The sequence below is a fragment of the Streptomyces sp. NPDC045899 genome, from assembly GCF_056431485.1.
In genome coordinates this window covers 239281-352681 of record NZ_JBWKKP010000005.1, presented here as the reverse complement: position 1 = coordinate 352681, position 113401 = coordinate 239281, and the positions used below count along the sequence as shown (strand labels likewise).

The 113401-nt window shown below is 71.9% G+C and carries 101 protein-coding genes, 2 pseudogenes and 1 riboswitch (1 of these 104 cut by a window edge); of the genes and pseudogenes, 61 read left to right on the top strand and 42 right to left on the bottom strand.

The features are described from left to right. Nucleotides 1-612: the 5' portion of an ABC transporter substrate-binding protein gene (locus tag AC07FT_RS10490; RefSeq protein WP_479175618.1), read on the bottom strand. Its footprint begins 300 nt before the window's first position; only the first 612 of its 912 coding nucleotides appear in the window; it begins with the start codon at nucleotides 610-612; the stop codon falls past the left edge of the window. A 129-nt stretch (nucleotides 613-741) separates the two neighbouring features. Between AC07FT_RS10490 and AC07FT_RS10485 the strand changes: the two genes are divergently transcribed. From AC07FT_RS10485 to AC07FT_RS10470, 4 genes are all read left to right on the top strand, one after another. Beyond that, entirely contained in the window at nucleotides 742-1695 is a 954-nt protein-coding gene (locus tag AC07FT_RS10485) for a LysR family transcriptional regulator (RefSeq protein WP_479175616.1), read from the top strand. Between the two features lie 220 nt (nucleotides 1696-1915). Continuing rightward, on the top strand, nucleotides 1916-3259 hold the full coding sequence (locus AC07FT_RS10480) for an MFS transporter (RefSeq protein ID WP_471196724.1): 1344 nt from the start codon (nucleotides 1916-1918) through the stop codon (nucleotides 3257-3259). Nucleotides 3260-3289: 30 nt separating this feature from the next. Next, nucleotides 3290-3970: a response regulator transcription factor gene (locus AC07FT_RS10475; RefSeq protein WP_479175614.1), complete on the top strand. Its 681-nt coding sequence runs from the start codon at nucleotides 3290-3292 to the stop codon at nucleotides 3968-3970. Beyond that, the gene (locus AC07FT_RS10470) at nucleotides 3952-5328 is read left to right on the top strand and encodes a sensor histidine kinase (RefSeq protein WP_479175612.1); all 1377 of its coding nucleotides are present in this window, start codon (nucleotides 3952-3954) and stop codon (nucleotides 5326-5328) included. The genes AC07FT_RS10475 and AC07FT_RS10470 overlap by 19 nt, the downstream gene beginning before the upstream one ends. On the opposite strand, the gene AC07FT_RS10465 is transcribed toward AC07FT_RS10470, so the two are convergent. Beyond that, a complete protein-coding gene (locus tag AC07FT_RS10465) occupies nucleotides 5319-6254 on the bottom strand; it encodes a TAXI family TRAP transporter solute-binding subunit (RefSeq protein ID WP_479175611.1) in 936 nt (311 codons plus the stop codon). The two genes, AC07FT_RS10470 and AC07FT_RS10465, sit on opposite strands and share 10 nt — an antisense overlap. Before the next feature lie 673 nt (nucleotides 6255-6927). Beyond that, on the bottom strand, nucleotides 6928-7350 hold the full coding sequence (locus tag AC07FT_RS10460) for an ATP-binding protein (protein ID WP_431774091.1): 423 nt from the start codon (nucleotides 7348-7350) through the stop codon (nucleotides 6928-6930). A 251-nt stretch (nucleotides 7351-7601) separates the two neighbouring features. On the opposite strand from AC07FT_RS10460, the gene AC07FT_RS10455 reads away from it, so the two are divergent. The 3 genes from AC07FT_RS10455 to AC07FT_RS10445 all read left to right on the top strand — a co-directional run bounded on the left by AC07FT_RS10455 (nucleotide 7602) and on the right by AC07FT_RS10445 (nucleotide 9653). Further along, the gene (locus AC07FT_RS10455; RefSeq protein WP_479175608.1) at nucleotides 7602-8459 is read left to right on the top strand and encodes a helix-turn-helix domain-containing protein; all 858 of its coding nucleotides are present in this window, start codon (nucleotides 7602-7604) and stop codon (nucleotides 8457-8459) included. A 32-nt stretch (nucleotides 8460-8491) separates the two neighbouring features. Then, a complete protein-coding gene (locus AC07FT_RS10450; RefSeq protein WP_479175691.1) occupies nucleotides 8492-8764 on the top strand; it encodes a DUF397 domain-containing protein in 273 nt (90 codons plus the stop codon). Nucleotides 8765-8864: 100 nt separating this feature from the next. Next, on the top strand, nucleotides 8865-9653 hold the full coding sequence (locus AC07FT_RS10445; RefSeq protein WP_471196705.1) for an SAM-dependent methyltransferase: 789 nt from the start codon (nucleotides 8865-8867) through the stop codon (nucleotides 9651-9653). A gap of 25 nt (nucleotides 9654-9678) precedes the next feature. On the opposite strand, the gene AC07FT_RS10440 is transcribed toward AC07FT_RS10445, so the two are convergent. Then, the gene (locus AC07FT_RS10440) at nucleotides 9679-11094 is read right to left on the bottom strand and encodes a sensor histidine kinase (RefSeq protein WP_479175606.1); all 1416 of its coding nucleotides are present in this window, start codon (nucleotides 11092-11094) and stop codon (nucleotides 9679-9681) included. A gap of 4 nt (nucleotides 11095-11098) precedes the next feature. Then, the gene (locus AC07FT_RS10435) at nucleotides 11099-11806 is read right to left on the bottom strand and encodes a response regulator transcription factor (protein WP_479175604.1); all 708 of its coding nucleotides are present in this window, start codon (nucleotides 11804-11806) and stop codon (nucleotides 11099-11101) included. Nucleotides 11807-11977: 171 nt separating this feature from the next. On the opposite strand from AC07FT_RS10435, the gene AC07FT_RS10430 reads away from it, so the two are divergent. Continuing rightward, a complete protein-coding gene (locus AC07FT_RS10430) occupies nucleotides 11978-13231 on the top strand; it encodes a glycosyltransferase family 4 protein (RefSeq protein ID WP_479175603.1) in 1254 nt (417 codons plus the stop codon). 43 nt (nucleotides 13232-13274) lie between these two features. On the opposite strand, the gene AC07FT_RS10425 is transcribed toward AC07FT_RS10430, so the two are convergent. Then, nucleotides 13275-14816: an SDR family NAD(P)-dependent oxidoreductase gene (locus tag AC07FT_RS10425; RefSeq protein ID WP_479175601.1), complete on the bottom strand. Its 1542-nt coding sequence runs from the start codon at nucleotides 14814-14816 to the stop codon at nucleotides 13275-13277. Between the two features lie 300 nt (nucleotides 14817-15116). Between AC07FT_RS10425 and AC07FT_RS10420 the strand changes: the two genes are divergently transcribed. The 5 genes from AC07FT_RS10420 (at nucleotide 15117) to AC07FT_RS10400 (ending at nucleotide 21424) form a co-directional block, all read left to right on the top strand. After that, on the top strand, nucleotides 15117-16475 hold the full coding sequence (locus tag AC07FT_RS10420; RefSeq protein WP_479175599.1) for a type I glutamate--ammonia ligase: 1359 nt from the start codon (nucleotides 15117-15119) through the stop codon (nucleotides 16473-16475). Between the two features lie 3 nt (nucleotides 16476-16478). Then, a complete protein-coding gene (locus tag AC07FT_RS10415) occupies nucleotides 16479-17657 on the top strand; it encodes an amidohydrolase family protein (RefSeq protein ID WP_479175597.1) in 1179 nt (392 codons plus the stop codon). 88 nt (nucleotides 17658-17745) lie between these two features. Beyond that, nucleotides 17746-18537, top strand: coding sequence for an SDR family NAD(P)-dependent oxidoreductase (locus AC07FT_RS10410; RefSeq protein ID WP_431774099.1), 792 nt, complete (start codon nucleotides 17746-17748; stop codon nucleotides 18535-18537). Between the two features lie 149 nt (nucleotides 18538-18686). Beyond that, the gene (locus tag AC07FT_RS10405; protein WP_254740995.1) at nucleotides 18687-19748 is read left to right on the top strand and encodes a zinc-dependent alcohol dehydrogenase family protein; all 1062 of its coding nucleotides are present in this window, start codon (nucleotides 18687-18689) and stop codon (nucleotides 19746-19748) included. 173 nt (nucleotides 19749-19921) lie between these two features. Next, nucleotides 19922-21424, top strand: a complete 1503-nt coding sequence (locus AC07FT_RS10400; protein ID WP_479175594.1) for an MFS transporter — start codon at nucleotides 19922-19924, stop codon at nucleotides 21422-21424. A gap of 78 nt (nucleotides 21425-21502) precedes the next feature. Here the strand turns inward: AC07FT_RS10400 and AC07FT_RS10395 are convergent, their stop codons facing one another. The 3 genes from AC07FT_RS10395 to AC07FT_RS10385 are packed head-to-tail and all read right to left on the bottom strand — an operon-like array spanning nucleotide 21503 to nucleotide 23588. Continuing rightward, nucleotides 21503-21991: a glutathione peroxidase gene (locus AC07FT_RS10395; protein WP_254740999.1), complete on the bottom strand. Its 489-nt coding sequence runs from the start codon at nucleotides 21989-21991 to the stop codon at nucleotides 21503-21505. Between the two features lie 39 nt (nucleotides 21992-22030). Further along, a complete protein-coding gene (locus AC07FT_RS10390) occupies nucleotides 22031-22807 on the bottom strand; it encodes a cache domain-containing protein (RefSeq protein ID WP_479175592.1) in 777 nt (258 codons plus the stop codon). 10 nt (nucleotides 22808-22817) lie between these two features. After that, nucleotides 22818-23588 carry a FadR/GntR family transcriptional regulator gene (locus AC07FT_RS10385; protein WP_479175590.1) on the bottom strand — a complete coding sequence of 257 codons (771 nt, stop codon included), beginning with the start codon at nucleotides 23586-23588 and terminating at the stop codon, nucleotides 22818-22820. A gap of 107 nt (nucleotides 23589-23695) precedes the next feature. Here AC07FT_RS10385 and AC07FT_RS10380 point away from each other — a divergent pair, with 107 nt between their 5' ends. The 9 genes from AC07FT_RS10380 to fxsT all read left to right on the top strand — a co-directional run bounded on the left by AC07FT_RS10380 (nucleotide 23696) and on the right by fxsT (nucleotide 36811). Next, nucleotides 23696-24733 carry an ABC transporter ATP-binding protein gene (locus AC07FT_RS10380; protein WP_471196682.1) on the top strand — a complete coding sequence of 346 codons (1038 nt, stop codon included), beginning with the start codon at nucleotides 23696-23698 and terminating at the stop codon, nucleotides 24731-24733. 89 nt (nucleotides 24734-24822) lie between these two features. Next, nucleotides 24823-26010, top strand: a complete 1188-nt coding sequence (locus AC07FT_RS10375) for an ABC transporter substrate-binding protein (RefSeq protein WP_479175588.1) — start codon at nucleotides 24823-24825, stop codon at nucleotides 26008-26010. Nucleotides 26011-26017: 7 nt separating this feature from the next. Further along, a complete protein-coding gene (locus AC07FT_RS10370) occupies nucleotides 26018-26902 on the top strand; it encodes an ABC transporter permease (RefSeq protein WP_431774104.1) in 885 nt (294 codons plus the stop codon). A gap of 25 nt (nucleotides 26903-26927) precedes the next feature. Then, entirely contained in the window at nucleotides 26928-27743 is an 816-nt protein-coding gene (locus AC07FT_RS10365) for an ABC transporter permease (RefSeq protein ID WP_254741012.1), read from the top strand. A 49-nt stretch (nucleotides 27744-27792) separates the two neighbouring features. After that, the gene (locus tag AC07FT_RS10360; protein WP_479175586.1) at nucleotides 27793-28350 is read left to right on the top strand and encodes a hypothetical protein; all 558 of its coding nucleotides are present in this window, start codon (nucleotides 27793-27795) and stop codon (nucleotides 28348-28350) included. A gap of 80 nt (nucleotides 28351-28430) precedes the next feature. Next, complete coding sequence (locus AC07FT_RS10355) at nucleotides 28431-29570, top strand: phosphorylase family protein (RefSeq protein WP_479175584.1); 1140 nt, start codon at nucleotides 28431-28433, stop codon at nucleotides 29568-29570. A gap of 178 nt (nucleotides 29571-29748) precedes the next feature. After that, a complete protein-coding gene (locus AC07FT_RS10350) occupies nucleotides 29749-31239 on the top strand; it encodes a VMAP-C domain-containing protein (protein ID WP_479175582.1) in 1491 nt (496 codons plus the stop codon). Beyond that, entirely contained in the window at nucleotides 31236-32411 is a 1176-nt protein-coding gene (locus AC07FT_RS10345) for an AAA family ATPase (protein WP_254741024.1), read from the top strand. The genes AC07FT_RS10350 and AC07FT_RS10345 overlap by 4 nt, the downstream gene beginning before the upstream one ends. Further along, nucleotides 32408-36811 carry an FxSxx-COOH system tetratricopeptide repeat protein gene (gene fxsT / locus AC07FT_RS10340; RefSeq protein WP_479175580.1) on the top strand — a complete coding sequence of 1468 codons (4404 nt, stop codon included), beginning with the start codon at nucleotides 32408-32410 and terminating at the stop codon, nucleotides 36809-36811. The genes AC07FT_RS10345 and fxsT overlap by 4 nt, the downstream gene beginning before the upstream one ends. A gap of 15 nt (nucleotides 36812-36826) precedes the next feature. Here fxsT and AC07FT_RS10335 read toward each other — a convergent pair whose 3' ends face one another. Next, a complete protein-coding gene (locus AC07FT_RS10335; RefSeq protein ID WP_479175579.1) occupies nucleotides 36827-38713 on the bottom strand; it encodes an HEXXH motif domain-containing protein in 1887 nt (628 codons plus the stop codon). Nucleotides 38714-39110: 397 nt separating this feature from the next. After that, nucleotides 39111-39845, bottom strand: a complete 735-nt coding sequence (locus AC07FT_RS10330; RefSeq protein WP_479175577.1) for a DUF4232 domain-containing protein — start codon at nucleotides 39843-39845, stop codon at nucleotides 39111-39113. Between the two features lie 493 nt (nucleotides 39846-40338). Further along, nucleotides 40339-40516: riboswitch (cyclic di-AMP (ydaO/yuaA leader) on the top strand. Nucleotides 40517-40521: 5 nt separating this feature from the next. On the opposite strand from AC07FT_RS10330, the gene AC07FT_RS10325 reads away from it, so the two are divergent. After that, a complete protein-coding gene (locus AC07FT_RS10325; protein ID WP_479175575.1) occupies nucleotides 40522-41727 on the top strand; it encodes a transglycosylase family protein in 1206 nt (401 codons plus the stop codon). Between the two features lie 220 nt (nucleotides 41728-41947). On the opposite strand, the gene AC07FT_RS10320 is transcribed toward AC07FT_RS10325, so the two are convergent. Together AC07FT_RS10320 and AC07FT_RS10315 are read right to left on the bottom strand one after the other, a co-directional pair. Then, entirely contained in the window at nucleotides 41948-42217 is a 270-nt protein-coding gene (locus tag AC07FT_RS10320; protein ID WP_201876176.1) for a DUF1876 domain-containing protein, read from the bottom strand. Between the two features lie 38 nt (nucleotides 42218-42255). Next, nucleotides 42256-42897, bottom strand: a pseudogene (locus AC07FT_RS10315) (phosphoribosyltransferase); the annotation flags it as partial. 156 nt (nucleotides 42898-43053) lie between these two features. Here AC07FT_RS10315 and AC07FT_RS10310 point away from each other — a divergent pair. Both AC07FT_RS10310 and AC07FT_RS10305 read left to right on the top strand, forming a co-directional pair. After that, on the top strand, nucleotides 43054-43293 hold the full coding sequence (locus AC07FT_RS10310; RefSeq protein WP_479175573.1) for a hypothetical protein: 240 nt from the start codon (nucleotides 43054-43056) through the stop codon (nucleotides 43291-43293). Next, nucleotides 43290-44060 carry a DUF72 domain-containing protein gene (locus AC07FT_RS10305; protein ID WP_479175572.1) on the top strand — a complete coding sequence of 257 codons (771 nt, stop codon included), beginning with the start codon at nucleotides 43290-43292 and terminating at the stop codon, nucleotides 44058-44060. Before AC07FT_RS10310 ends, AC07FT_RS10305 begins: the two co-directional genes overlap by 4 nt. A 24-nt stretch (nucleotides 44061-44084) precedes the next feature. Here the strand turns inward: AC07FT_RS10305 and AC07FT_RS10300 are convergent, their stop codons facing one another. From AC07FT_RS10300 to AC07FT_RS10285, 4 genes are read right to left on the bottom strand one after another with little or no spacing between them, the layout of a single operon-like run. Next, nucleotides 44085-44909 (bottom strand): carbohydrate ABC transporter permease, encoded by an 825-nt coding sequence (locus AC07FT_RS10300; RefSeq protein ID WP_479175570.1) that lies wholly within the window; start codon nucleotides 44907-44909, stop codon nucleotides 44085-44087. Continuing rightward, nucleotides 44906-45820, bottom strand: coding sequence for a carbohydrate ABC transporter permease (locus AC07FT_RS10295; RefSeq protein ID WP_479175568.1), 915 nt, complete (start codon nucleotides 45818-45820; stop codon nucleotides 44906-44908). Before AC07FT_RS10295 ends, AC07FT_RS10300 begins: the two co-directional genes overlap by 4 nt. Further along, on the bottom strand, nucleotides 45817-47247 hold the full coding sequence (locus AC07FT_RS10290) for an extracellular solute-binding protein (protein ID WP_479175566.1): 1431 nt from the start codon (nucleotides 47245-47247) through the stop codon (nucleotides 45817-45819). Before AC07FT_RS10290 ends, AC07FT_RS10295 begins: the two co-directional genes overlap by 4 nt. Before the next feature lie 41 nt (nucleotides 47248-47288). Further along, the gene (locus AC07FT_RS10285; protein WP_479175564.1) at nucleotides 47289-48410 is read right to left on the bottom strand and encodes a carbohydrate kinase family protein; all 1122 of its coding nucleotides are present in this window, start codon (nucleotides 48408-48410) and stop codon (nucleotides 47289-47291) included. A 127-nt stretch (nucleotides 48411-48537) separates the two neighbouring features. Here AC07FT_RS10285 and AC07FT_RS10280 point away from each other — a divergent pair, with 127 nt between their 5' ends. The 7 genes from AC07FT_RS10280 (at nucleotide 48538) to AC07FT_RS10250 (ending at nucleotide 55969) form a co-directional block, all read left to right on the top strand. Beyond that, nucleotides 48538-49299, top strand: coding sequence for a DeoR/GlpR family DNA-binding transcription regulator (locus AC07FT_RS10280; protein WP_471196632.1), 762 nt, complete (start codon nucleotides 48538-48540; stop codon nucleotides 49297-49299). Then, nucleotides 49296-50657 (top strand): 6-phospho-beta-glucosidase, encoded by a 1362-nt coding sequence (locus AC07FT_RS10275; RefSeq protein ID WP_479175562.1) that lies wholly within the window; start codon nucleotides 49296-49298, stop codon nucleotides 50655-50657. Before AC07FT_RS10280 ends, AC07FT_RS10275 begins: the two co-directional genes overlap by 4 nt. 296 nt (nucleotides 50658-50953) lie before the next feature. After that, nucleotides 50954-51715, top strand: a complete 762-nt coding sequence (locus AC07FT_RS10270; RefSeq protein WP_254741069.1) for a DeoR/GlpR family DNA-binding transcription regulator — start codon at nucleotides 50954-50956, stop codon at nucleotides 51713-51715. 79 nt (nucleotides 51716-51794) lie between these two features. Further along, nucleotides 51795-53150, top strand: coding sequence for an ABC transporter substrate-binding protein (locus AC07FT_RS10265; protein WP_479175560.1), 1356 nt, complete (start codon nucleotides 51795-51797; stop codon nucleotides 53148-53150). Beyond that, the gene (locus AC07FT_RS10260; protein WP_471196622.1) at nucleotides 53143-54108 is read left to right on the top strand and encodes a carbohydrate ABC transporter permease; all 966 of its coding nucleotides are present in this window, start codon (nucleotides 53143-53145) and stop codon (nucleotides 54106-54108) included. The genes AC07FT_RS10265 and AC07FT_RS10260 overlap by 8 nt, the downstream gene beginning before the upstream one ends. Beyond that, entirely contained in the window at nucleotides 54105-54983 is an 879-nt protein-coding gene (locus tag AC07FT_RS10255; RefSeq protein WP_471196620.1) for a carbohydrate ABC transporter permease, read from the top strand. Before AC07FT_RS10260 ends, AC07FT_RS10255 begins: the two co-directional genes overlap by 4 nt. Next, nucleotides 54980-55969 carry a zinc-dependent alcohol dehydrogenase family protein gene (locus AC07FT_RS10250; protein WP_479175558.1) on the top strand — a complete coding sequence of 330 codons (990 nt, stop codon included), beginning with the start codon at nucleotides 54980-54982 and terminating at the stop codon, nucleotides 55967-55969. Before AC07FT_RS10255 ends, AC07FT_RS10250 begins: the two co-directional genes overlap by 4 nt. 102 nt (nucleotides 55970-56071) lie before the next feature. On the opposite strand, the gene AC07FT_RS10245 is transcribed toward AC07FT_RS10250, so the two are convergent. The 3 genes from AC07FT_RS10245 to AC07FT_RS10235 form a co-directional block, all read right to left on the bottom strand. Beyond that, nucleotides 56072-57193, bottom strand: a complete 1122-nt coding sequence (locus AC07FT_RS10245; RefSeq protein WP_479175556.1) for an AI-2E family transporter — start codon at nucleotides 57191-57193, stop codon at nucleotides 56072-56074. Nucleotides 57194-57304: 111 nt separating this feature from the next. Next, nucleotides 57305-57748 carry a DUF6924 domain-containing protein gene (locus AC07FT_RS10240; RefSeq protein ID WP_479175554.1) on the bottom strand — a complete coding sequence of 148 codons (444 nt, stop codon included), beginning with the start codon at nucleotides 57746-57748 and terminating at the stop codon, nucleotides 57305-57307. 159 nt (nucleotides 57749-57907) lie between these two features. After that, the gene (locus AC07FT_RS10235; RefSeq protein WP_479175552.1) at nucleotides 57908-58471 is read right to left on the bottom strand and encodes a snapalysin family zinc-dependent metalloprotease; all 564 of its coding nucleotides are present in this window, start codon (nucleotides 58469-58471) and stop codon (nucleotides 57908-57910) included. A gap of 272 nt (nucleotides 58472-58743) precedes the next feature. On the opposite strand from AC07FT_RS10235, the gene AC07FT_RS10230 reads away from it, so the two are divergent. Then, entirely contained in the window at nucleotides 58744-59346 is a 603-nt protein-coding gene (locus AC07FT_RS10230; protein WP_479175550.1) for a YceI family protein, read from the top strand. 99 nt (nucleotides 59347-59445) lie between these two features. Beyond that, nucleotides 59446-61311, top strand: a complete 1866-nt coding sequence (gene recQ / locus AC07FT_RS10225; protein WP_479175548.1) for a DNA helicase RecQ — start codon at nucleotides 59446-59448, stop codon at nucleotides 61309-61311. Between the two features lie 23 nt (nucleotides 61312-61334). Here recQ and AC07FT_RS10220 read toward each other — a convergent pair whose 3' ends face one another. Further along, nucleotides 61335-63737 carry a glycoside hydrolase family 65 protein gene (locus AC07FT_RS10220; RefSeq protein ID WP_479175546.1) on the bottom strand — a complete coding sequence of 801 codons (2403 nt, stop codon included), beginning with the start codon at nucleotides 63735-63737 and terminating at the stop codon, nucleotides 61335-61337. Between the two features lie 100 nt (nucleotides 63738-63837). After that, nucleotides 63838-64293: a lamin tail domain-containing protein gene (locus AC07FT_RS10215; protein ID WP_471196599.1), complete on the bottom strand. Its 456-nt coding sequence runs from the start codon at nucleotides 64291-64293 to the stop codon at nucleotides 63838-63840. Nucleotides 64294-64848: 555 nt separating this feature from the next. Between AC07FT_RS10215 and AC07FT_RS10210 the strand changes: the two genes are divergently transcribed. Then, nucleotides 64849-66429, top strand: a complete 1581-nt coding sequence (locus AC07FT_RS10210; protein ID WP_479175544.1) for a fatty acyl-CoA synthetase — start codon at nucleotides 64849-64851, stop codon at nucleotides 66427-66429. A gap of 326 nt (nucleotides 66430-66755) precedes the next feature. Next, nucleotides 66756-67262 carry a GNAT family N-acetyltransferase gene (locus AC07FT_RS10205; protein WP_479175542.1) on the top strand — a complete coding sequence of 169 codons (507 nt, stop codon included), beginning with the start codon at nucleotides 66756-66758 and terminating at the stop codon, nucleotides 67260-67262. A gap of 27 nt (nucleotides 67263-67289) precedes the next feature. On the opposite strand, the gene AC07FT_RS10200 is transcribed toward AC07FT_RS10205, so the two are convergent. From AC07FT_RS10200 to AC07FT_RS10175, 6 genes are all read right to left on the bottom strand, one after another. After that, nucleotides 67290-68258: an SRPBCC family protein gene (locus tag AC07FT_RS10200; protein WP_479175540.1), complete on the bottom strand. Its 969-nt coding sequence runs from the start codon at nucleotides 68256-68258 to the stop codon at nucleotides 67290-67292. Between the two features lie 6 nt (nucleotides 68259-68264). Beyond that, on the bottom strand, nucleotides 68265-68846 hold the full coding sequence (locus tag AC07FT_RS10195; RefSeq protein ID WP_479175538.1) for a hypothetical protein: 582 nt from the start codon (nucleotides 68844-68846) through the stop codon (nucleotides 68265-68267). A 138-nt stretch (nucleotides 68847-68984) separates the two neighbouring features. After that, nucleotides 68985-70502, bottom strand: coding sequence for a glycerol kinase GlpK (gene glpK, locus AC07FT_RS10190; protein WP_479175536.1), 1518 nt, complete (start codon nucleotides 70500-70502; stop codon nucleotides 68985-68987). 36 nt (nucleotides 70503-70538) lie between these two features. Beyond that, nucleotides 70539-71387, bottom strand: a complete 849-nt coding sequence (locus AC07FT_RS10185; RefSeq protein WP_479175535.1) for an MIP/aquaporin family protein — start codon at nucleotides 71385-71387, stop codon at nucleotides 70539-70541. 104 nt (nucleotides 71388-71491) lie between these two features. After that, entirely contained in the window at nucleotides 71492-73879 is a 2388-nt protein-coding gene (locus AC07FT_RS10180; protein WP_479175534.1) for a phosphoketolase family protein, read from the bottom strand. Nucleotides 73880-73988: 109 nt separating this feature from the next. After that, the gene (locus AC07FT_RS10175; protein ID WP_479175532.1) at nucleotides 73989-74870 is read right to left on the bottom strand and encodes a universal stress protein; all 882 of its coding nucleotides are present in this window, start codon (nucleotides 74868-74870) and stop codon (nucleotides 73989-73991) included. A gap of 221 nt (nucleotides 74871-75091) precedes the next feature. On the opposite strand from AC07FT_RS10175, the gene AC07FT_RS10170 reads away from it, so the two are divergent. The 9 genes from AC07FT_RS10170 to AC07FT_RS10130 all read left to right on the top strand — a co-directional run bounded on the left by AC07FT_RS10170 (nucleotide 75092) and on the right by AC07FT_RS10130 (nucleotide 83738). Further along, a complete protein-coding gene (locus tag AC07FT_RS10170) occupies nucleotides 75092-75778 on the top strand; it encodes a CBS domain-containing protein (RefSeq protein ID WP_432034925.1) in 687 nt (228 codons plus the stop codon). Further along, complete coding sequence (locus AC07FT_RS10165; RefSeq protein WP_479175530.1) at nucleotides 75775-76677, top strand: universal stress protein; 903 nt, start codon at nucleotides 75775-75777, stop codon at nucleotides 76675-76677. Before AC07FT_RS10170 ends, AC07FT_RS10165 begins: the two co-directional genes overlap by 4 nt. Before the next feature lie 765 nt (nucleotides 76678-77442). After that, nucleotides 77443-78297, top strand: a complete 855-nt coding sequence (locus AC07FT_RS10160; protein ID WP_479175528.1) for a universal stress protein — start codon at nucleotides 77443-77445, stop codon at nucleotides 78295-78297. Nucleotides 78298-78316: 19 nt separating this feature from the next. Next, a complete protein-coding gene (locus tag AC07FT_RS10155) occupies nucleotides 78317-79384 on the top strand; it encodes an alcohol dehydrogenase catalytic domain-containing protein (RefSeq protein WP_479175526.1) in 1068 nt (355 codons plus the stop codon). 39 nt (nucleotides 79385-79423) lie between these two features. Further along, nucleotides 79424-80077 (top strand): helix-turn-helix domain-containing protein, encoded by a 654-nt coding sequence (locus tag AC07FT_RS10150; protein WP_479175525.1) that lies wholly within the window; start codon nucleotides 79424-79426, stop codon nucleotides 80075-80077. Nucleotides 80078-80197: 120 nt separating this feature from the next. Continuing rightward, on the top strand, nucleotides 80198-81019 hold the full coding sequence (locus AC07FT_RS10145; RefSeq protein WP_479175523.1) for a universal stress protein: 822 nt from the start codon (nucleotides 80198-80200) through the stop codon (nucleotides 81017-81019). Nucleotides 81020-81104: 85 nt separating this feature from the next. Further along, a complete protein-coding gene (locus tag AC07FT_RS10140) occupies nucleotides 81105-82532 on the top strand; it encodes a nicotinate phosphoribosyltransferase (RefSeq protein ID WP_471196558.1) in 1428 nt (475 codons plus the stop codon). 61 nt (nucleotides 82533-82593) lie between these two features. Then, nucleotides 82594-83052, top strand: a complete 459-nt coding sequence (locus tag AC07FT_RS10135; RefSeq protein WP_479175521.1) for a cyclic nucleotide-binding domain-containing protein — start codon at nucleotides 82594-82596, stop codon at nucleotides 83050-83052. 53 nt (nucleotides 83053-83105) lie between these two features. Next, nucleotides 83106-83738, top strand: coding sequence for a CBS domain-containing protein (locus AC07FT_RS10130; RefSeq protein ID WP_471196869.1), 633 nt, complete (start codon nucleotides 83106-83108; stop codon nucleotides 83736-83738). A gap of 80 nt (nucleotides 83739-83818) precedes the next feature. On the opposite strand, the gene AC07FT_RS10125 is transcribed toward AC07FT_RS10130, so the two are convergent. Beyond that, a complete protein-coding gene (locus AC07FT_RS10125; protein ID WP_471196552.1) occupies nucleotides 83819-84397 on the bottom strand; it encodes an Rv1733c family protein in 579 nt (192 codons plus the stop codon). 219 nt (nucleotides 84398-84616) lie between these two features. On the opposite strand from AC07FT_RS10125, the gene AC07FT_RS10120 reads away from it, so the two are divergent. Together AC07FT_RS10120 and AC07FT_RS10115 are read left to right on the top strand one after the other, a co-directional pair. After that, complete coding sequence (locus AC07FT_RS10120; protein WP_479175519.1) at nucleotides 84617-85354, top strand: response regulator; 738 nt, start codon at nucleotides 84617-84619, stop codon at nucleotides 85352-85354. A 120-nt stretch (nucleotides 85355-85474) separates the two neighbouring features. Continuing rightward, the gene (locus AC07FT_RS10115; protein ID WP_479175517.1) at nucleotides 85475-86491 is read left to right on the top strand and encodes an Acg family FMN-binding oxidoreductase; all 1017 of its coding nucleotides are present in this window, start codon (nucleotides 85475-85477) and stop codon (nucleotides 86489-86491) included. Nucleotides 86492-86505: 14 nt separating this feature from the next. Here the strand turns inward: AC07FT_RS10115 and AC07FT_RS10110 are convergent, their stop codons facing one another. Next, nucleotides 86506-88218 (bottom strand): sensor histidine kinase, encoded by a 1713-nt coding sequence (locus AC07FT_RS10110; RefSeq protein ID WP_479175516.1) that lies wholly within the window; start codon nucleotides 88216-88218, stop codon nucleotides 86506-86508. A gap of 60 nt (nucleotides 88219-88278) precedes the next feature. After that, nucleotides 88279-88794 carry an NUDIX hydrolase gene (locus AC07FT_RS10105; RefSeq protein ID WP_479175514.1) on the bottom strand — a complete coding sequence of 172 codons (516 nt, stop codon included), beginning with the start codon at nucleotides 88792-88794 and terminating at the stop codon, nucleotides 88279-88281. A 164-nt stretch (nucleotides 88795-88958) separates the two neighbouring features. On the opposite strand from AC07FT_RS10105, the gene AC07FT_RS10100 reads away from it, so the two are divergent. The 5 genes and pseudogenes from AC07FT_RS10100 to AC07FT_RS10080 all read left to right on the top strand — a co-directional run. Then, complete coding sequence (locus AC07FT_RS10100) at nucleotides 88959-89447, top strand: DUF2267 domain-containing protein (protein ID WP_479175513.1); 489 nt, start codon at nucleotides 88959-88961, stop codon at nucleotides 89445-89447. A 33-nt stretch (nucleotides 89448-89480) separates the two neighbouring features. Beyond that, the gene (locus tag AC07FT_RS10095; RefSeq protein ID WP_479175511.1) at nucleotides 89481-90005 is read left to right on the top strand and encodes a GNAT family N-acetyltransferase; all 525 of its coding nucleotides are present in this window, start codon (nucleotides 89481-89483) and stop codon (nucleotides 90003-90005) included. 263 nt (nucleotides 90006-90268) lie between these two features. Beyond that, nucleotides 90269-90916 (top strand): peptide deformylase, encoded by a 648-nt coding sequence (gene def, locus AC07FT_RS10090; protein ID WP_479175509.1) that lies wholly within the window; start codon nucleotides 90269-90271, stop codon nucleotides 90914-90916. A 290-nt stretch (nucleotides 90917-91206) separates the two neighbouring features. Continuing rightward, nucleotides 91207-91965 carry a GNAT family N-acetyltransferase gene (locus tag AC07FT_RS10085; protein WP_479175508.1) on the top strand — a complete coding sequence of 253 codons (759 nt, stop codon included), beginning with the start codon at nucleotides 91207-91209 and terminating at the stop codon, nucleotides 91963-91965. A gap of 14 nt (nucleotides 91966-91979) precedes the next feature. After that, nucleotides 91980-92513 (top strand): annotated as a pseudogene (locus tag AC07FT_RS10080) (lysophospholipid acyltransferase family protein); the annotation flags it as partial. A gap of 338 nt (nucleotides 92514-92851) precedes the next feature. Here the strand turns inward: AC07FT_RS10080 and AC07FT_RS10075 are convergent. The 5 genes from AC07FT_RS10075 to paaI form a co-directional block, all read right to left on the bottom strand. Beyond that, nucleotides 92852-93214, bottom strand: coding sequence for a tetratricopeptide repeat protein (locus tag AC07FT_RS10075; protein WP_479175507.1), 363 nt, complete (start codon nucleotides 93212-93214; stop codon nucleotides 92852-92854). Next, a complete protein-coding gene (locus AC07FT_RS10070) occupies nucleotides 93211-94200 on the bottom strand; it encodes a pirin family protein (protein ID WP_479175506.1) in 990 nt (329 codons plus the stop codon). The genes AC07FT_RS10075 and AC07FT_RS10070 overlap by 4 nt, the downstream gene beginning before the upstream one ends. A gap of 144 nt (nucleotides 94201-94344) precedes the next feature. Then, on the bottom strand, nucleotides 94345-94926 hold the full coding sequence (locus AC07FT_RS10065) for a TetR/AcrR family transcriptional regulator (protein ID WP_479175504.1): 582 nt from the start codon (nucleotides 94924-94926) through the stop codon (nucleotides 94345-94347). Nucleotides 94927-95044: 118 nt separating this feature from the next. After that, nucleotides 95045-96304 (bottom strand): phenylacetate--CoA ligase PaaK, encoded by a 1260-nt coding sequence (gene paaK, locus AC07FT_RS10060; RefSeq protein ID WP_479175688.1) that lies wholly within the window; start codon nucleotides 96302-96304, stop codon nucleotides 95045-95047. Between the two features lie 44 nt (nucleotides 96305-96348). Beyond that, a complete protein-coding gene (gene paaI / locus AC07FT_RS10055) occupies nucleotides 96349-96744 on the bottom strand; it encodes a hydroxyphenylacetyl-CoA thioesterase PaaI (RefSeq protein WP_432010947.1) in 396 nt (131 codons plus the stop codon). A gap of 243 nt (nucleotides 96745-96987) precedes the next feature. Here paaI and AC07FT_RS10050 point away from each other — a divergent pair, with 243 nt between their 5' ends. Next, nucleotides 96988-97506 (top strand): hypothetical protein, encoded by a 519-nt coding sequence (locus tag AC07FT_RS10050; RefSeq protein WP_479175502.1) that lies wholly within the window; start codon nucleotides 96988-96990, stop codon nucleotides 97504-97506. Nucleotides 97507-97548: 42 nt separating this feature from the next. Here AC07FT_RS10050 and AC07FT_RS10045 read toward each other — a convergent pair whose 3' ends face one another. Continuing rightward, nucleotides 97549-98988, bottom strand: a complete 1440-nt coding sequence (locus AC07FT_RS10045; RefSeq protein ID WP_479175500.1) for an AlkA N-terminal domain-containing protein — start codon at nucleotides 98986-98988, stop codon at nucleotides 97549-97551. Between the two features lie 80 nt (nucleotides 98989-99068). Continuing rightward, nucleotides 99069-99638: a hypothetical protein gene (locus tag AC07FT_RS10040; protein ID WP_479175498.1), complete on the bottom strand. Its 570-nt coding sequence runs from the start codon at nucleotides 99636-99638 to the stop codon at nucleotides 99069-99071. Between the two features lie 757 nt (nucleotides 99639-100395). Between AC07FT_RS10040 and AC07FT_RS10035 the strand changes: the two genes are divergently transcribed. From AC07FT_RS10035 to AC07FT_RS10025, 3 genes are read left to right on the top strand one after another with little or no spacing between them, the layout of a single operon-like run. Then, nucleotides 100396-100968 carry a DUF4142 domain-containing protein gene (locus AC07FT_RS10035; RefSeq protein WP_471196506.1) on the top strand — a complete coding sequence of 191 codons (573 nt, stop codon included), beginning with the start codon at nucleotides 100396-100398 and terminating at the stop codon, nucleotides 100966-100968. A 13-nt stretch (nucleotides 100969-100981) separates the two neighbouring features. Continuing rightward, nucleotides 100982-102496 carry a DUF1996 domain-containing protein gene (locus AC07FT_RS10030; protein WP_479175497.1) on the top strand — a complete coding sequence of 505 codons (1515 nt, stop codon included), beginning with the start codon at nucleotides 100982-100984 and terminating at the stop codon, nucleotides 102494-102496. Further along, nucleotides 102496-103410 (top strand): RNA polymerase sigma factor, encoded by a 915-nt coding sequence (locus AC07FT_RS10025; protein ID WP_479175495.1) that lies wholly within the window; start codon nucleotides 102496-102498, stop codon nucleotides 103408-103410. Before AC07FT_RS10030 ends, AC07FT_RS10025 begins: the two co-directional genes overlap by 1 nt. A gap of 144 nt (nucleotides 103411-103554) precedes the next feature. Here the strand turns inward: AC07FT_RS10025 and AC07FT_RS10020 are convergent, their stop codons facing one another. Then, the gene (locus AC07FT_RS10020) at nucleotides 103555-104736 is read right to left on the bottom strand and encodes a PucR family transcriptional regulator (protein ID WP_471196499.1); all 1182 of its coding nucleotides are present in this window, start codon (nucleotides 104734-104736) and stop codon (nucleotides 103555-103557) included. A 548-nt stretch (nucleotides 104737-105284) separates the two neighbouring features. Between AC07FT_RS10020 and AC07FT_RS10015 the strand changes: the two genes are divergently transcribed. The 4 genes from AC07FT_RS10015 to AC07FT_RS10000 all read left to right on the top strand — a co-directional run bounded on the left by AC07FT_RS10015 (nucleotide 105285) and on the right by AC07FT_RS10000 (nucleotide 109330). Next, nucleotides 105285-106010 carry a hypothetical protein gene (locus AC07FT_RS10015; RefSeq protein ID WP_479175493.1) on the top strand — a complete coding sequence of 242 codons (726 nt, stop codon included), beginning with the start codon at nucleotides 105285-105287 and terminating at the stop codon, nucleotides 106008-106010. Next, on the top strand, nucleotides 106007-107518 hold the full coding sequence (locus tag AC07FT_RS10010) for an NADH-ubiquinone oxidoreductase-F iron-sulfur binding region domain-containing protein (RefSeq protein WP_479175492.1): 1512 nt from the start codon (nucleotides 106007-106009) through the stop codon (nucleotides 107516-107518). The genes AC07FT_RS10015 and AC07FT_RS10010 overlap by 4 nt, the downstream gene beginning before the upstream one ends. 197 nt (nucleotides 107519-107715) lie before the next feature. Next, nucleotides 107716-108708 (top strand): SCO0930 family lipoprotein, encoded by a 993-nt coding sequence (locus tag AC07FT_RS10005; RefSeq protein WP_479175491.1) that lies wholly within the window; start codon nucleotides 107716-107718, stop codon nucleotides 108706-108708. A 79-nt stretch (nucleotides 108709-108787) separates the two neighbouring features. Continuing rightward, complete coding sequence (locus tag AC07FT_RS10000; protein ID WP_471196488.1) at nucleotides 108788-109330, top strand: hypothetical protein; 543 nt, start codon at nucleotides 108788-108790, stop codon at nucleotides 109328-109330. 38 nt (nucleotides 109331-109368) lie between these two features. Here AC07FT_RS10000 and AC07FT_RS09995 read toward each other — a convergent pair whose 3' ends face one another. Further along, nucleotides 109369-110046, bottom strand: coding sequence for an HAD family hydrolase (locus AC07FT_RS09995; protein ID WP_254741206.1), 678 nt, complete (start codon nucleotides 110044-110046; stop codon nucleotides 109369-109371). A 322-nt stretch (nucleotides 110047-110368) separates the two neighbouring features. Continuing rightward, nucleotides 110369-111301, bottom strand: a complete 933-nt coding sequence (locus tag AC07FT_RS09990) for a ScbA/BarX family gamma-butyrolactone biosynthesis protein (RefSeq protein ID WP_471196485.1) — start codon at nucleotides 111299-111301, stop codon at nucleotides 110369-110371. 90 nt (nucleotides 111302-111391) lie between these two features. Here AC07FT_RS09990 and AC07FT_RS09985 point away from each other — a divergent pair, with 90 nt between their 5' ends. Then, complete coding sequence (locus tag AC07FT_RS09985) at nucleotides 111392-112084, top strand: ScbR family autoregulator-binding transcription factor (protein WP_479175488.1); 693 nt, start codon at nucleotides 111392-111394, stop codon at nucleotides 112082-112084. A 10-nt stretch (nucleotides 112085-112094) separates the two neighbouring features. Here the strand turns inward: AC07FT_RS09985 and AC07FT_RS09980 are convergent, their stop codons facing one another. After that, complete coding sequence (locus AC07FT_RS09980) at nucleotides 112095-112871, bottom strand: endonuclease I family protein (protein WP_479175686.1); 777 nt, start codon at nucleotides 112869-112871, stop codon at nucleotides 112095-112097. Between the last annotated feature and the right edge of the window lie 530 nt (nucleotides 112872-113401).

The window sequence follows — 113401 nt, the reverse complement described above, 5'->3', positions numbered from 1 at the left end:
GGGGAAGACCAGCTTCTCCAGCTCCGGCTTGCCGGCGGCCGCGCACCTGTCGGCCTGCGCTGCCACATCGTCCACCTGTGAGGTGCCCTGCTCGACGGCGACCTGGCTGCCGCACAGGCTGGTGAGGGAGCGGATGTCCCCGGCAGCCTTCTCGGAGGCGAGGATCGAGCTGCTGGTCTTCATGTAGTCGACGAACGTGACCTGCGACTGGCGCTCCTTCTTGTCGAGCATGGCCTGGATGGCCACGTCGTAGCGGTGGGAGCGGACGCCGCCGATGATGCTGTCGAAGTTCGCCTGTACCAGGTCCACCCGGACGCCCAGGATCTGGCCGACCGCTTCGATGAGGTCGGGTTCGGCGCCGATGACGGTCTTGTTGTCGATGTCCAGGAGGGACAGCGGGGGGTAGTCGTTGCCGACCGCCGATGTGAGCGACCCCTTGTCGCGAATGTCCGGGGGGAGCAGGGCGCGGAGTGCGGGGTCGACGCGCTGCTGGGGCACCTTGGATCGGTGGACGGTCGTGGTGCCACCACAGGCGGTCACGGTCGGCACGAGCAGCGCGGCGATCGCGAGGGGGATTGCGGTGGCGCGGGCTCGCGCATGCCTTCCGGGCACGGTGCCTCCCTTCTGAGCTGCTGGGTGAGGGGAACCGGCGGGGGGTGGACACCCAATCTGCGCGATGGCGCCGGCCCGGACAAGAACAGGGAGAATGAACGTTTCCACCCAGGGTGTTAAGTTCATTTGATGCTGACTCCCTCGCAGCTGCGGGCGATACGCGAAGTGGTCGCCCAGGGCTCGTTCCGTACCGCCGCCCAGCGTCTGGGCTACACGCCCTCCGCCGTCTCCCAGCAGATCTCCACCGTCGAGCGGGCCCTGGGCGTCGCACTCTTCGAGCGCTCACCGCGCAGCGTGCGCCCCACGGCGGCCGGGCTCCAGCTCGCCCAGCGCGCGGGAAGGCTGCTGGCCGACCTGTCCGCGACGGAGAACGAGATGCGCGCCTATGCCGCCGCCGAGCGGGGGCGCCTGAGGCTCGGCAGCTTCTGGTCCGCCGGCTTCCGGCTGGTGCCGACGGTGCTGACCGGGTTCCTCCGCGACCGGCCCGAGGTCGATGTCCGCTACGAGGAAGGCGACCCGCAGGTCACCGTGCCCGCGGTGCTGGAGGGGCGGCTGGATCTCGCCGTCATCTTCGAGTACGGCGTGGTACCGCACAGCTGGCCCGAGGGCCTGGAACACACCCTGGTACGGGAAGAGCCGCTCTACCTCCTCCTCCCCTCAGGGCATCCCCTGGCCGGTCGGCCACACCTGCGCCTGGCCGACCTGCGGGAGGAGCGCTGGATCAGCTATCACCAGGACACCGACGCCGCCCGCTGTCTGCGCCACATCTGCGCGGCCGGCGGCTTCCAGCCCGAGGTGCTCTTCCGTACGAACGACTACAACCTGCCCCATGAACTGGTGCGCCAGGGCCTGGGAGTGGCCATCGCACCGGAACTCGCGATCATGGACACCACCACGTCACCCGACACTTCCGGCACCCATCTCGTCCGGCTCACCGACCCCGCCCACACCCGCCGGGTCTACGCAACGCGACGCACCACCGATCCCAACCCCTTCCTCCCCCAGGCCCTCGCACTCCTGCACACCGCCGCGGCCGCGCTGCCCGAGCGCGGCGAGGGAAAGGGCCCCACGGTCATCGGCTGAACACCGGCCCCTGCCGAGGACGCCCCCGGAATCCCGCCGATCCGCGCCCGCGTACCGCCCGCGAGGCGGTCGCGAGGCGGTCGAACCCGAGAGTCGGCTGTGTTAACCGGACGTTAGCTCTCGGTGCCGGAGCTGTACGCCGTGGTCTCCACCGCCGACGCTACGAGCGGCGGCGTTGCCCTCCCCGGGGCTCGCCGGACACCGTTCATGAGGAGGCCACGTGACCGACAGCGCTCCCCGGCAGCATGCCCGCACCCCCTGGCGGGCCGTACTCGGCGGTTCGATCGGGAATCTCGTCGAGTGGTTCGACTGGTTCGTCTACGCCAGCTTCGCCACCTACTTCGCCAGTGCCTTCTTCCCCAAAGGCAATGAGACCGCCCAACTGCTCAACACCGCCGGCATCTTCGCCGTCGGGTTCTTCATGCGCCCGGTGGGCGGCTGGCTGCTCGGCCGGTTCGCCGACCGGCGGGGCCGCAAGGCCGCGCTGACCCTCACCGTGACCCTGATGTCGGCCAGCGCGCTGCTCATCGCCATCGCGCCCACCTACGACCAGGTCGGGTACTTCGGCGCGGCGGTCCTGCTGGTGGCCCGGCTGCTCCAGGGGCTGTCGGTCGGTGGTGAGTACGCGGCCAGCGCCACCTATCTGACCGAGGCGTCCCAGCCCGGCCGCCGCGGCTTCGTCTCCAGCTTCCAGTACGTGTCGATGACGGCGGGACAGCTGATCGGCCTCGGCCTGCAGATCGTGCTCCAGCGCACCATGTCCGAGGACGCGCTGCACTCCTGGGGCTGGCGCATTCCGTTCATCGTCGGTGCCGTGGCCGCGGCCGTGGTCTTCTGGCTGCGGCGCAACCTGCTGGAGACCGAGGCGTACGCCGAGGAGGACGGCCACCACGGCGGCGAGCACCGCGGGACCATCGCCGAGCTGCTGCGCCACCGCAAGGAGGCGGTGCTGGTGATCGCGCTGACCATGGGCGGCACGGTCGCGTACTACACCTACACGACCTACCTCACCAAGTACCTGTCGAACACGGCCGGGCTCAGCAAGTCCGACGCCTCGATGGTGAGCTTCTGCGCCCTGTTCCTCTTCATGCTGCTCCAGCCGGTGGCCGGGGCGCTCTCGGACCGGATCGGCCGGCGCCCGCTGCTGATCAGCTTCGGGATCGGCTCGATGCTGGGCACCGTTCCGCTGATGACCGCGCTGTCGCACACCGACTCCTTCGCCGGTGCGCTGCTGCTGTCGCTCACTGCCCTGGTCATCATCACGGGCTACACCTCCATCAACGCCGTGGTGAAGGCCGAGCTGTTCCCGACCCACGTCCGGGCGCTCGGCGTGGCCCTGCCGTACGCGCTGGCGAACGCGCTGTTCGGAGGCACCGCGGAGTATGTGGCGCTGTGGTTCAAGAAGAGCGGAGTGGAGTCCGGTTTCTACTGGTATGTCTCGGCATGTGCCGCGGTCTCGCTCGTCGTCTACCTGACCATGCGGGAGACCCGGGACACCCTGCTCACCCGGGGCGGGGCCGCGGACCGGGCGGCCTCCGGGAAGCCGCAGACGACCTCTGTGTGACCGGTCGGCCCGCCGCTTACCCTTACGCCCATGCACGTTCTCCTGGTCGAAGACGACGACCGGCTGGCGGCCGCGCTGACCGCCGCGCTGGCCCGTCTGGGCCACCAGGTCGTCCGCGCCGGGCGCGCGGACGACGCGCTGCGGCTCAAGGACGGAGCCGACTTCGTCCTGCTCGACCTGGGACTGCCCGATATGGACGGTCTGGAGGCGCTGCGCAGGCTGCGCCGCGCCTCCGCCGTCCCGGTCATCGTGGTCACGGCCCGCTCCGAGGAGCGGGACGTGCTGCGGGGGCTGCGCGGCGGGGCCGACGACTACCTGGTCAAACCCTTCCGCACCGCCGAGCTGATCGCCCGTATGGAGGCCGTGCTGCGGCGCGGCACCCGGCCGCTCACCGCCCCGGGCCCGGTGGTGGCGGCGGGCGGCGTCCGGATCGACCTCGCCGCGCGGCGGCTGGAGGTGGACGGCAGGCCCGTCACCCTCACCCGCCGGGAGTTCGACGTACTGGCCCTGCTGGCCCGGGAGCCCGGGGTGGTCCGCAGCCGCGAGGAGATCCTCGACGAGGTGTGGGGCGATCTGCTGCTGTCCGCGTCCCGCTCCCTGGATGTGCACATCGCCGGGATCCGCGCCAAGACCGGCTGTCCGGGGCTGGTGGAGACGTTGCGCGGCACGGGATACCGGCTGGGGACCGGCGAATGCACCTCCGGATCCTGACCGTCTACACCGTCCTGATCGCCTGCCTGGTGACGGCGCTCGCGGTGCCGTTCTCCCTCGCGTACTCCTCGCACCGCACCGGGAAGCTGCTGCTGGAGCGGCGGGCGGACGCCACCCGCTTCGCCGAGCTCGCCGACCAGGCGATCCGCGAGGGCGACACCGCCGGACTGGCCCTGGAGGTGTCCCGCTACCACACGCTGTACGGCACGGCCGTGGAGATCCGCGACCGGGACGGCTCGCGGGTCGCGGGCGGCGGCGCCTGGGACCGCGACCAGGCCGACCGCGCCCTGTCCGGCCGCACCACCGGCAGTCTGCCGCTGATCACCCCGTTCGGCCCGGAGTCGGCGGTGGTGGCCGAACCGGTCGGCCGGGACGCCCAGGTCTTCGGGGTGGTGGTGATGCGGGCGTCCACGGCCGCGGCCAGGCGGGACGTGGCCCTGGTCTGGTCCGCGGTCGCGGCGGGCTCGGTGGTCGCGGTGCTCATCGCCCTGATCGCGGCACGGCGGCTGGCCCGCTGGATCCTGCGCCCGGTGACCGAACTGGACGTCACCACCCGTGCGATCGCCGAGGGCCGGATGGACGCCCGGGTCGCGGCGGGCGGCCGGGGCCCGGCCGAGCTGCGGCTGCTGGAGCGCCGGTTCAACGCCATGGCCGACGCGGTCTCGGCCGCCCTCGAGCGGCAGCGCGCGTTCGTCGCGGACGCCTCGCATGAGCTGCGCACCCCGCTGACCGTGCTGTCACTGCGGCTGGAGAACCTGGAACCGCATCTGCGGAAGACCGGCGACGGGGAGTTCGCCGAGGCCCTCGCCGAGGTCGACCGGCTGGCCCAGCTGCTGGAGGATCTGCTCGAACTGGCCCGGGTCGAGGCGGGCGCGGCGGCGCCCGAGCCGATCGCACCCGCCGCGCTCGCCGCCCGGCTGGCCATCTGGTGCGAGGTGTACGCGGCGCGTGAGCTGACGCTGGCGGTGACCCTGGGCGGGGGCGGTACGGCGGACGAGGAGACCGCGCTGCCCGCGGCGGCCGGGCGGATCGCCGACATCGCCCTGGACAACGCGGCGAAGTTCGTACCCCCCGGCGGCACCGTGACCGTCTCGCTGGACGACGGGGCGCTCCGGATCGCCGACGACGGCCCCGGGCTCGACCCCGAGCACCTGGCGGCCGCCCCCGGCCGCTTCTGGCGCTCCCCCGGCCACGGGAACATCCCCGGCAGCGGGCTGGGGCTCGCCATCGCCGCGGAGCTGGCCCGTGCGGCGGGCTGCACACTGGCGCTGCGCGCCGCGGAACCGCACGGGCTGGTGGTCGAAGTGCGACTGCCGGACGGGCCGGTCCCGCTCCCGGCCTCCCGCTCTCAGCCGTAGACCTCGCGGTAGTGGGCCGCCGCGCCCGGGTGCAGCGGCACGGTGCCGGTGCCGATGGCGTACCGCTCGTCGAGGCGGCTGCCGGGCGCGTCCGGCACCGGCAGCCGGTCCCGCCGGTCGAACAGCACGGCGGTCAGGGCGCGGGCGGTGGCGGTGGCCAGACCGGCCCGGCAGACCAGGTAGCTGGGCGTGCCCACGGTGGCGGTCGGCCCGTGCAGCCCGTAGATCCCGGCGGGGATGGACGCGTTCTCGTAGACGGACCCGTGGCGGCGGCGCAGCGCGGCGGCCAGGCCGTCGAGCGGTATCAGCCGTATGGGCCGGCGCCGGGCGAGCTGGGCGATGGTCCGGGTCGGCGCGCCGCCGGACCAGAAGAACGCGTCCACCTCCGCCGCCGCGAGCGCGTCGGCGGATTCCCCGAGCCCCAGCCGGACCGCCCGCTCATCGCGCACCCCGGCCACCTCGAGCACCCGCCCCGCGGTCACCGACGTGCCGGACTCGGCGGCGCCGAGCGAGACGGTCCGTCCGCTGAGGTCGGAGGGGCGCCGGATCGAGGAGTCGGCGGGCACCACCAGATGCAGATAGTTGAGGTACAGCCGGGCCAGCGCGGCGACCGGCACCGGCCGCCGGAAGGGGCCCCGTCCCTTGGCGGCGTCGGCCGCGCTGTCGGCCAGCGAGAGCGCCACATCGGCGCGGTCGTCGCCGAGCATCCGGAGGTTCTCCACGCTCGCCGCGGTGGTGAGCACCCGGACGTCGATCTGCGGATGGGTCCGGTGGACCTCGTCCGCCAGCCGACTGCCGAAGATCGCGTAGGGCCCGCCCCGCGGGCCGGTGGCCAGCCTGACCCGGCCGGGCGGCTCGGCCTCCTCGCACCCGGCCAGCCCGACCGCCGCAAGCGCCACGAACACGCGACGGGAAACGCGCAGCACCCGCCGATGCTAACCCGCACGGCGCGACGCGCCGCACGGGCCTCGGGGGGCCGGCCCCCCGAGCCCCGTATGCCTTCGGGCGGACCGCGCACCGCCCCCGGCGCGGAGCGCTGCGGCTGCCCCCGGGCCGGGCGCGCACCGGAAGCCGGCCACGTGGCCGCGGAGGGGCCGCGCGCGCCACCGGCGGACCAGCGGTCCGGACCGGCGCCTCCGCCGAGTCCACCACGGCTGCGCCCGTCCTCATCCGCTTGCGCGGGACGCAGCGGACACCCCGGCCCTGCCGGACCACGGTGGGCTACGGCGCATCGCGCCCGGGTGCGTGGGCGTCCGGCCGGAGCTGGTGCCGGGGATCGTCCGCGCGCGCCGTCCGCGGACACCGGCTCCGCGCAGCGACCCGGACCGGCACGGGGCACAACGGACACCCCGACCGCGCCGGACCACCGTGGCGGCGAAAGCACCTCCCGCCGGGCAGCCGCACAAGGTCCGACCCGTGTACAAGGCAGGGCAGCGGCCCGGAGCGGCGCCGCGACCGACACCGGGCGGCGGAACGGGGTGTGCACCGTGAGGGGCAGCGCGGGCGGAGCCGAAGGCGCGCCGCGTGAGCGGGTGGCTCGGTGGACGCGGCTCCGACCGCACCGGTCCGCCGCGCAGATGCGCGGACCGGCGGGGCGGGTCAGGTCGTGAGGGCGCTCAGCTGGGCCCAGACCACGCGGCCGCCGTTGGCGGCGGGGCGGTCGCCCCAGGCATCGGTGAGGGCGCGGACCAGGGCGAGGCCGCGGCCGCTCTCGTCCTCCACACCCGCGTCCCGCGGGGTGGGGCCGAGGGGGCCGCCACCCTGGTCGGTGACCTCGACGTAGAGCGAGCGGCGCTCATGGGCGCGCAGCACGCACAGGATCTGCTCGCTCCCGGTGTGCACCAGCGCGTTGGTGAACAGCTCGGACATCACCAGCTCCGCGGCGTCGCAGACGTCCTCACAGAAGCCCCAGACGGGCAGTTGGGAGCGGACCCGGCGGCGGGCGGCGGCGACCGAGGCACCGCGGGCGGGCAGTCGGAAGATCTCCTGGCGGAGGGCGGCGTCGTAGCACTCGGCGCTCACGAGGGGGGCCATCGTCGGGCGTTGACGCAATGCCACGGCCATTTGCCTTCCGTCTCGCTGTGGGGGCTCAGAAGAGCGCAAGTCCGCTTAGCAGCCAACCTGTTGGCCCGGACACTACGCCACTATCCAGTCTGTGAGCATCAGTTGGCAAGAGGCGTTCTGCAAAATGCAGAATAGCCAGAGCACTCTGTTCCCCCCATCCCGCACGTGGCACACTAACTCTCGACAATGACCGTCCGAGGAGGTACGACGTGGGTGAAGCGCGGTCTGCCCCGACCGTCGGGCAGATGGTCCTCGGTATGCGACTGCGGGACCTCCGCGAGAAGGCCGGCGTCAGCTACGAGGCAGCCGCCAGAGCCCTGCACGTCAACCAGACCACGGTCCGCAGGATGGAGAAGGCCGAGGTCGGCCTGAAACTCCCCTACGTCGAGAAGCTGCTGCAGACCTACGGGGCCGAGCAGGAGGAGATCGACGCCTTCCTCGCGCTCGCCGAGGACGCCAACAGACCCGGCTGGTGGCACCGGTTCCGCGATGTGCTGCCGGACTGGTTCAGCCTCTATGTGAGTCTGGAGGGCGCGGCCAGCCGTATCCGCGCGTACGAGCCGCACTTCGTGCCCGGTCTGCTCCAGACCGAGGCGTACGCCCGCGCGCTGCTGCGCATCGGCTTCCCGAACGGCAGTGAGCGCGAGGTCGACCGCCGCGTCGCGCTGCGGATGGAGCGCCAGGAGCTGCTCACCCGCCCGGACGGACCGCATCTGTGGGCCGTGATGGACGAGACGGTGCTCCGTCTCGGCATCGGCGGACCCGAGGTGATGCGGGGCCAGATCGACCGGCTGATCGAGGCCACCCGACTGCCGAACGTCACCCTTCAGGTGGTGCCGTTCTCCGCGGGACCGCATCCGGGCATGGGCGGACCGTTCCAGCTCTTCCGGTTCCAGATCGCGGAACTGCCGGACATCGTCTACGCCGAGGCCCTGACCGGCGCCGGCTATCTCGACCAACGCGCGGATGTGGCCGCCTACCTGGAAGCTCTTGACCGCATGGGCACCCAGGCCACACCGGCGCGGCGCACGGAGGCGTTCCTCCGTGAGATGCGCAAGGAGCTCTGACTGTGGACCACGTGGACAACGTGTACAACGGCATGCCGGCCAAGCAACTGGGGGCCGAGGGCTGGCGCAAGCCCTGGAGCGGCCCCAACGGGGGAGCCTGTGTCGAAGTGCTGAAGCTGACGGACGGACGGGTGGCGCTGCGCCAGTCGACCGATCCCGACGGGCCCGCCCTGATCTACACCCACCATGAGATCGAGACCTTCATCCGGGGAGCCAAGGCGGGTGCCGCGGACTTCCTTCTGGGGCGGCCGGATCCCCATCTGTCCTCGCCGAAGGGGACCGGCGCGGGGCGGCGCGCCGCATGACCGGGCGCCCGGAGCACATCCGTGGCGCGGACCATTCAGCGGGCCTTACGGCGGACTCTTCCGCGGACCTTTCCACGGGGGCAGGAGTGGCACACACATCATGAACATCGACACGACCAAGCCGCACGCGGCGCGGATGTACGACTACTACCTCGGGGGCAAGGACCACTACCAGGTCGACGAGGAGGCCGCGGCCCATGTGCTCACGGTCTATCCGGGGATCAGGACCTGCGCCCGCACCAACCGCGCCTTCATGCACCGCGCCACGCGCTGGCTCGCGGGCGAGGCCGGGGTCCGCCAGTTCCTCGACATCGGCACCGGCATCCCCACCGAGCCCAACCTCCACCAGGTGGCGCAGGGCGTGGCCCCGGACGCCCGGATCGTGTACGCGGACAACGACCCGATCGTGCTGGCCTACGCCCAGGCGCTGCTGCACGGGACGTCGCAGGGGCGCACCTCCTATCTCCAGGCCGATGTCCGTGAACCCGAGCGGATCCTGAAGGCTCCCGAGCTGCACGAGACGCTCGACATGAACCAGCCGGTGGCGCTGTCGTTCAACGCGCTGTTCCACTTCGTCCCGGACGAGTACGGTCCGTACGACCTGATCCGGCAGTTCGTGGACGCCCTGCCGTCGGGCAGCTTCCTGGTGCTCTCGCACTGCACCTCGGACTTCGACCCGGACACCTGGGGCAAGGTCGTCGAGATCTACCGCCAGGGCGGGATACCGTCGCAGGTGCGGTCCAAGGACGAGGTGGAGCGGTTCTTCGAGGGGCTGGAGCTCATCGAGCCGGGGGTCTCCGAACCGCATCACTGGAAGCCGGACGGTGAGGTGCCCGCGCTCAGCAGCACGGACGTCTCGCTCTGGGTGGGGGTCGCCCGCAAGCCGTGAACCCCTCGCGCGCTCTGGACGGGGGTCAGGGCCGCACGGGCGGTACGCGGCGGTCGCCCACCGTGAAGCCCAGCACCGCGCCGCCGCCCGGCCGCGGCCGGGCGAAGACGGTGCCGCCGTGCGCGAGGGCGATCTCGCGCACGATGGCGAGGCCGAGTCCGGAGCCGGGCAGACTGCGGGCGCCGGGCGCCCGGTAGAAGCGGTCGAAGACCCGCTCGCGGTCCTCCTCGGCGATCCCGGGGCCGCGGTCACGGACCTCCACCCGGCGGCCGGCTATCACCACTTCGACCGGTCCGGTGCCCTCCCGGTCGAACTTGGCGGCGTTCTCCACCAGGTTGGAGACCGCCCGCTGCAGGGCGGACGGGCCGCCCTCGACCCGGGTGTCGCCCGACGCCCGTACAGTGATCTCGCGGCCGGTGCGGCGCCGGGCGAGGGTCGCGGCGGTGGTGGCGACCGCCTCCAGCGACACCGGCGTACGCGGTTCGTCGTCCTTCTGCCCCGCCGCCAGCTCCACCAGCTCATTGACCAGATCGGTCAGTTCACGGGTCTCCCCCGCCAGATCGGCGAGCAGGTCCTCGCGCGCGGACGGCGGCAGTTCCTCGAAGCGGCGCAGCAGCGAGACATTGGTGCGCAGTGAGGTGAGCGGGGTACGCAGTTCGTGTCCGGCGTCCTGGACCAGCCGCCGCTGGTCGTCCTTGGAACGGGCGAGCTGTCCCAGCATGCCGTCGAACGCCCGGCCCAGCCGGCCCACTTCGTCCTGTCCGGCGACCGGTACGCCCACCTCCATCCGGCCCGTGGCGGCGACGCTCTCGGCGACCCGGGTCAGCCGCACCAGCCGCCGGGTGATCCGCCCGGCCAGCCACCAGCCGACGAGTCCGGCGGCCGCGATGACGGCGGCGATGAACAGCGCGGTGCGCTTCTGGAGTTCCCGCAGCAGATCCTCGGTGTCGCTGAGCTGCTGGGCCACCTGGATCGCCCCGGTACCGTCGCCCACGGCCACGGTGGCCATCCGGTACCGCTCGTCGCCGATGCCGATGTTGCGCCGCACCACGGCACCGGCCGTACCGGACGCGGCGGTGGCCCGGTCCTCGGCGCCCACCGGCAGCGGGGGTTTGCCCGCGTCGTGGACGGTGCCCCGGCCGTTGATCACCTGGACGTCCGTCCGGCTGATCCGGCGCAGATCGCCCCGCAGACCGTAGGGGACCGGCCCGTCGGAGGGGTAGTCGCTGAGCACCACCTTCTCGCCCCGCACCTCGGTCCGCAGATCGCGGACCACATCGTCGAAGGCCGACTGCTGGTCCACCCGGACCAGTCCGGCCGCGGCGTCGTAGCTGAGCCCGCCCACCAGCAGGGTGACCACACAGGCCACGGCCGCGAAGGACAGCGCGAAGGTGGTCCGCAGACTGGGCCGCGGGTTCGGGAGCCGCGGGGGACGGCGCATCCTCTCAGCCCTCCCGCAGGGTGTAGCCGACGCCGCGCACGGTGTGGATGAGCGGTACGGCGCCCTCCAGGTCGACCTTGCGGCGCAGATAGCCGATGTAGACGGCGAGGTTCTTCGAGCCGGGGTCGAACTCATAGCCCCAGATGCGGGCGTAGATGGTGGGGTGGTCCAGGACGATGCCCGCGTTGCGCGCGAGCAGTTCCAGCAGGTCGAACTCGGTGCGGGTCAGCTCCAGTTCGGTACCGGCACGCCAGACCCGCCGCGCCGGGGGGTCCAGCCGCAGGTCCGCGACCTCGACCACCCCGTCGGCGGCCGGTTCACCGGGGGCGTCGGCAGCGGGCCCGGGGCACGCGCGGCGCAGCAGGGCCCGCAGCCGTGCGAAGACCTCCTCGACCTCGAAGGGCTTGGCCACATAGTCGTCGGCGCCCGCGTCCAGACCCTCGATCCGGTCGGCGGTCCCGACCCTCGCGGTGAGCATGAGGATGGGTGTACGGTCCCCTTCGGCACGCAGCACCCGGCACACCTGCAGCCCGTCCACACCCGGCATCATCACGTCGAGCACCACCACGTCGGGATGCTCGCGGTGCGCGGCGGCCAGCGCCTCGATGCCGTCGGAGACCGCGGTGACCCGGTATCCCTCCAGGGTCAGGGCACGTTCCAGGGCATGGCGGATGGCGCGGTCGTCCTCGGCGAGCAGCACGGTGTTCATCACGTCCCGAGTCTGCCAAGCGCCCCGGACGCCGGACCGGCCCTCCCCCTGCCGCGCTTCTTACCCCGCTCTCACCTGTTTTTCGCGCCCGGCTTACCGAGCCCGGAGAAGGTATCGAACACGTTCCGGGGGAAACCCGCCCCAGCGATGCCATCTGCCGGAGAAAATCACCGTATGAAGATCGTATTCCTGCTGCACAACGCCTACGGGATCGGCGGAACGATCCGGACCACGCTGAATCTCGCCGCGGCGCTGGCCGACCACCACGAGGTGGAGATCGCTTCGATGCGGCGGCACCGCGAGGCGCCGCGGTTCACCGTGGACCCCCGGGTGCGGCTGGTCCCGCTGGTGGACACGCGCCCGGAGAGCGCCGACGCGCGGGACCCGCGGGCCGGGGAGCCGGCCCGGGACTTCCCGGTCCACGAGAAGCGCTACGAGCAGTACAGCAGGCTGACCGACGAGCGGGCGGCGGAGTATCTGCGCGGCTGCGGGGCCGATGTGATCGTGGGCACCCGGCCGGGCGTCAATGTCTATCTGGCCCGCTTCGGCCCGCGCGGCGCGCTGCGCATCGCCCAGGAGCACCTGCGGTACGAGGCGCACAGCAAGAGGCTGCGGGCGGAGCTGGCACCGCACTACCGCACGCTCGATGCCGTGGTCACGACGACCGAGGCCGATGCCGCCGTCTACCAGGAGCGGATGCCGCTGCCGGGGGCGCGGATCCTGGCGATACCCAACAGCGTCCCGGAACCGGACGTCCCGCCCTCCGAGGGCACCGAACCGGTGATCGCGGCGGCCGGCCGGCTGGTCCGCGGCAAACGCTTCGACCTGCTGATCGACGCCTTCGCCGAGGTCGTGGACAAGCATCCGGAATGGCGGCTGCGGATCTACGGCGGCGGTGCGGAGAAGGACCGGCTGAACGAGCGCATCACCGACCGCGGGCTGGTGGGCAGCGCCGAGCTGATGGGGCCGCGCTCCCCGATCGAGGCGGAGTTCGCCAAGGCGTCGCTGGTGGCGGTGGCCTCGGACGCCGAGTCGTTCGGCATGACGATCGTGGAGGCGATGCGCTGCGGCGTGCCGGTGGTGAGCACCGACTGCCCGCTCGGCCCCTCCGAGATCATCCAGGACGGGGCCACCGGGCGGCTGGTGCCCACCGGGGACAAGCACGCGCTCGCCGGTGCGCTGCTGGAGCTGATCGACGACGCCCCGGCCCGGCAGGCCATGGGGGTCGCGGCGCTGGAGTCCGCGCGGACCTATGACCCGGCGCCGATCGCCCGGCGCTACATGCGGCTCTTCGAGGAGCTGGCCGACAGCCGCGGCGCCCGTGCGCGGGCGCGCACCCGGGCCGCGCTGCGGTCCCGTGCCGGACGGCTGCTGCGCCGCTGCACGGCGGTGTTCCGCCGCCGCCCGAAGGCGGCGGCGGGCGGCTGAGGGACGCGCCGCCGCGCCCGGCGACCGGCTGCCCGGCGCCCGGCTACCAGGTCGTCGCCGCGTAGTCCTTCAGGAAGCAGCCGAAGAGGTCCTCACCCTGCTCACCGCGGACGATCGGGTCGTAGACCCGGGCCGCGCCGTCGACGAGGTCGAGCGGGGCGTGGAAGCCCTCGGCGGCCAGCCTCATCTTGTCCGGGTGCGGCCGCTCGTCGGTGATCCAGCCGGTGTCGACGCTGGTCATCAGGATGGCGTCGGACTCGAACATCTCCCGTGCGCTGGTGCGGGTGAGCATGTTGAGCGCGGCCTTGGCCATGTTGGTGTGCGGATGTCCGGCGCCCTTGTAGCCGCGGCCGAACTTGCCCTCCATCGCGGAGACGTTCACCACGTACTTGCGCCGGGCGGCGGAGGCGGCCATCGCCGGGCGCAACCGGCTGACCAGGATGAACGGCGCCGTCTCATTGCACAGCTGGACTTCGAGCATCTCGACGGGGTCGACCTCGTGGACCCGCTGGATCCAGGTGTTGGTCGGGTCCAGGTCCGGTATGAGCCCGCCGGCGTCGATCGCGGTACCGGCCTCGATCCGGGCGGGTGAGGCGGAGCCGCTGGTGAGGGCGAGGGCGGTGAGGTCCTGTGCGGTCAGCGCACCGTCCCGCGGCCGGCGCGGACCCGGCAGCGCCGTCTGGGACCCGCTGCCGAACGCGCCGAGGACGGTGGCCTCGGGCAGCTCCCCGGCGGGCAGCGGCGCCGACTCCCCGGCGATCAGCTCCGCGTACGCCTGGGGCGTGCGGCGGACCGTCTGCGCGGCGTTGTTGATCAGGATGTCCAGCGGACCCGCGGCGCTCACCGCATCGGCCAGCCCGATGACCTGGGCGGGGTCCCGCAGATCCATCCCGACGATCTTCAGCCGGTGCAGCCATTCACCGCTGTCCGGCATGGCCTTGAAACGGCGGATGGCGTCGTTGGGGAAGCGAGTGGTGACGGTGGTGTGCGCGCCGTCGCGCAGCAGCCGCAGCGCGATGTACATCCCGATCTTCGCGCGGCCGCCGGTGAGCAGTGCGCGCCGGCCGGTGAGATCGGTACGGGCGTCGCGCCGGGACCGGTTCTCCGCGGCGCACGCACGGCAGAGCTGGTGGTAGAAGGCGTCCACCTCGACATAGCGGGTCTTGCAGACGTAGCAGGAGCGGGGGCGCTCCAGAATGCCCGCGATCTCCGTGGACACCGAGCTGCTGAGGGCACGGCCGAGCGTCTCGTCGTCGATCCGGTCGGCGGCGCCGGTGGCGGTGGCCTCGGTCACGGCCTTGTCGTTGGCGGTCTTGGCGGCCCGCCGCTCCTGGCGGCGCCGCTGCTTCACCGTGCGGTAGATCCCGGAGGTGGCCCGCCGCACGGTGATGGCGTCGGGGTGGTCGACCGGCAGCCGGTCGAGCTCCGCGAGCACGCTCAGGCAGGTGGCCAGCCGTTCGGGGTCGATACCGGGCGCCCCGGCGGCGGCCCCGGCCGCCTGCCCCGTCTCCGCCGTCGCCGCTGCCTCCGCTGTCATGGGATCGACGCCCGTCGTCCCGGCCCGGCCGTCCTCAGTCACCGTCATCGCCGCTGCCGCTTTCTGGTATCGCCGTTTTCCCTGGGTAACGGCGGAACTGTACGAAAGCGGCGCCGGATGCGCCAATCCCGGGCCGTCCGGCGCGGGCTCCGGGGCCGTCCGGCGCGGGCTCCCGAGCCGGGCGCACGGTGCGGCGCGCCGCCCGGGGGCGGTGTCGTTACGCCGTCTCAAAGAGGTGACTGACCGTCACTCTCCCTCCCTGATCGGGACGTTCCGTCACCACACAGCCGGTTCAAGGCCATACCCTCGGGACGGAGGCGACGACAGCGGCGACGGAGGAGGACGTGCATGGCGACGGGCGACCGCGAGCGGGCGTACGCGCGGGCTCGGCAGGAGGCCGAGCGGCTGGCCTCGGACGGGGTCGGCGGGGTCGCGCTGACCTGGGTGGACAACGCGGGCCTGACCCGGGTCAAGACCGTGCCCACCGCGCGGCTCCCGCACGCCGTCCGCCGCGGTGTCGGCATGTCCCCGGTCTTCGACGTCTATCTGGTGGACGACTCCATGACCACCAGCCCCCACATCGGCGGCCCCGACGGCGATCTGCGGCTCTTCCCCGACCTCGACCGGCTCACCCCGCTGGCCGCGCAGCCCGGCTGGGCGTGGGCGCCGGCCGACCGGTACGAGCAGGGCGGGCCGGCGCACCCCGCCTGCCAGCGGCTCTTCGCGCGGCGGATGACCGAGCGGGCCCGGGAGCGGGGACTCACCCTGCGGATGGGGTTCGAGACGGAGTGGGTGGTCACCTCCGACGAGCCGTCGGAGGACGAGCCCCGCTATCCCAGCGCGGGGCCGGCGTACGGGATGGCGCGGGTGGTCGATCTCTCCGGCTACCTCGGCGACCTGCTCGGCGCCTGCCACGCCCAGGGGGTCGAGGTGCTCCAGCTGCACCCGGAGTACTCCCCGGGGCAGTTCGAGGTGTCCGTGGCCCCCTCGGACCCGGTCGGCGCGGCCGATCTGGCGGTGCTCGTGCGGGAGACGATCCGGGCGGTGTCGGGCCGGGCCGGGCTGTATCCGCTGTTCGGCCCGGTGGTACGGGCGGGCGGTGTGGGCAACGGCGGCCACCTCCACCTGAGCCTGTGGCAGGACGACCGCAATCTGTGCCGGGACGGCGACGGCCCGCTCGGTATGACGGCGACGAGCGAGGCGTTCCTCGCCGGGGTGCTGCGGGCGCTGCCCGCCCTGCTCGCGGTCGGCGCCCCCTCCCCGGCAAGCTATCTGCGGCTGGAGCCGTCCCGCTGGGCCGGGGCGTACCAGTGCTGGGGGCTGGAGAACCGGGAGGCGGCGCTGCGGTTCATCACCGGCGCGCCGGACGATCCGGGGGCGGCCAACGCCGAGGTCAAGTGCTTCGACCCGGCGGCCAATCCCTATCTGGTGACCGGTTCGGTCATCGCCGCCGGACTGGCCGGGCTGGACGCCGGGCTGACCCTGCCCGCCCCGGTCAGCGGTGATCCGGTGGGCCAGGGGCGGCAGCGGCGGCTGCCCACCTCGCTGCCGGAGGCGCTGGCGGAGTTCGAGGACTCCACCGTGCTCCGGGAGGCGATGGGCGATCCGCTCTTCGAGTCGATCGCGGCGGTGCGCCGGGCGGAGTCCGAGCTGTTCGCGAAGGCGAGCCCGCAGGAGATCGCGAACGCGACCCGCGGGCGGTACTGAACGGTGGCCGCCGAGAGGCCGGACCCGGCCGAGCTCCCGCTGCCGCCCCTGGTGGACCACCACTGCCACGGGGTGGTCCGCTCCGAGCTGGATCCGGCCGCGTTCGAGGCGTTCCTGACCGAGTCCGACGCACCCGCCGCGCTCGGCACCACGTTCTTCGACAGCCAGCTGGGCTTCGCGGTGCGCCGCTGGTGTCCGCCGCTGCTCGGACTGGAACCACACTGTCCGCCCGCCCACTACCTCGCCCGGCGGCGGGAGCTGGGGGTACGGGAGGTGACCCGGCGGCTGCTGGCGGCGTCCGGGATCGGTGAGTTCCTGGTGGACACCGGGCTGCCCGGAGACCTCACCTCGCCACGGGAGCTGGCCGCGGCCTCGGGCGGTACGGCCCATGAGATCGTCCGGCTGGAACACCTGGCGGAACGGACCGCGGACACCGCGCTGACCGCGGACGACTTCCTCACCGGGCTGGCGGACGGGGTGCGCGAGGCGGCCCGTACGGCGGCGGGGTTCAAATCGGTGGCCGCGTACCGCTACGGACTGGACTTCGCACCCGAACCCCCGGCGCCGACCGCCGTGCACACCGCGGCCGAGCGCTGGCTGGCCCGCCGGGCCGAGCAGGGCACCGGCGGCGGCGCGGCCGCGGCCCGGGTCACCGACCCCGTACTGCTGCGCCATCTGCTGTGGTCGGCGGCGTACACCGGGCTGCCGCTCCAGCTGCACACCGGGTTCGGCGATCCGGACCTGCGGCTGGACCGCTGCGATCCGCTCGCCCTCACCGACTTCGTCCGCGCGGTACGGCCCACCGGCTGCACGCTGATACTGCTGCACGGCTATCCGTACCACCGCGGGGCGGGCTATCTGGCCGCTGTCTTCCCCCATGTCTACGCCGATGTGGGGCTGGCCCTGTCGCACACCGGGGCGCGGGCCGGGGCGGTGCTCGCCGAGATGCTGGAACTCGCCCCCTTCGGCAAGGTGCTGTTCTCCACCGACGCCTACGGGCTGCCGGAGCTGTACGTGGTGGGGGCGCGGCTGTTCCGGGAGGCACTGACGGCGCTGGTGGACGGCTGGGTGGCGGAGGGGGCCTGGTCACGGCGGGACGCCCACCGGGTGGCGGCGCTGCTCGCCGCGGACAACGCCCGCCGGGTGTACGGGCTGGGCAGCGCGTCCGCCCGGCACCGCTGAGGGCCTCTGGCCTCCCCCGGGTGGCACGGACACCGGGTGCGCGCAGTACGGTGCCCCGACGAACCCGTCAGTAACCGGAGGAGATCGCATGCGGATCAGCGGTACGACCGTCCTGCTCACCGGGGCGACCGGAGGCATCGGCCAGACTCTGGCCCGCGCGCTCGCGGCCAAGGGCGCCAAGCTCCTGCTCACCGGGCGGCGCGAGGAGGTGCTGCGGCCGCTGGCCGACCGGCTCGGCGGGCGGGCGCTGGTGGCCGATCTGTCCGACCGCAAGGACCTCGAACGGCTGGCGGAAGAGGCTTCGGACGCCCGGATCCTCATCGCCAACGCGGCGCTGCCCTCCAGCGGTCCGGTCCTGGACTACGAGACCGATCAGCTCGACCGCGCCCTCGACGTCAATCTGCGCGCCCCGCTGCTGCTGTCGCGGCTGATGGCCCCGAAGATGGTGGCCGAGGGCTCCGGACACCTGGTGATGATCGGCTCGTTGTCGGGCCGGGCCGCCTCCCCCGGCGCCGCCCTCTACAACGCTTCCAAGTTCGGCCTGCGGGGCTTCACCCTGGGACTGCGCCAGGACCTGCACGGCACCGGGGTCGGGGTGTCGCTGGTCCAGCCCGGATTCGTCGGGGACGCGGGCATGTTCGCCGATTCCGGCGCCACTCCCCCCGCCGGGGTGCGGACCGTCTCCACCCGCCAGGTGGCCGTGGCGACCCTCCGCGCCATCGAGCGCAACCGCGCCGAGGTGAACGTGGCCCCGGTGGAACTGCGCTTCGGCAGCGCCCTCGGCGGACTCTTCCCGAGCCTGTCCGAGCGGGCGCAGCGGCGGGCGGGCGCCGACAAGACCGCCCGCCAACTCGCCGACGGGCAGCGCGACAAGCGCTGAGCCACTGGTGCGCGGAGGGCCGGTGGCCGCCTTCCGCGCACCCGGCGCGTACTCCGCCGTCGTCGGGCCCGGTACGAGCGGGCCGATACCGGCCGGTTGTGGTGTAGGTTCGAGCGCCCCCACCGGGAGTTCGAGCGAGGAGCGGGTCGATGCGTGCTGTGGTGTTCGACGACTTCGGGCACAGGCCCGAGGTCCGGGTCGTCGACGACCCCGCCCCCTCCCGGAGCGGTGTGGTGATCCGCGTCGAGGCGACCGGACTGTGCCGCAGCGACTGGCACGGCTGGATGGGACACGATCCGGAGATCCGGCTGCCGCACGTCCCCGGCCATGAACTGGCGGGCGTGGTCGAGGAGGTGGGCGCGGACGTCCTCAACTGGAGCCCCGGGCACCGGGTCACCGTGCCCTTCGTCTGCGCGTGCGGGCGCTGCGCGGCCTGTGCGGAGGGCGCCCAGCAGGTGTGCGAGCGGCAGACGCAGCCCGGCTTCACCCACTGGGGGTCGTTCGCTGAGTTCGTGGCGATCGAGAACGCCGATGTGAACCTGGTCGGCATCCGCAATGAGCTGTCGTTCACCACGGCCGCCGGTCTCGGCTGCCGGTTCGCCACCGCCTTCCGCGCCGTGGTGACCCAGGGCCGGGTCGCCCCGGGCGACTGGGTGGCGGTGCACGGCTGCGGCGGGGTGGGGCTGTCCGCGGTCATGATCGCCGCGGCGGCCGGGGCACGGGTGGTGGCGGTGGACATCTCCCCGCGGGCGCTCGCGCTGGCCGCGCGGTTCGGGGCGGAGGTGTGCGTGGACGCCGCGTCCACCCTGGGATCGGTGGCGGAGGCGGTCGCGGACGCGACGGGCGGCGGGGCGCATGTCTCCCTGGACGCGCTGGGCTCCCCGCGGACCTGCGCGGCGTCCATCAAGTCCCTGCGCCGCCACGGCCGCCATGTCCAGGTGGGGCTGCTGCCCCCGGCCGCCGGGACGCCGATGCTGCCCATGGACCGGGTGATCGCGCTCGAACTGCAGCTGCTGGGCAGCCACGGTATGGCCGCCCACGCCTACCGGCCGATGATGGAGATGGTCGAGGCCGGGTCGCTGCGGCCCGATCTGCTGGTCACCGATGTCATCGGACTGGACGAGGTGCCCGACGCGCTGTCCACGATGGCGGCGGGCGCCAAGGGCGGGGTCACCGTCATCGAACCGGGCCGTCCGCCCCGGAGGCGCTGAGGCGGCGCGGCGCGACCGGGGCCGGGGTGCGGCCGCGCTGGGCCGGATGACCCCACCCGACACGCGCAACCGGAACTTTTGCGGTGCGATGAGGTGCGAGCTAGGTTCATGGAGTACGAAACGGTTTCGTTCCCCTGCGGGACCGTTCAGCCTCCCGTCCGGAGGGCACCGCCATGCGCCAGACCACCACCGGCACCCCGACCGGTCCCACCACTCCGACCTCCCCGCCCACCGATCCGGTGCGGCACCGCTGGTGGATCCTCGTCGCCATCGGCATCGCCCAGCTGATGGTGGTCCTCGACGCCACCGTCGTGAACATCGCACTGCCCTCGGCCCAGCGGGACCTCGGCTTCTCCGACGGCAACCGCCAGTGGATCGTGACCGCCTACTCCCTCACCTTCGGCAGTCTGCTGCTCCTCGGCGGACGACTGGCCGACCTCTTCGGCCGCCGGGCGGTCTTCCTCATCGGTGTGACCGGGTTCGCCGCCGCCTCCGCACTCGCGGGAGCGGCGAGTGGGTTCGGACTGCTGGTCACCGGCCGCGCCCTGCAGGGGCTCTTCGCGGCGCTGCTCGCCCCGGCCGCGCTGTCCCTGCTCAACACCACCTTCACCGACCCCAGGGAGCGGGCGAAGGCGTTCGGCGCGTACGGTGCGATCGCCGTCTCCGGCGGCGGTATCGGGCTGCTGCTCGGGGGACTGCTCACCGAGCACCTGAGCTGGCGGTGGACCCTCTACGTCAATCTCGCCTTCGCCGCCCTGGCGCTGGCCGGCGGTGTGGCGTTCCTCCGCCGCGGGGCACCCGCCGACCGGCCCCGGCTGGACCTCCCCGGCACCGTACTGGTCTCGGCGGGCCTGTTCGGGCTGGTCTACGGCTTCTCCAACGCCGAGAGCCACTCCTGGTCCTCCGTGCACACCTGGGGGTACCTGGCCGCCGGGACCGTACTGCTGCTGCTCTTCGCGCGCTGGCAGACCCGCACCGCCCATCCGCTGCTGCCGCCCCGGGTGCTGCTGGACCGTGACCGCGGCGCCTCCTTCCTGGCCATCGGGCTCTCCGGCGCGGGCATGTTCGGCGTCTTCCTCTTCCTGACCTACTACCTCCAGGGCAGTCTGCGGTTCAGCCCCGTCCAGACGGGTCTGGCGTTCCTCCCGATGATCGGCGGACTGATGGTCAGCGCACAGCTCTCCACCATGGTCCTGGTCCCCCGTATGGGACCCAAGGCGGTGGTGCCGCTGGGCATGGGGCTGACCGCCGTCTCGATGGTGTGGCTGACCGGCCTCGGCCTGGACAGCGGCTACGCCGCGGCCGTGCTGCCGCCGCTGCTGCTGTCGGGGATCGGACTCGGTCTGGTGATGCCACCGGCGATGGCCATGGCCACCGACCGGATCGCCGCGGACGACGCCGGGGTCGCCTCCGCCGCCGTCAACACGATGCAGCAGATCGGCGGTTCCATCGGCACCGCGCTGCTCAACACCCTGGCCGCCGACGCCGCGGCCGACTACCTCGCGGAACACCGGCCGGGCCCGGTCACCGCGGCGCGGGCCCAGTTGCACAGCTACGCGGTCGCCTACTGGTGGTCGGCGGGCATCTTCGTCGCAGGCGTGCTGCTCACGGCGGTCCTGTACCGCAAGGGCCGGACCGCCAGGGACGCCGGGACACCGGTGGCCGTGCCCGTATGAGCCGGGGCGGGGCGGGTCCACGGACGGGGCGGGGACCGGCTGTCCGGCCCCCGCCCCGTCCCGGCGCCCGGGCGCGCGTCAGCCGGGCAGCTGGGTCTCGATCGCGGCCACCAGCTCCGGCGCCTCCGGCTCGGTGCGCGGCCGGAACCGGCCGACCACCTCACCGCTCGGCGAGATCAGGAACTTCTCGAAGTTCCACTGCACGTCCCCGGCCTCCCCGGCGGCGTCCGCCGCCTTGGTCAGCTCGGTGTAGAGCGGGTGCCGCCCCTCGCCGTTGACATCGGCCTTCTCCAGCAGCGGGAAGGTGACGCCGTAGCTCGTGGAGCAGAAGGTCTGGATCTCCTCGCTCGTGCCCGGCTCCTGGCCCGCGAACTGGTTGCAGGGCACGCCCAGTACGGTGAAGCCGCGCCCGGCGTACCGCTGCTGGAGCCGCTCCAGGCCCTCGTATTGCGGGGTCAGACCGCACTTGGACGCCACATTGACCAGCAGCACCGCGGTGTCCTGGTGCGCGCCGAGCGTGGTGGGCTCGCCGGCCAGCGTGCGCAGCGGAATGTCGTACAGGCTCATCGGGTCAACCGCCTTCGTCGTTCCTCCGGTACGCACAATCTATGTGACCAGGATGAGCGGGATGCCACCACAGGGCCGCAGCCGTCGTCCGCCGTGCGCGACACCGTCGGCGGGACCGTCGGGGACCGCCGCGAAGTCCGGGCCCTTGTAGAGGGCGCCGGTGAGGTAGTCGGCGCAGGTCGAGGCGGCGACCCGGCCACGTGCGTTGACCAGGAAGGCGGGGGCGGGCAGCCGCTGCATCACCGGCATCACCGCGGCCTCGAAGTGCGAGAGGTACACATCCGCCGCCGCCACGCCCATGAAGCGGTCGCCGACCGTGACGGGCACGGAGAGGGTGAGGCTGTACTCGTCGGAGCAGAGGTAGTCCACGTACGGTCCGGCCACGGCCCGGCGGCCGGTGTCACGGGCCAGTGCGAACCAGTCCCAGTGGGTGTAGTCGGAGTACGCCGAGTGTTCCGGGTCCAGGTCGAGCAGGAGGGGGCGCACCTCACCGCCGGATCCGATCTGCCACCACTCCAGCCAGGCGGGGACGTCGGCGAGCAGTTTCGGCGCGGCCACGAACCCGGCGCCGGAGACCAGTGCGAGGCGGGTGAGCCGGGTCTGGAGCCCGGGGCGGAGCTCGGCGAGATCGGTGGTCTCGGGCTGTCTCCCGGCCGCGGTGACGGAGGTCAGCAGCGCCGCCGCGTCGTCACGGATCTCACGGACGGCGTCGAAGACGCCCTCCAGGGTGTCGCGGACGCGGGCCGCCACATCGGCGGCCGTCACCTCACCGAAGAGGTCCGGCCCGGCACCCGCGGGACGGGGGCTGCTACCCATCGGTGGTCTCCTAGGGAGGGGATCCGTCGGCGGAGCCGGGGGTGGCGAGGCGGAGTTCGACCAAGCGCCCCACGCACAGCCGGACGCACGCCTCGGCCAGCGTCCTGGCCCGATCGTCCGCACCATCTTGCAGGGCGCAGATCACAGCGCGGTGACGATCGCACACGTCCTTCAGACACTCGTCGTCCGCGAGCACCAGCGAGAGCAGCGCGCCCACTTCGGTCTGGAGGGCGATGGCCTCGCGGGTCAGCCGCGCTGACTGGGCGGCGGCGGCCAGCTCCACATGGAAGCGGCCGTGTACCCGGCTGCGCGCCGGGGGCTCCACTGCGGCGGCCAACTGCTCGACGGTGCGGCCGAGTTGGACCAGGTCATCGGGTTCGGTGCGATGGGCGGCCAGCCGGGCGGCGGCACCGGAGACGGCGGCCCAGTGATCGCCGAGGTCCCGCAGCTCCTCGGTGCTCCAGCCGATGAGCAGACCGCGCAACCGCTCCTCGGCGGGGCCTTCGGGAACGGTGACGAAGCTGCCGCCACCCCGCCCCCTGCGGGTGGTGACCAACCCCTGCTGACGCAGGGCCATCAGGGCCTCACGCAGGGTCACGGTGGAGACTCCGAGCCGCGTCGCGAGGTCGGACTCACCGGGCAGCTGCTCCCCGTCCGCCAGCAGCCCGAGCTCTATGGCGTCCCCCAGCCGCCGCACGACGGCGTCCACTCTGGCCTGGCTGTCGACAGGCGCGAAGACGCCCTGCCGAGCACCGCCGAAGTCCCGCGTCACGGCACTCACCCCCTCGTCATTGACTCAGGCTTTACCTTAACGGGGTCTTGTAATTAGACCTATGACTTCATAGTTTTACGAACCAACGACCAGCGGCATCAGAAAGGTTCCCGCCCATGGAGGGGAAAGCCATCCGCCTGCAGAGCCTGCGCAAGTCCTTCGGGAAGACGGAGGCGGTCGCCGGAGTCGACCTGGAGATATCGGACGGCGAGTTCTTCTCCATGCTGGGACCGTCCGGATCCGGCAAGACCACGGTGCTCCGGATGATCGCGGGCTTCGAGCCGCCCACCGGCGGCACCATCGAACTGGCAGGACGCGACGTCACCCGGCTCGCCCCGTTCGAGCGCGACGTCCACACCGTCTTCCAGGACTACGCGCTCTTCCCGCATATGACGATCGAGCAGAACGTCGCCTACGGCCTGAAGATCCAGAAGGTCTCGAAGACCGAACGGCTGCGCCGCGCCCGCGAGGCCCTGGCCGACGTCCGGCTCGACGGACTGGGCGACCGCAGGCCCTCCCAGCTCTCCGGAGGCCAGCGACAGCGGGTCGCCCTGGCCCGGGCCCTGGTCAGCCGCCCGCGCGTACTGCTGCTCGACGAACCGCTGGGCGCCCTCGACCTCAAACTGCGCGAGCAGATGCAGATCGAACTCAAGGAGCTCCAGCGCGAGGTCGGCATCACCTTCGTCTTCGTCACCCACGACCAGGACGAGGCGCTGACCATGAGCGACCGCATCGCGGTCTTCAACCGGGGCCGGGTGGAACAGGTGGGCACCCCCGCCGAGATCTACGAACGGCCCGCCACCCCCTTCGTCGCCGGCTTCGTCGGCACCTCCAACCTGCTCACCGGCCCGGCCGCGGAGCAGGTGGTGGGTGAGACCGGCACCTTCAGCATCCGCCCGGAGAAGATCCGGGTGCTGAAGGAGGACCGGGACGGCGGTACGCCCGACGCCTCCGGTGCCGTCGGCACCGTCGCGGAGGTCGTCTACCTCGGAGACGCGACCCGTTTCCTCGTCGACCTCGACGCCGGGGGGCGGCTCACCGCCCTCCAGCAGAACCTGGAGACCTCCTCCGAGGACGTCGCGGCCTACCGCGGCTCCCGGGTCAGGCTCCAGTGGCAGCCGCGCCACACCGTCCGGGTGCCCGACGCGCCGTAAGGCCCCCACCGCGTCCGTCCGGTCACTCCTCGCCCGTCCCTCACCTCTGTGTGTCCCGCCCTCCTTCCTTGTGGAGATTCGTCGTGCGCATGTCCCATGCATGGAAGGCCGCCGCGGCGGCCGGAGTCCTGCTCCTCGCCACCGCCTGCGGCTCGTCCGGTACTTCCTCGTCAGCCGGCGGTTTCGACCCGCCGGACCTCAAGCCGCGCAAGCAACTCGGCAAGACCGAGGGCAAGGTGAACCTGATCGCCTGGGCCGGGTATGTCGAGGACGGCAGCAACGACCCGAAGGTCGACTGGGTCAGCGACTTCGAGAAGCGGACCGGCTGCCAGGTCAGCACCAAGACCGCGGCCAGCTCCGACGAGATGGTCAGCCTGATGAAGACCGGTCAGTACGACGCGGTCTCCGCCTCCGGTGACGCCTCGCTGCGGCTGATCGCCTCCGGGGATGCCGAACCCGTGAACACCAAGCTGGTCCCCCACTACAAGGATGTCTTCGAGGGCCTCAAGAAGAAGGAGTGGAACTCGGTCGACGGGGTGCCCTACGGCATCCCGCACGGCCGCGGCGCCAACCTCCTGATGTACAACACCCAGAAGGTCTCGCCCGTCCCCGACTCCTGGTCGGCCGTCTTCGACAAGGCGTCCGCCCACAAGGGCAAGGTCACCGCGTACGACTCGCCGATCTACATCGCCGACGCCGCGCTGTACCTGATGAAGAGCAAGCCCTCGCTGGGCATCAAGAACCCCTACGCGCTGGACCAGAAGCAGTTCGACGCCGCCGTGGACCTGCTCAAGGACCAGAACGGCAACATCGGCGAGTACTGGAGCGACTACCTCAAGGAAATCTCCGCCTTCAAGAGCGGCAACTCGGTGGTCGGCACCTCCTGGCAGGTGATCGTCAACGCCGCCCAGGCCGAGAAGGCCCCGGTCAAGGCGGTGCTGCCGAAGGAAGGCTCCACCGGGTGGTCCGACACCTGGATGGTCTCCCCCAAGGCCGAGCACCCCAACTGCGCCTACAAGTGGATGGACTGGATCATCTCCCCGAAGGTCAACGCCCAGGTGGCCGAGTACTTCGGCGAGGCCCCGGCCAACCAGAAGTCCTGTGCCCTGACGGCGGCGAAGAACCACTGCGGCACCTTCCACGCGGCCGACGAGCCGTACTGGAAGAAGGTCCACTTCTGGACCACCCCGGTCGCCCAGTGCCTCGACGGCCGGAAGGACACCAAGTGCGTGCCGTACGCCAAGTGGGTCCAGGCATGGACCGAGATCAAGGGCTGAGCCTGATATGACCAAGACCGCGCCGGCCGCCGGATTCGTCCGGCGGCTCGCCGGGACTCTGCACCGCCGCCCCCGGCTCCAGCTGTCCCTGCTGCTCACCGCACCGCTGACCTGGCTCGTCCTGGCCTATCTGGGCTCGCTCAGCGCGCTGTTCCTGTCCGCGTTCTGGACGACGGACAGCTTCACCTCGAGTGTGGTGAAGGTCTGGAACACGGACAACTTCACCACCCTGTTCGAAAGCGACGTCTACCGCCAGGTCGCCCTGCGCAGCGTCGGCGTCGCCCTCGCGGTCACCGCGCTGTGCGCCGTGATCGCCTTCCCCGTGGCCTTCTACACCGCCCGGATCGCCAAACCACGCTGGCGGCCCCTGCTGGTGGTGGCGATCCTCACCCCGCTGTGGGCGAGCTACCTGGTCAAGGCGTACGCCTGGCGGCTCATCCTCGCCGAGGGCGGACTGCTGGACTGGCTGCTCGGCCCGTTCGGGCTCGAGGGGCCCGGCTACGGGCTGACCGCCACCGTGCTGGTGCTGACGTACCTGTGGCTGCCGTACATGATCCTGCCCCTCCACGCAGGTCTCGAGCAGCTGCCGGACAACCTGCTGGACGCCTCCGCCGACCTCGGGGCCCGCACCGGCCGGACGTTCCGTTCGGTGGTGCTGCCGATGCTGCTGCCGTCCATCGCGGCCGGGTCGGTCTTCACCTTCTCGCTCAGTCTCGGCGACTACATCGCGGTGCAGATCGTCGGCGGCAAGACCCAGCTGATCGGCAATCTGATCTACTCCAACATCACCCTCGATCTGCCGCTCGCCGCGGCGCTGGGGACCGTTCCGGTGGTGATCATCGTGGGCTATCTGCTCGCGGTGCGCCGTACCGGAGCCCTCAGCAGCCTCTGACGGCCCGCACACCGAAGGCGCTTCGATGAATCTCTCCCGCCCCGCGCGCATCACGCTGCGCATCGCGGCCGGGCTCGGCTTCGCGGTCATCTATGTGCCGCTGCTGCTGGTCCTGGTCAACTCGCTCAATCCCGACCGCAGTTCCGGCTGGCCGCCGCCGGGACTCACCTTCCACTGGTGGGCCGACGCCTGGCACAGCACCGGCGCACGTGACGCGCTGTGGACCTCGGTCAAGGCGGGCCTCGGCGCGACCGCGATCGCCCTGGTCCTGGGCACCCTGATCGCCTTCGCCGTCCAGCGCTTCCGCTTCTTCGGCCGGGAGACCCTCTCCTTCCTGGTCGTCCTGCCGATCGCGCTGCCCGGCATCGTCACCGGTGTCGCACTCAACACCGCCTTCCGCACGGTGCTCGAACCGCTCGGGGTGGGTCTGGGCATGTTCACCGTCGTCGTCGGCCACGCCACCTTCTGCATCGTGGTCGTCTTCAACAACGTGGTCGCCCGGCTGCGCCGGATGGCCGGGTCCTATGAGCAGGCGGCCATGGACCTGGGCGCGACCTCCTTCCGCGCCTTCGTCGACGTCACCTTCCCGCTGGTGCGCTCGGCCCTGGTGGCGGGCGGACTGCTCGCCTTCGCGCTGTCCTTCGACGAGATCGTGGTGACGACCTTCACCGCGGGCCCGGGTGTCCAGACCCTGCCGATCTGGATCTTCTCCAATATGGCCCGCCCCCAGCAGGCCCCGGTGGTCAACGTGGTCGCCGCCGTCCTGGTGCTGCTGTCGGTCATCCCCATCTACCTCGCCCAGCGGCTGTCCTCGGACACCGCGACGGGCAGCCGGATCTGAGGCCCCGTCACGCGCTATCGTCTCTGACGGAGCGCGGAGGGGGGCGCCGGTGGCGCGGGACGGGAACGGCGAAGCCGAGACACTGGCCAACAGGCTGCTCATCGTGGAGTACGAGCAGGTGAAGGAGGAGCAGCGGGCGCGGATCGGATTCCGGGACAACCTGCTGTACGCCACGCTCGCCTCGATGGTGGCCATCATCACCTTCTCCTTCCAGAACGGCGGCCAGCCCGAGCTGCTTCTGCTGCTGCCGCCCGCGTCGGTGGTGCTGGGCTGGGCGTATCTGGTCAATGACGAGAAGATCTCGGCCATCGGCCGCTATGTGCGCGGGGACCTCGGGCCACGGCTGGCGGCGCTGGCCCCGGGGTCCACGCGGGTGTTCGGATGGGAGACGGCCCATCGCGACGACCATCGCCGGATCTCGCGCAAACGGCTGCAACTCGCCGCGGACCTGCTGCTGTTCTCGGCGTCGCCGCTGGCCGCGCTGATCGTCTGCTGGTCCGCCGAGCCGCTGCGGCCCTGGCTGCTGGCGCTGTCGGTGGCCGAGGTGGCACTGGTCGCCGTGGTCGGTGTGCAGATCGTGCTCTACGCGGATCTGCGCCGTCCGTGATGTGACCACGTACATCGACGCCGGGCCCGCGGTGGCGCAGCATGGTGGGTCCGGGTCGGAACGGTGCCGAGGGGGAAACGGTGACGGCTGGCGACAACGGGGGATCCGCGCGGGCGGATGTGGTGGTGCTCACCGCGCTGGAGGTGGAGTACCGGGCGGTGCGCGCCCATCTGGAGGAGGTGCGCCCGGCGGGGGCCGAGCGGGGCGCGCTGTTCGAGGTGGGCACCTTCGGTGAGGGGACCGTCGGGCGGCGGGTGGCGATCCATATGACCGGCCCCGGCAATCCGGGCGCGGCCGCCGCGGTCGAGCGGGCCGCGGCGCTGTTCGCACCGCGCGCGCTGCTGTTCGTCGGGGTGGCGGGCGGACGCAAGGATGTGGCGCTGGGCGATGTGGTGGCCGCCGACGCGGTCTACGACTACGAGACCGGCAAGGACACCGAACAGGGTTTCCTGCCCCGGCAGAAGACCCACCAATCGGCGTACGGGCTGGTGCAGTTGGCCCGGATCGTCACCGCCGGGGACAGCTGGCAGCGGCGGATCCGCCCGTCGGACGGCTCACCGCTCCCCCGCGCCCATGTCAAACCGGTCGCGGCGGGCGGACGCGTGGTGGCGCACCACGGCTCGGACACCGGCCGCAGACTGGCGGCGGTCGCGGGGGACGCCGTCGCGGTGGACATGGAGGGCTTCGGGTTCCTGGCGGGGGCGTATCTCAACCAGCATCTGGACGCCCTGGTGATCCGGGGGATCTCCGATCTGCTGGGAGACAAGGGCGAGGCGCATGACGAGCGCTGGCAGCCGGTGGCGTCCCGGCATGCGGCCGCCTTCGCGTTCGAGCTGATCGGACGGCTTCCCGGGGCCTCGCACCCGGCGCCCTCCGCGCCCCCGGTGCCCCCGGTGACCGCGCACACGGTCGTGCCGGCCCCGCGCCGCGGCCGGGCGAAACTGACGATCCATCAACTCGGCGCACTGGCCGATGTACTGCTGGACATCCCCGGGATGACCGCGCCCGCCCGCTGGCAGCAGCTGCTCGACGAACTGCCCACCGTCGGCACCGCCGTCAGCCGACAGTCGGCAGGCCGGGCCGAGGCGCTGGCCCTGCTGCGCACCTGTGAGGCGCACGGCGCGCTGACCGAGCTGGTGGAGGTGGTGTCCGTCCTCGCGCCGGACACCCCCGCGGCGGCCGAACTGGCGCGGCGGGTCGGGGAACTGGGCCGGGGGTGAGCGGGGCGCCCACCGGCGCCCCGGCGGCCGCCGGGGCGGGAGGGTGTGTCACCGGAGGCCTGCGGGGCATACCAGTTGTCCGGAGTCCGGGCGGGCGGCGCCCGTGGTGTGGCAGGGTCTCCGGCGGGGGATCACCGGCGGCGGGGACCGGTGATACGGGTTCGGGGGAGGGCATGGCATGGCGGCCATGGCGGAAGGCGGCCTGGCATCGGTCACCAACCTGGTCACGGCGCTCAAGGAGTTCCGCTGTCTGACGGACCCGGACTCCCGCGCGCTGTGTCTGGAACTGGTCGCCATGGAGCTGGAGTCGGCCGTACCGGTCCGCAGCCACCGGGTGACCGACTACTTCCTGGTCGAACTGGCCCGGGAGTGTCTGGACAACGTACGGGTGATGCGGGCGCTGCGCGCCTCCCTCGCGGTGATGGTCTCCGACACGGCCGCGATGATGCAGCTCGACGCGGTCATGGAGCAGATGACGGCCCGTCCGGCGCTGCCGGTGCCGGCCACCTCGGAGCTGCGCTCGCTGCTGGATGAGCTGGAGATCGGGCATCTGGGGCAGCTGTGCCGGGCGGCGGCGGGCCCGCTCCAGGACGTCCCACCGGTCACCGGCCCCTGGCACGCCTTCGAGGTGCTGAGCCGGATGAACGCCCAGCCGGGCAGTCTGCCGCCGGGCCTGGCCCTGGTGGAGTATCTGGCCGCCTCCGCACAGCCGTTGCGGACGGCGGACGCGCTGCGGGCATGGGCCGATGAGCGGGCCAGGGAGCTGTCCCTGACCTCGCAGCTGAGGTCGCTGCGCCAGCAGGTGGGCCATACCGCCCCGGCGGAGCCGGTGGACGCCTATCTGGTGATCCGGCTGCTGCCGCAAGCGGAGCCCGGCCGCTACGAACTCTCCTCCTGGCACCAGTACGACCCCACCGGCTGGCATCCGGTCCGCGGTCCGGTCACCCAGGTCACCGCGGCCACCGCGGAACGGGCTGTGCAGGACCTGGTGTACGCGGCGGTGGAGGAGTGGGACGACGCCCGGTGCATCCACGTGGAGTTCATGCTGGGCCCCGAGGACCTGAACCTCCCGGTGCACCTGTGGCGACAGGAGCTGGACAGCGATCTGGCCACACCGCTGTACATGGACTTCCCCGTGGTGATCCGCAGTCTGGAGCGCTGCCAGACCCGGCGCTGGCACCGTTCGTGGAAGCAGCGCTGGCAGATCTTCGCCGACCAGCCCCAGCGTTCCAAGCAGCTGGTCATCGACGGCCCCGACCCGGACAGTCCGCGCTCGGGCGATCCCGGCGGGCTGCTCGCCCGGCTCAAGGCCGATCCATACGTGGTCGCGCTCGTCCTGAACTCACCCCCGGGGACCACCCCCGAAGGTACGTACGAGGCACTCGCGGCATGGCGGGCCGGGATCCCGGTGGTGACCTGGGACCGCCGCCACGCCCGGGCCCCCGACCTGGTCCACCGGCTGGGACAAAAACCGGCCGAGGCCAGCGGGAACCTGGCACGGCTCCGCGAAGCCGTGACAGAGTTACGTCTGGACGCCCATACGATCGACGCCGCGGAGCGGGAGCATCACCCGGGACAGCACGTGATGCTCGTCTGGGACGACCCGACCCGTCCCGTGGAGCCGGTGGGGCGGTTGACGGGGCCGGACGAGGGGGTGGGGAGCCGATGAGCGAGGCGGAGTCCGCGCGACGGCACAACGGACGGGTCCACGGCGATCCGGGGTCCACCGCCGCCGCGCCGCCGTCCGGGATCCCACGTCCCTGGTGGATCTACCAGGGCACCGGCCGCCCCCTGCACGACGTCGACCTGGAGGAGATCCTTCCGCCGCCGCCTCCCTGGCGCACCTTCGGCGGGGTCTCGGCCTGCCCTCCGGACGCCGACGCTCCCGGGGCGTTATCGGACCGGGACGGTGTGCCGGCCGAGCCCCCGGCACCTCCGGAGGAAGAGCAGGACGCGGCCCGCCGGCTGGGCGCCACTCCCCTGGGTCTGCGAGCCGGGGCCGAGGAGGCCGACGTCGTCAACGCGGCGCTGATCCTGCGCCGTCCGCTCCTGGTCACCGGGCGCCCGGGCACCGGCAAGTCCACCCTGGCCTACCGCGTCAGCCGGGAGCTGGGGCTCGGCCGGGTGCTGCGCTGGCCGATCACCACCCGCACCACACTGCGGTCGGGGCTGTACGGCTATGACGCCGTGGGCCGGGTGCACGCCGCCGCGGCCGGACAGGCCGCGGAGGGCGACCCCCAGGAGCCGGGGCCGGAGGACATCGGGGACTTCCTCCAACTCGGGCCGCTGGGCACCGCGATGCTGCCCTACCGGCTCCCCCGGGTGCTGCTCATCGACGAGTTCGACAAGAGCGATATCGATCTGCCCAATGATCTGCTCGACATCTTCGAGGCCGGTGAGTACGCCATCCCCGAGCTGGTGCGCGTCCGCCGCCGCCGGCCGGCCGTATCGGTCCTCACCGACGACCCGGACCGCAGCACCGTCATCGCCTCGGGCCGGGTGCGCTGCAACGCCTTCCCGGTCGTGGTCATCACCAGCAACGGCGAACGGGAGTTCCCGCCCGCTTTCCTGCGCCGCTGTCTCCAGCTGCGGCTCCCGGATCCGGACGCCGACCGGCTGGCCGCGATCGTGGCCGCCCATCTGGGCCGGGCGGACGATCCGCGGGCCCAGGAGCTCATCCAGATGTTCCTGGAGCGCAGTGAGCTCGAAGGCGGGCTCGCCGCCGACCAGTTGCTCAACGCGGTGTACCTGGTGACGTCCCAGTCGCAGGTACCGGGCCCCGAATGGGAGGAGCTCCTGCGCGCCGTCTGGCACCGGCTGGACGCAGCAGGCCCGACATGACTCACGACCCAGGCCGCGGATCCCCCGGGCCCGGCCCACAGGGCCTGGACTGGCGGCAGGTCGCCGACGCCGTATGGCTGGCCGTCTGCAAGGCGGAGACGGACCGCGGACCGGACCGGGCCCCTCCGGGACCGCTTCCCCGGGCCCCGGAGGCGGACGCCCCGCCACCGGGTGACGATCCGTCCGCCGAACCCCCGCCGGAGCGCGGTCCGGAGGAGGAACGGGCGCCCGGGCAGGACACTTCCGTCCGCACACCCCAGCCCGTCGGACTCGTCCCGGCCGCGGAGTGTCCGGCCCCGGACGCGGAACCGGCCGTCGCCACCGACGTGCTCATCCCCGCGCCCCGGCTGTCCCTCACCGCTCCACCACTCGCCGAGCGCGCCCTGTCACGGGCGCTGCGTCCGCTCAAGCGCACCACACCCTCCCCGGTCGCGCTGGAGGTCGACGAGGAGGCCACCGCCGAGCGCGCGGCACGCGAGGGGCTGTGGGTGCCCGAATGCGTACCGGTGCGGGAGCGCTGGATGGACGCGGTCCTGGTGCTCGACTGCGGACGTTCGATGGTGGTGTGGCGGCGGACCGCGGCCCGGCTGGCCACCGTGCTGCAACGCACCGGCGCCTTCCGGGACGTGACGGTGCACCGGCTCGACAGCGACCGCGCGTTACCCGACGACGGGGGCGGCACGGCCGGCCCCGGGGAGCCCCCCGGCAGCGGTTCGCCGGTGTCCGGAATGGCGCCGCGCGACAAGCGGGCGGTGCTGGTGCTCACCGACGGCATCGGCGCGGCCTGGGCCGACGAGAGCGCCCAGCGCGCCCTGGCCCGCTGGGCGCGGTGCGCCTCGGTGGCCGTCCTGCACGTACTGCGCCAGGGCCGCTGGGCACACACCGGGGTGGCACCGGAGCGGGTGCGGGTGCGCGTTCCCGCACCCGGCGCCCCCAACGCCACCTGGCGCCCGGCCGACGGCGGCTCCTGGCCGGGAGGTGAGCCCCCCGTACCGGTGCTGGAGATGGACGCGCGCTGGATGGCCGGATGGGCCCAGCTGGTGGCCCGGCCCCCGGCCCGGGGCCAGGAGACACTGGCCCTGCTGCCCGGGGCACCGGCGGAGCGCTGGGAGCATGAACCGGAACCGAGCGCGCTGGACCGTGTCTTCCGGTTCCGCTCCACCGCCTCCCCCAGCGCCTTCCGGCTGGCGGCCCGGCTGGCCGCGGCCCCGTTGAACATCCCGGTGATGGAGTTCGTCCAGGGGATCCACCAGCCGGAGGGCAGCCCCGGCGATCTGGCGGAGATCCTGCTGGGCGGGCTGCTGCGCAAGGTGGGGACGGCCGATCCGCTGGACGAGACCGGGATCGGCTACGAATTCCACAGCGGTGTGCGGGAGCTGCTGCTGTCGGCGGGGATGCGCGACGAGTCGCTGTACATCCTGCGCAGCGTGCTGGACCGGCTGGGGAAGCGCTGGCAGCCGCTGCACCTGCTGCGGGACCTGCTCAACCATCCTTCGGAACCGGTGCGGGACCTGCCCACCACCGAGCGGCTGCTGCCGTACCTGAGACTCCAGGAGCAGGTCTACCAGGCGCTGTCGGGGCCGTATCTCGAAGGCGCGCGCTCCTTTCGCGCTCTTGTCCTCGCCCATCAGACGGTCGCCCCTATGGGCGAACGGCCCCCGGATCCCGTTGCTGACGGGGCAGACAGGGGAAAAAATGTGGTCCCCGAAGCGGCTGAGGCGGTTGCCGTGACTGACTCCATCACTCCCCGATCCACCGCGCGTTCCCATGCCGACGATCCACCCGACCCGCCGGCGCACCGCGCGCCGGGCCCGGCGGGAGAGCACCTGAGAGGAAGTTTCGTGTCCGTGACCGCTGCCCGGTCCCTGCCCGCCGTGGAGGAGCGCCGAGCCGGGGATCCCCCGTCCATCTGGGGCAACGTGCCGCCCCGGAACAACAACTTCACCGGACGGCAGACGCTGCTCGACATGCTCCACGAGCGGCTGCGCAGCGAGGGCACCGCGGCCGTGCTGCCGGAGGCGCTGCACGGGCTCGGCGGTGTGGGCAAGTCCCAGATCGCCCTGGAGTACGTCCATCAGCACGCCGCGGACTACGACGCGGTGTGGTGGATCCCCGCCGAACGCCCCGAGCAGATCCGCCATGCGCTGGTGCAGCTCGCCGAGCGGCTCGGGCTCCAGGCGGGCATGGAGGCCAACACGGCCGTCCCGACCGTCCTGGACGCGCTGCGCACCGGACGGCCCTGCCGCAACTGGCTGCTGGTCTTCGACAACGCCGAGGAGCTGGAGACGGTCCGCCCGTTCTTCCCGGCGGGCGGTCCCGGCCGCATCCTCGTCACCTCGCGGAACGCCCAGTGGTCACGGGCCGCCCGCACCGTGGAGGTCGATGTCTTCGAGCGCGAGGAGAGCATCGAGCTGCTGCTGCGCCGCGGACCCGAACTCCCGCGCGACCAGGCGGACCGGGTGGCCGACGCGCTCGGGGACCTTCCGCTGGCCATCGAGCAGGCGGCGGCCTGGCTGACCGAGACCGGGATGCCGGTCGACGAGTACCTCCAGGTGTTCGAGGACGAACGGGCCGATGTCTCCACCCGGCGCAGCGAACTGCTCGCGGCGGGCGTCCCGGTCGACTACCCCGAACCCGTCGCCGCGGCCTGGAACATGTCGCTGCGCAGACTGGCCGAAACCCATCCCGGGGCGCTCCAACTGCTCCAGATGTGCTCCTTCTTCGCGCCCGAGCCGATCTCCCGGCGGCTGTTCTCGGGGGTGCGGGGCGTCTCGCTGTCGCCCGAGCTGTCGGAGGTGCTCCAGGACCCGATCAAACTGGGCCATGCCATCCGGGAGATCAACCGCTACGCCCTGATCAAGATCAATCACCGCAGCAACACCATCGAGATGCACCGGCTGGTGCAGGCGGTGCTGATCGGCCAGATGTCCCCGCAGCAGCAGGCGGACATGAAGCACAGCGCCCATGTGCTGCTGGCCTACGGGGACCCCAATGACGTGGCCCCGCCCAACTGGGGCCGCTACGCCGATCTGCTCTCGCACGTCCGGGCCTCCCGGGCGATGGACTGCGACGACAAGTGGGTGCGGCAGATGGTGCGCAACCTCGTCCGCTTCCTCTACGTCTGGGGCGACCACGAGGGCGCGCTCGAACTGGGCCGCCAGGTGCGGGAGAAGTGGGTGGAGACCCTCGGCGAGGACAGCCCCGAGTCACTGGCGGTCTCCCGGACCCTGGGCCATGTCCTCACCGTGCTGGGCCACTTCGAGCAGGCGCGGGAGCTGAACAGCCGCACCCTGGAGCTCCAGCGCGCCACCGAGGGCGACGACCACGAGAACACACTGGTCACACTGGGAGCGGTGGCCAGCGACGCACGCTTCCAGGGCGAGTTCGCGCGCTCGCTGGAGCTGGAGCGGGACCGCTGGAGCCGGACCCGGCGGCTGTTCGGCGAGGAGGATCCGTACACCATCGCCGCGGCGAACGACTACGCCCTGGGGCTGCGGACGGCCGGTGACTACGCACGCGCCCGCGAGGTGGACGAGAGCGCCCACGCCCTCGCGGAGGTCATCCTCGGCGAGGACAATCTGCTGGCCATCCTGCTGGAGACCAACGTCACCATCGACGTGCGCGAATGCGGTGACTACATGACCGCCCGCGGCATGCTGGAGCAGACCTGCGCCCGGATCCGCAGGGTGCTGCCGCAGAACGCGCCCATCGGGGTCTACGCCCTGCGCAATCTCGCCGTGGCGCGCCGCAAGGCCGGGGACCACGAGGGTGCCCTGGAGATCAGCCAGGAGGTGCTGGAGCGCTACCGGCTGCGCTACACCGAGCCCAATCTCAACATCACCGCCACCTCACTGAACCTGTCGATGGACCTGCGGCAGACCGCCGATCTCGACGGCGCCCGCGAACTCGGCCGCAGCTGTCTGGAGGACCTGCGGGCCGCGCTGGGACCGCGCCATCCGGTGACCCTGAGCGCGGCGCTCGACCTCGCCATCACCCTGCGGCTGCTGGGCGAGACGGAGGAGGCGCTCCGGCTGAACACGGAGACGCTGCCGCTGCTCGTCGAGCGGCTGGAGGCCGACCATCCGGTCTCCCTGGCCTGCGCGATCAACCTGGCCAGCGATCACTTCACCCTGGCGGACTACGAGGAGGCCCGGCGGCTGGACACCGACACGCTCGCGGCCTGCCGGTCCCGGCTGGGCGAGGACCACCCCACCACGCTCGCCTGCGCGCTCAACCTGTCGGGTGATCTGCGGGCGCTGGGTGAGGGACGGTCGGCGGAGGAGCTCCACCAGGACGCGCTGACCCGGATGCGACGGGTGCTGTCCGCCGCCCATCCGGCCACGGTGGCGGCGGCCCGGGGCATCCGCGCGGACTGCGACGTGGAGGCCATGGCGTTCTGAGCCCGACGGAAGCGCTCATCCGGCGCGGGAGCCGATCCACTCGGCGAGGGCCAGGGGATCGGGGCTCGGGCCGGGGTGCGCCGTGGCCGCGTCCCGTAACGCCCGGTGGACGGCGAGCACCAGCTCGGGACGGGTCCGCAGCGCCCGCCGCGCGGTGCCGCCCGGCACGCTGAGCGCGAGCCCGGCCCATGCGGAGAGATCGTCCGGCGACTTCTCCAGCCGGGCCCGGTAGCCGTCGAGCGCGGCTGCGGACCGTCCGGCGGCCCAGTCGAGATCGGCTGCGTCGGGGGTGCCGCCGTCGGGGCCGTCGCCGCCGGGGAGCCGGACTCCCCCGTCCGCGTGGAGCCGGGCGTACGCCACCGGATCGCCGAGCAGCCGGCGTACGAGCGCGGGGCGTGTCGGGGACTCGGTGGGGGCCGCCCGGACGACGGTCCCGGGCAGGTCCCGCGGTGGGGCACTGCCCTGCTGCCGGGCCCGTGCCCACTGGGCCGTCCGCTCCGGGTCGCAGCGCAGATGGCGCAGCCGGTAGAGGAGTTCGGCGTCGAGGAGCACGGCGTCGGCCCACCGCCGCGGCAGCGCCGGTACGGTCTCGGCCGGCCAGTCGGCGAGCCGTTCCCCGGCAAGCCGAAGGAACCTTTCACCGCGGGGTGTGAGCCGGGCGTGTGTGCGCAGTGTGCGCAGCCCCCGGGCGGTCTGCGCCCGGCGCAGGGCGAACTCGAACGCGGCGGTGTCCCGGACCGGTCCGGCCCCGGCGCGGTGCCACCGGTCCCACCAGAACCCGGTGACGCCCAGGAAGGCGTACACCCCGTGCAGCAGCCCGCGCAGCGGTCTGGGGTCCGGCCGCCAGGGGGCGTGGTGGACCTCCTCCAGTCCCCCTTCGATCAGCGGCACCAGGTCCATCAGCGCGCTGAGCTTGATGTGCTGGGCCTCGTGCACCAGCGACGCGGCCAGGGCGAGCGGATCCGCGGGGCGGCCCAGCAGGACGCATCCGTGCGCCTCCGGGGACGAGGCGCTGAACAGCTCGGGGTGGGCGGTGTACGGCACGGGGACGAGGGATCCGATACACGCGGCGATACCACCCGGATCCACCTGTGTCTGTTCGGCGACCAACCGCCAGGCGCCGTCGAAACACGTCCGCCAGTGCCGCCACTCGTCCTCGTCGAGCCTTTCCGGCGGGGTGGTGCGGAGGAAATCGCGATAGGGGTCGACATCGTCGAGGAAGGGGGCGCTCAAATGCCCGTGGTGTTCACCGCGCAATCGCCGGAGGCCGTACCAGCCGGGCGCATTCCCGGCGCATTCGGCCGGCGCGTTTCCGGCGCGGTTCCCGGTGGCCTTCCCGGCGGGGTCGAATGGCAGTGGCACGGTATGCGGTCCGGCGGTGAGCGCGCTCTTCCCTTCCGGTCCGCGGACGACCTCGGCGGTTTCCGCCGTACGGTCCGGAAGGCGCGCGAAACCCAGGGCGGGCAGCATCACTCCGCCCTCGCGCACCGCCACCGTGATACGGAAGTCGATCCCCGCGAGAAGCGCGGCCGAGGCGGCCATCGCGTACAGATAGCCGGTTTCGGTCCACAGCGGTGCGGTCCCCGGTGACCGGCCGCGCAGCCTGCGCAGACAGCGGTTGAGCCAGGTGCCCGTCTGGGGGTGCAGCAGGACGCGGTCCACGGCCGCCGGGTCCGTGCGCTCCGCCCGGATGAGGAGGCGCCACGGCTCGCGGACACCGGGGAGCGGGCCCGGCAGCGCGGGGTGACCGGAGGCGATGCCGACCAGGGCGCGCAGCAGGAGCATGGTCCGGCTGCGCTGCCCGGACCGCAGCTCGGCCACCGACGACACACCGCCCGAACCCCGGCCCAACTCGGTGAAACACCGCTCCGAAAGGCGATGAAAGGAACGTTCAGCCGTCATGGCCACCTTGTTCCACAAAGCGAGGGATGCGGCACTATTCCGGCGTTCCCTCGCTGACGCAATTCTGTCCGGACGTGGCGGCGGTCACCAGGGTGGGTGGAAATTGGACGGCGTCGAGCAACCGCTGGGTCACCGAAGGGAATCCGTCGCCCCGGTCAAGGTCCTCGAGGGTCGCTCCCGAAAGGTCCAGCAGCTCCGTCTCGACCCCGGTCGCGAATCGCTCCATGACACCGTCCCCCTCCGGACGCTAACCACCGGCTCACGTGAGGCACCCCTCATGGTGACCTACCCCTTTTGATTGCGAAAGGGTGAACACAGCCAGTCGGCGCCTGGCTTGTCAAGATTTTCGGACACTTCTACCCGGGATGACAGCGGTCCGGTATGCCGCTGACAGATGTCAGGCGCCCGCCCCGGAACGCACCGCTTCGACATCGAAGACCCCGCCGCAGACGCGGAAGGAGTGCGCCGCGACCTTCATCGCGCGGAAGGAATCCGGCGGATAGACCCGGATACTCGTGGCGGACTTCCAGCAGGGGGTGTCGGCGACGCCGTCGTTGAGGGTGTGCAGCAGCGCGGAGGCGCTGCCGCCCGGGGGCAGCGGGATGGTGGAGTGCGAAGCGCCCCGCCGGGCGGCGGGCTCGCCTATCAGCGCGCCGTCGGCGTCGAGCAGGGACACCCCCGGGAAACCGGTGAGGGTGCAGGCCGAGGTCGAGGTGTTGGTGAGGACCAGCGGCAGATAGACATTGCCCGCACCCACGTCCTTGCGGCCCACACTCAGCTTCAGCCGTTCCGTGGAGCAGACGCGGCGCGCGGAGGGAGCGGCACCGGAGCCGCCTGCCGACGCGGACGCGGAGGCGGAGGCCGACGCGGGCCCCGCGGCGGACCGGTCGCCGGACGGAGTGGAGCGCCGGTCCCGTGGAGCCGGGGCCGCCGCCGATTCCACGGCGCGGGCCGATTCCGCCGCGTGAGTGGCACCGGAGCCGCCGGAACGCTCCCACGCCCCCTCCCCCTCATCGGTGCCGCAGCCGGTGGCCGTGGCCAGCGCGCCGATGAGCAGCGCGGATAAGACCAGCGGCCGGGAGCGGGCCATTGCCGTGTGCCGTGCTCCCGTCGTGCCGTGTCCTTGCACCATGAGCGACCTCCCCAGGTCAGCCGTCGGCCGGGGCAGCGGCCGCGAGCGCGCCTGCCCCGAATGCTTCCTGTCCATCCCCCTTGGCTCACCCTTCCCCGCTTTGGCGCCCTTATGTCACCCGGCGTATTAGCCGCATTTCCCTGGCAAATCCGTAAATCACGCACCACACCGTTATCGGCCAAAATCGGAAAGCAGTGACGCAGGTCACAAAGAAAGGCGCCAACTGATCGATTTCCAGGCGGAGATCAACAGACGGCAACGGATTCCACTGTGGCGTAACGTTTCTGACGGACATTCGGCAGTTTTCGCACTCGCTCTCCGGAGGAGACCCGGCGCACAGAGTGACACCGGACGAGAGGCCGGGGAGCCGGCGCCTTGATCGAGAACCCGAGACCTTGTCGTGACCAAAACGATGTGTTTACTGTGCGGCTCTCGTCGCATTCCATGCGGCGGCCTCCTTCGCCGGAGCGCCGAGTCCTGCCGTCGGCTGAGGGGTGAAACGACGACCTGTCACGGCAGGAGCGGGGGAACCAGGTAGGTGCCGTACCGCGTGGACCGCGCGGCACGGCTTGGGGTGAAGACGCACCACGAGGCCATGGCCCCGTGCGCCTGCGGCCGGGCAACTCCAGCCCGAACCCGACAGCTCACCTCGCAGGCGTAGGAGAGGAAGAGCTCAATGGCTGCACGCGGACGTCACCGCCGGCCTAAGCCTCGTCGCGTCTCCCGCGCCCAACTCGCGTTCACCGCGGGCGGTGCCGGAGTGGCCCTGCCGCTCATCGGCGTCGGCCAGGCGAACGCCGCCTCCGTGGACACCTGGGACAAGGTGGCGGAGTGCGAGTCCGGCAACAACTGGAGCATCAACACCGGCAACGGCTACTACGGTGGCCTCCAGTTCTCCCAGAGCACCTGGGAGGGGTACGGCGGCGGCTCCTACGCGCCCCGCGCCGACCTGGCCACCAAGGGCGAGCAGATCACCGTGGCCGAGAAGGTGCTCGCCGGCCAGGGCCCCACCGCCTGGCCCGTGTGCTCGGTGAAGGCCGGGCTGACCCGCGGCGGTCCCGCCCCGGACGTCTCGACCGGCTCCGGCGGCTCCACCGCGCAGACCCCGAAGGAGACGCCGAAGGCCACTCCCAAGGCCACGCCCAAGGCGGCCCCGAAGGCCGCGCCCAAGGCCACCACCAAGGCCGTCCCCCAGTCCGGCTCCTACACCGTCGCCGGGGGTGACACCCTCTCCCGGATCGCCGGTGCCGAGCACGTCGACGGCGGATGGGAGGCGCTCTACGACGCCAACCGCCGGACCATCGGCGACGACCCCAATCTGATCCTCCCCGGTCAGCGGCTCTCCCTCGACACCGAGGGCGGACAGAAGCAGGCCCCGCGGGCCACGCCCAAACCCAAGCCGAGCACCGACGCCGGGAAGGCGAGCGGCTCCGGCTCCGCCCAGGGGCGGCAGGACTCCACCGCCCGCTCTTCCTCCTCCTTCACCACCCCGGTCGCCAGCACCCAGGTGGGCACCGCCTACGGGGTGTCCGGCAGCAGCTGGTCCAGCGGTCACCACACCGGTGCCGACTTCCCCGTGCCCACGGGCACCCAGGTGCGGGCGGTGGGCCCGGCCGAGGTGGTCGCGGCGGGCTGGGGCGGGTCGTACGGCTACCAGGTCGTGCTGCGCCACTCCGACGGCATGTACAGCCAGTACGCGCACATGTCGGCGCTCTCCGTGCAGGTCGGCCAGTCGGTCAAGGGCGGCCAGCAGATCGGCAGCTCCGGTTCGACCGGCAACAGCACCGGCCCGCATCTGCACTTCGAGGTGCGCACCGGTCCCGACTACGGCTCGGACGTCAATCCGCTGAGCTATCTGCGCTCCAAGGGCGTCTCCGTCTGAACGAGGTCCGAGCGGGATCCGACCGGGATCCGACCGGGATCCGACCGGGATCCGAGCGCTCCCGGCGCCGGTGGGCCCCGGGAGAAGACGCCGGTGGGCTGCCCGGACGGCACTGCCGTCCGGGCAGCCCAGCACGTCCGGCGCAGCACCCTCATGCCGCGGCGGACGGCCCCGCTTCCCCGCGGTCCTCATCGGTCGCGACGCCTGCCGCCGCGACCGGCTACATCGTCAGATGCGCCTTGGTGTGTGTGACTTCCTCGATGTCGCCACCCGCCTTGCCGATCAGCCGGTGGGCGAGGTTGCTCAGCGCCCGCGCCGCCGCGATCTCCTCGCCGACCCGCGGCTGTGCCGGGTCGTCGGGGTTGCGGTTGGCGCGGCCCTGGGCCAGCATCTCGGTGCCGTCGTGCATTCTCAGCCTGACCACCGCTTCGGTCAGGGGGCCGACCTCACGGAATTCCATCTGTATGTCGCATCCCACGATCGTCTCCATCACGATCACCTCCTGCCTTACCTTCCAGGATGCGCCTCCCCGGTCTCTCCGGTCGACCCGGACAGCAGCTCCACCACCTCGGCGTCCCCGGTCTGGGAGAAGTCCTGGTACCACTCCCCGACCGCCGAGAACTCCGGAGGTGCGGACAGGCACACCACCTCGTCCGCGTCCTCGCGCAGCGCCGTGACGGCGTCCGGCGGCGCCACGGGTACGGCCAGGACGACCCGGGCCGCACCCTGGGCCCGCGCCACTCGGCAGGCGGCGCGCGCGGTGGCCCCGGTGGCGATCCCGTCGTCCACGATGATCACCGTCCGGCCCTCGACCGGGACGCGCGCCCGGCCGCGGCGGAACCGCCGCGCCTGCCGGACCAGCTCCGCCTGCTCGGCGCGCTCGACCTCCGCGAGGTCGTCCTCGGCGGCCCGGCTCATCCTGATGATCGCCTGGTGCACCACCCGCACCCCGCCTTCGCCGATGGCGCCGAAGCCCAGCTCACGGTGGTAGGGGACACCCAGCTTGCGAACGATGATCACGTCCAGCGGCGCCCCGAGGGACCGGGCGACCTCGAAGGCCACCGGCACCCCGCCCCGGGGCAGCCCCAGCACCACCGGGTCCTCGTCGCCCAGCGGCCGCAGCGCCCCGGCCAGGCGCCGCCCGGCGTCCACCCGGTCATTGAAGATCATCACTCACCCCGCTCACCCCCGGCACAAAGGCTCTCCTTCGAATCAAGCGGACAATGCCCCGCGCCGCAAACGGGCCGGACCGCGGACCGGACCGCCCCCGCGCCCGGTCGCGTCCCGGTCCGCGCGCCTCCGCCGTGATGGAGGCACCCTGGAGACATGAGGAACACGACCCAACCGGTCGAGTCCGGGTACCCCGTCTTCGTCGAGCCCTTCGACGTGGACAACCGCTACCGGCGGGTGCGGCTGCGGGGCCTCGGCTGTGAACCCCTCGAACGGGAGGAGTTCGAGCCGACGGTCCGCAAGGTCTTCCCGGACATCGACTTCGACGATCCACAGCAGGTCCACTGGGCCGACCGGCCGGGACAGTGGCCGGCCTGGCACCCGGGCGAGGCATGACCGTCCTGGTCGGCACGTCGGGCTGGCAGTACAAGGACTGGCGGGGCGATCTCTACCCGGCCGACCGCCCGCAGCGGCTGTGGCTGGAGGAGTACGCGCATGCCTTCGCCACGGTCGAGAGCAACAACGCCTTCTACCGGCTGCCCGACCGCGACCAGTTCGCCACCTGGCGGGAGCGCACCCCCGACGGTTTCGTGATGGCGCTCAAGGCCAGCCGCTATCTCACCCATATCAAGCGGCTGCGCGACCCCCAGGAGCCGGTGGCGCGGCTGATGGAGCACGCACAGGGCCTCGGCGACCGGCTCGGCCCCGTCCTGCTCCAGCTGCCGCCCACCCTGCGCGCCGACCCCGCGCTGCTGGACACCTGTCTGGGCCGGTTCCCCGCCGGGACCCGGGTGGCGGTCGAGCCGCGCCACACCTCCTGGTGGACCGATGAGGTGCGCGCGGTGCTGGAGCGGCACGGCGCCGCCCTGTGCTGGGCGGACAGCGGCTCACGCCCGGCCGCCCCACTGTGGCGCACGGCCGGATGGGGCTATCTGCGCTTCCACGGTGGCCGCGCCCACCCGGCCCCGCGCTACGGCGCCCAGGCGCTGACCACCTGGGCGCACCGGGTGGCCGAGACCTGGCCGGACGGCGCCGAGGTGTACGCCTACTTCAACAACGACACGGGCGGCGCGGCGGTGCACGACGCCGTCACCTTCGCCCGGTCGCTGTCCCGGCTGGGCCGGGAGGTCAGCCGTACGCCCTCCCGGCTGCCGACGGCCTGACCGGGCCCGCTGCCCCGCCGCGGCTCACTCCTTGACGGCGCCGCCCAGCATCCCCTCGATGAAACGGCGCTGGAGCGCCACATAGACGACGACCACCGGCAGCGCGATGAGCACCGAGGCCGCCGCGAGCAGGGCCGCGTCGGAACTGTGCTGTCCCTGGAAGAAGGCGAGCCCCAGCGGCACCGTGCGATGGGCCTCGTCGCTGACCATCACCAGTGCCATCAGGAACTCGTTCCAGGTCCACATGAAGGTGATGACGATCATGGTGGAGATCGCGGGCCGGCCCATCGGCACGAGCACCCGCCACAGGGTGGTCCAGGTGTTCGCGCCGTCGAGCCGCGCCGCCTCGATCACCGACCGGGCGCTGCCCCGGAAGTAGGTGCGCATCCAGAACACACCGAAGGCCAGGGACTGCGCGGTCTGCGGCAGGATCAGCGCCCAGTAGGTGTCGGTGAGCCCGGCCCAGCGCAGATCGAAGTAGAGCGGGACGACCAGGGCCTCCTGCGGCAGCGTGAGCCCGATGACGAACAGGTAGAACAGCACGGTGGAGCCGGGGAAGCGCATCACCCCGAAGGCGTACGCGGCCAGTACGGCCAGCACCGTGGTGGCCGCCACGACGACCGCGGTGACCAGGACCGAGTTGCCGAGGTAGGTGCCGAAGTGGCCGCGGCTCCAGGCATCGGTGAAGTTGCTCCAGTGCAGTCCGCCCTCGGGCAGCGAGAAGCCGGTGTCCAGGGAGTCCTGTGAGCCGAAGGCCGTGGAGAGGATGCCGACCACCGGGGTGAGCGCGATGACGGCGAACAGGGTCAGGATGCCGTAGGTGACGCCGCGTTCCAGACGTGTGGTCATGACCGCCGCCCTTCGACGAGCCGGGAGACCGTGACGGTCAGGACGAAGATCAGAACGGTGAGGGCCACACCGACGGCGGCGGCCGAGCCGACCTGGTTGGTCTCGAAGGCCCGGTGGTAGACCTCGTAGGCGGGGACGGAGGTGGCGTTTCCGGGGCCGCCGCTGGTGGTGATGTAGATCAGGTCGAAGTTGCGCAGCCCCGCGATGATGGTCAGGGTCAGTGCCACCGCGATCTGCGGCCGCAGGCCGGGCAGGGTGACGCTGAGGAACTCCCGCACCGGACCGGCACCGTCCATCCGCGCCGCCTCGTAGAGCTCCCGGGGGATCCGCTGGGCCCCGGCGAGGAAGAGGATCATGCACAGTCCGGTGCCGACCCAGGTGCCGACCACGCCGACGGCGGGCAGCGCCCAGGTGTAGTCGCCGAGCCAGGGGCGGGCCAGTGAGCCGAGGCCGACGGCCCGGAGGGTGTCGTTGAGCAGTCCGTCCGGAGCGAGGATGGAGCGCCAGGCCACGCCGACCACGATCAGGGCCAGCACCTGGGGCAGGAACAGCACGGTGCGGAAGAAGGTCATCCCGCGCACCCGGGCCCGGGACATCACCGCGGCCAGCAGCAGTCCGATGGCCACCGGCAGCGCGGAGTAGAACAGGAGCAGCAGCAGGGCGTGGGCGAACGGGGCGCGCAGCGAGGGGTCGCCGAACAGGTCCCGGTAGTTGTCGAACCCGGCCGGGGTGGCGATGCCGAGACCGTCCCAGTGCACGAAGGACAGCCACACCGACTGGCCGAAGGGGTAGAGCAGGAACACGGCGTACACCGCGAGGGCGGGCAGGACGTAGAGGTAGCCGACGGTGCGGGGCTCACCGGGTGCCTGCCGGCGGTGGCCGCTCCTCAGCGCGGCGAGTCGGCGCTTCATCCGGTGCTCGCCGGGCCCGGCTTCGCCGCGTGGCGTTCACGCTGTTCCGCCATGAAGGGGCCGTAGTCCTGTTGGAGGGTGGTGGCCAGTTTCGCCGGTGAGGTCTTGCCGCTGACGACGCCCTGGAGGGCGGCCGAGAGGGTGTCGTAGAAGGTGGGCGTGGAGTAGTCCAGGTACGGTACGAGGCCGTCGGCGGCGCTGAGCCGCTTCCAGCCGTCGATCATCTGGCCGTCCACGGTGTCCGGTGCCACCGCGGCGGCTGCCTTGCCGGGGACGGCGGGCAGCACCCCGTGGCGGGTCATGACGTCGGCCGCGTGGGTGTCGGTGATGAAGTCCAGGTAGGCGGCGGCCACTTCGGGGTGGCGGGAGCGGGAGGTGACCGACCAGGCCAGGCCCTGTCCGCCGGTGGTGACGGGGTCGCCACCGGCCTTCGCGGGCGGCGGTGGCATCAGCCCCAGCTTGTCGCCCATGGTCTTCTTCAGATCGGCCAGCTGCCAGGTGCCGGTCAGCAGATAGGCGCCCTCGCCGGAGGCGAACTTCTTGGCCGCGTCGTCGTAGCCCAGACCGTTGGCGCCCTTGGGCAGGTAGCCGCGTTCCGTCCAGTCGGTGAGGGTGGCCGCGGCGCCCTTGGTGGCGGCGTTGTCGAAGCCGTCGCCCCGGCCGAGGACGGTGTCCCGGGTACCGGCGGCGTCGAGCTGGTCCTGGAGCACCCCGAAGGTGTGGATGGCCGGGTACTTGTCCAGGTTGCCGAACTGCATCGGCAGTTCACCGCGGTCCTTCAGCTCCGCCAGGCCGTCGGTGAGGTCCCGCCAGGTCTCCGGCGGTTCGAGACCGGCCTTCTTCAGCAGGTCCTTGTTGTAGTAGAGCCCGATGTACTCACCGGTCTGGGATATCCCGTACAGCCGCCCGGTGCCGAAGTCGGTGCCGTCGGCGGAGACCCGGTTCAGATTGAGCAGGGTGTTCGGGTAGCGGGTGTTCCAGTCGTAGATCCCGGCGTAGTTGTCCAGCGGGGCCAGCAGTCCGGCGCGGACGAAGGAGACCATGTCGGGGTAGCCCTGGTTGGCCTGGATGACGTCCGGCGGGTTGTTGCCGGACACCGCCAGTTTCAGCGTGGTCTTCAGATCGGTGAAGCTGCGCGCCACCCGCTTGATCCGCACATTGGGGTACTTCCGCTCGAACTCCTCGTTGAGCTGCGTCAGTTCACCGTCGGTACCGCCGCGGATCTCCTGGTCCCACACGGTCAGCGTGACCTTCCCGGCCTTCGCCGGATCCGGTACGGCATTGCCCACCCCGGCGCCGGAACCGGCGGCCCCCGAGCCGTCGGTTCCGGGTACACAGCCCGCGGCGAGCAGGACGAGGGCTGCGGTGAGCACGGTGGGCGCGGCTCCGGTGTGCCGTCGGCGCGCCCCGGTACCGGGGATTCCCATGGAGATCTCCTTCAGGCGGTGAGCAGGACCGGCGGGCGGTGTCAGGCGCCCCGGAAACCGATGGTGGGCAGGGCCCTCAGCCGTGGCCAGTCGCGCACTCCGGCCGGGATCAGGGCGGAGAGGAATCCGTAGCGGCGCGCCAGTTCGCGGGCGTCCGCGGCGCCGCCGCGGGCCGAGCGTTCGGCGCGGTTCCACCACACGGCCACCTCCGGCCAGCCGGGCGCGGCGAGCGAACCGCCGAAGTGCTGGACGGACAGGGCGGCGGTGAGGTTGGCGAAGGCGAGCCGGTCGGTGAGCGGCCACCCGGCGAGCGTTCCGCTCATGAAGCCGGCCACGAACACATCACCGGCGCCGGTGGGGTCGAGCGCCTCCACGGCGAGCCCCGGCACCTCGGCGCTCTCCCCGGTGACCGAGTCGATGGCCACCGCGCCCTCGGGGCCCTTGGTGACGACGGCGATGGGCACCCGTTCGGCCAGGGCGCGCACCGCATGCTCGGGGCTGTCGGTGCCGGTGTAGCGCTGGGCCTCGGCCGCGTTGGGCAGGAAGGCGTGGGCATGGGGCAGGTCGGGGAGGGCAGCGAGGTCCCAGCGGCCGCTGTCGTCCCAGCCGACGTCGGCGAAGACCTTGCTGCCCTGGGCGTGCGCCAGGCCCACCCACTCCTGCGGCCGTCCCGGTTCGAAGGAGGCCACGCAGGCGCGGGTGCGGGGCGGGGTACCCGGCACGGCGGGCGGGGGTGCCGGGTGCTCATGGGTGACCATGGTCCGCTCGCCCTCGTACGCCATGGAGACGGTGACCGGGGAGTGCCAGCCGGGGACCCGGCGGGAGGGGGCGAGATCGACGCCCTCGCCGTTCTCCAGGCTCTCCCAGCAGTAGTCGCCGTAGACATCGGCGCCGAACGCCGCGGCCAGGGTGGTGTGCAGCCCGAGCCGGGCCAGTGCGGTGGCCATGTTGGCGATGCCACCGGGGCTGGAACCCATCCCGCGCGCCCAGCTCTCGGTGCCGCGCACGGGAGCGTGGTCGAGCCCGGTGAAGATGATGTCCAGGAACACCGTGCCGGTCAGATAGACGTCGTGCACCGGGTCATCGGGGGCGCGCAGCGCCGCGAGCGGATCGATCGGGTGGATCGAGTGGATCGGATCGGGTGTTCCGGCCGTGGAGCTCACCAACGCGCCTTTCTCTGAGTCGGGGAAGGGGTTCCGAATGTGAGCGACACCTTGCACCCGCCTGACGATTAATGCAAGAGGTCGGTCACACTCGCGCAGAGTCGCTCATGTGGAGTAGGTTTCCCCCATGCTGCGAGAGACCCGCCACGAGAAGCTGCTGAGCATCCTCGGCGAGGAGGGCGTGCTGCCCATCGGGGAGATCGCGTCGCGTCTGGGCATCAGCGAGGCCACCGCCCGCCGGGACATCACCGAGCTGGGCCGCGCCGGGCGGCTCACCCGGGTCTACGGCGGCGCGGTGGCCACCCCCAGCCCGGACGAGGAGCGCCCGTTCAGCGAGGTGGCGGTCGACGACCTGGCGGAGAAGCAGGCCGTCGCCCGCCGGGCAGCGGAGCTGGTGGCGGACGGCGATGTGGTGCTGCTGGACATCGGCACCACCACCCTCCAGCTCGCCAAGCAGCTGCGGGGACGGCCGGTCACCATCGTGACCAGCAATCTGGCCGTCTACGACGAACTGCGCGACGACCCGCGGGTGACACTGATCCTGCTCGGCGGGCAGGTCCGCGCCAACTACCGGTCGGTGGTGGGCTTCCTCACCGAGTCCAACATCCGGCAGCTGCACGTGGGCCGTCTCTTCCTCGGCGCGAGCGGGGTGCTGCCGGACGGCAGCGTGCTGGACAGCACCCATGTGGAAGTGCCGGTGAAACGAGCCATGCTCGAAGCCACCCGTGAGGTGGTGCTGCTGGTCACCACGGGCAAGTTCCCCGGCGAGACCGGTCTCGCCCGGATCTGCGGGCCCCGGCAGATCGACACCCTGATCACCAATACGAGATCCGATCCGGCGACGCTCGATGTGTTCCGCGAGGCCGATGTGGAGGTACTGACGGTATGAGGCTGACTGTGCTGGGTGGCGGCGGTTTCCGTATGCCCCTGGTGTACCGGGCCCTGCTGGACGACACCGGGGACGCGGCCGGGCGCTGCACCGAACTGGTGCTGTACGACACCGACCGCACCCGGCTCGACGCCATCGGCGCGGTCCTGGCCGAGCAGGCGGCCGGCCACGCCACCGCCCCCTCGGTACGGGCCACCACCGATCTCGACGAGGCGCTGCGCGGCGCCGACTTCGTCTTCTCCGCGATCCGCGTCGGCGGTCTGGAGGGGCGGGCGCACGACGAGCGGGTGCCCCTGGCCGAGGGGGTGCTCGGCCAGGAGACCGTCGGGGCGGGCGGGGTGCTCTACGGACTGCGCACCCTTCCGGTGGCGGTCCGGATCGCCGAGCGCATCGCGGCCGTGGCCCCGGACGCCTGGGTCATCAACTTCACCAACCCCGCGGGCATGGTCACCGAGGCCATGCAGCGGGTGCTGGGCGACCGGGTGATCGGCATCTGTGACTCACCGGTGGGGCTGTGCCGCCGGGCCGCGCGGGCGCTGGGCGCCGACCCGGACCGGGCCGCCTACGACTACGTCGGACTCAATCACCTCGGCTGGCTGCGCCGTGTGGTGGTGGACGGCCGGGACCGGATGCCCGAACTCCTCGCGGACTCCGCGCTGCTGGAGTCCTTCGAGGAGGGGAAGCTGTTCGGCGCCGAATGGCTGCGGGCCCTGGGCGCCCTGCCCAACGAGTACCTGCACTACTACTACTTCAACCGTGAGGCGGTGGCCTCGATCCGGCAGGCCCCGGCCACCCGAGGGGAGTTCCTCAGGGAGCAGCAGGCCCGCTTCTACGCGTCGGCGGCCACCGGGACCACCGGGGCGCTGGAGGTGTGGGAGCGGACCCGGCTGGAGCGCGAGGCCACGTACATGGCGGAGAGCCGTGAGGCCACCGGTGGCTGGCAGCGCGACAGCTGCGACCTGGACGGCGGCGGCTACGACCGGATCGCGCTGGCCATCATGCGGGCCATCGCCCGCGACGAGCGCACCACACTGATCCTCAACGTCCGCAACCGCACCGCGGTCCCCGGCCTGGACGCCGACGCCGTGGTGGAGGTGCCGTGTCTGGTGGACGCGGGCGGCGCGCGTCCGCTGGCGGCCGGGGCGGTGGCCCCGGACCAGCTCGGGCTGATGCTCTCGCTGAAGGCCGTGGAGCGGTCGACCATCGAGGCGGCGACCGGAGCGGGCGCCCGCGCGGGCAGCGCCCGCGGCGCGGCCCTGCGGGCCCTCGCCCTCCATCCGCTGGTGGACTCGGTGACCGTGGCGGCCCGGATCCTCGACGCCTCGGGGGCACTCACCCACGACGTGCCCCGCTCCTAGGCCCTGGACAGCCCTGGCCCTGTCCGAACGGGCAGCCGTCCGTCGCCGGTCACGCCCGGTCGGGCCCTCCAGCCGTGGCTCCTGCGACGAAACGGGCGGCAAACGGGCCCGCCACGGCGCCGACCAGGCAGTCCGGATCCGCACCATTTGCCACTTCACACCGGGTGACCTGCTGAGATAACGTTCGTGAAACGGGCACATACGGTCACGATCTCTTCGGCGCCAAGGCTGGCCACGTGATGACGGGCTTGTAAAACTTCCACGCAAGCCAGAAGAGCGACGCAGGGAGGTGCGGTGTGGACGCGGAAGAACGCCGTCGGGAGATCCTCGACACGGCCCGCCGCGCCGGTGTCGTGGACGTCGGCAAACTCGCCGCGGACCTCGGTGTCTCCAAGGAGACCGTGCGGCGCGACCTGAGGGTGCTGGAGGAACACGGTCTGGTGCGCCGCACCCACGGTGGCGCCTACCCCGTGGAGAGCGCGGGGTTCGAGACCACCCTGGCCTTCCGCACCACCATGCACGTCCCGGAGAAGCAGCGGATCGCGGAGGCGGCGGCCTCGCTGCTGGGCGACGCCGAGACGGTCTTCGTGGACGAGGGGTTCACCCCGCAGCTGATCGCGGAGGCCCTGCCCCGGGACCGTCCGCTCACCGTGATCACCGCGTCCCTCGCCACCGCCGGAGGGCTCGCCGGACGGGAGAACACCACGGTGCTGCTGCTCGGCGGCCGGGTCCGTGGCGGCACCATGGCCACGGTCGACCACTGGGCTACCCATATGCTCTCCGGCTTCGTGATCGACCTCGCCTTCATCGGCGCCAACGGCATCTCCCGGCAGTACGGTCTGACCACCCCCGATCCCGCGGTCAGCGAGGTCAAGGCGCAGGTGGTCCGGGTCTCCCGGCGGAAGGTGTTCTCCGGGGTGCACACCAAGTTCGGCGCCGTGAGCTTCTGCCGGTTCGCGGAGGTGTCCGACTTCGAGGCGATCGTCACCGACACCGGGCTGCCGCTCACCGAGGCACATCGCTACTCTCTGCTGGGTCCGCAGATCATCCGCGTCTGACGTGACGTCACGCGCCCCGCTGCGCACCGCCGTTCCTCGACCGCTCCCGTCCCCACACGTCCCTTCGATTGGACCCGTCATGCCCGTCCTGACTCTTCGTGCTGCCCGGATACCGCTGGTGGCCCTGACCGCGGGAGCGCTCCTCGCCGGGTGCGCCGGTATGGGGGGCGGTGGATCCGGCGGCAAGACCATCAATGTGCTGATGGTCAACAACCCCCAGATGATGGAGTTGCGGAAGCTCACCGAGAAGCACTTCACCAAGGAAACCGGCATCAAGGTGAACTTCACGGTGCTGCCGGAGAACGACGTCCGCGACAAGATCAGTCAGGACTTCGCCAACCAGGCCGGTCAGTACGACGTGGCGACCATCAGCAACTTCGAGGTCCCGTTCTACGCCAGGAACGACTGGCTGCTGCCGCTGGACAAACGGGTGGCGCATGACCGGGCCTTCGACCAGAAGGACATCCTGCCCTCGATGCGCCAGTCGCTGACGGCCGACGACGGACATCTCTACGCCCAGCCGTTCTACGGTGAGTCGTCCTTCCTGATGTACCGCAAGGACGTGTTCGCGGAGAAGAACCTGACCATGCCCAAGCGGCCCACCTGGCAGCAGGTGGCCGACCTTGCGGCCAAGGCCGACGGCGCCCGCGACGGGATGAAGGGCATCTGTCTGCGCGGACTGCCCGGCTGGGGCGAGCTGATGGCACCGCTGACCACGGTCGTCAACACCTTCGGCGGCACCTGGTTCACCAAGGACTGGAAGGCGCGGCTGACCTCCCCCGAGTTCACCAAGGCCACCAAGTTCTACGTCGACCTGGTGCGCGACCACGGTGAGGCGGGCGCCGCCCAGTCCGGCTTCGCCGAATGCCTCAACAACCTCACCCAGGGCAAGAGCGCGATGTGGTACGACGCCACCTCGGCCGCCGGATCGCTGGAAGCCTCCGACTCCCCGGTCAAGGGAAAGATCGGCTATGTGCAGGCGCCGGTGGAGAAGACCAGGAGCTCCGGCTGGCTCTACACCTGGGCCTGGGGCATCCAGAGTGCGTCCCGCACCCCCGACAACGCCTGGAAGTTCGTCCGCTGGGCCTCCAGCAAGCAGTACGAGTCCCTGGTGGGCAAGACCTTCGGCTGGGCCAACGTCCCGGCGGGCAAACGGGCCTCCACCTACGCCAACCCCGACTACCGCAAGGCCGCCGGAACCTTCTCGGAGGTCACCCGCGAGGCCATCACCAGTGCCCGGCCGCGCGACCCGGGTGTGCAGCCCAGGCCGACGATCGGCATCCAGTTCGTCGACATCCCCGAGTTCTCCGACCTCGGCACCAAGGTCGCACAGGAGATCAGCGCCGCGATCGCCGGAAAGCAGTCCGTCGACGAGGCACTGCGGAAGTCGCAGAAGCTGGCCGAGAAGGTCGGCGAGGAGTACCGAGATGAGTAATCCCACGACCACCGCGCCCGCCCGCGGCCCGCGCCCGCCCGCCGTGGCCGGCGCCCCGCGCCGCACCACCGGGGCACCCCGCAACCGCGCCCGCGAATGGGCCACCCGGGCTCCGCTGATGCCCGCGCTGATCTTCCTGATCGTGGTCACCCAGTTGCCCTTCGTGGCCACCCTGGTGATCTCGTTCTTCGACTGGAACGCCTTCCGGCCGGAGCGGCGCGAGTTCGTCGGGCTGGAGAACTTCCGCACGGTGGCCAGCGACGAGGGCCTGCGCGAGTCCATCGTGACCACCGTGCTGCTGACCGCCACCGTGGTGGTCGTCAGTGTGGTGCTGGGCCTGCTGCTCGCGCTGCTGCTGGACCGGAAGTTCCGGGGCCGGGGGCTGGTGCGCACCATGCTCATCGCACCGTTCCTGCTGGTCCCGGTGGCCTCCGCGCTGCTGTGGAAGCATGCGCTGTACAACCCTGAGTACGGACTGTTCAACGGGGTACTCCACTGGCTGGGCGGGCCCCAGCCGGATTGGATCTCGGACATGCCGCTGCTGGCCGTGGAGATGTCCCTGGTGTGGCAGTGGACACCGTTCATGATGCTGATCCTGCTGGCCGGACTGCAGAGCCGGCCGCTGGACATGATCGAGGCGGCCCGGCTGGACGGCGCGGGCAACTGGCAGATCTTCCGCTACCTCACCCTGCCGCATCTGCGCCGCTATCTGGAGCTGGGCACCCTCCTGGGGTCGGTCTACATCGTGCAGAACTTCGACGCGGTGTTCACCCTGACCCGTGGCGGTCTGGACACCGCCAACCTCCCGTACACCATCTACGAGACGTTCTACAACGCCCATGAGTACGGACTGGCATCCGCCGCCGGTGTGCTGGTGGTGATCGGCACGATCGTCATCGCCACCTTCGCGCTGCGCGTGGTGTCGTCCCTGTTCCGTGAGGAGGTGTCCCGCGCATGACCGCGTCGACCGCCCCGGCGGCCACCACCGCCGTTCCCCCGTACGCCCGCCGGGCCAGGCGCCGCGGCGCCGCGCTCGGACTGCTGGCCTGGTTCATCGGCATCGTGTTCGTCCTCCCCGTGCTGTGGATGGTGCTGACCTCCTTCCACGCGGAGTCGGACGCCGCCACCAATCCGCCCTCGGTGGCCGCGCCGCTGACCCTGGACGGCTACCGCGAGTTCTTCGGGGCGGACGGCGGCGCCAGCCCCTGGCCGCCGCTGCTCAACTCACTCGGCGCGAGCGTGTTCTCCACCCTCTTCGTGCTGGCCCTGGCCCTTCCGGCCGCGTACGCGCTGTCCATCCGGCGGGTGCGCAAGTGGACGGATGTGATGTTCTTCTTCCTGTCCACCAAGATGCTGCCGGTCGTCGCCGGTCTGCTCCCGGTGTTCCTGTTCGCCAAGGACACCCACTTCCTGGACAACATCTGGCTGCTGGTCATCCTCTACACCTCGATGAACCTGCCGATCGCGGTCTGGATGATGCAGTCCTTCCTCGCCGACATCCCGGTGTCCGTGATCGAGGCGGCGCAGATGGACGGGGCGCGGCTGCCCACCGTCCTGGTCCGGGTGATCGCCCCGATCGCCGGTCCGGGGATCGCGGCCACCTCCCTGATCTGCTTCATCTTCAGCTGGAACGAGATGCTCTTCGCGCAGGTGCTCACCGGTGTGGTCGCCCAGACCGCCCCGGCGTTCCTGACCGGTTTCGTCACCAGCCAGGGGCTGTTCCTCGCCCAGGTGTGCGCCGCCTCGGTCGTCATTTCCCTGCCGGTGCTCGCCGCCGGTTTCGCCGCCCAGGACAAGCTGGTCCAGGGCCTGTCTCTAGGAGCCGTCAAATGAGGGCCGCCGTCATCGAAGCCCCGGGGAAGGTCACCGTCGAGACCGTTCCGGACCCGACACCCGGCCGCCGCGAGGTGGTGGTCGAGGTGTCGGCGTGCGGGCTGTGCGGCACGGATCTGCACATCCTCCAGGGCGAGTTCGCCCCCACGCTGCCGATCGTCCCCGGCCATGAGTTCGCCGGACGGGTGGTGGGCGTCGGCAGCGATGTCACCGAGCTGTCGGTGGGCGACCGGGTCGCGGTGGATCCGTCGCTGCACTGTCACGAGTGCCGCTACTGCCGGATCGGCCGGGGCAACCTGTGCGACAACTGGAACGCCATCGGGGTCAGTGTCCCCGGCGGCGCCGCCGAGTTCGCCGTCGCGCCGGCGGCCAACTGCGTCAAGCTGCCGGAGCATGTGGAGACGGCCGACGCGGCCCTCATCGAACCGCTGTCCTGCGCGGTGCGCGGCTATGACGTGCTGCACGGCAATCTGGGCGCGGAGGTGCTGATCTACGGCTCGGGCACGATGGGCCTGATGATGCTGGAGCTGGCCAAGCGGACCGGCGCCACCAGTGTGGACATGGTGGACATCAACGCCGAGCGGCTGGCCACCGCGAGCACCCTGGGCTGCTCCCGGTCCGCCGCCTCGCCGGACAAGCTGGAGCAGCCGCGCGGCTGGGACGTGGTCATCGACGCGACCGGCAACCAGGCCGCCATTCAGGACGGTCTGACCCGCGTCGCCAAGGCCGGAACGTTTCTCCAGTTCGGTGTCTCCGACTACTCGACCCGGGCCACCATCGAGCCGTACAAGATCTACAACCAGGAGATCACCATCACCGGTTCGATGGCCGTGCTGCACAGCTACGAGCGGGCCGCCGGACTGTTCGCCTCGGGCGTCCTGGACCCGGAGGTCTTCATCAGCCACCGGCTGCCGCTGGAGGAGTACCCCGCCGCGCTGGAGCGGTTCGCGTCCGGCCAGGGCCGCAAGATCGTGGTGGTCCCGTAGCGTTCGGGCGACGTCCACGGCACACATGACACACATCGGTGGGGAGGGCATGATGCCCTCCCCACCGGTGTGGCTGCGGACGCCGGCCCGGGGCGCCCGCTCTCACGACGGAGTGGCCACGCCCGCGCCGGTCCGCCGCTCGTCGGTGTCCGGCTCCTGCGGTGGGTCGCTGAGCTGTTCGCGCAGATAGTTCCAGAACACCGCGATCAGCGCGGCGACCGGTACCGCGAGCAGACTGCCCACGACACCGGCCAGACTGCCGCCCAGCGTCACCGCCAGCAGGATCACCGCCGCGTGCAGGCCCAGCCCACGGCTCTGGATCATGGGCTGGAACACATTGCCCTCGAGCTGCTGCACCACGATGATGATCGCGAGCGCGATCAGCGCGTCCGTCACCCCGTTGGACACCAGCGCGATCAGCACCGCGACAAGACCCGCGAACAACGCGCCCACGATCGGCACGAACGCGGAGACGAAGGTCAGCACCGCCAGCGGAAGCACCAGCGGCACCCCCAGGATCCACAGTCCGAGGCCGATGAAGACGGCGTCGAGCAGACCCACCAGGGCCTGGGAACGCACGAACGCACCGAGCGTGTCCCAACTGCGCGCGGCCACCACGGGGACGTCGGTGGCGAGCCGCCCGGGCAGCTGACGGGCGAGCCACGGCAGGAAACGCGGGCCGTCCTTGAGGAAGAAGAACATCAGGAAGAGGGCCAGGACCGCGGTGACCACACCGTCGACCACGGTGTTCACTCCCGTGATGACCGTGGTGACCATGCTTCCGGCACTGCTCTGCAGACGGGCGGCAGCGCTGTCGGACGCCTTCGCGATCTGGTCCTCTCCGATGTTCAGCGGTGGCCCGGCAGCCCACTCGCGCACCTGGTGAATCCCCTTGGTCACCCCGTCGGCCAGCTCGCCGGACTGGGATGCCACGGGGATCGCGATCAGCGCCACGACGCCGGTGATCACCAGGAGGAACAACACGGTCACCACGGAGGCGGCCAGCGCGGGCGGCCACCCGCGCCGCCGCAGGAATCGGGTCAGGGGCCAGGTCAAGGTGGTGAGGAGCAAGCCGAGTACGAGCGGCCAGACGATCGACCACATCTGGCCGAGGAGCCACAGGACGACTGCGGTCATCCCGAGGACCAGGAGCAACTCGACGGAGATACGCGCCGACGCACGGAGCGCGGAGCGGGTTCTTGCGGAACTGAACGTGGCAGGCATGAAACCCCCCGTACCCCGTTCGCGCCCCGCTATCGCTGCCGGTGTCCTCCAGAGCCCTCCCCTTCGACGTCGCAGGCGTGACCTTCGACGGCGCGCGGGGCCCCCAGGGGGTCAGAATTCGGCGAAGTCGCAGAAGTCCATGTTGCCGAGGGCCAGATTGCAGTGCATCTCATGCGGAGTCTCCACGGCCGGTATGCGGCACGGCTCGGTCTCCTCCGGGTCGGTGCTCACCGCGAGCAGCGACGCTTCGGCTCCCTCCATGCCGGCACGGTCGGCGAGGAAGACCACGTCCCAGCCGCACTCCTCCGGTTCCTCGCCGTCCTCGGAAGCGGTGAGGGCGGCGAGGATGTCGGCGGGGGTGGCGTCCGCCCACTCCGGGGCGTCCACACAGAGGATCTTCTCCTTGACCCAGCCCTCCTCCTCATCGCGCGCGTCGAAGACCCAGGGCTGGTCGAGGGCGGTTCGCAGCCGCAGCCAGGCGGCATCGTCCCCGTAGTGGGTGCGGACGAGCAGCATGGGCGGGTACGACTCATCGGTCTTCGGCAGAACGCGCATGGGTGGGCACTCCTTCCAACGGGCCGCATGGCGACCCGTGTTGATGGTGTGCCTGAAGCGTAGAGGGAGGGTCCGACAACCGCGGCCCGGTGCCGGGGCGGGCCGGAGGTCCGGCCCGCCCCGTCGGGTCGCTCGTTCAGGTGGTTCCGGCGCGCGGGGTCAGTCCGCGTACACCGTGGTCGTCCGGGCCTTGCCCGAAGTGGCCTCCGCGCCGCCGAAGTTGTCCTCGACCTCGGCCTTCTCGGACGCGTCCGGGTTGGGGTTGGTGCAGGACGTCCCGGCCGAGGCGCCGGACATCAGGCTGGAGCACGGGCCCGGCTTCTTGTCCGGCAGCCCCAGGATGTGGCCGAGTTCGTGGGAGGCGATCCGCACCGTGTTGTAGCCCTCGTTCACCGCTTCGCGGCCGAAGTAGACCGTGCCGCTGCCCAGTCCGCTGACCTGGGCGCGGGGCCAGCCGTCGTCGGCGACGACGCGGACGTCCGCCCGCTGCCCCGAGGTGGCGGGCTTGAGCTGGACGCCGGTCACGTTCTCGTTCCACACGGCCGCGCCCTTGGTGACCGCGTCCTTGAACTCGGCCGCCCCGGACGCGTCGTAGGTCACCACCCGGGCGGCGGCGGACGCGGTGGCGGGGGCGGTGGGAGCGGCCACGGCCTGTCCGCCCGCCAGGGCGAGTACCGCCACCACGGCGGCTGGCAAGGCGCGCACAAGCCTGCTGGATGTCACGATCGGCCTCCTTGTGGGGGAAAGGAACCTTTTGGTGTATTCGGTGTGAACATGACGAGCCGCCATGTTCTCCGGCCACCATGCCCACCCCGGTGACGGTCCAACCGGACGCCCGGCCCCTCGCCCCGCGGCGGGTCGGCCACCCGTTCGGCCCCGGGGTACCGGGCGAGCTGCCCCGCCCGCGCCACGGGCTCACCGGACCCGCCGGTGCCGCCGGGCGGGGTAACGCCGCCGCGACAGGCCCGGACGCGCTGCTTAGCCTGCAGGGACATATGCCGTCTGCGAAGGACGTGAGCGCCATGGCGGACACCGCCGACACCAACCCCGTCTCCCCTGCCTCCGCCGTCTCCTCCGGCTCCCCCGCCGCGGGCCACTGGGAGCTGGACGCCGACCGGTCATCGGTCCGGATCCGGCACCGGACCATGTGGGGACTGGTCAACGTCAAGGGCACCTTCACCCGGGTGGAGGGAGAGGGCGAGGTACGGCCCGACGGCTCCGGCCACGGCACCCTGACCATCGACGCCGCCTCGCTGGACACCGGAAACCGCAAGCGCGACACCCATCTGCGCGGTCCGGACTTCTTCGACGTGGCCACGCATCCGCGGATGGTCTTCACCGTGGTGGACGCGGCGCCCGAGGGCACCGGCGAGGCACGGCGCGACGGTGAGGCACGGATCAACGGCGAGCTGACCGTCGTCGGCCGCAGTCAGCCGGTCACCTTCATCGCGCGGATCGACGAGATGTCCGCGGACGCCGTCACACTCACCGCGGACGTCGTGGTCGACCGCACGGACTTCGGGATGACGGCGAACCCCGGCGCCATGATGACCGGCGCGGCCACCGTCTCCGTCACCGCCCGGTTCACCCGTCGCTAGAGCAGTGTCAGCCGAGGTTCGCCCCGCCCGCCGGGCCCCGTCCGCGGGCGGGGCCGCTCGGGTGACACGGACCCCCGCCCGGACCCCTAGAATCGCCGGATGGCTCTCCCGGAAAACGGTCCCGAAACCGGCAACGGTCCTCACAGCAGCGAGGCGGAGCGGGTACTGCACCGCGTCTTCGGCTACGACGCGTTCCGGGGAGGCCAGCAGGAGATCATCGAACATGTGGTGGCCGGTGGCGACGCGCTGGTCCTGATGCCGACCGGCGGCGGAAAGTCACTCTGCTACCAGATCCCCGCGCTGGTCCGGAAGGGCGTGGGCGTGGTCGTCTCCCCGCTCATCGCGCTGATGCAGGACCAGGTGGACGCGCTGCGCAACCTCGGGGTGCGGGCCGGGTTCCTCAATTCCACCCAGGACCTCGACGAGCGGCGGCTGGTGGAGGCCGAGTTCCTCGCGGGTGAGCTGGACCTGCTGTACCTGGCGCCGGAGCGGCTGCGCGTGGAGTCCACACTGCGGCTGCTGGACCGGGGCACGGTGTCCCTGTTCGCCATCGACGAGGCCCACTGCGTGGCGCAGTGGGGACACGACTTCCGGCCCGACTACCTGGCCCTGTCCGAGCTGCACGAGCGCTGGCCCACCGTGCCCAGGATCGCGCTCACGGCGACCGCCACCGAGGCCACCCACTCCGAGATCGCCTCGCGGCTGAAGCTCCAGGACGCCCACCACTACGTGGCCAGCTTCGACCGCCCGAACATCCAGTACCGGATCGCCCCCAAGAACGACCCCAAGCGGCAGCTGCTGGAGCTGCTGCGCACCGAGCACGCGGGCGATGCGGGCATCGTCTACTGCCTGTCCCGCGCCTCGGTGGAGAAGACCGCCGACTTCCTGGTGTCGAACGGGATCGAGGCGCTGCCGTACCACGCGGGGCTGGACGCGCGCGTCCGCGCCGAACACCAGGGGCGCTTCCTGCGCGAGGACGGTCTGGTGGTGGTCGCCACCATCGCCTTCGGTATGGGCATCGACAAACCGGACGTGCGGTTCGTGGCCCATCTGGACCTGCCCAAGTCCGTCGAGGGGTACTACCAGGAGACGGGCCGGGCCGGGCGGGACGGACTGCCGTCCACCGCGTGGCTGGCGTACGGGCTCCAGGACGTGATCCAGCAGCGCAAGATGATCGACACCTCGGAGGGGGACGACGCCCACCGGCGGCGGCTGGGCGCCCATCTGGACGCCATGCTGGCGCTGTGCGAGACGGTCGAGTGCCGCCGGGTCCGGCTGCTGGCCTACTTCGGCCAGCAGAGCGATCCGTGCGGCAACTGCGACTCCTGTCTGACCCCGCCGGAGTCCTGGGACGGCACCGTCCCCGCGCAGAAGCTGCTGTCCACGGTGGTCCGGCTGAAGCGGGAGCGCAACCAGAAGTTCGGCGCCGGCCAGATCATCGACATCCTGCTCGGCAAGAAGACGGCGAAGGTCATCCAGTTCGACCATGACGCGCTGTCGGTGTTCGGCATCGGCACCGAGCTGCGCGAGGCCGAATGGCGCGGTGTGGTGCGGCAGTTGCTCTCCCAGGGGCTGCTCGGCGTCGAGGGTGACTACGGCACCCTGGTGCTCACCGAGGCCAGTGCCGAGGTGCTGAACCGACAGCGCGAGGTCAGGCTGCGGCGGGAGCCGGAGAAGGCCGCCCGCGCGGCGAAGTCCGCGAAGGGGTCCCGGTCCAAGGGCGCGGAGGCGGCCGCCGAACTGCCCGCCGAGGCCGTGCCGGTCTTCGAGCGGCTGCGCGCCTGGCGCGCCGCCTCGGCGAAGGAGCAGGGTGTCCCCGCGTATGTGATCTTCCACGACGCCACGCTGCGGCAGATCGCCACCGAGCACCCCGCGTCGCTGGAGGCGCTCGCCACGGTGAGCGGGGTGGGCGAGAGCAAGCTGGAGAAGTACGGACAACAGATCCTGGAGACCCTGGCCGGATAGCGGAATGCCGCTCGCCGCTGCCGTCAGTCGGACGGCAGCGGCAGCCAGATGGACTCCCCCGGCTCGAGGGTCAGGGTGCGGTCGGCCATCCGCAGCTCGATGGGCGGCTCCTCCGAGTCCGGCACCCTGATCCACAGCCGTCCGGAGCGCAGCCTCAGCACGATCCCCCAGTGGCCGCGGTAGCGCACGGACACCGCGTACTCCGAGAGCTCCGGGAGCGGCACCGGGTCCAGCCACAGGGCGTCCTCACGGGTCTCCAGACCGGTGAGGCCGCGTTGCACCAGATCGAGGGTGCCGCCCATGGCACCGAGGTGGATGCCCTCCCCCGTGGTACCGCCCTGGATGTCCGCCACATCGCCGGTCAGCGCCTCCTGGCAGTACCCCCACGCCTCGGCGCGCCGGGCCCGCGCCAGCACCCAGCCGTGCACCAGACCGCTGAGCGTCGAGCCGTGGCTGGTGCGGTGCAGGTAGTACGCCACGGTGGCGTGCCAGGTGTCGTCGTCCAGGCCGTAGCCGAGCTGCCGGAAGAGCTCGGACAGTTCGGCGGGCGAGAAGAGGTAGCCGAGCATCAGCGCGTCGGCCTGTTTGGACGCCTGGTAGCGGTTGACCGTATCGCCCTCGGACTCCAGGATCCGGTCCAGCCGCCGGATGTCGCCGTAGCGCGCGCGATAGCCCTCCCAGTCCAGCTCCGCCAGGTCCTGATAGCCGTCGAACTGGCTGATGACGCCCCGGTGGAAGGGGATCCGCAGCCGCCGGGAGACGTCCTCCCAGCGCTCCGGTTCGGCGCGGTCCAGGCCGATGCGCTCGAACAGCTCCCGGCGCCGCGGTTCGGGCAGGGCGCGGGCCAGCTCCAGGGCACGGGTGAGCACCCAGGCGGCCATCACATTGGTGTAGGCGTTGTCGTCGAGGCCGGGCTGCTCGGCGCCGGGGTAGCCGTCGTGGTACTCGTCGGGGCCCACCACCCCGCGGATGCGGTAGCGCCCCAGGGCCGGGTCGAGCACGGCGGCGTCCGCCCAGAACCGGGCGATCTGCACCAGCATCTCCGCGCCCTTGGCGTGCAGGAACTCGGTGTCCCCGGTGGCCTGGCAGTACTGCCACACGTTGTACGCCACGGCCGAGCCCACATGGTGCTGCAACCGCGAGTAGTCGGGCAGCCAGCGGCCCGAACGCGGGTTCAGATGGAAGGTCTGGGTCTCCTCGCGGCCGTCGCTGCCGCTCTGCCACGGGTACATCGCCCCGGCCCGGCCGGCGTCCGCCGCCGCGCGGCACGCCTGGGGCAGCCGGCGGTGGCGGTAGTGCAGCAGCGCCCGGGACACCTCGGGGAAGTGCAGGTTCAGATAGGGCAGGACGAACAGCTCGTCCCAGAACACATGACCGCGGTACGCCTCACCGTGGAGCCCCCGCGCCGGTACGCCCACGTCCCGGTCCGCGGTGTGCGGGGAGAGCGTCTGGAGGACGTGGAACAGGTGCAGCCGCAGGATGCGGCCCGCCTCGCCGGGCACCTCCAACGCGCCCTCGCGCCAGAGGTGTTCCCAGGCGGTGTGGTGGGACGCCAGCAGTCCGGCGAAGTCCGGGGCGCGTTCCACGCGGTCGACGGCGGCGCACAGCGGATCGGCGATGGCCGCGTCCCGGGAGGTGTGCACCGCCACGGTCTTCTCCACCGTGACGGGCGCCCCGTCGGTGATCGGCACGGTGAGCGCGCGGACGGCCCCGGTCGCGGTGAGACGCGCTCCCGCGGTGGCGGAGGCGCCCTCGGTCATCCGGGTGCGCGCGGCCATGGCCACCCGTACGTCGGAGGTGGAGGTGCGGCAGCTCAGCCATACCGTGTCGGGCGCGGCGGCCCCGGTGCGCAACTCGGTCAGATGGTGACCGGACAGATCGCGGTAGCGGGCCACTCCCCGGTTCGCCACGGCACCGTCGAGGGCGGATTCGATCTCGAGCGTGCCCGACCAGCCCACGGCGGTGAAGGTGGTGCGCTGTGCCGCGAGATGGGGATCGCCCATGTGGACCAGCCGCCGCTGCTCCACGACGAGCACCCGGCGGTGGCGGTCGGTGAACCGCAGCCGCCGGGTGAGCGTGCCGTGCCGCAGATCGAGGACCTGCCGGTACTCGGTCAGCTCCGCGCCGTCGGGCGTCAGCCAGGGGCCGGGGTCCGCGGGGTCCGGCCCGGTGAGCCGGTAGCGCAGCGGGAGCCAGTTCGGCAGGTTGACCAGGTCCTCGTTCTCGACCTGGCGTCCGGACACCTCCGAGACCAGCCGGTTGTAGCAGCCCGCGGCATAGGTGCCCGGGTAGTGCGTCTCATCGGCCCCGGTCTCGGCGGCCGCCCCCCGGGTGGCGAGGTAGCCGTTGCCCAGGGCGCACAGCGACTCCCGCAGCCGCTCCTCCGCGGGCACGTAGCCCTCGTACTCCCACACCCAGTCCGACACGGCCGCTCACCGGCTCTCGCTCCTCGACGCCCCCATTCTCCCCGGGGGTGTCGAGGTTCACCGGTCGGCCGGGCCACCGGGGTGGTCGGCGGCCCCGTCGTCAGCAGATCTTGTAGTCCGCGCGACTGCTGTTGTACGAGCAGGTGTCGACGGTGGAACCGCTGCTCTTGCGCAGCGTGGCCTTGTCACTGGTGTTGTTCCATACGTAGGCCCGGCGGTCCTGGTACTTGGTGGCTGAGGTGTCCGAGCCGGTGCCGGTGCGCACGGTCACGGTCTTGCCCGCGCCGAGGGTGTAGCCCGGGAAGGTGTACCGGTGGTTGCCGGCGTCGACCAGCACCCAGCCCGTGAGGCTGACCGCGCGCGAGGTGGAGTTCTTGATCTGGACGTACTCCGCGTTGAGGCTGGAGTTGCTGCGGTTGTCGCTGCCGGGAGAGTCGTAGTAGATCTTGGACAGGTGGACCGAGCCGGCGGCTCCGGCGGGTGCCGCGGGGTACAGCAGTGCGGCGGCGCAGCCGACGGCGAGCAGGACACCGGTGCGGGCGGCGGTTCGGGACATACGTCTCCCCCTTGCATGTGGTGCGTGATGAGCGTGATGGCACAGGACGGACGGGCGGCCGCGCCCGAAGATGGTTGGAGTCGGTGAGATGACTCCTTCGGTGCGGCCGCCCGTCCGTCTTCCCCCACTTTGTGTGGAGCACCAGCGTGGCGTGGAGCGGGTCCCTGCGGCAGGGCTGCGCGGCCCTTGATCCAGGGCCGTCCGGCCCTAGGCCGTGTCGTTCGGATCTTCGCGGGCCCGCGACGACGGCTACGGCACCTCGCAGCGTTGTCGCCGGACCCGAGTACGCCCAGTACGCGGGTCAGGCTCCGCCTTGCGATGCTCCCCCAGCTAACGCTGGGAGGTGCCCCCTGCATCCGACGCCGCGGCCTGATCCACGAAGATCCAAACGACACGACCTGGTCGCCGGGGTGCGGCATGGGCGGTGGCGGGCCGGTCGGCGGGGGACGCGACGCCCCGCCACGCCGGTCCTGTGGCGCCGTCACTCTTGAAGCCCGCCCCGGGCCGTGCCAGCGTGGCGATCCGTCCGTCCGCCCCCACCCCCGGGAGACACCGGTGACCGCATCCTCCCTGCCCGTGGACATCGTGCGCGCCCGCCGCCAGGGCATCGCCGATCTGCTGTCCCGCACCGCGCTGCGGCTGCCGCACAAGACCGCCGTGGTCGACGGCCCGCTGCGACAGACGTTCGCCGAACTGGACGCGGTGGTGGACCGGACCGCGGGCGCGCTGGCCGCGCGGGGGGTGGCCCGTGGCGACCGGGTGGTGCTGTACGCGCGCAACTCCCACGGCTTCGTGGTCGCCTACTTCGCGCTGGCCCGGCTGGGCGCGGTGTCGGTCCCGGTGAACTTCATGCTGACCCCTCCCGAAGTCGCCTACGTCCTGGACCACTCGGGAGCCGTGGGTATCGTCGCGGGTGCCGATCTGCTCGACGCCGCCGACGCCGCGCTGGCGGAGGCGGCGCCGCCGCGGCTGGCGGTGCGCGCGGCGATCGGCGGGGGGCGCGGGGACTGGGAGGACCTGGCCGAGCTGGGCGAGGAGGCCGGGCACCGGGTCCCCGACCCGGCCCTGTCCGACGACGATCCGGTACAGCTGATGTACACCTCGGGAACCGAGTCCCGGCCCAAGGGCGCCATCATGACCAGCCGCAATCTGATCTCCCAGTACCTGACGGCGATCGTGGTCGGCGACATGTCCGTCGATGACGTCGAGATCCACGCGCTGCCGCTGTACCACTGCGCCCAGCTGCACGCCTGTCTCACGCCCGACATCTATCTGGGCGCCACCTCCCTGGTGCTGCCCGGCCCGGATCCGGCCACCCTGCTGGCCGCCATCGAGGCGGAACGGGTGACCAAGCTGTTCGCGCCGCCGACGGTGTGGATCGCGCTGCTGCGCCATCCGGAGTTCGGCACCCGCGATCTGTCGTCGCTGCGCAAGGGGTACTACGGCGCGGCGTCGATGCCGGTGGCCGTCCTCGCCGAACTGCGCCACCGGCTGCCCGGACTGGCGCTGTACAACCTCTACGGGCAGACCGAGATGTCCCCGATCGCCACCGTGCTGGGCCCGGCCGACCAGGAGCGCAAGGCCGGATCCGCGGGGCGGGCCGCGCTCAACGTCGAGACGCTGGTGGTGGACGAGGACGACCGCCCGGTGCCGCCGGGCACCATCGGGGAGATCGTGCACCGGGGCCCGCACACCATGCTCGGCTACTGGCGCGACCCCGAGCGCACCGCGGAGGTGTTCCGCGGTGGCTGGTTCCACAGCGGCGATCTGGGGGTGCTGGACGACGAGGGGTACCTGACCGTCGTCGACCGCAAGAAGGACATGGTGAACAGCGGCGGTGAGAACGTGTCCGGGCGCGAGGTGGAAGAGGTCATCCACGCCCATCCGGCGGTCACCGAGGCCGCGGTGTTCGGGGTGCCGCATCCGTACTGGATCGAGGCGGTGACGGCGGTGGTGGTGCCCCGCCCGGGTGAGACGCTGGATGTCCAGGACATCCTGGACCACTGCCGCTCCCGGCTCGCGGGGTACAAGGTCCCCAAGTACGTGGCGCTCGTCGAGTCCCTGCCGAAGAATCCCAGCGGCAAGATCCTCAAGCGTCAACTCCGCACTTCCTACGCGCACTTGGGCGATATCTGACCACCATATGGACCGCGGTTGACGGACAGTGTCCGCGCGGTGCCCAATGATGTGCGTGAGGAGTGCGCTGCCCCTGGTCACCCGCGATCACATCGACTTCGGTCGGGTGTGGTCGGCGTCGTGTCCGTTCTGATCCGGCAGCGGACCGTGCCGACGGCCGGTCCCCCATCGCGGCTCCGCCGCCCCTCCCCCCGCGTCTGACGGCACCGCCCGGCCACGTGCCTTCCCGGTGCCGGGCGCGCTTCCCCGTGTCCCATTCGTCCTGTCGCGCATGATCCGTCGCGCAGGTCTCCCTCGCGAAAGGCCCTTCAATGGCCGTGGAGTTCGTGTCCGCATCCGTCGCCGCACCTGGGGCGCAGCTGTCGGTGGCCCATGTCACCGCGGACGATCCGCTGGTGGAACCGCTGCTGCGGGAACTGGGGGACGAGTACTCGCGCCGGTACGGCAAGGACGCGCACGGCGAGCTGAGCCGCTATCCGGCCGAGGAGTTCACACCGCCACAGGGACTGCTGCTCCTGCTGCTGGAGGACGGACAGCCGGTGGCCGGGGGCGCGTTCCGCCGCTACGACGCGCGGACCGCCGAACTCAAGCGGATCTGGACCCATTCCGCGCACCGCAGGCGCGGTCTCGCCCGCAGAGTGCTGGCCGAGCTGGAGCGGGCCGCTGCCGAACGCGGCTACCACCGGCTCTACTTGACGACGGGGCCGCGTCAGCCCGAGGCGCGCGGGCTCTACCTCGCCACCGGGTATTCCGCGCTGTTCGACGTCACGGCCGACCCGGAGACCATCGGCCCGTTGCCGTTCGAGAAGTTCCTCTTCCCCCCTGGCCGGTGATGCGGAGGCGGGACCGGGCGAGGCCGGTCAGCGGCGGCGTGAGCGCCGCCGTGGCGCCTCCTCCTCTTCCTCTTCTTCTTCGTCCTCGTCCTCGTATGCGTCTTCCTCGTCGTACTCGTCGTCGTGCTCGTCTTCCTCGTCCTCGTATTCGTCTTCCTCCTCCTCGTCCTCCTCGTCCTCCTCGTCCTCGTCTTCTTCCTCTTCCTCGTCGACGACCTCGCCCTCGCGGATCTCACCGCGCCAGCCCTCGATGTCGTCGGGGTTGAGCAGCACCTCGGCCATCAGGTGGCGGCGGAAGTGCTTCAGCTCCAGACGCACCCGGCGGCCCTGGGCCCGCCAGATGTTTCCGGTGCGTTCGAAGAAGCCCTGCGGGTAGTACTGGAGGACCACGAGGATCCGGGTGAGTTCGGGGGCGATCTCATGGAAGGTGACCGCGCCGTTCACATGGCCCTTCTCGGCCCGTGAGGTCCAGATGATGCGCTTGTCCGGCACCTGCTCGACGATCTCGGAGTGCCATTTGCGGTGCGACCAGAAGACCTGGGCCTTCCAGTCCAGTTCGGTCTCGGACTCCTGCGAGACGTCCTCGACCTTCTTCATATAACTGGGGAAGTCCTCGAACTGGGTCCACAGGTCATAGGTGAGTGACAGGGGCGCGCCGACGTCGATCTGCTCCACGATATTGGTGACCTTGAGCTTCTTGTCACGGTCGCCGTCCTTGCCGCCGCCGAGACCCGGGATCACCTCCTCGGCCTTGTCCACGGCCTTGTCCTTGACGGTCTCCAGCCCCGCCTTCACCAGCGGCTTCATCGGGACGTCCAGACCGTCTCCGCCCTTGCCGAGGCCCTTCTTGCCGAGCTGGGTCACCGAGGAGAGGGCCTTCTGCCCCAGGGCGCCGGCGAGGTTGCGCGCCTCCTGCTTCAGCCGATCGGTGGGCAGTTCCTTGGCGAGGGCGCCGAGCCCTCCTCCCGAACCTCGTTCATCCGCCTTCTGCGCCATGTCCCCTCACCCCTGGCTCCGTCGTCCGGACCCGCTCGACTCGCTCCGTTTGCGGGCCTTCGCCGGGCGGTCGGCGGACTTCCGCTGCCCGTTCCCGTTCCGGCCGCGCCCGCCGGGCCGCGAACCGGACGTGTCCGTGCGCTCGCGCGCCGCGCCCTTGCTCCGCTGCCCCTTGCCGGCCTGGCCTTTACCCGCCTTGCCCTTGCCCTCCTTGCCGTTGCCCTCCTTGCCCTTCGCCTGCCGCTTGCCGGAGGACTCCCGCTCCTCGGACTCCTCCGATGTCCCGGAGGTGTCCCGGCCGTTGCGCAGGGTGCCCGCCCTCCGCTCCATGCGGTCGCTCAGGGCTTCCATGCGATTACTGGCGGCCGACACCACGGCCGAACGCCCCGCGGACACCAAAGTGCCGCGGACATTGCGGCCCACCTTGCCGATCTCGGCGGTGGGCAGGGCGTCGGTGTTCACCGGAACGCGGCCCGACGCCAGGCGTCTGCCCGCTGCCATACCGGCGAGCGCCATGGCCCACCGCATCCTGCGGCGGCGCCCGAAGAGGTAACCACTGGCGAAGGCCAGTGCCGCCTCGCTCTTCATGATCGGTCCTCCTCACGCCGCCACACCACGGCCACACCCGGAGAGCCCGTAACACGGGCCTCACTTTCGAGTATGTCTTATTTGCCCCATTCGGGTAGTCCGGGGCAAAGGCGATCAGGCGATGAGTGGGGCCGCGGGCTAGGACACCTGCACCCAGTCCAGGGTGCGCTGCACGGCCTTCTTCCAGCCCGCGTAGCCCTCCTCGCGGCGCTCGGCGCTCCACTCCGGCTCCCAGCGTCTGGACTCGCTCCAGTGGGAGCGCAGCTCATCGGTGTCCCGCCAGAAGCCGGTGGCGAGACCGGCGGCGTAGGCGGCGCCGAGCGCGGTGGTCTCGGCCACCACCGGGCGGCTGACCGGTACACCCAGCACATCGGCCTGGATCTGCATGCACAGGTCGTTCTCGGTGACACCGCCGTCCACCCGGAGCACATCGAGGTGGATCCCGGCGTCCTTCTCCATGGCCTCCACCACGTCCCGACTCTGGTAACAGATCGCTTCCAGGGTGGCGCGGGCGAGGTGGCCATTGGTGTTGTAGCGGGTGAGGCCGACGATCGCGCCACGGGCGTCGGAGCGCCAGTACGGGGCGAACAGCCCGGAGAACGCGGGGACGAAGTACACCCCGCCGTGGTCCTCGACGGTCCGCGCCAGCCGCTCACTGGCCGGGGCATCCTCGATGATCTTCATCTGGTCGCGCAGCCACTGCACGGCCGAGCCGGTCACCGCGATGGACCCCTCCAGGGCGTAGACGGCGGGGCTGCCGTCGAACTGGTACGCCACCGTGGTGAGCAGTCCGCTGGTCGAACGGACCAGTTCCGCCCCGGTGTTGAGGACCAAAAAGTTACCGGTGCCGTAGGTGTTCTTGGCCTCGCCGGGGTTGAAGCACACCTGGCCGACGGTGGCCGCCTGCTGGTCACCGAGGACTCCGGTGATCGGGGTCGCGGTGCGCAGCGGACGGCTGGTGCGGGCCTGACCGTACGCCTCCGCATGGGACGAGGGGTTGATCGTCGGCAGCATGGTCCGCGGAATGCCGAAGATCTCCAGCAGTTCATCGTCCCAGTCCAGCGTCTCCAGGTTCATCAGCATGGTGCGGCTGGCGTTGGTGACGTCGGTGGCGTGGATACCTCCGCCGGGCCCGCCGGTGAGGTTCCACAGCACCCAGGCGTCGGTGTTGCCGAAGAGCGCGTGGCCGCGTTCGGCCGCCTCGCGGACGCCCTCGACGTTGTCCAGGATCCACTTGATCTTGCCGCCGGAGAAGTAGGTGGCGGGCGGCAGTCCGGCCTTGCGGCGGATGACCTCGCCGTGGCCGTCCCGTTCGAGGGCGGCGGCGATGGTGTCGGTGCGGGTGTCCTGCCAGACGATCGCGTTGTGGTACGGCTGGCCGTTGCGCGGATCCCAGATCACGGTGGTCTCGCGCTGGTTGGTGATGCCGATGGCCGCCAGGTCGGTGGGTGAGAGCCCACCGGTGCGGATGGCGTTCTGCATCACGGAGTTGGTGCGCTCCCAGATTTCCACCGGGTCGTGTTCGACCCATCCCGAGCGCGGCAGGATCTGCCGGTGCTCCAGCTGGTACTTCGCCACTTCGCCGCCGTCGTGATCGAAGATCATGAAGCGGGTGCTGGTGGTCCCCTGGTCCACCGCTCCGACGAATTCCGGCATCCTTCCGCCGCCTCTCCTGGATGGGTCCGGCCCGGATCAGCCCTCGGGGGCGGGGGTACGACCCACTTCCTGCTGTCCGGCGACCGGGAGGAAGCGGCTGATCAGGAGCTTGTACAGGGCCGCACCGACCAGTCCGCCGATCAGCGGACCCACGATGGGCACCCAGAAGTAGATATCGCCGTACTCGTCGCGCCAGGCGTGGTCATAGCCGGTCAGGTAGCTGGCGAGCCGAGGACCGAAGTCACGGGCCGGGTTGATGGCGTACCCCGCGTCGTTCCCCCAGGCCATCCCGATGGCGACCACGATCAGGCCGATGATGAACGGCCCCAGGTTGGCCTGCGGCGGTGTGTTCAGCAGGTCGGTGACGGCGAAGATGAGCAGCACCAGGATCGCGGTGCCGATGATCTGGTCGCGCAGCGCGCCCCACTCGCTCACCGGAAGCACGCCGTTGCCGGGGAGGGTAGAGAAGACGATCTGGGTCTTGAGGGTGTGACCGGGGTCGGCCGCCGCCAGCACCTCGGTGTAGTTCCAGCGCACCAGCAGCGCGGCGACGAACGCACCGAGTGTCTGGGCCAGGGTGTAGGGCAGCACCTTGCTCCAGGGAAATCCCTTGAAGGCCGCGAGGGAGAGGGTGACCGCCGGGTTGATATGCGCACCGCTGAGCCGTGCGGCGACATAGACGCCCAGGGTGACGCCGAGCCCCCAGGCCCAGGCGATGGAGTCGTGGTCGCCGAGCCCCCCTGGGGGCTTGGTGAGGGCGCCGCCCGCCACCACCTGGGCCACGACACCGCATCCGAAGAGGATGAGCACCATCGTCCCGGCGAACTCCGCGGAGAGTTCACCGATCAGCCCCGAGCGCCCGCCCTGCCGCTTCTCCTCCGTCATGGGCCCATGGTGTGCGCGCGGCGGGCGGATCGGCCTGTCCTGCTGCGCCGTACGGGTCAGGGGACGCCGGGCCGGTACGGCGCCCGGCGTCCCCGCCCGGTGGTTCAGCCGCTCCAGGACCACTCCGCCACTTCGGGCATGTCGGTGCCGTGTTCGCGGATCCACGCGTGGTGGCGGCTGCGCGCGTCCTGCATCCGCTGGCGTACGGCGGCGGCGCGCACCGCCAGGCCCGGGGTGCGGTCGATGACGTCCATCACCAGCCGGTAGCGGTCCAGGTCGTTGCGGACCACCATGTCGAAGGGTGTGGTGGTGGTGCCCGACTCCAGATAGCCGCGGACGTGCAGCTGCGGGTGGACGGTCCGGCGGTAGGCCAGCCGGTGCACCAGCCACGGATAGCCGTGGTAGGCGAAGATGACCGGCCGGTCACGGGTGAACAGGGCGTCGAACTCGGCGTCCGGCATCCCGTGCGGATGTTCCTTCTGCGGCAGCAGCCGGGTCATGTCGACGACGTTGACCACCCGTACCGCCACATCGGGCAGATGGCGGCGGAGGATCGCGGCGGCCGCCAGGACCTCCTGGGTGGGGACGTCGCCGGCGGCGGCCAGCACCACATCGGGTTCCCCCATGCCGTTCTCGGTGCCCGCCCAGTCCCAGCTCCCGGCGCCGCGGGCGCAGTGGGCGCGGGCCTGTTCGAGGTCGAGCCAGTCGAAGCACGGCTGTTTGCCCGCGACCACCACGTTGACGTAGTCGCGGCTGCGCAGCACGTGGTCGGCCACGCAGAGCAGGGTGTTGGCGTCCGGGGGCAGATAGACCCGCACCACCTCCGGGCTCTTGTTGAGCACATGGTCCACGAAACCGGGGTCCTGGTGGGAGAAGCCGTTGTGGTCCTGCCGCCAGACGTGGGAGGTCAGCAGATAGTTGAGGGAGGCCACCGGGTGGCGCCACGGCAGCGCCCGGGACACCTTCAGCCACTTGATGTGCTGGTTGACCATGGAGTCCACGATGTGCACGAACGCCTCGTAGCAGGAGAACAGTCCGTGCCGTCCGGTGAGCAGATAGCCCTCCAGCCAGCCTTGGCACACATGTTCGGAGAGGATCTCCATCACCCGGCCGTGCCGGTCCAGGTGCTCGTCGGTGGTGAGGGTCTTCTCCTGCCACGCCTTGCCGGTGGCCTGGAACAGGGCCTGGAGCCGGTTGGAGGCGGTCTCGTCGGGTCCCACGACGCGGAAGTCCCGGCGGTCCCCGGTGTCCTCCATGATCCGCTCCAGCAGATCGCCGAGCACCCGGGTGGGCTCGTGCAGGGTCGCGCCCGGCTTCTCGACGGGCACCGCGTACCGCTCCAGGGCGGGCACCGGCAGATCGCGCACCAGCAGTCCGCCGTTGGCGTGCGGATTGGCACCCAGCCGCCGCGGCCCGTGGGGTACGCACGCCAGTACCTCCGGGCGGGGTCGTCCGTCCGCGTCGAAGAGCTCTTCCGGCCGGTAGGACCGCAGCCACCGCTCCAGCTGCCGCAGATGCTCCGGGTTCTCCCGGACGCCCGGCAGCGGGACCTGGTGGGAACGCCAGGTGCCCGCGACCGGGAGGCCGTCGACCCGCTCGGGACCGGTCCAGCCCTTGGGGGTGCGCAGGACGATCACCGGCCAGCGCGGGCGTTCGGCGACGCCCTCCTCACGGGCGGTGCGCTGGAGCAGGGCGATCCGGTCGAGCGCCTCGTCCATCGCCCGGGCCAGGTCCCGGTGGACCTGCTCGGGGTCGTCGCCGGACACCTGGATCGGCTCGTGGCCGTATCCGCGCAGCAGCTCCTCGAGTTCGGGCACGGGGAGGCGGGCGAGCAGCGTGGGGTTGGCGATCTTGTAGCCGTTGAGGTGGAGGACGGGCAGCACGGCACCGTCGTGGACCGGGTCGAGGAACTTGTTGGCGTGCCAGGAGGCGGCCAGCGGTCCGGTCTCCGCCTCGCCGTCCCCGATGACGCAGGCGACGAGGAGGCCGGGGTTGTCCAGGGCCGCGCCGTAGGCGTGGGCGAGCGAGTAGCCGAGCTCACCGCCCTCGTGGATGGAGCCGGGGGTCTCGGGGGCGACATGGCTGGGCACCCCGCCGGGGAAGGAGAACTGGCGGAACAGCCGGGCCATCCCCGCCGCGTCCCGGCCGACGTCGGGGTAGACCTCCGTGTAGCTGCCGTCCAGCCAGGACCCCGCGAGCACCGCCGGGCCCCCGTGGCCAGGGCCCCAGACGCAGATGGCGTCCAGGTCACGGGCCTTGATGACCCGGTTGAGATGGGTGTGGACGAGGTTGAGCCCGGGGGAGGTCCCCCAATGCCCCAGCAGCCGGGGTTTGATGTGCTCGGGGCGCAGCGGCTCGGTCAGCAGCGGATTCGCCAGCAGGTAGATCTGACCGGCCGCCAGGTAGTTCGCGGCCCGCCAGTGGGCGTCCAGGGTGCGGAGTTCATCATCGGCGAGTCCGCTCGTCGCCGTGGTCGGTGCGTCGTCTGGCATGGACCTCTCTCTCTCGTGGGATGTCCGGCTCGTAGGGTGTCCGTTCCGTTCTCTTCCCCGTCCACGGGGCGTCCCTCGGGTGTACGGGGCGTCCCACGCGTACGAGGCGTCATATCCTCTCGGGGACGATCGCCACCGGACAGGGCGCGTGGTGCAGCGCCGTGTGGGCCACCCGGCCGAGCTGGAGCCCCGCGAGGTGGCCGTGGCGCCTGCGGGCGCCGACGACCAGCAGGTCGGCGGTGGCCGCCGCGTGCAGCAGTGCCTTGCGGGCCGGGCCTTCGACGGTCTCGCGGCGGACCACCACCTTGGGGTGGTCGCGCTCGGGAATCCGCAGGGCGTCGTCGAGGGCGCGCTCGGCACGGGCCCAGTGGGCGCGCACCGGATCCCCGTAGATCATCAGGTCGTCCGTGACCTCACCGGCCGGGCAGCGCCAGGCGCGTACCGCGGCCAGTTCGCGGCCGCCCGCCTCGGCCTCCAGGAAGGCGTACCGCAAGGCGGGGGCCGGCTCACCGGCGGGTTCGTCCACCCCGAGCACGATCCGGCCGAACGAACCACGGCGGTTGGGCGTCCCGCCCCGTACGACAGTGACCGGGCAGGGGGCGCGGGCGGCCACCATCAGGGCCACCGACCCCAGGAGCAGCGCGGACAGTTCCCCCCGTCCGCGCGCCCCGGTGACCACGCCGAACGCCTCCTGGCCCGCGCGCAGCAGCAGGGACACCGGGTCCTCCGGCACCACTTCGGTGAAGACCTTCACCTCGGGGCCGCGCCGCCGCGCCCGGTCGGCCGCGGCGGCGGTGATCTGCTCGGCCGTCACCCGGTCCCAGGGCCGCTCGGGATCGGTGGCGGGCTTCATCCCCTCGTAGCGCTCCCACAGGGAACCGTGCACCAGCCGCAGCGGCACCCGGTGCCGGGCCGCCGCATCCGCCGCCCAGTCCACGGCGTTGAGGCTGGACTGTGAGCCGTCGACACCCACGACCAGGGGGAGCGCCACCGTATCCACCGCCCTTCGCAGTGTGGCCTTCGCCGTCGTCCCCACCCTCCCGCCGTCCGGCCCTGGGCGCGAGGGGCGATTCGGCCCCGCCGGGGGTCGTTCGGCCCACATCCCCGGGGCGGGCCGGTCGGCCCCGAGCGCACCCCGGGCAGCCCAAGAAGGGGCACGGGGCGACGGCGGAGGCTGGAGACAGGATCCGGGCAGGCAGGGATGAGGCAGGGATGAAGCACCGCAAGATCGGCAACGTGATGACCGACGATGTCGTCCGGGTCGGCCACGGGGCCTCGTACGAGGAGGTCAGCCAACTGCTGGCACGCCACCGCATCAACGGTCTGCCGGTGGTGGACGAGGACGACAAAGTGGTCGGTGTGATCACCGGTACCGATCTGGGCGAACTGACGGCCCGGCAGGGGAACGGCCACCCCGGTGGCGGACGGACCGACCGGGTGCCGCGGCAGTCCGCCGACGGCCGCACCGCCCGGCAGCTGATGTCACGGCCCGCGGTGACCGTGCGGCCCCAGGACACCATCGTGGACGCCGCGCGCTCCATGGCCCGCCACCGGGTGGAACGGCTGCCCGTCGTGGACGAGGAGGACCGGCTGATCGGTATTGTCACCCGCCGTGACCTGTTGCGGGTCTTCCTCCGCCCGGACGACGAGATCCGCGCCGAGGTGATCGACGAGGTGCTGGTGCGCTCGCTGTGGCTGCTGCCGCACACCGTCACGGTCACCGTGACCGACGGGGTGGTGCGGCTGGAGGGACGGCTCGACCGGCACAGCGAGATCCCCATCGCGGTGCGGATGGCCGGACAGGTGGACGGGGTGGTGGCGGTGGTCGACCGGCTCACCTACCGCGTGGACGACTCCCGCGGCCAGGGCTCCCGCGGTCAGGGGGGTGCCGCGTCATGACGGAACGCGGCAGGCGGGCCCAGGACGGACGGGTCGTGGTGGGCCTCGACGGCTCCGACAGCGCCTGGAGCGCGCTGGACCGGGCCGTGGCCGAGGCCCAGCGGCGCGGTGCCACGCTGGAGATCGTGCACGCCTGGCCGTGGGCCCGTACGGATCCGCTCGCCTTCGACCGGGACAGCGAACCCCAGCGGCCGCCCGTCGAGGTGGCCCGCACAGTGCTGCGGCTGGCGGTGGCACGGGCCTCCGAGAAGGACCCCGGCCTGCGCATCGTGCCCACGCTCACCGCGCAGGACGCGGTGCCGGAACTGCTGCGCATCGGACGGGGCGCTTCGCTCATCGTCATCGGTACACGCGGTCTGGGCGGCTTCACCGGTCTGCTGCTGGGCTCGGTCGGCCTCCGGCTGGCCGCCCACACCGACCGCCCGCTGCTGGTGGTCCGCGGCGACGTACCCGCCGCGTACGGGCCCGAGGGCCACAGCCGGGTGCTGGTCGGGGTCGAGGGCGGCGCGGACGAGGCGGCGGCGCGGTTCGCCTTCGAGGAGGCGATCCGGCGCGGGGCGCGGCTGCGCGTGCTGTACGCGTGGACACACCCGCGCGCCTTCGGCGGCGACCACACCCTGCCCTCACGCGAGGTCGTGGCCCTGCGCGCGGAGCGCGCACAGGAGGAGACGTACCGCGTGGTGGCCGGGCTGCGCGAGGAGTTCGGCGAGGTGGGTGTCCGCGAGGACACGGTGCACAGCGCCCCCGCGCAGGCCCTGGTGGAGGCGTCGCGGGCGGCGGACGTCCTGGTCCTGGCCGTCCACCGCCGCACCGCCCGGCTGGGCCTTCAGCTCGGTCCCGTCACCCACGCGGTCCTCCACCACGCGCACTGCCCGGTGGTCCTGGTCCCGGTCGGCTGAGCGAGCCCGCGGCCACACGGCGGCCCGGCCCGTACGACGCGCGGACGGCCACCGGTCGGCCGGTCCCCGTCCGGACCCCGGCCCGCACAGCGCGCCGCGCGGGGCTTCCCGGGCATGCCCAGGACGACGCGGGCGACGTTCCCCCGGAGGTCGCCCACGAGGAACGGGCCGCAAGGCGCTGCACGGCACCACCGCCGCGCCGTGCTTCCCGGGCGTGCGCTTCTGAGCGAGGCCCGGCGGCGCGTTCGGCCGCGGGCGGCAGCCCGTTCGGGCCCGCCGGTGGCGTTCCTCCCGCGAGGCGTCGGGTGAACGGGGTGCCGGGGTGTCAGCGGCCGTCGGATACCGGTGGCGCACGGTCGCCCCCGGCCACAGGGGGCGGCGCGGGGTGGATGGGCCGGTTGTCCCGGGGGTGTCCTCGTGGCGGGACCGGTCGGCCCTGGCATCGGAGGGCCGGGCGTGGTGCGCTGGAAGTGGCACCGGGGGCATCCAGCAGACGCGGAGAAGCGGACCGGTGAGGCGTCACTGACACCGACGACCGCGCACCGCGCAATCAGGGCCCGCGAGAAGCGGGCGGCCCCCGGCGCCGCGGGTGTACCGCGGGAGCGGCCCCGAGCGGACCCGGTGGGCCCCACCGTCCCGTATCACCCCGCCGGAACACGCCGATCGGACCGATCGGCGGGGACACGTTCCGGCGGGTGTCGCCGGGGCCGACGGGCCCGGGAGGCCCGACGGCCGCTCCCCCGCCACGCCGGAGAGGAGGCAGCGATGGCGCGCCCCGTCACCGTGGGACTGGACGGGTCCCCCGAGAGTCTGGCCGCCGCCGACTGGGCGGCGCACGAGGCGATGCTGCGGGACGCTCCGCTACGGCTGGTCAACGCCTGGCCGGGCCCCGACCAGTTGGACCTGACCCCCGGCCGGGAGGCCGCCTGGCACTACTGGGCCGAGCGCGCGCTGCGGTCGGCGCGGGCCGAACTGGACGCCACGCACCCGGACATGCCGATCCTCACCGACCAGATCCCCGGCTACCCCGGACCGGTACTGCTGGCCGAGGCGGAGCGGGCCCAGTTGCTGGTGGTGGGGTCCCGTTCACTCGGAGCGGTCGCCGGTTTCTTCATGGGCTCGGTCGGGCTGGAGCTGGCCGCCCACGCCACCACACCCGTGGTCCTGGTGCGGGCGGACGCGCCGGACACCCGGGACACCGATGTGGTGGCGGGGGTGGATCTGCGCGGGACCTGCGACGACGTCCTGGAGTTCGCGTTCGACGCCGCGGCCCGGCGCACCGCCGGGCTGCTGTGCGTGTACGCCAGCAGGGTCCCGGCGATCCGGGGCTCCGCGCCGTGGGTGGTGGACGTCGGGCTGACCGATGCCCGCGAGGAGGCCGAGCGCACACTGGCGGACGCGCTGGCGCCGTGGCGGGACAAGTTCGCCGACGTGCGGGTCGTCGAGGAGATCGCGTCCGACAGCCCGGCCCGGCGGCTGGTGGAGGCCGCGCGCGGAGCGGCGCTGCTGGTCGTGGGGCGCGGTCCGCGCCGGTCGGGCCCGGGGCCCCGGCTGGGTCCCGTCGCCCAGGCCGTGGCACACCACGCCGCCTGTCCGGTCGCCGTCGTACCCCAGCACTGAGTGAGGAGAGGTAACAGCCATGAAAGGACTCGTCTTCCACGGACCGGGGCGGTCCTCCTGGGAGGAGGTGCCCGACCCTGACCTCGAGGAGGTCACCGACGCGATCGTGCGGATCGACACGGTCACCATCTGCGGCACCGACCTGCACATCCTGAACGGCGACGTACCGGACGTCAGGCCCGGTACGGTCCTCGGCCACGAGGCGGTGGGCGAGGTGGTGGAGACCGGGGAGGACGTGCGGAGCGTCCGGCCCGGGGACCGGGTGCTGATCTCGTGCATCTCGGCGTGCGGCCACTGCCGGTTCTGCCGGGAGCGGGCCTACGGGCAGTGCCGCGGCGGGGGCGGCTGGATCCTGGGGCGCACGATCAACGGCACCCAGGCGGAGTACGTCCGGGTGCCGTTCGCCGATCTGTCGGTGCATCCACTGCCCGGCTCGGCCGAGGGGCAGGACGCGGTCCTGCTCGCGGACATCTTCCCCACCGCCTACGAGGTCGGGGTGCTCAACGGCCGGGTGGGGCCCGGCGACACGGTCGCCGTGGTGGGCGCCGGACCGATCGGGCTGGCGGCCATCGCCACCGCGGAGTTCTTCTCCCCCGGCCGGATCATCGCGGTGGACTACCCCGGCGCACGGCTGGACGCGGCGAAGCGGGTCGGCGCCGACGCGGTGGCCGCCGCGGACGAGGATCCGGAGCGGCTGGTCGACGACCTCACCGAGGGACTGGGCGCCGATGTGGTGATCGAGGCGGTGGGCACACCGCAGAGCTTCGAGGCGTGCACCCGCATGGTGCGGCCCGGTGGCCGGCTCGCCAACGTCGGGGTGCACGCCAGGCCCGCCACCCTGCACCTGGAGAAGCTGTGGATCAAGAACGTGACGATCACCACCGGGCTGGTCGACACGTACTCCACGCCCACCCTGCTGTCCATGCTGGCCGCCGGACGGCTGCCCGCGTCCATGCTGATCACCCATCTCTTCGAGCTGGACCAGATGGAGGAGGCGTACGACGTCTTCTCCCAGGCCATCGACACCGGCGCCATCAAGATCGCGCTCGGGGGCCCGGCCAGGCCCCTGGCGACCCGGGAGGGATGACCGGTGGCGCCCGGGGCGACGGGGCCGGATCCGGAGGCGGTGACGCGTCCGGTGACCGGCGCCGGTGACATCGGACGCCGGGTGGCCGACCGCCGCGTCCAACTGCACCTCTCCCGTGAGGAGTTGGCGGCACGCGCGGGCACCTCACCGGGCTATGTGCGCTATCTCGAGGAGTATCCGGCCGATCCCGGAGCCGGGGCGCTGCTGCGGGTGGCGGCGGCCCTGGACACCACCGCGGCCGCACTGCACGGCGGCGGCACCGGGCGGCCGCCCGGCAGGGGCCGTGCGGCGCCCCACCCCGATCTGCTGGAGATGGGACCCGAGGAGTGCCGGGAGCGGCTGGCCACCCACGGTGTGGGCCGGGTCTCGGTGTCCACCGCGCGGGGCCCCGCCGTCATCCCGGTCAACTACAGCGTGGTGGACGACGCCGTGGTCTTCCGGACCGCGCCCGACGCCACCCCCGCCGCGGCCGCGGGCACCGAGGTCGCCTTCGAGGTGGACCACATCGACGAGGCGCTCAGCGAGGGCTGGAGCGTGCTGGTCGTCGGACGCGCGCAACGGGTCACCGGCCCGGCGGCGGTCCGGCGGCTGAGCGACACGGCGTACTCGGCCCCCTGGCCGGGCGGCAGCCGCGATCTGTGGCTGCGCATCGAACCCAGCAGCGTCACCGGCCGCCGGATCCGGGCGGGCTGACCCGGCGGGCCGGTCCGCGCACCACGTCCGCGGCACAACAGAACGCGGCACAACGGAAAAGGAACACCACACGGCACGCCACACGCCACACGCCAGAAGAGAGATACGGAGGTGACGGTTGTGCGACCGCCCATCACCGTCGGCATCGACGGTTTTCCCGAGAGCCCGCCCGCCGCGCACTGGGCGGCACGTGAGGCGCTGCTGCGCGATGTGCCACTGCGGCTCGTCCACGCCTGGATCCTGCTCGCGCCCACGGACCCGGACGTGACGTCCGGGCAGGACATCCCCCGCGCGGACGACCAGAACTACTGGGCGCGCCGTATGCTGAGCGACACCGTGGGCGAGTTGCGCGCCGCCCACCCGGAACTGAGGGTCACCGCCGAACTGGTGCCGCAGGAGACGGTACCCGCGCTGCTGGCCGCGGGCCGCGACGCGGAGATGCTGGTACTCGGTTCGCGCGGACGCGGCACCATCGGCGGATTCCTGCTCGGCTCCACCGGGCGGCAGACCCTGGCCCGCGGCACCCGGCCGATGGTCCTGGTCCACGCGGACGACGGCGGCCGGAACGCGGATGTGACCGTGGGCCTGGGGCTGCGGCAGGCGGCCGACGAGGTGCTGGAGTTCGCCTTCGACGCGGCGGCGCGGCGCGGCGGTTCGCTGCGCGCGGTGCATGCGGGCGCCCGCCGGGCGGACCCCGACGCCACGGCCGCGCTGAGCGCGGCGCTGCTGCCGTGGCGGGACAAGTATCCGCGGGTGCCGGTGGCCGAGGAGATCACTTCCGAGCGTGCGGGCCGTGGTGTGGTGCGCGCCGCCGCGGGCTCCGGACTGCTCGTCCTGGGGCGCGACGGGGCCGGACACGGTGGCGTACCGCGGCTGGGCGCGGTGACCCACGCCGCCGTGCACCACGCGCCGTGTCCGGTGGCGGTGGTGCCGTGCGGCTGAACGCCGAGCCGGTACGCCGGACGACCTGTCCTGGCAGCACATCGGCCGGGACGGGGCATGAGTTGGGACGAGGGAGACCACGACGATGTCGAACGCGATGACCACCGATCTCTACGAGGCGACCATGGCCCTGTCCTATCTGCGGGAGGGCATGACCGCACCGGCCACCTTCGACCTCTACGTCCGCGACCTCCCGCCCGAGCGCGGGTTCCTGGTGGCCGCCGGCCTGGAACCGGCGCTGGACTACCTGTCCGGCTTCCGGGTGTGGCCGGACGACGTCGAGGCGTTCGCCGACGCGCTGCACCGTCCCCAGGAGGACCTGGAGCCCCTGCTGGGCCTGGAGTTCGACGGTGAGGTGCGGGCGGTGCCCGAGGGCCGGGTCGTACTGGCCGGGGAGCCACTGCTGGAGCTGACGGCGCCGCTGCCCCAGGCCCAGTTGGTCGAGACGTATCTGCTGGGACAGCTCAGCCACCAGACCACCATCGCCTCCAAGGCGGTGCGGTGTGTGCTGGCCGCCGAGGGCCACCCGGTGCTGGACTTCGCACTGCGCCGCACCCACGGCCCGCAGGCCGGGATGCAGGCCGCCCGGCTGAGCGCCATGGCCGGATTCGCCGGGACGAGCAACGTCGAGGCGGCCACCGCGTACGGACTGGCGGCGAGCGGCACGATGGCGCACTCGTACATCGAGGCGTTCCCGGACGAGGAGAGCGCGTTCCGGGCGTTCGCGCGTGCCCATCCCGGTCCGGTGACCTTCCTGGTGGACACCTACGACACCCTGACGGGTGTGGCCACCGCCGCCCGGGTCCTGCGCGACCTGGGTCTGGACACCGGTTCCGCCATCCGGCTGGACAGCGGCGACCTCGGCGCGCTCGCGGTGCGGGCGCGGCGGATCCTCGACGAGGCCGGGCTGCCGCGGGTGCGGATCGTGGCCAGTGGCGGGCTGGACGAGTACGCCGTGGCGGAGCTGGTGCGCGCGGGGGCTCCGATCGACGTGTTCGCGGTGGGCACCCGGGTCGGGGTCTCGGCGGACTCCGCCTATCTGGACTCCGCGTACAAACTGGTCGCCTACGACGGACTGCCGGTGATGAAGCTGTCCTCGGCGAAGGCCACGGCGCCCGGCGCCAAACAGGTGTGGCGGCGGCCCGGCTTCGCCGATGTGATCGGCGAACGGGACGAGCTGCCGCCGCGCGGTGGCAGCCCGCTGCTGGAGACGGTGATGCGCGACGGCCGCAGGACCGGGCCGCCCGACACCCTGGACCGGGCGCGGCAGCGCCTCGACGCCGACCTGGCCGGGCTGCCACCGCAGGCCCGCAGGATCCGCGAACCCATGCCACCACGTCCGGCCACCTCGCCTCCGCTGGCCCGGCTCGCGGGCCGGGTGCGCCACCGGATCGAGCACCGGATCGCCGGGGAACACCAGGCCGAACGGCCGGCCCCCGGAGCCGAGCGGACCAGGCCGGGGGCCGCTCGGCCCCTGCCTTCGGCGGGCGGCGCGCCCGCACGATGGAGATGACGGCGTCGGCGGCGCCGATGCCGGCCACCCGTGACCCGCGCACCTGTGGAAGGGGCCCTTGATGATCACCAGAAACGGGGTGGTGGCCGCCGTACCGCCGGACCACCGCGACCAGTTCGTCCGTCTCGCCCACGAGGTGTCCTTCCCGATGGGCACCCGCATCTTCGAGGAAGGGGGTCTGGCCGACCGCTTCTGGATCATCAGCAGCGGAGGGGTCACCCTCGATGTGCACGTACCGGGGCGGAAGGCACCCATCGTGGCCACCCTGGGCCCCGGTGATCTGCTGGGCTGGTCCTGGCTGATCCCGCCCTGCCGGTGGCACCTGGGCGCGGAGGCGGTCAGCCCGGTGCGGGCCGAGGAGTTCGACGCGGCCACGGTGCGTGCGCTGATCCAGGAGGACCCGGTACTGGGCAACGCCCTGTCCACCTATGTCGCGGGTGTGGTGGGACGGCGGCTGCGCTCGACCCGCAGCCGACTGCTGGACCTCTACGGGCCCCACAGCCACGCGTTCGACGGTTGAGGGACCGAGGGGTGGTCACCGTGCAGCGGGGCTCGCACATCGTCAGTGATGTGATGACGCATACGGTGGTGGCCGTCGGCCGTGAGGCGCCGTTCAAGGAGATCGTCAGAACACTGGAGCAGTGGCGGGTGAGCGCGCTGCCGGTGCTGGAGGGCGAGGGCCGGGTCGTCGGAGTGGTCTCCGAGGCGGATCTGCTGCCGAAGGAGGAGTTCCGGGACAGCGACCCCGCCCGGGTGGCCCAGTTGCGCGATCTGCCGGACGCGGCGAAGGCGGGCGCGGTGACCGCCGAGGAGCTGATGACCGCCCCGGCCATCACGGTGCACGCGGGCGCGACGTTGGCGGAGGCGGCGCGTGTCATGACGCACCAGCGCGTCAAACGGCTGCCGGTGGTCGACGACGAGGGCCGTCTGGAGGGCATCGTCAGCCGTGCCGATCTGCTGAAGGTCTTCCTGCGGCCGGACGAGGACATCGAGGAGGAGGTGCGCCACGAGGTGGTGGCCCATCTCTTCCCGGGCCCGGGCCAGACGGTGCGGGTCAGCGTCAGCGAGGGCGTGGTCACCCTCACCGGGCGGGTCCGGGACGCGGTGCTGGTACCGGCGGCGGCCCGGCTGATCCGGGCGGTCGAGGGCGTGGTGGACTTCGACAACCAGCTGACGACGGCGCCGCCCGCGACCCAGCGGTCGTAGGACGTCCGCAGCGGTCGTAAGGTCAGCCGTCCGCCGGGCATGGTCCGCGCTGCCGTCACAGGCGGCTCCAGCGCGGACTGTCACAGGTGACGGCTCCAGCGCGGTTCGACCTCGGCCCAGGCACGCTCCCACTCCCGTGCCCGCCCGCGGTCCAGCCGCCACCGCACCACACCGCGCCCGGCCAGCGCCACCGCCGCCACACCCGCCGCCGCCGACGCCCCGGCCAGCGAGGCCCGGGTCGCGACCTGCTCCTCGGTGGGCGGGGCGGGGACGAGCCTGCCGCGGCCGTCGACCCACACCGGCGTCGTCGTACCGGCCCGCCGCCCCTCGTGGACCAGGGCGGAGCCGGTCTGCACGGCGCCGTCGGGAGCGGTCCACCGCACATTGGTGCGCACCTGGTCGGTGTCGGTGCCGTCGCCGGTGGGCGGCGCGGCGGGCGCTTGCTCCAGCAGTACCGCGGGCACCCGGTAGCGTTCGGCGCGCTCCTGGCGCAGCGCCTCGTCCACGGCGCTGCCCGCGAGCACACCCGCGGCCGGGCCGCCGACCACCATCACCGCGGTGGTCACCAGCACGACCCACGCCTCGGCCACGTCGGAGCGGCGTCTGAGCGGACTGCGCCGCCAGCGCCACAGCCACCGCCCCCGCACGTTCGTGCCCATGCCGCGACCGTCGCACGCGCGGGAGCCCGGGACGAGGGCCGGGCAGACCCCTGTGCCGGGGGCCTTTCGGTCCCGTCGCCGCTCCCCCGGGGGCCCGTTCGGCCCTGGTGCGGTCCCCGCCGGATGCGCCACGCTCGTCAGCGAGGGGCCGGGCGGACACCGGCCGGGCAGCCGGAGCCGGACAACGGGCGGATACGGACCAGCGGTGCGAGGAGCGCCATGACCGAGACGCGGGAATCCCCGCCGACACCGCACCCCATCAGGGTGTTCCTGCTGGATGACCACGAGGTGGTCCGGCGCGGTCTGCACGACCTGCTGGACGCCGAACCGGATATCGAGGTGGTCGGGGACGCCGGAACGGTCGACCACGCGCTGGCCCGGGGCCCCGCGCTCCGGCCGGACGTGGCCATCCTGGACGTCCGGCTGCCGGACGGGGACGGCATCACGGTCTGCCGTGAGCTGCGTTCCCGGATGCCGGGGCTGGCCTGTCTGATGCTCACCTCGTTCGACGACGACGATGCCCTGCTGGACGCGATCATGGCCGGGGCCGCAGGCTATGTCCTCAAGCAGATCAAGGGCTCCGACCTGGTCTCCGCGGTCCGTACGGTCGCCTCCGGGCAGTCGATGCTCGATCCGGCGACCACCGCCCGGCTGATGAGCGCCCTGCGCGGGGACACCGCTCCGCAGGAGCCCAAGGACGAGGTGATGGCCGGGCTGTCGCCCCGGGAACGGGAGATCCTGGCGCTGATCGGCGAGGGACTGACCAACCGGCAGATCGGCAAACGGCTCTACCTCTCCGAGAAGACGGTCAAGAACCACATCTCCCGGCTGCTGGCCAAACTGGGCGTCGAGCGCCGCATCCAGGCGGCGGTGCTGGCGACCCACTCCTCCCCGGCGGCCCCCGACGACCATACGGCGCGCTCCGCGCCCCAGGCGCCCCATGTGCCCCACGGCTGAGGGCCGGTACGTACCCATAGGTCCCCCCACCGGGACCAACGGCCCCTGCCCCATCCGCTCTCCCGAGCCGCACGCTGACTGCGCGGGGTACCTCCCGCGCCCACCGGCGAGGAGAAGACCATGCAGCCCGCAGTACTCGACGCGGCGATCCTCGAGAAACTGATCTCCGCGGCCGTGGCCGCTCCGTCGATGCACAACACCCAGCCCTGGCGCTACCGGCTGAACCCCGACACCGTCACGCTGGAGGTGCGGGCGGCTCCGGAGCGCGCCCTGCGCGAGGCCGATCCGATGGGGCGGGCCATGAGCGTCTCCGCCGGGGCCGCCGTGTTCAATCTGCGGGTGGCGGTGGCCCACTTCGGCTGGGAGCCGGTGGTCCGGCTGCTGCCGCACCGCTCGCAGCCGGATCTGCTGGCCACGGTGCGGCTGGCCGCGTCGTCCCGTACCCGGCCGCACCCCGCGCACGACCAGCTGTACGACGTGATCTGGCGCCGGCACAGCAGCCGGTTGCCCTTCACCGGGCGCCGGCTGCCCCGTCAGCTGCTGTACCAGCTGGCCGACGCCGCCCGTGAGAACGGCGCCACCCTGCATCTCGCGGGCCCGGAGGAGACCTCCCACCTGCTGCGGCTGACCACCGAGGCCGAACAGCGCAACACCCACGACCCGCGGCGGGTCTCCGAGAGCCGGGAGTGGCTGCGCGACAGCGGTCCGTACGGAATCCCCGCCGCGGCCGTCGGCCCCCAGGACACCGCGCAGCGGATGCCGATGCGGGACTTCCGCGCCGCGGGCACGGGCACCGGCGCCCGGCAGCCGACGGCGCTGTTCGAGAGCCGTCCCACCCTCGCGGTGCTGACCACCGGCCACGACCGTCGGGCGGACTGGCTGCGGGCCGGGCAGGCCCTGGAGCACGTGCTGCTGCTGGCGACCTCGCACGCGGTACGGGCCTCGCTGCTGCACCAGGCGCTGGAGTGGTCGGATCTGCGGTGGGCGCTCAACGACGGCCGCCGGACACCGGGCCATGTGCAGATGCTGATCCGGCTCGGCTACGGGCCGACGGGTCCGGCCACCCCGCGCAGCGGCGCCCATGACGCACTGGACGTCGGCCCGGCGGGCCCGGGCGGTACGGCCGCCGGTCGCTGAACGGGGCCGGCGGCTCAGGGGCTGCGCAGCGGTACGCCCCACACCAGTCGGGTGCCGCCGCCGGTGGGTACCTGGATGTCCAGCCCACCGCCGTACTTCTCGGCGCGCTCGGCCAGGTTGCGCAGTCCGCTGCGCCGTCCGCCCTCCGGGATGCCCACGCCGTTGTCGGTGACGGTCAAGGTCAGCCGCCCGGAGGCGACCACCAGGGAGACCTCCGCGGCCCCGGCCCCCGCGTGCCGGGCGGTGTTCGACAGCGACTCGGCGAGGACCGCGACCATGTCGTCGGCGACCGGACGCGGCACATCGGTGTCGACCAGGCCCTCGGTGCGCAGCGAGGGGGTGAAGCCGAGCGCGGGCACCGCCTCCTCGATGGTCTTGGCGGTGCGGACGCGCAGCCCCTGGACGGCCGGGCCCGCCTCATGGGACCGCAGGCCGAAGATGGTCGACCGGATGATCTTGATGGTGTCGTCGAGGTCGTCCACCACCCGCAGCAGCCGTTCGGAGCCCTCGGGGTGCTGAACGAAGCGCAGGGTGCTCTGCAGTGTCATCCCCGCGGCGAACAGCCGCTGGATGGCCAGGTCGTGCAGATCGCGGGCGATCCGGTCGCGGTCCTCCAGCAGGGCGAGCTGCTCCGCGTCCCGCCGCCGCTCGGCCAGTCTCATGGCGATGGCCGCCTGGCCCGCGAAGCCCAGCAGGGTGTCGGTCTCGATCTGGGTGAAGGGGGCGCTGTGCACCGAACGGGCCAGCGACAGCACCCCGCCCACCCCGTCGCTGGTGCGCATCGGTACCGCGACGGCCGGGCCGAGCCCCTCCCAGCGCCGGGGGCCGACCGTGATCCGCGGATCGTTCTTGACGTCGGTGCTGGTGACCGGCTCGGAGGCGGTGAAGGCGGCCCCGGCGAAGGAGCCCCGGCGGGGCAGCACCAGTCCGCGGTGGGCCTCGGCGTCGGTGCCCGAGGCGAGCGCGACCTGCAGTTCGTCGCTCCCCTCGACGGGCAGCATGAGCACCCCGAGGTCGGCGGCCAGGATCCGCCGGGCGTGGTCGACGATCAGCTCCAGCACGCTGGTCTCGTCCACCCCGGACAGCAGACTGTTGGTGACCTCGGCGTTCGCCTCCAGCCACGCCTGGCGGTGCCGGGCCTCCTCGTACAGCCGGGCGTTCTCGATGGCCACACCCGCGGCGACGGCCAGGGTGGACAGCACCGTCTCGTCCTCGCCGTCGAACTCCTTCCCCCCGCGCTTCTCGGTCAGATACAGATTGCCGAAAACCTCCTCCCGCACCCGGATGGGCACCCCCAGGAACGAGCGCATCGGCGGATGGCCCGGCGGGAAGCCGTACGAGGCGGGGTGCTCGGAGAGCTCGGCCAGCCGCAGCGGCTCGGGGTGGCGGATCAGTTCGCCGAGGATGCCGTGTCCGGCCGGCAGGTCACCGATCGTCTCGATCCGCTCCTTGCCGACGCCCACCGGCAGGAACTCCGCGAGCCGCTGGTCCTCGCCGATGACGCCGAGCGCCCCGTACTCGGCGTCCACCAGGACCACCGCGGCCTCCACGATCCGCCGCAGCACATGGGACAGGTCCAGCTCGCGGCCGACCGAGAGGACGGCTTCCAGCAGGCTGTGCACCCGGTCCTGGGTGCCGCGCACCGCGTCGATGCGGACCTGCAACTCCTCCAGCAGCTCGTCCAGCCGCAGGCGGGGCAGGTACTCCGAACTCCTCGCGCTCTCCATGCCCACCGTGCCTCCGTCGGCTTCAGCGCGCGCGGCGCGGCGTCCCCACGGTCTTCCCCTTCACGGTAGCGGCGCCCCGTTGAGCAGCGCGTCGAGCCGGTCGAGAAAGAGCTCCTGCCTGGCCACGATCTTCGTACGGGCCCGTTCCGGATCCATCCACTCCACCCGGTCGAGCTCCGGGAACTCCCGCATCCGGCCGGATCCCCGGGGCCACTCCATGGTGAAGGTGCCGGGAGTGATCCGGTCCGGGTCGAGATCGCCCGCCAGGGCCCAGACGGTCACCAGCTTGCCGCCGGTCTGCCGGACCGAGCCGAGCGGCAGCAGCTCGCCGCCGGGCGGCGGCATGCCGAGCTCCTCCGCGAACTCCCGTCGCGCGGCGGCCTCCGGGGTCTCCTCCTCGGTGTACTCGCCCTTGGGCACGGACCAGGCGCGTTCGTCCCGGGTGGCCCAGAACGGGCCGCCCATATGGCCGAGCAGCACCTCGACGGCCGGTCCGGCGCCGCGGAACAGCAGGATTCCGGCGCTGCGCCGCCCGGTGCGCCGCTCCGTGCCGTGCTCCGTGCTCTTCTCCGTCACAGTGCCCAGTGTGCGGCCGGAGCGGCCGGGCCGCCGCCCCGTCCGGCCGCACGGCGCCGCCGGAGGCAGCCCGACGGGGCCGGGGCGGATGCTTCGGGGCGGTACCGCTGGGCACTCGGCGCGCAAGCGCGGGCATCGATCGATCCAGGGAGCGCTGATCCACGATGCGCTACGAAGAACTCACCGACCAGGTCCGGACCCGGGCCCGGCTGCCGGACCGGCGGTCGGCCGAGCGGACGGTCCGGGCGACGCTGGAGACCCTCGCCGAACGGATCCCCGGCGGGCTGGCGGCCCATCTGGCGGCCCAGCTCCCGGCCGAGGCGGCGGAGCCGGTGCTCCGGGTGACCGCCTCGGACCGGGGCTCGCCCGAGGAGCGGGCGTACCGGCGCGACCACGGCGAACGCTTCGGCCTCACCGGTTTCGCGGGCCGGATCGCCTGGCGCACCGAGCGCACCGAGGAGGAGGCGCTGCGCGAGGCGAGCGCCTTCTTCGAGGTGCTGGACGCCGCAGTGGATCCGGAGCTGATGGAGAAGGTGTACGGGGTGCTGCCGGGCGACATCCGCGCCCTGCTCCCGGAGGCACGGGCCGATGTCGACGCCCGTGACGACGGCGCCACGGGCGGCGCCGGATCCGCGGACCGCGAAACTCAGTGATCATCCCGGGCCCGCGCGGCGTACGGTGCTGCCATGCCCGAACTCCAGCGCCTCCGGCGCGATCACGCCGCGGCCCTGCTCGCCTTCGAGCGGGAGAACCGCGCCTACTTCGCGCAGTCGATCCCCGACCGCGGTGACGACTACTTCACCGGGTTCGACGCGCGCCATGCCGAGCTGCTCGCCGCACAGGAGGCCGGACTCGACCACTTCCATCTGATCGTGGACTCCGACGGCGAGGTGCTGGGCCGGGTCAATCTGGTCGCCGTGACCGGCGGGACGGCCGAGCTGGGGTACCGGATCGCCGAGCGGGCCACCCGGCAGGGCCTCGCGACCAGCGCCGTCCGGCAGATCTGCGTCCTGGCGGCCACCGCGTACGGACTCACCGCGCTGCGCGCCGAGACCACCCTCGACAACGCCGGGTCACGTGCCGTCCTGACCCGGGCCGGGTTCGTCCCCACCGGGGAGGAGGTCGTCCTCGGCGGCCGGCCCGGGCTGGCCTACGTCCGCGATCTGACGGACGTCCGGGAGGCGGCCGCCCGGGAGACGGGCGCCCCGTAGCGCACCGTCTCCCTCCGCCTCCCGGACGCGAGAAGCCGCCGCCCCGCGGGCACAACGGGGAAAGCACCGCGTGAGCGGCGGCGTCCCGAGTCGGAAGGACCCGGGTGAGCGCACGGGGCGTGGGATTCCCCGGCGTCTCAGGAGTGAGTACGGGCCCCGTCCGCCTCGCGTTCACCGGTCGTGGACGGGGTCACGCCCGGCCGCGGGCAGCCGCCCCGTCCCACACATTGCCGCGGCCTGTCCGGCTTGCCAGGCTGTGCCCTATGCCGACCTCCAGCCTGTCCGAACTCGTCGACGAACTGCTCTGCGGCACCCATCCACTGCCGATCATCTCCGCGGGCGTCCCCGTCCTGCGGCAGCCCGTCCTCCCCTACGAGGGCCAGCTCTCCGCGGACCAGCTCGACCGGCTGCTGCGGGCGATGCGCGACACCATGCACGCCGCGCCCGGTGTGGGCCTGGCCGCCCCGCAGATCGGCGTACCGCTGCGGCTCGCGGTGATCGAGGACCCGGCGGAGGTGACGGCCGAGGTGCGGGAGGCGCGCGGCCGGGTGCCGCAGCCGTACCGCGTCCTGGTCAACCCGTCCTACGAACCCGTGGGCGAGGGCCGGGCGGCGTTCTTCGAGGGGTGTCTGAGCGTTCCCGGCTGGCAGGCCGTGGTCAGCCGCCCCGAGCGGATCCGGCTGCGCGGTCAGGACGAGACGGGGCGCGAGGTGGACGAGGAGTTCGCCGGCTGGCCCGCCCGGATCGTCCAGCACGAGACCGACCACCTCGACGGTGTGCTCTACCTGGACCGTGCCGAGACCCGCTCGCTGGCCTCCGCGCAGGCGGTCACCGACTACTGGTCCCAGCCCACACCGGAGGCGGCGGCCCGTTCGCTGGGCTTCCCGCTGGACGGAACCGGCACGCGCTGACCCGACGGCGGGCGCCTTCCCGCCACCGCACCGCCGTGGCACCGGGCCGACCGCCCGGCTCGCCACGGCATGCGTTCGTCATCGGCTGGCAGTCGCCGAATCACCACGCGGACACTGTGGCGTTCGCCGCCACGGCGAGACTGGGGTCGACGCGAGCGGTGCGGACCGTCTTCCGCACCGCGCCGGGGAGCGGGCCGCTGTCCCCCGCCCTCTCCCTCCTCTCCCCTTTCCCCCTTCTCCTTCCTCTCTCCCGCTGCCGCTCCTGACGTCCCCCTGAACGGAGAACTGGAATGTCCGTGCTCACGACGTCCCCCGTACCGGCGTCCACCAGCTCGTACGTCACCTCCATCGCCCATACCGAGGAGCAGGTCCACGCCGCGCAGCGACTGCGTCACCAGGTGTTCGGCGTGGAGCGGGGAGGCCGGCTGTCCTCGCCCTTCCCAGGACGCGACGTGGACGAGTTCGACGCGCTGATGGACCACCTGATCGTCACGGACACCGCGACGGGCACAGTGGTCGGCACCTACCGGCTGCTCCCCCCGGGCCGCAGCGAACGGCTCTACTCCGACACCGAGTTCGATCTGCGCGGCCTTCCCGAGGAGATCCGCTCCGCCATGGTCGAGGCGGGACGGGCCTGTGTGCACCCCGACCACCGCTCGGGCGCCGTGATCAATCTGATGTGGGCCGGACTGGCCCGTTACGTCCTGCTGTCCGGCCACCGCTACCTCGCGGGCTGTGCCTCGGTCCCGCTGGCCGACGGCGGACAGGCCGCGGCCAACGCCTGGCTGCTGGGCACCACCCGGCACGCCGCCCCCGCCGAGCTGCGGGTGCATCCGCTCGACCCGTGGGTACCGGACCGGCCGCTGGACACCGAGCCGAGCTACGCCGGACTGCCGCCGCTGCTCCGCGGCTATCTGCGGGTCGGTGCCTGGATGTGCGGCTCCCCACAGCACGACCGGAGCTTCGATGACGCCGACTTCTTCGTCCTGCTGGACACCGAGCGGATGAACGACCGCTACCGCCGCTACTTCCTGGGCGAGCCCAGGTGACCGTCACGGCACCGATGGGCGCACCGGCGCACGCGTGGAGCGTGTGGTCTCCGTGCGGCCCGGACTGTGTCGCCCACGCCGCCGGCCGGACCCCCGCCGTCCGCGCCCTGCGGCGCACCGCCGCCTTCGGCCGGGCGCTGGTCGGCGCGGTGGCGCGGGGTGAGCGGATCGCCGAACCGGAGACGCTGCGCTCCCACGCCACCGGGCTGCTCACCGCGCTGGGCATACGGCTGGAGGTGGCGGGCGACCCCGCCCTCGGCGCACCGGGCCCGACCGGCACCCTCGTCGTCGCCAATCACATCTCCTGGCTGGACATCGTGGCGCTGCTGGCCGTGGAGCCGGTGGTCATGCTGGCCAAACGGGAGGTGGCGGACTGGACGGTGGTCGGCCCGCTGGCGGAGCGGGCCGGGACGGTGTTCATCGACCGGGCCGGACTGCGCCAACTTCCCGGTACCGTACGGGAGATCACGCACCTGCTGCGCGCGGGCCGGTCGGTGGTGGTCTTCCCCCAGGGCGTCACCTGGTGTGCCGGCCCGGGCGGGGACTTCCGCCGCGCCACCTTCCAGGCGGCGCTCGACGCGGGCGCGCCGGTGCGTCCGGTGGCCCTGGAGTACCTCCAGCACGGGGCCCCGTCCACGGTGGCGGCCTTCGTCGGCGAGGACGACTTCGGCAGTTCACTGCGCCGGGTGCTGCGCGCGGACGGGCTGACCATCCGGGTGCGCAACCACCGGCCGCTGCTGCCCGTACCGGGGGGGGGACGACCGCCGTACGCTCGCCGCGCGGGCGCGGGCCAGGGTGTGCGGAACGGGGCCGGCCCGGCACGGCTGACCGCGCCGTCCGGCCCCGGGCCGGTCCCCGGGACCGAACGGTGCGGGGCGGTGCCGGGTCAGTCCGCCGTGGCCGCGGCCTCCCCGCGGAACGCATCCGCCAGCCGCAGCGCTCCGGCCGCTTCCCCGTCCCGTCCCTGCCGCTGCAGAGTGCGGCCCAGCATCAGATGGGCGTACGCCTCGACCGGATCGCGGGCGATCACCGCACGCAACTGCTCCTCGGCGCGGGCGAGTTGGGCGGAGTGGTAGTAGGCGCGGGCCAGCAGCAGCCGCGGGGCGATCTGCTCCGGCTCGTCCTCGACCACGGTGGCGAGGATACGGGCGGCCTCGGTGTACTCCTTCGCCTCGAAGAACAGCCCGGCGCGTGCCCAGCGTTCGGCCAGGGTCTCCTCGGGGACGTACGCGGTGGGGTGCGCGGTCATACGTGCTCCTCTCCGGACGCGGTGTGCGGAACGCGCCCGGCGGGGACGACCCCGAGGCGGCCGCTGCGGAAGTCGTCGACGGCCTGGGCGATCTCCGCCTTGGTGTTCATCACGAAGGGTCCGTAGTGCGCGACGGGCTCGCGGATCGGCCGCCCGCCGAGGATCAGGACGTCGAGGTCGGGGGTACGGGCGTCGGGTCGGTCGGTGGCGGCCACGCTGAGCGCTCCACCCTGGCCGAGGACGGCGAGCTGATGCGCATCCAGCGGACGGTTCTCGGCGCCGACCGTGCCCCGCCCGGACAGCGAGTAGACCAGCGCGTTGAAGTCGGGGCGCCAGGGCAGGTCGAGCCGGGCACCCGGGCTGAGCGTGGCATGGATCATGGTGATCGGGGTGAAGGTGCCGCCCGGCCCCTCATGGCCCGCCATCTCACCGGCGATCACCCGCACCAGCGCACCGCCGTCGGGCGAGGACAGCAGCGCGGCCGCACGGCCCTCGATGCTCTGGTACCGCGGCGGATTCCACTTGTTGGCGCGGGGGAGGTTCACCCACAGCTGGATACCGTGGAACAGCCCGCCGGACACCACCAGGTGCTCCGGCGGCGCCTCGATGTGGAGGATCCCGCCACCGGCGGTCATCCACTGGGTGGCGCCGTCGGCGATCAGACCGCCGCCGCCGTTGGAGTCCTGGTGTTCCATCTGGCCGTCGATCATGTAGGTGACGGTCTCGAAGCCCCGGTGGGGGTGCCAGGGGGTGCCCTTGGGCTCACCGGGCGCGTACTCCACCTCGCCCATCTGGTCCATGTGGATGAAGGGATCGAGATCGCGCAGCGAGGCGCCCGCGAAGGCCCGGTACACCGGGAAGCCCTCCCCCTCGAAGCCCTGCGGGGCGCCGGTCACGGACCGGACCGGACGGGCCGGGGCGGTCTGCGGATCGGGGGTGGGGACGCGGGGCAGTTCCAGTGTGTTGGCGACGGTCACGGCGGGCATGACGCTCTCCTCCTGGCGGACGGCGGCCGGCCGGCCAGGACGGCCGACCCTGAGACATCTAGTTGAACAGTGAACTATCTGCCTTCATTCCCGCCCCACCGGGTTCACCGCCCGTGAGCTCCGCTCACCCGGAAGTAACCGACATCACCCCGGAGCGACGGCCCGGCGGTCCGCGGCCGACGCCTCCAGCAGCACCCGCGCCGCCTCCCGCGCCTCCCGGGCGGGCTCGGCCGACCCGCGGATGGCGGCCGCGGCCATGGCCCCCTCGGCGAGCAGCGCCACCTGCCCGGCGAGAACCGCGGGCCGCCCGGCATCCGCCACCAGACGGCCCAGGTACGCCCGGAACGCCTCCTTGTGCGCACGCGCGGCCTCCGCCACCGCGGGGGTGGTGGCGCCCAGCTCACCGAAGGAGTTGATGAAACCGCACCCCCGGAAGTCCGGTTCGGCGAACCAGCCGTGCAGCCAGCCGAAGACCGCCAGGATGCGCGCCCCCGGGTCCTCCTCGGCCTCCACATGGCGGGCCAGCGCCTCCCGCCAGCGGATGTCGCGCCGCCTCAGATACGCCTCGACCAGCTCACCCTTGGACGGAAAGAGCTGGTAGAGACGTTTGAGGGAGACCTGTGAGGCGTTCCGGATCTCATCCATGCCCACGCTCTGCACCCCGCGGCCGTAGAACAGCGCCTCCGCGGCGTCGAGCACACGAGCCCTGGCCGGCTCCTGGTCCATCACGGGTCACCCCCACCTGAGAACTGTCGTTCTCATACGGTACCGCGCACCCCGGACCGGTCCGCCGGGCGCGCACCCCTCGCGCCCGGCGGCACCTCTCCCCTCATCCGGACCGTCTTCAGCCCTCGCGCAGGTCCTTCACCCGGCGGATCTTGCCCACCGAGCGCTCCAGGGTCTCCGGATCCACGACCGCGACCTCGGCCGTGACCCCGACGCCGTCCTTGATCCCCCGGGCGATCGTCGCGGCGGCGGCCTCGCGCTGTTCACCACCGGTTCCCGGGCGGGCCTCGACGCGGACCGTCATCCGGTCCATCCGGCCGGCCCGGGTCAGCTCCACCTGGAAGTGCGGCGCCACCGCCGGGACCCGCAGCACGATCTCCTCGATCTGGCTGGGGAAGACGTTCACCCCGCGCACGATGAGCATGTCGTCGCAGCGGCCGGTGATCTTCTGGATGCGGCGGAAGGCCGGACGGGCGGTACCGGGCAGCAGCCGGGTGAGATCCCGGGTGCGGTAGCGGATGACCGGCAGCGCCTCCTTGGTGAGGGTGGTGAAGGCGAGCTCGCCCTCCTCGCCGCCGGGCATCACCTCACCGGTGAACGGATCGACGACCTCCGGGTAGAAGTGGTCCTCCCACACATGCAGACCGTCCTTGGTCTCCACACACTCCTGCGCCACCCCGGGCCCGATCACCTCGGAGAGCCCATATATGTCCACCGCGTGGATGTCCATGCGGTCCTCGATCTCGCGGCGCATCTCCTCGGTCCACGGCTCGGCGCCGAACACCCCGACCCGCAGGGAGGTGGTCCGCGGATCCACGCCCTGGCGCTCGAACTCATCGAGGAGCGTGAGCATATAGGAGGGCGTGATCATGATGATCTCGGGTGCGAAGTCCTGGATGATCTGCACCTGACGCGCGGTCATGCCGCCGGAGGCGGGGATGACCGTACAGCCGAGCCGCTCCGCCCCGTAGTGCGCGCCCAGCCCTCCGGTGAACAGGCCGTAGCCGTAGGAGACATGGACCTTGTGGCCGGGACGGCCGCCCGCCGCGCGCAGCGAACGGGCCACCACATCCGCCCACATCGACAGGTCGTTCTCGGTGTAGCCGACGACGGTGGGTCTGCCGGTGGTGCCGCTGGAGGCGTGGACGCGGCGCACTTCGCCCTGGTCCACGGCGAACATCCCGAAGGGATAGGTGTCCCGCAGATCGGCCTTGGTGGTGAAGGGGAACCGGGCCAGGTCCTCCAGGGTGCGGCAGTCCTCCGGAACCACTCCGGCCGCGCGGAACTTCTCGCGGTACAGCTCCACGTTGTCGTACGCGTGGCGCAAGGTGGCGCGCAGCCGGGTCAGCTGGAGGTCCCTCAGCTCCGCGCGGCCCATCCGCTCGGCGGCGTCCAGCAGTTCGGGGGGTGGCGGGGTGCCGGTCACGGTCCCTCCCCCGGCTCGGTGGCACGGCGGGCGAGGGTGCGGCTGCGGCCCCGGAACTCGGCGATCACCTCGTCGCCGCGGCGCACCGTCACGTCGTAGACACCGCTGCGCCCGTAGCGGGTGCGCTCCTCGGCAGTGGCCTCCAGCACATCGCCCTCACGGGCGGGGGCGACGAAGGTGATGTCGGCACCGGCGGCGAGGGTCACCGGACCGTGGCTGTTGCACGCGCACGCGAACGCCGTGTCCGCGAGCAGGAAGACGTAACCGCCGTGGGCGATGCCGTGTCCGTTCACCATCGAGGCGGTCACGGTCATCCCGAGCACCGCCGAACCGTCGCCGGTCTTCAGCAGTTCGATACCCAGCCCGCGGGACGCCCGGTCCGCGGCGAACATCTCCTCCACCGGACCGACGGCCGCGTATCCGGAGCCTGTCACCTGGTTCTCCACCGCCTTCAGATACCGACCGAACATTCGGTCTCCGCCAGAGTGCGCACCAGTAATCCAGCATCCGCCCTGGCTGTCAAGGGTTCGCGCATCGCGCCGCCGGGACGCTGAACGATCCGCCCGGCGCGGCCGTATCCGTGGGTGTCACGCCTCGCCGCCACCAGTTCCGGACACGCCACGAGAGGGCCCCTCATGGACGCTTCCCCCCACCCGGTCCGCACCGCCACCACCGGGCCGGGGCGCGCCCGCTCCCGCCCCGGCCCGCGTCTGACGCCGGTGGTGGCGGCGGTGTGCGGAGTGCTCACGGTCGCGGGGTGCGGTGGCGACGGTGCGGGTGACGCCACCGCGGAGACCGGACGGCGCGGCGCGGACCGGCCGAGCGCCACCGCGAAGGCCACACCGAGACCGGCGACGGTGGAGAAGCTGGCCTCGGCCGTCGGCTGCAAGCCGAAGTTCACCGTGGACGTCGACGACTACCGCCAGGCGGTGTGCGAGACCTCCCGCGGCAAATACCTCCTCCTGGACTTCGTCAAGGCCAAAGGGCAGCGCGACTGGCTGGAGACGGCGCAGATGTACGGCGGGGTGTACCTCATCGGCAATCGCTGGGTGCTCTCGTCGTCCCCGCGGAAGAACATGGAGGAGCTGCGCGAACGGTTCGGCGGCACCATCGAGGACACCACCTCGCACGGCGCCTCCCCCGGCGGGCGGTGAGCACCGGGCGGTGAGCACACGGCCGCGCCGCCCGGGAAACGCTCAGCCCGCGGCCCCCAGGTGGTGGGTGGCGTACGAGCGCCACGGCCGCCACCGCGCGGCGGCCTCCGGGGCCACCTCCGTGCCCGGTGGCAGGAGCAGCACATCGGGATCACCCAGCGCGCGCATCCTGATGTACCCGGCGGTGCGCGGTCCGATGCCGTCGAGGTTGAGCAGTTCCTTCTCCGCCTGGTCGCGGTCGGCCCCGGCGTCCAGTGGCACGGTGCCGTCGGCGAGCGCGGTGACCAGCGCGCGCAGCGCCGCACGCCGTGGCGCGGAGGGGACCGGCTCCTCCAGCGTGGCCCCGGCCAGGGTGTCGGTGCCGGGGAAGAGATGGGTGAGTCCTCCGCTGGGCGTCGCCAGCGGCTGCCCGTACGCGCTGACGAGCGCGGCGCCGTGGGCCCGCGCCTCCTCGGCCGGGAGCCGTCCGCCGAGGACGGCGCGGACGGCCAGTTCCTGCGGATCGGCGGCGCCCGGGGAACGCAGCCCCGGCCGGGCGGCCACCAGGGGCGCCAACAGCGGATCGGCCCCGAGGTGTTCGGCCACCGCGTACGGATCGGCGTCGAGGTCGAACAGCCGCCGCATCCGCTGGGTGGCCGTGGTCAGATCGCGCAGCTCCGTCAGACACAGCCGGCACTCCAGCCAGCCGTCACCGGGGCGCTCGTCGACCTCGGCGACGCCATGGCCGTGCGGCAGCCGCAGGGTGCGCCGGTAGGTGCGGGCGCCCCATTCGCCGACCACCTCCTCCACCCCGGCGACGGCGTGCCGCGCGAGCTGGTCGAACAACGCGGCCGCGGCGTACGGTCCACGGAAGGCCAGCCGCAGGGGCACCCCGCCGTAGAACGACCGCGGCGCCACCGGGCCGAACCGTGAGGAGTGGCCGGGCCGGGCCTCGCGCAGCCCGGTCGGGGTGATGGCGTAGATCTCCTTGATGGTGTCGTTGAACTGCCGCACACTCGCGAACCCCGCCGCGAACGCGATCTCCGCGACCTGCATCCGCGTGGTCTGAAGAAGGATCCGGGCGGTGTGGGCGCGCTGCGCGCGGGCGAGCGCGATCGGTCCGGCGCCCAGTTCCGCGTTGAGCTGCCGCTGCACCTGGCGCGGGCTGTAGCCCAGCCGGTGGGCCAGCCCCGCCACGCCCTCGCGGTCCACCACTCCGTCACCGATCATCCGTATCGCGCGGCCGACCACATCGGCGCGGGTGTTCCACGCGGCCGAGCCCGGTACGGCGTCGGGGCGGCAGCGGCGGCACGCCCGGAACCCCTCGCCCTGCGCGGCCGCCGCCGTGGGGAAGAAACGCACGTTCTTCCGCCGGGGCGTGGTCGCGGGACAGCTGGGACGGCAGTAGATACCGGTCGTGGCCACGGCGAAGAAGAACTCACCGTCGAACCGCGCGTCCCGGCCACGCACCGCCTCGTACTTACCGTCTGCCGTGGTCACCATTCCACTGTGCCCCGGTCCGGGGCATGGCGCTGGCGGAAAACGGACATGGCGTTCGCCGCTGTCCACCACCGCCGCGGCGGTCAGGACACATGCGACAGCCGGTCGGCCCGCTCCCTGAGTTCCCGCTCGGTGCGCAGCCCCTTGCGGAGCATCAGCAGCAGTGCGGTCACCAGCAGGGTGAAGAACACGATCGGCGCCAGCAGGGCGGGGGCACCGGCGTTCACCGCGTGCACCGCCATGACGGCGATACCGAACACCATCACCACCAGGACCGCGATCAGCTTGGGGAGATTGCGCTCGCCCCGGATCATCTCGGCGTGGTTCCGGGCGGCGCGGGCGCTCAGTCCGTGGAACGCCGGGTGCTGGGCGACCACCTCGACCGGGGTGCCGGGGGCCAGCGCCTCCTGACCCGCCGCCGGGTCGGGGTCCGGTACGAAGACCCGGTACCGGACGGCCTTCTGTCCCCGGGTGCGCAGATAGCGGTAGCCGAAGGCGGTGGCCAGGTACACGGCGTCGTCCGGAGGCAGTTTGACGTTGGAGATCTCCACTCGCGGGCTGCCGTCGAAGAGTGGGGCACACCGTCCCCAGCGCTCCTGGCGCACCCGCCGCTTCTGATCCGAGACGGGTTCACGCCGCTCGCCCCCGGCCATGTGCCGCTCCTCACCGTTGTGCCCGGCCTTCCGGCCGCCTGTGCGCGGCACAGGCTACCTCCGGGACGAACGGGGGAACGCACCAGGTCAGGGACGGGTGACACAACGGGCCGCCGTAGGGCCGAACGGAACGTGCTGGACGCGGTGTTGGAGCCGTTCCGGGCCCCGGGAACCACTCGCCTGTCCCCTTTCTTTTATAGTCGCCGATTTACGGGGGAGCCGGGGCAGTCCGGACGGGTCCGCGGGAGGCGGGCGCCGTCGGGGTGAACCGGACACGCAGGTCCGCTCCGCGCATACGGACCGGACCATCACTCCACCCTGAACACACACGGCCTTTCTCAAGAGACTCGGTCACTTCGGACGCGTGGAGCGGGCCAGGGGGGAGCGGACCCCGGCCCGCGGGGGTAACGGTTCGAAGATCGATGTCGCTGTTCGCATCACGGATGTCCTTCGGACGGGAGCGGCTTCTCCCAGTCGTACGGACGGCAGCGGCGATGTGCTCAACGCGCCGGAGAAAAATTTCCGGGGCCGCCATGGACGTGGCGGCCGGAGGTCGACCGCGCAGGGTACCAGTCGGTAACGATGGTTGTCCCGGGTTTATTCGTTAGTGATGAGGTCTCCACGTCCGGGCCACACCAGGCACTAGCGTCCGGTGTCACTCCGAAGCAAGGAGGGCGCTGTGCGATCAACATTCGTCAGCAGATCCATCGCATCCAGCCGAACCATCGGCACAGGTCTCATCATTGGGGCACTCGCCATGACACTCGCGGCGATCCTCATCCCCGTGCAGCTGTTCGGTGAGAGCAGCGCCGCATCGTCACTGCCGCCCGGCGTCATTGACGACGGTGGCGGCACGGTCAGCACCCAGTACGGGCCGCTCACCGCCCTGGACCGGGACTTCGTCCGCAAGGTGAAGCTCGCCGGCCTCTGGGAGCTGCCCTCCGGCCGGGAAGCCCAGGAGCGCGGCACCAAGGACTCCGTGAAGACCGCGGGTGAGCACCTCATCGAGGGCCACACCGAGCTCGACCGCCGCGCCAACGAGGTGGGACGGGCGCTGGGTATCGATCTGCCCAACCAGCCCAATGAGCAGCAGCAGGGCTGGCTCGACCAGATGAACAACGCCCCGAGCAGCGCCGAGTTCGAGCGGCTGTTCGCGAACCTGCTACGCGCCGCACACGGGAAGGTGTTCTCGCTCGTCGCCCAGATCCGGGCCCAGAGCCGGAACTCCATGGTGCGATCACTGGCCACCAGGGCCAACACCATCGTTCTCGACCACATCACGGTCCTCGAGGACACCGGGCTCGTCGACTTCGACGCCCTCAACGACTAAGTGAAGTGATCTCATGAGGCAACAAACCCACAAACGCGGCAGGTTCACGAACAAGACCGTCGCAATCGTCGCCGCACTGGCACTGGGCGGAGGCGGGGCCGCGATCATCGCGGCGAACGCGTCCGCCAGCGGCGACAACAACGACTCCGGCGAGAACCGCACGGTGGCCGCAGGATCGTGGACCATCAGCTGCCCCGACGTGGGCCAGCAGCTGTCGTCCGTACCGAGCGGCGCGCGCCCCGAGGTCGACAAGAACCTCGCCGAACTCGACTCCCAGGTGGCCAAGGCCTACCAGCAGATGTCCGAGGGCGAGGGCTCCAACGACACGGTGCTCTCCTCGCTGGAACAGCAGCGGGGCGAGACCATCGACAACATCGGGAACGCCATCGACCAGGACGGCCAGCGCCCCGATGACCTGGACTCGATGAGCAACTGCCAGATGCAGCAGGTCGACAACGGCGGTGACCAGAACGACCAGCAGGGCGACGGCCAGCAGCAGGACGACGGCCAGAACGACCAGCAGGACGGCGGTCAGCAGCAGGACGACGGCCAGCAGGGCGGCGACCAGCAAGGTGGCGACCAGCAGGGTGGTGAGGGCGCCAACGACGTGCCCGGCAACGCCGGTGGCCAGGCGGGCAACGGCCCGTCGCAGGACGACTTCGTGGACATCACCCAGGTGCAGCCGAACGCCCAGGGCGACGACGGGCAGGGCCAGCAGCAGGGCGGTTCGAACGGCACCTTCACCTCGGAGTGCGGGGTCGGTGAGGCGAACCTGCGCAACAGCGACAACGTGATCGTCGCGCCGGGTGTGGGCAACGGCGCGCACCACATGCACGACTACGTGGGCAACGACGGCAACGACGCGTTCGCCAACAACCAGACCTTCGAGCAGGCCGGGACCTCCTGCAACAACGGCGACAAGTCGACCTATTACTGGCCGGTGGTGCGCGCACAGGACGGTCAGGACGAAGCGGACGCCAATGACCTCGGCGGTGGCCAGGAGGGTAACGTCGGGACCATCCTGACGCCCAAGAGCTCCACCATCGAGTTCCAGGGCAACCCGCAGAGCGAGGTCGTGGCGATGCCGAAGTTCCTGCGCATCATCACCGGTGACGCCAAGGCGTTCACCAACGGTGACAAGAACGCCAACGCCTCCTGGAGCTGCACCGGCTTCGAGGACCGGCAGCTGACCGACAAGTACCCGCTCTGCCCCGAGGGCAGCTCGGTGACGCGCACCTTCGACTTCCAGAGCTGCTGGGACGGCCAGAACATCGACAGCGCCAACCACCGGGATCACGTGGCCTTCGCAGGCGAGGACGGCTCCTGCCCCAACGGGTTCAAGGCCATTCCCAAGCTGGTGAACACCATCACCTACGATGTACCGCCGAACACCCCGTTCGCCGTGGACGGCTTCCCCGAGCAGTTGCACAAGCCCATCACCGACCACGACGACTTCATCAACGTCATGCCGGACGACCTGATGAGCAAGGCGGTGGACTGCATCAACAGCGGCCAAAAGTGCAATTGATGAACGAGAACCCCGAGGCGCGCGTCGGCCACCAGGCCGGCGCGCGCCGCGCTGCGACCTCTCACGGGGCGGCCGACGAGCCGTCGGACCAGCAGGGCGTGGAACATCCCGATGTGGCGGGCCCCGGACATACCGACCGACCGGTCCGCTCGCTCTCCGACCCGGAACTGACCCGGTTGCTCCTGGAGGGCTATCGCTCGGGCACCACCAGCCCGGCCGCGGGCGAGATCCTCTACCGCCGCCATCACGCGGCCACGCTGTCGTATGCGCGGACCTGCTGCCGCGCCCTCGATGACGCGGAGGATCTGGCGTCCGAGGCGTTCATCCGCACCTTCCAGGCGGTACGGGCCGGTGGCGGACCGCGCGGGCCCTGGCGGCCGTATCTGCTGACCGTGGTGCGTCACACCGCGGTCGAGTGGAGCGCCGGGGAACGGCAGATCCTGCTCACGGCCGACTTCGAGTCATGGCGCCAGCTCGCGCCCTCGGCCGACCCCCAGCAGCACCTGGTGGCCAGGGAGAACCGCCAGTTGCTCGTCCGCAGTTTCCGCAGACTGCCCGAGCGCTGGCAGACCGTGCTGTGGCTGACCCTCGTCGAGGACGATACTCCGCACCAGGTGGCCGGCATACTGGGGATTTCCCCCAGTGGTGTCACCTCGCTCGCCTTCCGGGCCCGGGAGGGGCTGCGCGAGTCCTACCTCCAGGCACATCTGGAGTCCGCCCGGGACGACCGGTGCCGCCACTTCAGCGCGATGATCGGCGCCTCGGTGCGCCGTGGCGGCGTCCGCGGCCATGCGCTCGCGCACCACCTCGCGTCCTGCGCCTTCTGCGCCCACGCGTACGGCGAACTGCTCGGGCTCAACGCCGCGATGCGCACCGCCGCCCCGGCCCAGGCGCCCGCGGCCGCCCGGCGCTGACCTGCCCGGACACCGCGCACCTGGTGTCCGTCACCACACCCTCGCAACGTCCTCGGCCAGGTCCTGGACACACAGAACTGCCGACCGCGTGGCGGCCGGCAGTTCCGGTGTGCGGTGGTCGGCGCGATGCGACGACCACCCGGCTCACAGTCCGTTGACGCGGGCCTCCCGGGCGATCCCGAGCGGCCGGATTCCGGGGGCCGCTCCGGTACGGGTCCTGCGGCCCACCCGTGAGGCGTGCCGGCGGATCCGGTCCATCTGCGCCATCAGCCGCCGTCCACGCAGCGCCATCTCCAGCTCGAAGCGGATCCGCGGATCCCGCAGCCCCGGTCCGAAGAGCTTCTCTATCTGGCGCAGCCGGTACCGCACGGTCTGCGGATGCACCTTGAGCGCCTTCGCCGCCTCCGGTGCGCCACCGCCCTCGAGCCACGCCAGCAGGGTCATCTGCAGCCGTTCGCTCTGCCGGGGGGTCAGCCCGACCAGCGGTTTGAGCCACCGCGAGGCCAGGGCCCGGACCAGCGACTCGTCCTGGAGCAGCAGCAGCATCGACAGGTGGTCGTCGACGAAGAGCACCCGGGCCTCGGGGCCGCTGCGCGCGGGAGCCATCGTCAGCAGCTTCCGCGCCCAGCGCACCGAGGACGCCGCGTCGTTGAGCGGCACCACATGCCCGACCGCGGCGGTGCGGCCGCGCAGCGCGGTCTCCAGCGCGCCACGGGTGCCGCAGTCCACCGGCGGCTCCCGGTCCGGGTCCCGCTCGCCGTCCACGGTCCGGTCGACGACGGTGTCCGGCGGGGGCTCGCTGTCCGCGTCGGGGTCCGGGATCAGCAGGCACAGTTCGTCCCCGACCGCGCCGATCAGGGTGTCTCCCAGCACGGCGGCCAGTTGCGGCGCCTCGCCCGGGGTGGGCAGGGCGATGGCCTGGACGGTTTCGGGGAGGGGCCACCGGGCGGCCCGCGAAAGCTCCGCCAGGGTCCGCTCGGGGACCGGTACTTCACTGGTCAGAGCCTCGAACAGCTCACGGCGGGCCCGCTCGGGGGGAACCTCCGCCAGCCGTTCGTCACCGGAGCGGGCCGGTGGGGAGGCGACCGGTTCACCGGCGCCTTCCTCACCGGGCTTCCGGTAGCCCAGTGCCGTCAGCAGAGCCTGCTCGACTCCGGTTCGGACCTTCTCTCGCTCAGAGTCCTCCAGGAGTTCGGAGAATCCCGGGAGTCTGTGCCGAAGGGTCTCAACCACCTCATCGGCCAGGGACGGGAGTTCATTGCGCAGAACGCGGGTCCACTCGCCACGGGGGCGGGACCACATGCGGTTCACGAGTTCGCCCATCATTACCTCGTTCTTGCCGGGGGGAGGGCCTGGCCGTTGGGGGGTCGGTCAGGCCCGTGGAGGTGCCTCCGTCTCCGGTTCGTCCGGTCCGGAAAGGGAGTCGAGGGTCCTCCGCTACGTCATAGAGGACCCCCGCCCCCACCGGTCCCGGCATTTTGCCGTTTCTTTGCCACGGGGATGGCACCGGATCGGTGGGAGACGGTGTGGGCACGGTTTCTCCACAAGAAGTTGTCACGTTACGACAAATCTTATGGAGATCACGTGTAGTTCCGAGAAGCTGCTGATCCCAAGACGACTTTGACGTATCTCGTCACCCGCGCGAATCCGCGCGATCGGGAGGCTCCATGTCCATGTCCCAGTTGCCGACTCCCCGCTCCCAGGGGCCGCGCCGAAGGGGACGTCACACCGGATCGGTTCCCGAGGGAACCCTCGGAGCACCCGGCGGCCGACGAGCCGACCGACGGTCCCGGACACGTGCCCGCCCCGGGGGCGGTCAGTCCCGGCACCTTCGTCTCTACGCTATCGGTGCGGCGGTGCTGTTGTCCCTCGTTGTGGCGAACAACGCGGGCGCATTCACCAAGACCTGGGCTTTTCTGGACTTCGGCGCCGGTGTGCTCGCTCTGGTGTCTCTCACTTCGGCGGTACTGTGGGGACTCGCGGCCACCGACCAGCTCTTCCTGCGCACCAACCACCGGCTGATCGCGCAGGGGGTCCACCGGGCCGCCGCCGTCGGCGGGTTGTGCTTCCTCGCGCTGCATGTCTGGGTGAAGGTGGCGGAGAGCCACACGCCCGCCGCATCCATCGTGATACCGTTCGCTGACGCAAATCGGCCTGTGCTCATCGGCCTTGGCACCATCGCCGCGTACCTCTTCACCACCGCGGCGGTGACCGGGGCGGTCCGCAGCGCTTTCGCATCGACCGGCAAATCCCGCTGGCGGTACCGTTGGTGGCGTGCGCTGCACGTGGCCGCGTATCCGGCGTGGTGTGCCGCGCTGATCCACGGCCTCAAGGCTGGCCGTGCCGCCAAGGACTGGGCCACCATCGGGTATGTCATGGCCCTGGCTGGTGTGGCGGTCGCGTTGTGGATCCGGCTCGCTTCCCGGCGGGCCCGGCACGGTGAGAGGACGGACGGCATCGAGGTGCGGAATCCCCCAGCTCGCGGTCGGCAGGACGGCCGGACCGGACGCAGCGGACCGAGTGTGCCCCGTCCGCGCTCCGCGGAGCCCGACCGGCGGAACACTGAGCCGCTCGGCGCATCCCGCGGGTGGGACCGGTGATCACAGCCAAGCCCAGGCTGGCCTGCATCGATCCGCCCCGGCTGCTCGCCGGGCTGGACGAGGCATACCGGCTTGACCGGGTCGGCCACCTGACGGTGCACGGGCAGATGCCCGCCCTGCGCGCCGATGAACTGGTGGCCCTCGCGGAGAACATCGACCTCCGTGGTCGGGGCGGCGCGGGATTCCCGTTCGCCAAGAAACTCACCTCCGTCATCGAGTCGGCGTCGCGCCGGGACGGCCGCTGCGCCGTCGTCGTCAACGGCAGTGAGGGCGAGCCCAGCTGCCTGAAGGACACCGCGCTGCTGCTGCACACTCCGCATCTGGTGATCGACGGCGCCATGCTGGCGGCCGAGGCACTCGGTGCGGAGGACGTGTGCATCGCGGTGCACCGGCCCGATGTGGAGGAATCCCTCGCCGCCGCCATCGCCGAACGCGGCCCGAGCGGACCGCGGCTGCGGGTCTCCCGCACCCCGGACCGCTTCGTCGCGGGTGAGGGCGGTGCCGTCATCAACGGCATCAGCGGCGCCCCGGCCATCCCCAACGGCCGGAAGATCCGCACCAGTGACAGCGGGCTCGGGGGTCTGCCCACCCTGTTGTCCAACACCGAGACCTTCGCCCAGCTCGCCGTGGCGGCGCGGATGGGCGCCCTGCCGTACCGCTCGGTGGGGCTGCCCACCGAACCGGGCACCACACTGCTGACGGTGGCGGGCAAGTTCGTCATGGAGACCCCCACCGGGGTCCCGCTGACCTACATCCTGGAGCTGTGCAACCTCACCCCCGGTCAGGGCGTTCTGGTCGGGGGGTACCACGGCAAGTGGCTGGACCCCAACAGCATCAACGCCACCACCATCTCCCGCGAGTCCATGAAGAAGTACGGCGCCCGGCTGGGCGCCGGAGCGGTGCTGCCGATCCCCGAGGACACCTGCCCGCTGGGTGAGACCGCCCGGGTCACGCGCTGGCTGGCCGCGGAGACCGCGGGCCAGTGCGGGCCCTGCTTCATCGGGCTGCCCGCGCTCGCGGACGCGCTCGGCCAGGTGGAGCGCGGTGGCGGCCAGGCCGCCGTCGACAGCGTCCGCGCGTTCATCAACTCGGTGAAGAAGCGCGGTGCCTGCAGCCATCCGGACGGTACGGCCGGTTTTGTGACCACCGCGCTGGATGCGTTCCCCGAGGAGATCGAGTCCCACGCCCTGGGCATGGGGTGCGGCCGGCCGACCCTCGGTGTGCTGCCGCTGCCCGAGGACTCCCAGCCCCTGGCACTGCCCCCGGGCCCCTCCGCGGCCGAGCCCCGCCGTGAACGGGGGCCGCGGGAGCGGATGGAGCAGCTCATCGTGGACTGGTCGCTGTGCCAGGGCCACGGCCTGTGCGCGGACATCATTCCCGATGTGCTCCAGTTGGGCATCGACGGCTATCCCGCCTCGGCGAAGATGGACGTTCCTCGCCAGCTGCGGGCCCAGGCGGTGCGCGCGGTCCGGCGCTGCCCGGCGCTGGCCCTGCGCATCGAGGAGTAGCCGCCCCCAGTACCCCCGGCGCCATCCCCGACGGCCGTTATTCAACGGCCGTCGACTGCTGTGTGCTCAACGATTCCCGTTTTTTTGCGTCGGATGACAAATTCCGGGCCCGCTGAACGTCGCTCGGCACCGGCTCCGTATGCACATGACGTCGGCGCAAACACCGCCGGACCGAGAGAGATTGCAGAGGAATGGTCATGGAGAAGCGGCGTCAGATCGCATTCGCCGGAGTGTCCGTCGCGATGGTTCTGCTGACAGCGGCGTGCGGCAGCAGCAAGGACAACTCCTCCGGTCAGAGCTCCAATGTCCAGCCCGCCGGCGGTGCCCAGAACGTGGGCGCGGGCGCGACGCCCGGTGCGGCCGGGGCGTCCTCCGGTGCGGCGGGCGGCTACGAGGCGGGCGGCGACACCGGCGCGGCGGCGGGCTCCGGCAGCACCGGCAACTCGGGCTCGGCCAAGGAGGTGACCGCGAAGAAGGACGCCAAGCTGGGCGAGATCGTCACCGACGCGAAGGGCTGGACGCTCTACCGGTTCGACGAGGACACCCCCAAGCCCGCCAAGTCCAACTGCAACGACGCCTGCGCCACCAAGTGGCCCCCGGTGCCCGCCGACGCGGCCGCCGGCACCGGGATCGAAAAGTCCGCACTGGGCTCGGTCACCCGCTCCGACGGCACCAAGCAGCTGACACTCGAGGGGTGGCCGGTCTACCGTTACGCGGGTGACACCAAGGCCGGTGACACCAAGGGCCACGGCGTGGGCGGCACCTGGAACGCGCTGGCACCCGACGGCAAGCCGGCCGGCAAGAAGGCCGCGGGCACCGACGAGAGCCTCCAGCTCATGGTGAACAACAACGCCGAGCTGGGCAAGATCATCGTGGATGGCAAGGGAATGACGGTCTACCGGTTCAACAAGGACAGCGCCTGGCCGATGAAGACCGGCTGCCTCGGCGCCTGCCTGGACACCTGGAAGCCCGTCAAGGCCGTGAACACCTCCAAGGTCGCGGGTCTGGACGCCACGAAGGTCACCTCCTTCACCCGTCCCGACGGCAGCAAGCAGGCCGCCTTCGACTGCTGGCTGCTCTACACCTTCACCGGTGACACCAAGCCCGGCGACATCAACGGCCAGGGCAAGGCGGGCCAGTGGTTCGCGGTCACCGACAAGGGCAAGAAGGCGAGCGCCACGGCGCAGTGAACACGGAACACGGTCACCGCAGGGGGCCCGAGGCCGCAGAGGACCCGGGCCCCCGCCGGACTCCCATCAGGAGGTTGTAGTGTCACCCGCACTCCGAGCCACCGCGCTGTGCGCGGTTCTGCTGTTCGTGGGCGGCTGCGCGGGCAGCAGCACGGAGCACGATGCCGCGAAGCATCCGCGGGAGAAGGCGGCTCCGGCCAAGGAGTTCGGCAAACCCGGCAAACCCGCCCAGCTGACCGGGATCGCCGATGCCATCGGCTGCAAGGCGAACGTCATCACCGAGGCGGAGGAGCTCCGGCAGGGTGCCTGCACCTCCGGTAAGAACCGCTACACGATGGTGACCTTCGCCACCGCCAAGGGTCAGCACGACTGGCTGGCGACCTCCAAGGACTACGGAGGCACCTACCTGGTCGGCACGCGCTGGTCGGTGACCGGCCTGTCCACCGGTGCGCTCAAGCCCCTGCGCGCGAAGATCGGCGGGGCCATCGAGCACGGGATGTCCATGTCCCACGGGGGTTCGGGCTCGCACAAGGGCTCCCCCTCGAAGGGCGGATCCGGATCGCACGGTGGTTCCGGATCGCACGACGGCATGGACGGTATGGAGGGCATGGACGGTATGTGACCCGCGCCGCCGACCAGGTGGCGAAGCGTTTCAGCTGGTCATGCCACCCTCGTCTCGGCCCACCTGACCAGATCGGGGTCGGCGAGGGTGTCCACCCACAGGTCCACCGGGGGGCGTTCGTCCACCGGTTTCCGCGGGCCGACGCCGAGGACCTTCATGCCCGCGCGGGCCGCGGAGAGAAATCCGCAGTGGGAGTCCTCGACCGCGAGCGTGTCACCGGGGGCCGCACCGCACAGCCGGGCGGCCTCGAGATAGACGTCGGGGTACGGTTTGGGCCGCATCTCCCCCTCGGGGACGAGTACATGCCCGAAGTGGCGCAGCAGCCCCGCCTTGGCGAGCCCGTCCTCGACCACGTCCCGCGGGCAGTTGCTCGCGATGGCCAGCGGTGCGAACGCCGCGGCCTTCTCGACCAGTTCCGGTGCGCCCGGCATGGTGACCGGGTCCTCCGCCACCAGGGCGCGGAAGGCGTCGAGCAGCTGCTCGGTCATCTGCTCGGCCAGTTCGGGGTGTCCCGCGAATTCCGCCAGCATTCGGCCGCATTCGCTGAAGTGGAGTCCCTTGGTGCGCCGGGCGAACTCTTCGGTGGGGGCGGCTCCGTGCTCTCTGAGCACGATTTCACGCGCCTCCTCCCAGTGCCGTTCGGAATCCATCAGGGTGCCGTCGCAGTCGAAGACGATGGCGGCTGGGGTCCATGCGAGGAGCTTTTCGGCTGTCATCTGCCTGCCGTTCCATGGGAGGTGGAGGAATCGGCGCAGGGGGTGCCTGTACCTGCGGGGAGCAGCGCAGTGGATTTCCTGGCGGCTCGGTGCGCGAATGCGCCCACCGCTGCTGTCCGATGCGCGAGCGCCTTATGGCGTGCGCGACATGGGAGGCCGTACAGACGGAGAATCCGCCCGCCCGAAACATAACGATCACTACGTTAATTGGATGACCCGGAGTAAGCAAGACATCACGGAACGTCGGCGGTTTGTTCACCGTCGCGCGCGTTCGCCACTCAATGCGTTCGTCGTACGGACGGTTTGACGGTCAGACGTACGGTCACTGGTACTGGAGCACTCCGACCGCCGTACAGATCGCCGCCTGGCGCAGCCGGAAGACGCAGGTCCTGCCGTGGGAGGTGCACTCCACCACGGCGGGCGGATACGACTCGGTGAAGCGGATCGCCTTCAACCGGCAGGCGACGGGCCGGATCAGCGTTCCCTCGGTGGCCAGAGCCGCGGCCTGCCGGGCGCTCTCCAGCAGCACCAGGCCCGGGACATGGTCGCTCCAGTGGTCGAAGAAGAACGGGTGGCGGGTGTCGGCCGGGTCCAGGTACACCACTCCCCCGTCCCTGACCACCAGGACGTCGCGGGCGGCGGGAACGCCCAGTTGACCTGGAGAGGGACGGACCGCGGCGCGCAGTCGGCGCCGTGCGGTCTGGCCCGAGGCGGCCGAGCGGGTCTCGGCGTAGGAGGTGCCGTCGAGGAAGCGCGCGGTGCCCCCGGCCCAGGCGAACCTTCTGCCGCCGGCCGAGAGCGCGATATCGAGCCGCATCCCGGAGACGAACCGCCCGCAGGGCGTGGTGTGGAGGTCCGTCACGGCGGCGTGGCAGGTGATGTCGGTGGCGCCGTGCGGCGCGCGCGGCTCGGCCTCGGGGTCGAGGCGGTAGAAGAGGTCGCGGATGAGGAAGTGCGCGCCCGCGGGCACCGCGTAGTACCGGGTGGGGATGTAGATCCCCAGCTCCCGAAGGGTTTCCGCGATCATCAGCGGATGGTGCCGGCCGTCCCCGCCGTGCGGGAAGGTCGGATGGGAGCGGGGCCACTGGGCGGCGGCCTCGAAACGGTCGTCACCGAGCGTGCGCACGTCGGTGAGCAGCACCTCGGCCACCGAGACCCGGTGCACGGCCTCGCGTTCCACGGTGCGGGACCAACTGAGCGGCCGCCCGGTGGGACCGGACGGCTCCGAAAGGCCATGAGCCTCACGAACGATCACTATAAAATACTAATAATGTTTGACCTGACTCGCCTCATCTCCATGGCGGGGTGAAATTCCGCTAAGTTCGCTCCGTACCCGAAGCGGCTGATGAAGGACGGCGAACACGTGCAAGAGCGGGCCGAACAGACGCGCCGATCCCTTCTGGAGGCGGCCGCATCCCTTTTCGACGAACGGGGATACGCCGGGACGAGTATCAGCGACATCACCCACCGGTCCGGGCACACCAGCGGCGCCATGTATTTCCACTACACGAGCAAGGAACGGCTCGCGCTGGCCGTGGTGGAGGAGCATTTCGCGACCTGGCCGCCGCTGATCGAGCAGCACACCGCCATCGCCACCTCCGCGCTGGAGCAACTCGTCCGGCTCAGCTTCGCGGTGGCCCGTGCCTTCCGCGATGACATCGTGGTGCGGGCGGGGGCCCGGCTGTGGACGGAGCGCACGCTGATCGAGGCACCCCTTCCGCCGCCCTTCGTGGGCTGGATCGACGCGGTGGGGAAGATGCTGGAGCACGCCCACACCGAGGGCGAGCTGGCCGCCCATGTCGAGCCGCAGGCCGCGGCCAGGACCGTGGTGTGCGCCTTCTTCGGTCTGCACACCGTCTCGGAGGCGCTGGACGGTCGACGGCTGGTCGAGGACCATCTGACCGATCTGTGGACGCTGCTGCTGCCCTCGCTCCAGGCCCGCCCCGGGTCCGCCGCCGAACTGCTGGCGGCGGCCCGGAGCACGGACCCGGTACCGCTGCGCGCCGACGGCGGGGCCGTCGGCGCGGACGAGGCGTGAGCGGTGGGGCCTACTTCCAGATCTCGCCGACCCACTCCGGGTGGTCGATGAACGGGTTGCGGTTGTGCTGGACGGTGTCGAAGATGACGTCGTTGCGGTGCTTCTCGAAGGTGTCCGGCGGGTCCTCGTCGTTCCACTTCTTCAGCACCGACAGCCGCCCGAGGTTGGGCTGGGAGCCGTTGTCCGTCTTGTCGTTGACCTCCAGGTCGGGGAAGTCGTCGTCGCCCTGGTAGCGGACGGACATGTAGAGGACCATCCGGGCCACATCGCCCTTGACCTGGTCCCGCGGTTCGAAGGAGTCGTCGTCGGTGCGGTTGCCGGGGGCTCCCTCGACCTCGGAACCGCCGGCGTCGAAGTCCTTGTTCCCCCGGATGCTGTTGACCGTGACATTGGCCGGACGCAGGTGGTGGACATCGGTCCCGGGACCGGTGGCGGTGCCGAAGTCGCCGTGCGACTTGGCCCAGACGTGCTCACGGTTCCACTGGTCGGGTCCGGAACCGTTCGCGTCCTTGCTCTGTGAAGTCCCCGTGTAGAGCAGGATCACATTCGCGGAGTTGTCCGGGTCCTCGTCGGTCTTCTTGAGGGCGTCCCAGACCTCGTCGTACGACAGCTTGGTGACGTCGGTGCTGATGATCGTATGCAGCGCGTCCCTCAAGGGGTCGCCGGTCTTGCCGATGGCGTCCTTGTAGTAGGTGTCGTCGTACGACGTGGAAGTGGCCGTGACCTCGGCGGTTGCCGGGGTCTGTACCGTGACGGCGATGGTGGTGACGCCGGCCAGCAGGGCCAGTGCTTTCCATCGGTGGGGGGTGACGTGCACGGGTGGTCTCCTTTCCCCTCTTTGCGACCGTTGTTCGATCCCCGAAAGCGTGTCAGACACGCGATCGTCCGATGGTGAACAACGTGCAGAGGTTCTGTGTCAGGGCCATGACGAGATGGGAGTGGTCAACGGGGCGATTCGGGCCAACGACCGGAATCGGCCGGGTCCGTCGTACGGGTGAATTTCCGCCGCGAACGGCGTGGGGTCATGCGTGGACGACGGGGGACGGGGCACTCGCCCCGCAGATGACGTGGCCACCGTCGACGACCCTGGGAGGACACCGTGGCACGGCAGAACGACCCGATTCCCCCGCACCCGGCACTGCGTGACCCCGGGCCGGCATCGCCCACCCCGTCACCGGGCCCGGGCGGCCCGGAGCCGGGTCCCGCACCGGGGCCGGTACCCGGCCCGCCACCGGGACCACCGCCGGACCCGGTGCCCACTCCCCCGCCCAGCCCGCCGCCGAGCCCCACTCCGGGACCGCCGCCGGGACCGTCCCC

Excerpts from the sequence above, each read along its gene's own strand:
- AC07FT_RS10110 (WP_479175516.1), bottom strand. The coding sequence starts at position 88,218 with ATGGAGAGCGCGAGGAGTTCGGAGTACCTGCCCCGCCTGCGGCTGGAC.
- AC07FT_RS10170 (WP_432034925.1), top strand. The coding sequence starts at position 75,092 with ATGAAGCACCGCAAGATCGGCAACGTGATGACCGACGATGTCGTCCGG.
- AC07FT_RS10030 (WP_479175497.1), top strand. The coding sequence starts at position 100,982 with ATGAGGCAACAAACCCACAAACGCGGCAGGTTCACGAACAAGACCGTC.
- AC07FT_RS10410 (WP_431774099.1), top strand. The coding sequence starts at position 17,746 with ATGCGGATCAGCGGTACGACCGTCCTGCTCACCGGGGCGACCGGAGGC.
- AC07FT_RS10095 (WP_479175511.1), top strand. The coding sequence starts at position 89,481 with ATGCCCGAACTCCAGCGCCTCCGGCGCGATCACGCCGCGGCCCTGCTC.
- AC07FT_RS10025 (WP_479175495.1), top strand. The coding sequence starts at position 102,496 with ATGAACGAGAACCCCGAGGCGCGCGTCGGCCACCAGGCCGGCGCGCGC.
- AC07FT_RS10005 (WP_479175491.1), top strand. The coding sequence starts at position 107,716 with ATGGAGAAGCGGCGTCAGATCGCATTCGCCGGAGTGTCCGTCGCGATG.
- fxsT (WP_479175580.1), top strand. The coding sequence starts at position 32,408 with ATGACTCACGACCCAGGCCGCGGATCCCCCGGGCCCGGCCCACAGGGC.
- AC07FT_RS10075 (WP_479175507.1), bottom strand. The coding sequence starts at position 93,214 with ATGACCGCGCACCCCACCGCGTACGTCCCCGAGGAGACCCTGGCCGAA.
- AC07FT_RS10230 (WP_479175550.1), top strand. The coding sequence starts at position 58,744 with ATGCCGTCTGCGAAGGACGTGAGCGCCATGGCGGACACCGCCGACACC.
- AC07FT_RS10370 (WP_431774104.1), top strand. The coding sequence starts at position 26,018 with ATGACCAAGACCGCGCCGGCCGCCGGATTCGTCCGGCGGCTCGCCGGG.
- AC07FT_RS10275 (WP_479175562.1), top strand. The coding sequence starts at position 49,296 with ATGAGGCTGACTGTGCTGGGTGGCGGCGGTTTCCGTATGCCCCTGGTG.
- AC07FT_RS10430 (WP_479175603.1), top strand. The coding sequence starts at position 11,978 with ATGAAGATCGTATTCCTGCTGCACAACGCCTACGGGATCGGCGGAACG.
- AC07FT_RS10050 (WP_479175502.1), top strand. The coding sequence starts at position 96,988 with ATGGACGCTTCCCCCCACCCGGTCCGCACCGCCACCACCGGGCCGGGG.
- AC07FT_RS10100 (WP_479175513.1), top strand. The coding sequence starts at position 88,959 with ATGCGCTACGAAGAACTCACCGACCAGGTCCGGACCCGGGCCCGGCTG.
- AC07FT_RS10240 (WP_479175554.1), bottom strand. The coding sequence starts at position 57,748 with ATGCGCGTTCTGCCGAAGACCGATGAGTCGTACCCGCCCATGCTGCTC.
- AC07FT_RS10045 (WP_479175500.1), bottom strand. The coding sequence starts at position 98,988 with ATGGTGACCACGGCAGACGGTAAGTACGAGGCGGTGCGTGGCCGGGAC.
- AC07FT_RS10310 (WP_479175573.1), top strand. The coding sequence starts at position 43,054 with ATGAGGAACACGACCCAACCGGTCGAGTCCGGGTACCCCGTCTTCGTC.
- AC07FT_RS10445 (WP_471196705.1), top strand. The coding sequence starts at position 8,865 with ATGAACATCGACACGACCAAGCCGCACGCGGCGCGGATGTACGACTAC.
- AC07FT_RS10325 (WP_479175575.1), top strand. The coding sequence starts at position 40,522 with ATGGCTGCACGCGGACGTCACCGCCGGCCTAAGCCTCGTCGCGTCTCC.
- AC07FT_RS10450 (WP_479175691.1), top strand. The coding sequence starts at position 8,492 with ATGCCGGCCAAGCAACTGGGGGCCGAGGGCTGGCGCAAGCCCTGGAGC.
- AC07FT_RS10160 (WP_479175528.1), top strand. The coding sequence starts at position 77,443 with ATGGCGCGCCCCGTCACCGTGGGACTGGACGGGTCCCCCGAGAGTCTG.
- AC07FT_RS10070 (WP_479175506.1), bottom strand. The coding sequence starts at position 94,200 with ATGCCCGCCGTGACCGTCGCCAACACACTGGAACTGCCCCGCGTCCCC.
- AC07FT_RS10470 (WP_479175612.1), top strand. The coding sequence starts at position 3,952 with ATGCACCTCCGGATCCTGACCGTCTACACCGTCCTGATCGCCTGCCTG.
- AC07FT_RS10020 (WP_471196499.1), bottom strand. The coding sequence starts at position 104,736 with ATGATGGGCGAACTCGTGAACCGCATGTGGTCCCGCCCCCGTGGCGAG.
- AC07FT_RS10420 (WP_479175599.1), top strand. The coding sequence starts at position 15,117 with ATGGCGACGGGCGACCGCGAGCGGGCGTACGCGCGGGCTCGGCAGGAG.
- paaK (WP_479175688.1), bottom strand. The coding sequence starts at position 96,304 with ATGGGCCGCGCGGAGCTGAGGGACCTCCAGCTGACCCGGCTGCGCGCC.
- AC07FT_RS10155 (WP_479175526.1), top strand. The coding sequence starts at position 78,317 with ATGAAAGGACTCGTCTTCCACGGACCGGGGCGGTCCTCCTGGGAGGAG.
- def (WP_479175509.1), top strand. The coding sequence starts at position 90,269 with ATGCCGACCTCCAGCCTGTCCGAACTCGTCGACGAACTGCTCTGCGGC.
- AC07FT_RS10215 (WP_471196599.1), bottom strand. The coding sequence starts at position 64,293 with ATGTCCCGAACCGCCGCCCGCACCGGTGTCCTGCTCGCCGTCGGCTGC.
- AC07FT_RS10335 (WP_479175579.1), bottom strand. The coding sequence starts at position 38,713 with ATGACGGCTGAACGTTCCTTTCATCGCCTTTCGGAGCGGTGTTTCACC.
- AC07FT_RS10295 (WP_479175568.1), bottom strand. The coding sequence starts at position 45,820 with ATGAAGCGCCGACTCGCCGCGCTGAGGAGCGGCCACCGCCGGCAGGCA.
- AC07FT_RS10440 (WP_479175606.1), bottom strand. The coding sequence starts at position 11,094 with ATGCGCCGTCCCCCGCGGCTCCCGAACCCGCGGCCCAGTCTGCGGACC.
- AC07FT_RS10290 (WP_479175566.1), bottom strand. The coding sequence starts at position 47,247 with ATGGGAATCCCCGGTACCGGGGCGCGCCGACGGCACACCGGAGCCGCG.
- AC07FT_RS10305 (WP_479175572.1), top strand. The coding sequence starts at position 43,290 with ATGACCGTCCTGGTCGGCACGTCGGGCTGGCAGTACAAGGACTGGCGG.
- AC07FT_RS10365 (WP_254741012.1), top strand. The coding sequence starts at position 26,928 with ATGAATCTCTCCCGCCCCGCGCGCATCACGCTGCGCATCGCGGCCGGG.
- AC07FT_RS10390 (WP_479175592.1), bottom strand. The coding sequence starts at position 22,807 with ATGGGTAGCAGCCCCCGTCCCGCGGGTGCCGGGCCGGACCTCTTCGGT.
- AC07FT_RS10245 (WP_479175556.1), bottom strand. The coding sequence starts at position 57,193 with ATGCCTGCCACGTTCAGTTCCGCAAGAACCCGCTCCGCGCTCCGTGCG.
- AC07FT_RS10200 (WP_479175540.1), bottom strand. The coding sequence starts at position 68,258 with ATGGCGCAGAAGGCGGATGAACGAGGTTCGGGAGGAGGGCTCGGCGCC.
- AC07FT_RS10035 (WP_471196506.1), top strand. The coding sequence starts at position 100,396 with ATGACACTCGCGGCGATCCTCATCCCCGTGCAGCTGTTCGGTGAGAGC.
- AC07FT_RS10395 (WP_254740999.1), bottom strand. The coding sequence starts at position 21,991 with ATGAGCCTGTACGACATTCCGCTGCGCACGCTGGCCGGCGAGCCCACC.
- AC07FT_RS10255 (WP_471196620.1), top strand. The coding sequence starts at position 54,105 with ATGACCGCGTCGACCGCCCCGGCGGCCACCACCGCCGTTCCCCCGTAC.
- AC07FT_RS10040 (WP_479175498.1), bottom strand. The coding sequence starts at position 99,638 with ATGGCCGGGGGCGAGCGGCGTGAACCCGTCTCGGATCAGAAGCGGCGG.
- AC07FT_RS10260 (WP_471196622.1), top strand. The coding sequence starts at position 53,143 with ATGAGTAATCCCACGACCACCGCGCCCGCCCGCGGCCCGCGCCCGCCC.
- AC07FT_RS10350 (WP_479175582.1), top strand. The coding sequence starts at position 29,749 with ATGGCGGCCATGGCGGAAGGCGGCCTGGCATCGGTCACCAACCTGGTC.
- AC07FT_RS10475 (WP_479175614.1), top strand. The coding sequence starts at position 3,290 with ATGCACGTTCTCCTGGTCGAAGACGACGACCGGCTGGCGGCCGCGCTG.
- recQ (WP_479175548.1), top strand. The coding sequence starts at position 59,446 with ATGGCTCTCCCGGAAAACGGTCCCGAAACCGGCAACGGTCCTCACAGC.
- AC07FT_RS10320 (WP_201876176.1), bottom strand. The coding sequence starts at position 42,217 with ATGGAGACGATCGTGGGATGCGACATACAGATGGAATTCCGTGAGGTC.
- AC07FT_RS09985 (WP_479175488.1), top strand. The coding sequence starts at position 111,392 with ATGAAGGACGGCGAACACGTGCAAGAGCGGGCCGAACAGACGCGCCGA.
- AC07FT_RS10140 (WP_471196558.1), top strand. The coding sequence starts at position 81,105 with ATGTCGAACGCGATGACCACCGATCTCTACGAGGCGACCATGGCCCTG.
- AC07FT_RS10380 (WP_471196682.1), top strand. The coding sequence starts at position 23,696 with ATGGAGGGGAAAGCCATCCGCCTGCAGAGCCTGCGCAAGTCCTTCGGG.
- AC07FT_RS10130 (WP_471196869.1), top strand. The coding sequence starts at position 83,106 with ATGACGCATACGGTGGTGGCCGTCGGCCGTGAGGCGCCGTTCAAGGAG.
- paaI (WP_432010947.1), bottom strand. The coding sequence starts at position 96,744 with ATGTTCGCCGCGGACCGGGCGTCCCGCGGGCTGGGTATCGAACTGCTG.
- AC07FT_RS10330 (WP_479175577.1), bottom strand. The coding sequence starts at position 39,845 with ATGGTGCAAGGACACGGCACGACGGGAGCACGGCACACGGCAATGGCC.
- AC07FT_RS10375 (WP_479175588.1), top strand. The coding sequence starts at position 24,823 with ATGTCCCATGCATGGAAGGCCGCCGCGGCGGCCGGAGTCCTGCTCCTC.
- AC07FT_RS10345 (WP_254741024.1), top strand. The coding sequence starts at position 31,236 with ATGAGCGAGGCGGAGTCCGCGCGACGGCACAACGGACGGGTCCACGGC.
- AC07FT_RS10300 (WP_479175570.1), bottom strand. The coding sequence starts at position 44,909 with ATGACCACACGTCTGGAACGCGGCGTCACCTACGGCATCCTGACCCTG.
- AC07FT_RS10180 (WP_479175534.1), bottom strand. The coding sequence starts at position 73,879 with ATGCCAGACGACGCACCGACCACGGCGACGAGCGGACTCGCCGATGAT.
- AC07FT_RS10115 (WP_479175517.1), top strand. The coding sequence starts at position 85,475 with ATGCAGCCCGCAGTACTCGACGCGGCGATCCTCGAGAAACTGATCTCC.
- AC07FT_RS10425 (WP_479175601.1), bottom strand. The coding sequence starts at position 14,816 with ATGACGGTGACTGAGGACGGCCGGGCCGGGACGACGGGCGTCGATCCC.
- AC07FT_RS09995 (WP_254741206.1), bottom strand. The coding sequence starts at position 110,046 with ATGACAGCCGAAAAGCTCCTCGCATGGACCCCAGCCGCCATCGTCTTC.
- AC07FT_RS10135 (WP_479175521.1), top strand. The coding sequence starts at position 82,594 with ATGATCACCAGAAACGGGGTGGTGGCCGCCGTACCGCCGGACCACCGC.
- AC07FT_RS10405 (WP_254740995.1), top strand. The coding sequence starts at position 18,687 with ATGCGTGCTGTGGTGTTCGACGACTTCGGGCACAGGCCCGAGGTCCGG.
- AC07FT_RS10185 (WP_479175535.1), bottom strand. The coding sequence starts at position 71,387 with ATGACGGAGGAGAAGCGGCAGGGCGGGCGCTCGGGGCTGATCGGTGAA.
- AC07FT_RS10265 (WP_479175560.1), top strand. The coding sequence starts at position 51,795 with ATGCCCGTCCTGACTCTTCGTGCTGCCCGGATACCGCTGGTGGCCCTG.
- AC07FT_RS10120 (WP_479175519.1), top strand. The coding sequence starts at position 84,617 with ATGACCGAGACGCGGGAATCCCCGCCGACACCGCACCCCATCAGGGTG.
- AC07FT_RS10195 (WP_479175538.1), bottom strand. The coding sequence starts at position 68,846 with ATGAAGAGCGAGGCGGCACTGGCCTTCGCCAGTGGTTACCTCTTCGGG.
- AC07FT_RS10065 (WP_479175504.1), bottom strand. The coding sequence starts at position 94,926 with ATGGACCAGGAGCCGGCCAGGGCTCGTGTGCTCGACGCCGCGGAGGCG.
- AC07FT_RS10085 (WP_479175508.1), top strand. The coding sequence starts at position 91,207 with ATGTCCGTGCTCACGACGTCCCCCGTACCGGCGTCCACCAGCTCGTAC.
- AC07FT_RS10485 (WP_479175616.1), top strand. The coding sequence starts at position 742 with ATGCTGACTCCCTCGCAGCTGCGGGCGATACGCGAAGTGGTCGCCCAG.
- AC07FT_RS10400 (WP_479175594.1), top strand. The coding sequence starts at position 19,922 with ATGCGCCAGACCACCACCGGCACCCCGACCGGTCCCACCACTCCGACC.
- AC07FT_RS10125 (WP_471196552.1), bottom strand. The coding sequence starts at position 84,397 with ATGGGCACGAACGTGCGGGGGCGGTGGCTGTGGCGCTGGCGGCGCAGT.
- AC07FT_RS10250 (WP_479175558.1), top strand. The coding sequence starts at position 54,980 with ATGAGGGCCGCCGTCATCGAAGCCCCGGGGAAGGTCACCGTCGAGACC.
- AC07FT_RS10280 (WP_471196632.1), top strand. The coding sequence starts at position 48,538 with ATGCTGCGAGAGACCCGCCACGAGAAGCTGCTGAGCATCCTCGGCGAG.
- glpK (WP_479175536.1), bottom strand. The coding sequence starts at position 70,502 with ATGCCGGAATTCGTCGGAGCGGTGGACCAGGGGACCACCAGCACCCGC.
- AC07FT_RS10165 (WP_479175530.1), top strand. The coding sequence starts at position 75,775 with ATGACGGAACGCGGCAGGCGGGCCCAGGACGGACGGGTCGTGGTGGGC.